At 72.0% G+C, this 112,385-nt stretch carries 108 protein-coding genes and 1 riboswitch (1 of these 109 running past the window's edge); of the genes, 49 read left to right on the top strand and 59 right to left on the bottom strand.

Annotated elements, in window-relative coordinates; all coding sequences use genetic code 11:
* Nucleotides 1–502 carry the 5' portion of a GntR family transcriptional regulator gene (locus IH48_RS0108935; RefSeq protein WP_030901523.1) on the bottom strand. 266 nt of this gene lie to the left of the window's left edge, so 502 of the gene's 768 nt are visible here — the first part of the coding sequence; it begins with the start codon at nt 500–502; the stop codon falls past the left edge of the window.
* A 433-nt stretch (nt 503–935) separates the two neighbouring features.
* Between IH48_RS0108935 and IH48_RS36925 the strand changes: the two genes are divergently transcribed.
* Complete coding sequence (locus tag IH48_RS36925; protein WP_030901520.1) at nt 936–1,535, top strand: GNAT family N-acetyltransferase; 600 nt, start codon at nt 936–938, stop codon at nt 1,533–1,535.
* Nucleotides 1,536–1,575: 40 nt separating this feature from the next.
* Nucleotides 1,576–3,258: a DUF885 domain-containing protein gene (locus tag IH48_RS0108925; protein ID WP_030901517.1), complete on the top strand. Its 1,683-nt coding sequence runs from the start codon at nt 1,576–1,578 to the stop codon at nt 3,256–3,258.
* Nucleotides 3,259–3,303: 45 nt separating this feature from the next.
* Here IH48_RS0108925 and IH48_RS0108920 read toward each other — a convergent pair whose 3' ends face one another.
* From IH48_RS0108920 to IH48_RS0108910, 3 genes are read right to left on the bottom strand one after another with little or no spacing between them, the layout of a single operon-like run.
* The gene (locus IH48_RS0108920) at nt 3,304–6,306 is read right to left on the bottom strand and encodes an AAA family ATPase (protein WP_030901513.1); all 3,003 of its coding nucleotides are present in this window, start codon (nt 6,304–6,306) and stop codon (nt 3,304–3,306) included.
* The gene (locus IH48_RS0108915; protein WP_030901510.1) at nt 6,303–7,469 is read right to left on the bottom strand and encodes an exonuclease SbcCD subunit D; all 1,167 of its coding nucleotides are present in this window, start codon (nt 7,467–7,469) and stop codon (nt 6,303–6,305) included. Before IH48_RS0108915 ends, IH48_RS0108920 begins: the two co-directional genes overlap by 4 nt.
* Nucleotides 7,470–7,480: 11 nt before the next feature.
* Nucleotides 7,481–8,122 (bottom strand): YigZ family protein, encoded by a 642-nt coding sequence (locus IH48_RS0108910; RefSeq protein WP_030901507.1) that lies wholly within the window; start codon nt 8,120–8,122, stop codon nt 7,481–7,483.
* A gap of 56 nt (nt 8,123–8,178) precedes the next feature.
* Between IH48_RS0108910 and IH48_RS0108905 the strand changes: the two genes are divergently transcribed.
* The gene (locus tag IH48_RS0108905; RefSeq protein ID WP_030901504.1) at nt 8,179–8,586 is read left to right on the top strand and encodes a CoA-binding protein; all 408 of its coding nucleotides are present in this window, start codon (nt 8,179–8,181) and stop codon (nt 8,584–8,586) included.
* 51 nt (nt 8,587–8,637) lie between these two features.
* On the opposite strand, the gene IH48_RS0108900 is transcribed toward IH48_RS0108905, so the two are convergent.
* The 3 genes from IH48_RS0108900 to IH48_RS0108890 all read right to left on the bottom strand — a co-directional run bounded on the left by IH48_RS0108900 (nt 8,638) and on the right by IH48_RS0108890 (nt 11,489).
* Nucleotides 8,638–10,119, bottom strand: coding sequence for a glycoside hydrolase family 47 protein (locus IH48_RS0108900; protein ID WP_030901502.1), 1,482 nt, complete (start codon nt 10,117–10,119; stop codon nt 8,638–8,640).
* Between the two features lie 217 nt (nt 10,120–10,336).
* Nucleotides 10,337–10,891 carry a YbaK/EbsC family protein gene (locus IH48_RS0108895; RefSeq protein ID WP_030901498.1) on the bottom strand — a complete coding sequence of 185 codons (555 nt, stop codon included), beginning with the start codon at nt 10,889–10,891 and terminating at the stop codon, nt 10,337–10,339.
* A gap of 22 nt (nt 10,892–10,913) precedes the next feature.
* The gene (locus IH48_RS0108890; RefSeq protein ID WP_030901497.1) at nt 10,914–11,489 is read right to left on the bottom strand and encodes a helix-turn-helix domain-containing protein; all 576 of its coding nucleotides are present in this window, start codon (nt 11,487–11,489) and stop codon (nt 10,914–10,916) included.
* 120 nt (nt 11,490–11,609) lie between these two features.
* Here IH48_RS0108890 and IH48_RS0108885 point away from each other — a divergent pair, with 120 nt between their 5' ends.
* Nucleotides 11,610–12,500 (top strand): EamA family transporter, encoded by an 891-nt coding sequence (locus IH48_RS0108885; protein WP_030901496.1) that lies wholly within the window; start codon nt 11,610–11,612, stop codon nt 12,498–12,500.
* Between the two features lie 24 nt (nt 12,501–12,524).
* Here IH48_RS0108885 and IH48_RS0108880 read toward each other — a convergent pair whose 3' ends face one another.
* Complete coding sequence (locus IH48_RS0108880) at nt 12,525–13,307, bottom strand: acyltransferase (RefSeq protein WP_051839430.1); 783 nt, start codon at nt 13,305–13,307, stop codon at nt 12,525–12,527.
* A gap of 244 nt (nt 13,308–13,551) precedes the next feature.
* Here IH48_RS0108880 and IH48_RS0108875 point away from each other — a divergent pair, with 244 nt between their 5' ends.
* From IH48_RS0108875 to IH48_RS0108855, 5 genes are read left to right on the top strand one after another with little or no spacing between them, the layout of a single operon-like run.
* The gene (locus IH48_RS0108875; RefSeq protein ID WP_037841414.1) at nt 13,552–15,222 is read left to right on the top strand and encodes a sensor histidine kinase; all 1,671 of its coding nucleotides are present in this window, start codon (nt 13,552–13,554) and stop codon (nt 15,220–15,222) included.
* Between the two features lie 8 nt (nt 15,223–15,230).
* Nucleotides 15,231–15,650 carry a roadblock/LC7 domain-containing protein gene (locus IH48_RS0108870; RefSeq protein WP_030901488.1) on the top strand — a complete coding sequence of 140 codons (420 nt, stop codon included), beginning with the start codon at nt 15,231–15,233 and terminating at the stop codon, nt 15,648–15,650.
* On the top strand, nt 15,647–16,006 hold the full coding sequence (locus IH48_RS0108865; RefSeq protein WP_030901484.1) for a DUF742 domain-containing protein: 360 nt from the start codon (nt 15,647–15,649) through the stop codon (nt 16,004–16,006). The genes IH48_RS0108870 and IH48_RS0108865 overlap by 4 nt, the downstream gene beginning before the upstream one ends.
* Nucleotides 15,987–16,601, top strand: a complete 615-nt coding sequence (locus IH48_RS0108860; protein WP_030901481.1) for a GTP-binding protein — start codon at nt 15,987–15,989, stop codon at nt 16,599–16,601. Before IH48_RS0108865 ends, IH48_RS0108860 begins: the two co-directional genes overlap by 20 nt.
* On the top strand, nt 16,598–17,863 hold the full coding sequence (locus tag IH48_RS0108855; RefSeq protein ID WP_030901478.1) for a cytochrome P450: 1,266 nt from the start codon (nt 16,598–16,600) through the stop codon (nt 17,861–17,863). The genes IH48_RS0108860 and IH48_RS0108855 overlap by 4 nt, the downstream gene beginning before the upstream one ends.
* Before the next feature lie 64 nt (nt 17,864–17,927).
* Here the strand turns inward: IH48_RS0108855 and IH48_RS0108850 are convergent, their stop codons facing one another.
* Both IH48_RS0108850 and IH48_RS0108845 read right to left on the bottom strand, forming a co-directional pair.
* A complete protein-coding gene (locus IH48_RS0108850) occupies nt 17,928–19,154 on the bottom strand; it encodes a cytochrome P450 (RefSeq protein ID WP_030901476.1) in 1,227 nt (408 codons plus the stop codon).
* Between the two features lie 143 nt (nt 19,155–19,297).
* Nucleotides 19,298–19,966: a DedA family protein gene (locus IH48_RS0108845; protein WP_030901474.1), complete on the bottom strand. Its 669-nt coding sequence runs from the start codon at nt 19,964–19,966 to the stop codon at nt 19,298–19,300.
* A gap of 175 nt (nt 19,967–20,141) precedes the next feature.
* Here IH48_RS0108845 and IH48_RS0108840 point away from each other — a divergent pair, with 175 nt between their 5' ends.
* Both IH48_RS0108840 and IH48_RS0108835 read left to right on the top strand, forming a co-directional pair.
* Nucleotides 20,142–21,257, top strand: coding sequence for a hypothetical protein (locus IH48_RS0108840; protein ID WP_030901472.1), 1,116 nt, complete (start codon nt 20,142–20,144; stop codon nt 21,255–21,257).
* A gap of 90 nt (nt 21,258–21,347) precedes the next feature.
* A complete protein-coding gene (locus IH48_RS0108835) occupies nt 21,348–22,634 on the top strand; it encodes an MFS transporter (RefSeq protein WP_234434183.1) in 1,287 nt (428 codons plus the stop codon).
* Here the strand turns inward: IH48_RS0108835 and IH48_RS0108830 are convergent.
* Nucleotides 22,596–23,450, bottom strand: a complete 855-nt coding sequence (locus tag IH48_RS0108830; protein WP_037841411.1) for a spermidine synthase — start codon at nt 23,448–23,450, stop codon at nt 22,596–22,598. The two genes, IH48_RS0108835 and IH48_RS0108830, sit on opposite strands and share 39 nt — an antisense overlap.
* Nucleotides 23,451–23,553: 103 nt before the next feature.
* On the opposite strand from IH48_RS0108830, the gene IH48_RS0108825 reads away from it, so the two are divergent.
* Nucleotides 23,554–24,300 (top strand): TVP38/TMEM64 family protein, encoded by a 747-nt coding sequence (locus IH48_RS0108825; RefSeq protein ID WP_051839428.1) that lies wholly within the window; start codon nt 23,554–23,556, stop codon nt 24,298–24,300.
* Nucleotides 24,301–24,326: 26 nt separating this feature from the next.
* Here the strand turns inward: IH48_RS0108825 and IH48_RS0108820 are convergent, their stop codons facing one another.
* Complete coding sequence (locus IH48_RS0108820; RefSeq protein WP_030901463.1) at nt 24,327–25,379, bottom strand: enoyl-CoA hydratase/isomerase family protein; 1,053 nt, start codon at nt 25,377–25,379, stop codon at nt 24,327–24,329.
* A 216-nt stretch (nt 25,380–25,595) separates the two neighbouring features.
* Here IH48_RS0108820 and IH48_RS36560 point away from each other — a divergent pair, with 216 nt between their 5' ends.
* Entirely contained in the window at nt 25,596–25,772 is a 177-nt protein-coding gene (locus tag IH48_RS36560) for a hypothetical protein (RefSeq protein WP_199809918.1), read from the top strand.
* 12 nt (nt 25,773–25,784) lie between these two features.
* Here the strand turns inward: IH48_RS36560 and IH48_RS0108810 are convergent, their stop codons facing one another.
* Genes IH48_RS0108810 through IH48_RS0108800 form a run of 3 tightly spaced genes read right to left on the bottom strand, consistent with a single transcriptional unit; the run spans nt 25,785 to nt 27,906 of the window.
* Nucleotides 25,785–26,108, bottom strand: coding sequence for a putative quinol monooxygenase (locus tag IH48_RS0108810; protein WP_030901460.1), 324 nt, complete (start codon nt 26,106–26,108; stop codon nt 25,785–25,787).
* Complete coding sequence (locus IH48_RS0108805; RefSeq protein WP_078849572.1) at nt 26,105–26,995, bottom strand: ATP-grasp domain-containing protein; 891 nt, start codon at nt 26,993–26,995, stop codon at nt 26,105–26,107. Before IH48_RS0108805 ends, IH48_RS0108810 begins: the two co-directional genes overlap by 4 nt.
* Entirely contained in the window at nt 26,992–27,906 is a 915-nt protein-coding gene (locus IH48_RS0108800; RefSeq protein WP_030901456.1) for an ATP-grasp domain-containing protein, read from the bottom strand. Before IH48_RS0108800 ends, IH48_RS0108805 begins: the two co-directional genes overlap by 4 nt.
* A gap of 321 nt (nt 27,907–28,227) precedes the next feature.
* On the opposite strand from IH48_RS0108800, the gene lnt reads away from it, so the two are divergent.
* Nucleotides 28,228–29,940: an apolipoprotein N-acyltransferase gene (gene lnt / locus IH48_RS0108795; RefSeq protein WP_420705458.1), complete on the top strand. Its 1,713-nt coding sequence runs from the start codon at nt 28,228–28,230 to the stop codon at nt 29,938–29,940.
* On the opposite strand, the gene IH48_RS0108790 is transcribed toward lnt, so the two are convergent.
* Nucleotides 29,864–30,769 (bottom strand): Gfo/Idh/MocA family protein, encoded by a 906-nt coding sequence (locus IH48_RS0108790; protein WP_030901451.1) that lies wholly within the window; start codon nt 30,767–30,769, stop codon nt 29,864–29,866. The two genes, lnt and IH48_RS0108790, sit on opposite strands and share 77 nt — an antisense overlap.
* 480 nt (nt 30,770–31,249) lie before the next feature.
* Between IH48_RS0108790 and IH48_RS0108785 the strand changes: the two genes are divergently transcribed.
* A complete protein-coding gene (locus tag IH48_RS0108785; protein WP_051839554.1) occupies nt 31,250–31,717 on the top strand; it encodes a DinB family protein in 468 nt (155 codons plus the stop codon).
* A 107-nt stretch (nt 31,718–31,824) separates the two neighbouring features.
* Nucleotides 31,825–32,331, top strand: a complete 507-nt coding sequence (locus tag IH48_RS0108780; RefSeq protein ID WP_158710264.1) for a hypothetical protein — start codon at nt 31,825–31,827, stop codon at nt 32,329–32,331.
* Nucleotides 32,332–32,361: 30 nt separating this feature from the next.
* Here IH48_RS0108780 and IH48_RS0108775 read toward each other — a convergent pair whose 3' ends face one another.
* From IH48_RS0108775 to IH48_RS0108750, 6 genes are all read right to left on the bottom strand, one after another.
* Nucleotides 32,362–32,802, bottom strand: a complete 441-nt coding sequence (locus IH48_RS0108775; RefSeq protein ID WP_030901444.1) for a hypothetical protein — start codon at nt 32,800–32,802, stop codon at nt 32,362–32,364.
* Nucleotides 32,803–32,884: 82 nt separating this feature from the next.
* A complete protein-coding gene (gene ung / locus IH48_RS0108770; RefSeq protein WP_037841514.1) occupies nt 32,885–33,559 on the bottom strand; it encodes a uracil-DNA glycosylase in 675 nt (224 codons plus the stop codon).
* 156 nt (nt 33,560–33,715) lie between these two features.
* Entirely contained in the window at nt 33,716–34,477 is a 762-nt protein-coding gene (locus tag IH48_RS0108765; RefSeq protein WP_030901441.1) for an SDR family oxidoreductase, read from the bottom strand.
* A gap of 13 nt (nt 34,478–34,490) precedes the next feature.
* On the bottom strand, nt 34,491–35,252 hold the full coding sequence (gene fabG, locus IH48_RS0108760) for a 3-oxoacyl-ACP reductase FabG (RefSeq protein WP_030901439.1): 762 nt from the start codon (nt 35,250–35,252) through the stop codon (nt 34,491–34,493).
* 157 nt (nt 35,253–35,409) lie between these two features.
* Nucleotides 35,410–35,793 carry a DUF3037 domain-containing protein gene (locus tag IH48_RS0108755; RefSeq protein WP_030901437.1) on the bottom strand — a complete coding sequence of 128 codons (384 nt, stop codon included), beginning with the start codon at nt 35,791–35,793 and terminating at the stop codon, nt 35,410–35,412.
* Nucleotides 35,790–36,638: a HipA family kinase gene (locus tag IH48_RS0108750; RefSeq protein ID WP_051839425.1), complete on the bottom strand. Its 849-nt coding sequence runs from the start codon at nt 36,636–36,638 to the stop codon at nt 35,790–35,792. Before IH48_RS0108750 ends, IH48_RS0108755 begins: the two co-directional genes overlap by 4 nt.
* A gap of 162 nt (nt 36,639–36,800) precedes the next feature.
* Here IH48_RS0108750 and IH48_RS0108745 point away from each other — a divergent pair, with 162 nt between their 5' ends.
* Together IH48_RS0108745 and IH48_RS0108740 are read left to right on the top strand one after the other, a co-directional pair.
* Nucleotides 36,801–37,262, top strand: a complete 462-nt coding sequence (locus IH48_RS0108745) for a hypothetical protein (RefSeq protein WP_234434182.1) — start codon at nt 36,801–36,803, stop codon at nt 37,260–37,262.
* Nucleotides 37,263–37,331: 69 nt separating this feature from the next.
* On the top strand, nt 37,332–37,511 hold the full coding sequence (locus tag IH48_RS0108740; RefSeq protein ID WP_051839423.1) for a helix-turn-helix domain-containing protein: 180 nt from the start codon (nt 37,332–37,334) through the stop codon (nt 37,509–37,511).
* Nucleotides 37,512–37,554: 43 nt separating this feature from the next.
* On the opposite strand, the gene IH48_RS36555 is transcribed toward IH48_RS0108740, so the two are convergent.
* Nucleotides 37,555–37,692 carry a hypothetical protein gene (locus tag IH48_RS36555; RefSeq protein ID WP_199809917.1) on the bottom strand — a complete coding sequence of 46 codons (138 nt, stop codon included), beginning with the start codon at nt 37,690–37,692 and terminating at the stop codon, nt 37,555–37,557.
* Between the two features lie 32 nt (nt 37,693–37,724).
* Between IH48_RS36555 and IH48_RS37350 the strand changes: the two genes are divergently transcribed.
* Complete coding sequence (locus tag IH48_RS37350; RefSeq protein ID WP_267885305.1) at nt 37,725–37,853, top strand: hypothetical protein; 129 nt, start codon at nt 37,725–37,727, stop codon at nt 37,851–37,853.
* Between the two features lie 151 nt (nt 37,854–38,004).
* Here IH48_RS37350 and IH48_RS36190 read toward each other — a convergent pair whose 3' ends face one another.
* Complete coding sequence (locus tag IH48_RS36190; protein WP_158710263.1) at nt 38,005–38,178, bottom strand: hypothetical protein; 174 nt, start codon at nt 38,176–38,178, stop codon at nt 38,005–38,007.
* A complete protein-coding gene (locus IH48_RS0108725; protein WP_030901432.1) occupies nt 38,175–38,378 on the bottom strand; it encodes a hypothetical protein in 204 nt (67 codons plus the stop codon). Before IH48_RS0108725 ends, IH48_RS36190 begins: the two co-directional genes overlap by 4 nt.
* 182 nt (nt 38,379–38,560) lie before the next feature.
* Here IH48_RS0108725 and IH48_RS0108720 point away from each other — a divergent pair, with 182 nt between their 5' ends.
* A complete protein-coding gene (locus IH48_RS0108720) occupies nt 38,561–39,877 on the top strand; it encodes a helix-turn-helix transcriptional regulator (RefSeq protein WP_030901431.1) in 1,317 nt (438 codons plus the stop codon).
* Here IH48_RS0108720 and cutA read toward each other — a convergent pair.
* Nucleotides 39,866–40,198, bottom strand: coding sequence for a divalent-cation tolerance protein CutA (gene cutA, locus IH48_RS0108715; protein WP_030901429.1), 333 nt, complete (start codon nt 40,196–40,198; stop codon nt 39,866–39,868). The two genes, IH48_RS0108720 and cutA, sit on opposite strands and share 12 nt — an antisense overlap.
* A gap of 1,128 nt (nt 40,199–41,326) precedes the next feature.
* Here cutA and IH48_RS0108710 point away from each other — a divergent pair.
* From IH48_RS0108710 to IH48_RS0108695, 4 genes are read left to right on the top strand one after another with little or no spacing between them, the layout of a single operon-like run.
* Nucleotides 41,327–41,899 (top strand): nuclear transport factor 2 family protein, encoded by a 573-nt coding sequence (locus IH48_RS0108710; RefSeq protein WP_030901418.1) that lies wholly within the window; start codon nt 41,327–41,329, stop codon nt 41,897–41,899.
* Nucleotides 41,896–42,759 (top strand): fumarylacetoacetate hydrolase family protein, encoded by an 864-nt coding sequence (locus tag IH48_RS0108705; RefSeq protein ID WP_030901415.1) that lies wholly within the window; start codon nt 41,896–41,898, stop codon nt 42,757–42,759. Before IH48_RS0108710 ends, IH48_RS0108705 begins: the two co-directional genes overlap by 4 nt.
* Nucleotides 42,756–44,297 carry an aldehyde dehydrogenase family protein gene (locus IH48_RS0108700; protein WP_199809916.1) on the top strand — a complete coding sequence of 514 codons (1,542 nt, stop codon included), beginning with the start codon at nt 42,756–42,758 and terminating at the stop codon, nt 44,295–44,297. The genes IH48_RS0108705 and IH48_RS0108700 overlap by 4 nt, the downstream gene beginning before the upstream one ends.
* The gene (locus tag IH48_RS0108695) at nt 44,294–45,493 is read left to right on the top strand and encodes a CaiB/BaiF CoA transferase family protein (protein WP_030901410.1); all 1,200 of its coding nucleotides are present in this window, start codon (nt 44,294–44,296) and stop codon (nt 45,491–45,493) included. The genes IH48_RS0108700 and IH48_RS0108695 overlap by 4 nt, the downstream gene beginning before the upstream one ends.
* A gap of 19 nt (nt 45,494–45,512) precedes the next feature.
* Here IH48_RS0108695 and IH48_RS0108690 read toward each other — a convergent pair whose 3' ends face one another.
* The 4 genes from IH48_RS0108690 to IH48_RS0108675 all read right to left on the bottom strand — a co-directional run bounded on the left by IH48_RS0108690 (nt 45,513) and on the right by IH48_RS0108675 (nt 50,627).
* A complete protein-coding gene (locus IH48_RS0108690) occupies nt 45,513–46,208 on the bottom strand; it encodes a FadR/GntR family transcriptional regulator (RefSeq protein ID WP_037841407.1) in 696 nt (231 codons plus the stop codon).
* 119 nt (nt 46,209–46,327) lie between these two features.
* The gene (locus IH48_RS0108685) at nt 46,328–47,431 is read right to left on the bottom strand and encodes an alpha/beta hydrolase family protein (RefSeq protein WP_078849571.1); all 1,104 of its coding nucleotides are present in this window, start codon (nt 47,429–47,431) and stop codon (nt 46,328–46,330) included.
* Entirely contained in the window at nt 47,428–49,074 is a 1,647-nt protein-coding gene (locus IH48_RS0108680) for a bifunctional 3-(3-hydroxy-phenyl)propionate/3-hydroxycinnamic acid hydroxylase (RefSeq protein ID WP_199809915.1), read from the bottom strand. The genes IH48_RS0108685 and IH48_RS0108680 overlap by 4 nt, the downstream gene beginning before the upstream one ends.
* 581 nt (nt 49,075–49,655) lie before the next feature.
* Nucleotides 49,656–50,627, bottom strand: a complete 972-nt coding sequence (locus tag IH48_RS0108675; protein ID WP_030901401.1) for an N-acyl homoserine lactonase family protein — start codon at nt 50,625–50,627, stop codon at nt 49,656–49,658.
* A 103-nt stretch (nt 50,628–50,730) separates the two neighbouring features.
* On the opposite strand from IH48_RS0108675, the gene IH48_RS0108670 reads away from it, so the two are divergent.
* The gene (locus IH48_RS0108670) at nt 50,731–51,327 is read left to right on the top strand and encodes a TetR/AcrR family transcriptional regulator (RefSeq protein WP_030901399.1); all 597 of its coding nucleotides are present in this window, start codon (nt 50,731–50,733) and stop codon (nt 51,325–51,327) included.
* 114 nt (nt 51,328–51,441) lie between these two features.
* Here IH48_RS0108670 and IH48_RS0108665 read toward each other — a convergent pair whose 3' ends face one another.
* On the bottom strand, nt 51,442–51,663 hold the full coding sequence (locus tag IH48_RS0108665; protein WP_030901398.1) for a hypothetical protein: 222 nt from the start codon (nt 51,661–51,663) through the stop codon (nt 51,442–51,444).
* Between the two features lie 354 nt (nt 51,664–52,017).
* Here IH48_RS0108665 and IH48_RS36920 point away from each other — a divergent pair, with 354 nt between their 5' ends.
* Complete coding sequence (locus tag IH48_RS36920; RefSeq protein ID WP_234434181.1) at nt 52,018–52,374, top strand: hypothetical protein; 357 nt, start codon at nt 52,018–52,020, stop codon at nt 52,372–52,374.
* Nucleotides 52,375–52,427: 53 nt separating this feature from the next.
* Here IH48_RS36920 and IH48_RS0108655 read toward each other — a convergent pair whose 3' ends face one another.
* On the bottom strand, nt 52,428–52,883 hold the full coding sequence (locus tag IH48_RS0108655; protein ID WP_030901393.1) for a hypothetical protein: 456 nt from the start codon (nt 52,881–52,883) through the stop codon (nt 52,428–52,430).
* A gap of 192 nt (nt 52,884–53,075) precedes the next feature.
* Between IH48_RS0108655 and IH48_RS0108650 the strand changes: the two genes are divergently transcribed.
* The gene (locus tag IH48_RS0108650) at nt 53,076–54,746 is read left to right on the top strand and encodes a translation initiation factor 2 (RefSeq protein WP_051839420.1); all 1,671 of its coding nucleotides are present in this window, start codon (nt 53,076–53,078) and stop codon (nt 54,744–54,746) included.
* Nucleotides 54,747–54,778: 32 nt separating this feature from the next.
* On the opposite strand, the gene IH48_RS0108645 is transcribed toward IH48_RS0108650, so the two are convergent.
* The gene (locus IH48_RS0108645; RefSeq protein ID WP_030901386.1) at nt 54,779–56,806 is read right to left on the bottom strand and encodes a hypothetical protein; all 2,028 of its coding nucleotides are present in this window, start codon (nt 56,804–56,806) and stop codon (nt 54,779–54,781) included.
* A gap of 151 nt (nt 56,807–56,957) precedes the next feature.
* On the opposite strand from IH48_RS0108645, the gene IH48_RS0108640 reads away from it, so the two are divergent.
* From IH48_RS0108640 to IH48_RS0108620, 5 genes are all read left to right on the top strand, one after another.
* The gene (locus IH48_RS0108640; protein WP_030901384.1) at nt 56,958–57,815 is read left to right on the top strand and encodes a class I SAM-dependent methyltransferase; all 858 of its coding nucleotides are present in this window, start codon (nt 56,958–56,960) and stop codon (nt 57,813–57,815) included.
* A gap of 309 nt (nt 57,816–58,124) precedes the next feature.
* Entirely contained in the window at nt 58,125–59,390 is a 1,266-nt protein-coding gene (locus tag IH48_RS0108635; RefSeq protein WP_030901382.1) for a family 43 glycosylhydrolase, read from the top strand.
* Nucleotides 59,391–59,442: 52 nt separating this feature from the next.
* Nucleotides 59,443–60,933 (top strand): sulfatase-like hydrolase/transferase, encoded by a 1,491-nt coding sequence (locus IH48_RS0108630; protein ID WP_030901379.1) that lies wholly within the window; start codon nt 59,443–59,445, stop codon nt 60,931–60,933.
* Entirely contained in the window at nt 60,930–61,589 is a 660-nt protein-coding gene (locus IH48_RS0108625) for an N-acetylmuramoyl-L-alanine amidase (RefSeq protein ID WP_030901376.1), read from the top strand. The genes IH48_RS0108630 and IH48_RS0108625 overlap by 4 nt, the downstream gene beginning before the upstream one ends.
* Nucleotides 61,590–61,767: 178 nt before the next feature.
* On the top strand, nt 61,768–63,012 hold the full coding sequence (locus tag IH48_RS0108620) for an aspartate kinase (RefSeq protein WP_234434179.1): 1,245 nt from the start codon (nt 61,768–61,770) through the stop codon (nt 63,010–63,012).
* Between the two features lie 61 nt (nt 63,013–63,073).
* Here the strand turns inward: IH48_RS0108620 and IH48_RS0108615 are convergent, their stop codons facing one another.
* The 5 genes from IH48_RS0108615 to IH48_RS0108595 all read right to left on the bottom strand — a co-directional run bounded on the left by IH48_RS0108615 (nt 63,074) and on the right by IH48_RS0108595 (nt 68,405).
* On the bottom strand, nt 63,074–64,288 hold the full coding sequence (locus IH48_RS0108615) for an FAD-dependent monooxygenase (protein ID WP_051839549.1): 1,215 nt from the start codon (nt 64,286–64,288) through the stop codon (nt 63,074–63,076).
* 25 nt (nt 64,289–64,313) lie between these two features.
* The gene (locus IH48_RS0108610; RefSeq protein WP_037841405.1) at nt 64,314–65,615 is read right to left on the bottom strand and encodes a phenylacetate--CoA ligase family protein; all 1,302 of its coding nucleotides are present in this window, start codon (nt 65,613–65,615) and stop codon (nt 64,314–64,316) included.
* Nucleotides 65,612–66,295, bottom strand: a complete 684-nt coding sequence (locus IH48_RS0108605) for an amidohydrolase family protein (protein ID WP_078849569.1) — start codon at nt 66,293–66,295, stop codon at nt 65,612–65,614. Before IH48_RS0108605 ends, IH48_RS0108610 begins: the two co-directional genes overlap by 4 nt.
* A gap of 98 nt (nt 66,296–66,393) precedes the next feature.
* Nucleotides 66,394–67,500, bottom strand: coding sequence for a 3-amino-4-hydroxybenzoic acid synthase (gene griH, locus IH48_RS0108600; protein WP_030901364.1), 1,107 nt, complete (start codon nt 67,498–67,500; stop codon nt 66,394–66,396).
* 59 nt (nt 67,501–67,559) lie between these two features.
* The gene (locus IH48_RS0108595) at nt 67,560–68,405 is read right to left on the bottom strand and encodes a 2-amino-3,7-dideoxy-D-threo-hept-6-ulosonate synthase (protein WP_030901360.1); all 846 of its coding nucleotides are present in this window, start codon (nt 68,403–68,405) and stop codon (nt 67,560–67,562) included.
* 547 nt (nt 68,406–68,952) lie between these two features.
* Here IH48_RS0108595 and IH48_RS0108590 point away from each other — a divergent pair.
* Nucleotides 68,953–71,781 carry a helix-turn-helix transcriptional regulator gene (locus tag IH48_RS0108590; protein ID WP_078849568.1) on the top strand — a complete coding sequence of 943 codons (2,829 nt, stop codon included), beginning with the start codon at nt 68,953–68,955 and terminating at the stop codon, nt 71,779–71,781.
* Nucleotides 71,782–71,856: 75 nt separating this feature from the next.
* On the opposite strand, the gene IH48_RS36185 is transcribed toward IH48_RS0108590, so the two are convergent.
* The gene (locus IH48_RS36185) at nt 71,857–72,336 is read right to left on the bottom strand and encodes an AtaL-like protein (protein ID WP_051839416.1); all 480 of its coding nucleotides are present in this window, start codon (nt 72,334–72,336) and stop codon (nt 71,857–71,859) included.
* Between the two features lie 316 nt (nt 72,337–72,652).
* Between IH48_RS36185 and IH48_RS0108580 the strand changes: the two genes are divergently transcribed.
* Both IH48_RS0108580 and IH48_RS0108575 read left to right on the top strand, forming a co-directional pair.
* On the top strand, nt 72,653–74,233 hold the full coding sequence (locus tag IH48_RS0108580) for an FAD-binding oxidoreductase (protein ID WP_324604293.1): 1,581 nt from the start codon (nt 72,653–72,655) through the stop codon (nt 74,231–74,233).
* 64 nt (nt 74,234–74,297) lie between these two features.
* Nucleotides 74,298–75,032 (top strand): SDR family oxidoreductase, encoded by a 735-nt coding sequence (locus tag IH48_RS0108575; protein WP_030901352.1) that lies wholly within the window; start codon nt 74,298–74,300, stop codon nt 75,030–75,032.
* 86 nt (nt 75,033–75,118) lie between these two features.
* Here IH48_RS0108575 and IH48_RS0108570 read toward each other — a convergent pair whose 3' ends face one another.
* Nucleotides 75,119–75,601 (bottom strand): SRPBCC family protein, encoded by a 483-nt coding sequence (locus IH48_RS0108570; RefSeq protein ID WP_030901351.1) that lies wholly within the window; start codon nt 75,599–75,601, stop codon nt 75,119–75,121.
* A gap of 284 nt (nt 75,602–75,885) precedes the next feature.
* Here IH48_RS0108570 and IH48_RS0108565 point away from each other — a divergent pair, with 284 nt between their 5' ends.
* The 8 genes from IH48_RS0108565 (at nt 75,886) to IH48_RS0108530 (ending at nt 85,756) form a co-directional block, all read left to right on the top strand.
* Entirely contained in the window at nt 75,886–77,370 is a 1,485-nt protein-coding gene (locus tag IH48_RS0108565) for an MFS transporter (RefSeq protein ID WP_051839414.1), read from the top strand.
* Between the two features lie 95 nt (nt 77,371–77,465).
* Entirely contained in the window at nt 77,466–79,076 is a 1,611-nt protein-coding gene (locus IH48_RS0108560) for an FAD-dependent monooxygenase (protein ID WP_030901349.1), read from the top strand.
* A gap of 50 nt (nt 79,077–79,126) precedes the next feature.
* A complete protein-coding gene (locus tag IH48_RS0108555; RefSeq protein ID WP_030901348.1) occupies nt 79,127–80,341 on the top strand; it encodes a 3-deoxy-7-phosphoheptulonate synthase in 1,215 nt (404 codons plus the stop codon).
* A gap of 99 nt (nt 80,342–80,440) precedes the next feature.
* Nucleotides 80,441–81,211 carry a 2,3-dihydro-2,3-dihydroxybenzoate dehydrogenase gene (locus tag IH48_RS0108550; protein WP_030901347.1) on the top strand — a complete coding sequence of 257 codons (771 nt, stop codon included), beginning with the start codon at nt 80,441–80,443 and terminating at the stop codon, nt 81,209–81,211.
* A 110-nt stretch (nt 81,212–81,321) separates the two neighbouring features.
* Nucleotides 81,322–81,981 (top strand): isochorismatase family protein, encoded by a 660-nt coding sequence (locus IH48_RS0108545; RefSeq protein WP_030901345.1) that lies wholly within the window; start codon nt 81,322–81,324, stop codon nt 81,979–81,981.
* Nucleotides 81,978–83,894 carry an anthranilate synthase family protein gene (locus tag IH48_RS0108540; RefSeq protein WP_051839412.1) on the top strand — a complete coding sequence of 639 codons (1,917 nt, stop codon included), beginning with the start codon at nt 81,978–81,980 and terminating at the stop codon, nt 83,892–83,894. The genes IH48_RS0108545 and IH48_RS0108540 overlap by 4 nt, the downstream gene beginning before the upstream one ends.
* A 136-nt stretch (nt 83,895–84,030) precedes the next feature.
* Nucleotides 84,031–85,152 (top strand): lactonase family protein, encoded by a 1,122-nt coding sequence (locus IH48_RS0108535; RefSeq protein WP_030901340.1) that lies wholly within the window; start codon nt 84,031–84,033, stop codon nt 85,150–85,152.
* A gap of 109 nt (nt 85,153–85,261) precedes the next feature.
* A complete protein-coding gene (locus tag IH48_RS0108530; protein WP_030901338.1) occupies nt 85,262–85,756 on the top strand; it encodes a Rieske (2Fe-2S) protein in 495 nt (164 codons plus the stop codon).
* A gap of 31 nt (nt 85,757–85,787) precedes the next feature.
* Here the strand turns inward: IH48_RS0108530 and IH48_RS0108525 are convergent, their stop codons facing one another.
* The gene (locus IH48_RS0108525; protein ID WP_030901337.1) at nt 85,788–87,122 is read right to left on the bottom strand and encodes an aminotransferase class I/II-fold pyridoxal phosphate-dependent enzyme; all 1,335 of its coding nucleotides are present in this window, start codon (nt 87,120–87,122) and stop codon (nt 85,788–85,790) included.
* Nucleotides 87,123–87,145: 23 nt separating this feature from the next.
* Between IH48_RS0108525 and IH48_RS0108520 the strand changes: the two genes are divergently transcribed.
* Nucleotides 87,146–87,868 (top strand): pyridoxamine 5'-phosphate oxidase family protein, encoded by a 723-nt coding sequence (locus IH48_RS0108520; RefSeq protein ID WP_030901335.1) that lies wholly within the window; start codon nt 87,146–87,148, stop codon nt 87,866–87,868.
* Complete coding sequence (locus IH48_RS0108515; protein ID WP_030901333.1) at nt 87,868–88,524, top strand: FMN-binding negative transcriptional regulator; 657 nt, start codon at nt 87,868–87,870, stop codon at nt 88,522–88,524. Before IH48_RS0108520 ends, IH48_RS0108515 begins: the two co-directional genes overlap by 1 nt.
* Before the next feature lie 72 nt (nt 88,525–88,596).
* Here the strand turns inward: IH48_RS0108515 and IH48_RS0108510 are convergent, their stop codons facing one another.
* From IH48_RS0108510 to IH48_RS0108490, 5 genes are all read right to left on the bottom strand, one after another.
* On the bottom strand, nt 88,597–89,565 hold the full coding sequence (locus tag IH48_RS0108510; RefSeq protein ID WP_037841486.1) for a DMT family transporter: 969 nt from the start codon (nt 89,563–89,565) through the stop codon (nt 88,597–88,599).
* Between the two features lie 259 nt (nt 89,566–89,824).
* Nucleotides 89,825–90,877 (bottom strand): EamA family transporter, encoded by a 1,053-nt coding sequence (locus IH48_RS0108505; RefSeq protein WP_078849566.1) that lies wholly within the window; start codon nt 90,875–90,877, stop codon nt 89,825–89,827.
* A 34-nt stretch (nt 90,878–90,911) separates the two neighbouring features.
* Nucleotides 90,912–91,481: a Clp protease N-terminal domain-containing protein gene (locus tag IH48_RS0108500; protein ID WP_051839408.1), complete on the bottom strand. Its 570-nt coding sequence runs from the start codon at nt 91,479–91,481 to the stop codon at nt 90,912–90,914.
* Between the two features lie 198 nt (nt 91,482–91,679).
* Nucleotides 91,680–92,348 (bottom strand): O-methyltransferase, encoded by a 669-nt coding sequence (locus IH48_RS0108495; protein WP_030901324.1) that lies wholly within the window; start codon nt 92,346–92,348, stop codon nt 91,680–91,682.
* 163 nt (nt 92,349–92,511) lie between these two features.
* Nucleotides 92,512–93,144 carry a PadR family transcriptional regulator gene (locus tag IH48_RS0108490; RefSeq protein WP_030901321.1) on the bottom strand — a complete coding sequence of 211 codons (633 nt, stop codon included), beginning with the start codon at nt 93,142–93,144 and terminating at the stop codon, nt 92,512–92,514.
* Nucleotides 93,145–93,281: 137 nt separating this feature from the next.
* Between IH48_RS0108490 and IH48_RS0108485 the strand changes: the two genes are divergently transcribed.
* On the top strand, nt 93,282–94,115 hold the full coding sequence (locus tag IH48_RS0108485) for a PhzF family phenazine biosynthesis protein (protein ID WP_030901319.1): 834 nt from the start codon (nt 93,282–93,284) through the stop codon (nt 94,113–94,115).
* Between the two features lie 51 nt (nt 94,116–94,166).
* Here IH48_RS0108485 and IH48_RS0108480 read toward each other — a convergent pair whose 3' ends face one another.
* Together IH48_RS0108480 and IH48_RS0108475 are read right to left on the bottom strand one after the other, a co-directional pair.
* On the bottom strand, nt 94,167–94,970 hold the full coding sequence (locus tag IH48_RS0108480; RefSeq protein WP_030901317.1) for a CPBP family intramembrane glutamic endopeptidase: 804 nt from the start codon (nt 94,968–94,970) through the stop codon (nt 94,167–94,169).
* 111 nt (nt 94,971–95,081) lie between these two features.
* On the bottom strand, nt 95,082–96,614 hold the full coding sequence (locus IH48_RS0108475; RefSeq protein ID WP_030901314.1) for a glutamate-cysteine ligase family protein: 1,533 nt from the start codon (nt 96,612–96,614) through the stop codon (nt 95,082–95,084).
* 657 nt (nt 96,615–97,271) lie between these two features.
* On the opposite strand from IH48_RS0108475, the gene IH48_RS0108470 reads away from it, so the two are divergent.
* Nucleotides 97,272–97,874: a hypothetical protein gene (locus tag IH48_RS0108470; RefSeq protein WP_030901311.1), complete on the top strand. Its 603-nt coding sequence runs from the start codon at nt 97,272–97,274 to the stop codon at nt 97,872–97,874.
* 354 nt (nt 97,875–98,228) lie between these two features.
* Nucleotides 98,229–98,435, top strand: coding sequence for a DUF5999 family protein (locus IH48_RS0108465; RefSeq protein ID WP_030901309.1), 207 nt, complete (start codon nt 98,229–98,231; stop codon nt 98,433–98,435).
* 89 nt (nt 98,436–98,524) lie between these two features.
* Here the strand turns inward: IH48_RS0108465 and gcvP are convergent, their stop codons facing one another.
* Nucleotides 98,525–101,410, bottom strand: coding sequence for an aminomethyl-transferring glycine dehydrogenase (gene gcvP, locus IH48_RS0108460; RefSeq protein ID WP_030901306.1), 2,886 nt, complete (start codon nt 101,408–101,410; stop codon nt 98,525–98,527).
* A 177-nt stretch (nt 101,411–101,587) separates the two neighbouring features.
* Nucleotides 101,588–101,684, bottom strand: a riboswitch (glycine riboswitch).
* A gap of 157 nt (nt 101,685–101,841) precedes the next feature.
* Between gcvP and IH48_RS0108455 the strand changes: the two genes are divergently transcribed.
* Nucleotides 101,842–102,240 (top strand): PRC-barrel domain-containing protein, encoded by a 399-nt coding sequence (locus tag IH48_RS0108455; protein ID WP_030901304.1) that lies wholly within the window; start codon nt 101,842–101,844, stop codon nt 102,238–102,240.
* A gap of 40 nt (nt 102,241–102,280) precedes the next feature.
* On the opposite strand, the gene IH48_RS0108450 is transcribed toward IH48_RS0108455, so the two are convergent.
* From IH48_RS0108450 to IH48_RS0108405, 10 genes are all read right to left on the bottom strand, one after another.
* Nucleotides 102,281–103,657, bottom strand: a complete 1,377-nt coding sequence (locus tag IH48_RS0108450; protein ID WP_030901302.1) for a DNA polymerase IV — start codon at nt 103,655–103,657, stop codon at nt 102,281–102,283.
* Between the two features lie 76 nt (nt 103,658–103,733).
* Nucleotides 103,734–104,300, bottom strand: a complete 567-nt coding sequence (locus IH48_RS0108445) for a MerR family transcriptional regulator (protein WP_030901300.1) — start codon at nt 104,298–104,300, stop codon at nt 103,734–103,736.
* 193 nt (nt 104,301–104,493) lie between these two features.
* A complete protein-coding gene (locus tag IH48_RS0108440) occupies nt 104,494–104,967 on the bottom strand; it encodes a bifunctional nuclease family protein (protein ID WP_006123076.1) in 474 nt (157 codons plus the stop codon).
* A 53-nt stretch (nt 104,968–105,020) separates the two neighbouring features.
* A complete protein-coding gene (locus IH48_RS0108435; RefSeq protein ID WP_030901298.1) occupies nt 105,021–105,767 on the bottom strand; it encodes a MerR family transcriptional regulator in 747 nt (248 codons plus the stop codon).
* A gap of 14 nt (nt 105,768–105,781) precedes the next feature.
* The gene (locus tag IH48_RS37600; RefSeq protein WP_078849563.1) at nt 105,782–106,627 is read right to left on the bottom strand and encodes an FHA domain-containing protein; all 846 of its coding nucleotides are present in this window, start codon (nt 106,625–106,627) and stop codon (nt 105,782–105,784) included.
* Nucleotides 106,628–106,817: 190 nt separating this feature from the next.
* Nucleotides 106,818–107,627: a DUF881 domain-containing protein gene (locus IH48_RS0108425; protein WP_030901294.1), complete on the bottom strand. Its 810-nt coding sequence runs from the start codon at nt 107,625–107,627 to the stop codon at nt 106,818–106,820.
* Between the two features lie 5 nt (nt 107,628–107,632).
* Nucleotides 107,633–107,965 (bottom strand): small basic family protein, encoded by a 333-nt coding sequence (locus IH48_RS0108420; RefSeq protein WP_030901291.1) that lies wholly within the window; start codon nt 107,963–107,965, stop codon nt 107,633–107,635.
* Nucleotides 107,962–108,879 (bottom strand): DUF881 domain-containing protein, encoded by a 918-nt coding sequence (locus IH48_RS0108415; protein WP_078849562.1) that lies wholly within the window; start codon nt 108,877–108,879, stop codon nt 107,962–107,964. Before IH48_RS0108415 ends, IH48_RS0108420 begins: the two co-directional genes overlap by 4 nt.
* Nucleotides 108,880–108,973: 94 nt before the next feature.
* On the bottom strand, nt 108,974–111,469 hold the full coding sequence (locus IH48_RS0108410) for a mannose-1-phosphate guanyltransferase (RefSeq protein ID WP_030901287.1): 2,496 nt from the start codon (nt 111,467–111,469) through the stop codon (nt 108,974–108,976).
* Nucleotides 111,470–111,577: 108 nt separating this feature from the next.
* Nucleotides 111,578–112,186, bottom strand: a complete 609-nt coding sequence (locus IH48_RS0108405) for a CDP-alcohol phosphatidyltransferase family protein (RefSeq protein WP_030901284.1) — start codon at nt 112,184–112,186, stop codon at nt 111,578–111,580.
* Nucleotides 112,187–112,385 lie beyond the last annotated feature (199 nt).

Here is a 112,385-nt window from a genome sequence, read left to right as displayed (position 1 = left end):
TGCGGGCCCTGGCAGGTCCTGACGGCGTCTCTATGGCGGGAAGGTCCGGCACCGAGGCGGCCGGCACGTAGAGCAGCTCGGCCGCCACGCACTGCCCGTGCGTCGAGCGGACACGGCGCACGGTGTGCACCTCTTCCGACGGGCCGGTCTCCAGCAGACGCGCCACCGCGGCCGGCGGGGCCGCGAGCGCGCAGTCGAGGGGCTGCCAGGCGTCGTCGGAGGCACCGGGGCCGCCCGTCCCCGTGGTGGACACGTCGACGCCGAGCCTGGGCGGCGCCACTGTCGTGCCGACGCCGCGCCTGCGCTGCAGCCGGCCTTCCAGCTCAAGCTGTTCCAGCGCCTGCCGCAGCGTGGCGCGGGCGACGCCGAACCTGGCGGCCAGCTCGCGTTCGTTCGGGAGGATCTCGCCCACCGTGAACTCGGAGTCGAGTGCCTCAGCGAGCACGGTCTTGAGGTGCCAGTACTTCGGTTCCGGCACTGTCTCCAGCTGCGTGGTCCCCACCCTGCGCCTCCGCGATCGCCGTGTCCGGGCAGGATTCCATGCCCTTATTTATTAAAGGTTCCTGCACTAAAAGTGACGATAGAACTCCCGGAGGACTTGGTCAAGACCAATGCGCCCGGAGACGGGAGCGTTCCCATCGGGCAACGCTGCGCCCCCGCGCCGTCACCAGGCCCCGACGCCCTCTCGTCACGCACACGATCCGCAGGGATACTTTCCGTGGCCACGCAACGGCGCGGGGCCGGACGGGAACGTCCCGACACGCGTCTCAGTTGAAGAGGCGGATGAACCGTCACCCCGGGGCTGCGCGTCCGTCAGATTGACCGTCAGATGCCAAGAACGGCTTGAAATGACACAAAGGCAAACAAAGCCATCCTTAACCTCTCAGACACGATCTGTTCGTGGCGACGAAACGCCCGTCGGCCACAGTGACGTCATGAGCCGGCCGACGCATGGACAGCAGACCGCCTGCCCGCCCACGGGCGGGCACTGCGCACACGGCGGGCACGGCGGGCGCATCGCGGTGCGCCCGGTCCGCGAGGCGGATCGCGCGGCCGCCGTGGGGCTGCACGGCCGCTGCTCCGCGCGGACGCTCCTGGCGCGCTACCGGGGCCCCGCGGACGGCGCGGACGGCTACCTCGGGCATCTGCTCAGCCCGCGGTTCGGCCACACGCTCGGCGCCTGGACGGCCGGCGGCCGGCTGGTGGGGATGGGGCACCTGCTGTGGGACGGGGACGAGGCAGAGGTGGCCGTGCTCGTCGAGGACGCCTGGCAGCTGCGCGGCATCGGCACGGCGCTGCTCGAACGGCTGACGGCGCTCGCGGCGCACGCCGGCTACCCCGACGTCTACGCGGTGACGGGGACTGCGGACCGTGGCATGGCCGCAGCGCTGCGCGGCCTCGGACTGCCGCTCGACCGGCGGGTGGAGGACGAGGCGACCGCGGTCCTCACCCTGACGCTGGGCCGCGCGACCGTCCGCGCGCCGGCGCCCGACGACGCGGGCGTCCTGTTCGAGGCGGGCAGCCCCGAGCACTGACCACGTGACGCACGGCCCCCGCGTCGTGGAGGATGTCCGCATGTCAGACACAGCCGGCAGTGCGCTGCCCCGTCAGGTCGCCGACGCCTACGTCGACGCACTCATCGAACTCGACCCGATCACCGGCACCTACCTCGGCGTCAAGGAGAGCAACGGCCGCCTCCCCGACTTCTCGCCCGCCGGCGCGGCGGCCCAGGCCGCGCTGAACCGCGCGACCCTCGCCAAGCTGGACGAGGCGGAGCGGCGGCCGGGCGCGGACGCCGACGCCGAGCGGCTCTGCGGGCGGCTGCTGCGGGAGCGGCTGACGGCGGAACTGGCCGTGTACGAGGCGGACGAGCACCTGTGCGCGGTGAGCAACATCCACTCGCCGGCGCACAGCGTCCGCGAGGTCTTCACGCTGATGCCGACGCAGTCCGACGAGGACTGGGCGGCCGTCCTCGACCGGCTGGGCGCCGTGCCCGCGGCGCTCGAGGGCTACCGTGCCTCGCTCGGCCTCGGCCTCGAGCGCGGCCTCAAGGGCGGCCCGCGGCCAGCCGCGACGTTCGTGGAGCAGCTCACCGAATGGGCCGGCGAGGAGCGCGGCTGGTTCGAGGAGTTCGTCGCCGACGCGCCCGAGGCACGCCGCAAGGAGCTGACGGCGGCGGCGCGGGCGGCGACGGCGGCCGTACGGGAGCTGCGCGACTGGATGCGGGACGTGTACGCGCCGGCCGTGGCGGGCGCGCCCGACATCGTGGGCGCCGAGCGATACGCGCGCTGGTCGCGCTACTTCAACGGCACGGACCTGGACCTCGACGAGGCTTACGCGTACGGCTGGTCCGAGTACCACCGGCTGCTGGCCGAGATGCAGAAGGAAGCCGCGAAGATCCTGCCGGGGGCCACACCCTGGGAGGCCCTCGCCCACCTCGACGAGCACGGCAAGCACATCGAGGGGGTCGACGAGGTCAGGGAGTGGCTCCAGGGCCTGATGGACGAGGCCATGGACGCGCTCGACGGCACCCACTTCGAACTGGCGCCCCGCGTGCGGAAGGTGGAGGCGATGATCGCGCCTCCCGGCGGCGCGGCCGCCCCGTACTACTCGGCTCCGTCCGAGGACTTCTCCCGGCCCGGCCGCACCTGGCTGCCGACGATGGGCGAGACGCGCTTCCCGGTCTACGACCTGGTGTCGACGTGGTACCACGAGGGTGTCCCCGGCCACCACCTGCAGCTCGCGCAGTGGACGCACATCGCCGACCGGCTCTCCCGGTACCAGGCGACCGTCGGCATGGTCAGCGCCAACGCCGAGGGCTGGGCGCTGTACGCGGAGCGGCTGATGGACGAACTCGGCTTCCTGCCCGACGCGGAGCGCAGGCTCGGCTACCTCGACGCGCAGATGATGCGCGCCTGCCGCGTCATCGTGGACATCGGCATGCACCTGGAGATGGAGATTCCGGCGGACTCGCCGTTCCACCCGGGCGAGCGGTGGACGCCCGCGCTCGCGCAGGAGTTCTTCGGCATGCACAGCGGCAGGCCGGCCGACTTCGTCGAGAGCGAGCTGGTGCGCTACCTGTCGATGCCGGGGCAGGCCATCGGCTACAAGCTCGGCGAGCGTGCCTGGCTGCTCGGCCGGGAGAAGGCGCGCGAGCGGCGGGGCGACGGCTTCGACCTGAAGGCGTGGCACATGGCGGCGCTCTCCCAGGGGTCGCTGGGGCTCGACGACCTGGTGGACGTGTTGTCCGAGCTCTGATCGACGGGCCACGGGGCGGCCGGCTGCCGCCCCGTGGCCGCCGGGTCAGTCCTGGGGCGCCGTGCGCTGCCGCACCGCGGAGCCGTGCCGTTCCTTGACCACCTCGAGCTGGGTGGGGATGCGGCGGCGCAGGTCGGCGACGTGGCTGACGATGCCGACGCTGCGGTCCCTCTCGCGCAGCCCGTCCAGCACGTCGAGGACCTCGTCGAGCGTCTGGTCGTCCAGGGTGCCGAACCCCTCGTCGATGAAGAGCGTGTCGAGGCGCACGCCTCCCGCCTCGTCGCTGACCACGTCGGCGAGGCCGAGGGCCAGGGCGAGGGAGGCGAAGAACGTCTCCCCGCCCGACAGCGTGGCCGTGTCGCGTGCGCTGCCCGTCCACGCGTCGACCACCTGGAGCCCGAGACCCGAGCGCCGCTGGCCGCTCCTCGCGTCGGTGTGCACCAGCGTGTACCTGCCCGACGACATGTGCTGGAGGCGTACGGTCGCCGCAGCCGCGACCTGTTCGAGCCGCGCGGCGAGTACGTACGACTCCAGGCGCATGCGCCGCTCGTTGTCCGCGGACGTGCCGGCGGTGAGAGTGGCGAGCCGCGCCACCCGGTCGTACTCACCGCGCAGCGGTCCGAGAGCGCGCGCATGGGACTCCGCACGCCGCGAAAGCGCCGCCAGCGCCTCCCGCCGCTCGACCGCCGCGGCGAGGGCCGTGGACGCCGCGCGCAGCGCGCGTTCCGCCTCCTCGTGCGCGGCCCCGGCCTGTTCGGGAACGGCCGGGGGGCGTGCGCCCGCGTCGTTCGCATCCTGTTCCGCGAGCCGCTCGGCGACCACCGCGGCCTCACGCTGCCAGGCGTCGATGGTGTGCTGGAGCGCGCGCCGCCCGGCGCCGTCGAGCAGCGCCGCCGCCGCGGCCTCCGGCGTGTCGAAGCCCGCGTGGAACGCGGCGTCCGCGAGGCGCGCGTCGGCGTCCTTGAGCCGGCCTGCGGTGGCCTCGACAGCACGCACCGCCTCGGCGGCCGCGGCGAGGCCGTCCGCCCGGCGCCCCAGTTCGGCCGCGCGCTGGGCGACGCTGCCGGCCGCGCCCCGCACCCGTGCGAGTTCCCGGTCGATGCCGGCCTGTTCGCGGTCGAGCGCCTCGCACTGTGAGGTGGCGGCGGAGATCCTCAGCTCCGCCTCCTGGCGCACGGCCTGCCTCTCGCGGTGTTCGCGCTCCCCCGCGGCCAGCGCCTCGCGCGCGGGGTGCGCCCGGGAGGCCGCGGTGCGGGCGGCGGCGTGCTCGCGTGTCAGCCGATCGGCTTCTTCCACCAGTGCGGCCAACGGTGCGTCACCGGCCTCCGCGCGGGCCGCCGCGTACCTCTCCCTGACGCGAGCGTGCGCGTCCTCCGCCAGGCGAAGCGCCTCCTCCGCGCGGCGGTGCGCGTCCTGTGCGGAATCCTCGGCCGCCGCGTCGACCTGGCCATCGGCGGCGCGCGCGGGCGCCGGATGGTCCCGGGCGCCGCACACGGCGCAGGGCTCTCCGTGGACGAGGCCCGCGGCCAGCTCGGCCGCCATGCCGCTCAGCCTGCGCTCGCGCAGGTCGAGCCAGGCCTCACGGGCCGCGGCCGCGGCTTCGCGCGAGCGGCCCGCGCCCGCAAGGGCCGCCGCCTCCTCCCGCTCGGCGGCGTCACGCTCCCGGGCCGCCTCCCGCCTGCGCACGGCCGGTTCGAGGCGCCCCCCGAGCGCCTCGGCGCGCGTGGCGGCCTGCTGCGCCTCGTCGATTCCGGCCTGCAGGCGGCCGCGCAGCCCGTCCCACGCGCCAAGCCAGGACTCCGCTTCGCGGACGGCCTCCTCTTCGGCCCTGAGCTGCCGGTCCAGCTCGGCTCGCTCCCCGTCGATCTCGGCGCCCCGCGCCTCGGCCGTCCTGGCCGCACCGAGCGCGCCAAGTTCCTGACGTGCCGTGCGCTCCGCGGCCGCCAGCTGCTCGGCGCCCGCCTCGGCCAGGTCCGCGGGGAGCGCGTAGCGTGCGCGCGCGTACTCGCCGGCCGCCTGCCCGTGCTCCCGCTCGGCGCCCTCGCGCAGCGCCGCCGCATCGTGCACGCGCTCGGCCCTGCGGTCGGCGTCGAGCAGCGCCTGCGCCTCGTCGCGCCTGCCCCTGCCCTCCTCAAGGGCTTCGGCGCGCCGCCTCGTCTCCTCGAAACGGGCCTGGAGCCGCGCGAGTTCGTGCTGCGCCTCCCGTTCCGCGCGGGCGCCTTGCTCCCGGTGGCCGGCCTCGGCGAGCGCGGATGCGGCGATGTCGTGCCACTCCCCCGCTGTGGTGCGTGCGACGGCCGCCCAGGCGAGGACGCCGGGCGCGAGGCCCGGGTCGCCCGGCTGCGCCTGCGGCAGCGGCGGCACCCCGTCGGCTCCCGCCGCCTGCGCCATGCGCTCGGCCACCGCGTGCAGCCGCTCGTCCGCGGCGCGCACCTGCTGTTCCGCGCCGCGCCGCAGCTCCGCCAGCCGCTCTTCCACGGCGGCGAACCTGCGGGTGTCGAAGAGCCTGCCGAGCAGCCTGGCGCGGTGCTCCGCGTCCGCCTGGAGGAACTGCGCGAAGTCTCCCTGCGGCAACAGCACGACCTGGCAGAACTGCTCGCGGCTCATGCCGAGCAGCTCGGTGATCTCCTTGCCGATCTCCTGGTGCGTACGGCTGAGGGCGCGCCACCCGCCTGCCGCCGCGTCGTACTGACGAAGGGCGCTCGCGGCCTTGACCGCGGTGAATCCGGTGCGGCCCCTCTTGGGCCGCTGCTGGGCGGGGCTGCGGGTGATCTCAAGGCGCCGCCCGGCGACCGTGAGGTCGAGCGTGACCTCGGTGGGCGTGCCGGGCGCCGCGTGGTCGCTGCGCAGGGCGAGCCCGGGCTTCTGGCGCGCGCCCGGCACCCCGCCGTACAGGGCGAAGCAGACCGCGTCGAGCACGGACGTCTTGCCTGCGCCCGTCTGCCCGCGCAGCAGGAAGATCCCGGCACGGGACAGCGCGTCGAAGTCGATCACCTGGGTGTCCGCGAACGGCCCGAAGGCGGTGACGGTGAGCCGGTGCAGCCTCATCGGGCCACCTCGCGCACCGCGTCGTCCACGCGCACGTGCTCGAACGCGCCGCGCAGCACCGCGCGTTCCGCCGCGTCGGGGCCGCAGCCGCCGCGTACGTGCGCCACGAAGTCCTCCGCCACCTGCTGGTCGCCGCGGCCCTGGAGGCGGCGCGCGTAGGAGGCGGCCGGCTCGCCGTCGGGCCGATCGGGGTCGAACAGCAGGCTCAGCGTGTGCGGGAAGCGGGCCAGCAGCCGCGCCATGGGTTCCCGTGGGCGGACGGCGTCGGTGAGGGTCGCCTCGACCCACGCCCGCTCGTGGCGGGCGAGGCGCCGGTCCTCCAGGAGCGCGTCGAGCGTGCCCCTGATCCGCGCAAGCGGCCTCGGCACCGGGCAGTCCAGACGCTCGGCCGCGACCTCCCCGGCGGGCCCGAGATCGACGAGCCACATCGACTTGCGGTGCTCGGCCTCGGAGAAGGAGTACGCGAGGGGCGAACCCGAGTACCTGACCCGGTCGGTGAGGCGCTGCGCGCCGTGCAGATGGCCGAGTGCCACGTAGTCGACCCCGTCGAAGACGGCGGCGGGGACGGAGGCGACGCCGCCCACCGCGATGTCGCGCTCGCTGTCGCTCGGTGCGCCGCCGGTGACGAACGCGTGGGCCAGCACGACGGATCGCGTGCCCGCGGGCCGGCCGGCGAGGTCGGCGCGCACCCGGTCCATCGCGGCGCCGAGCACCGTCTCGTGCCGCGCGCGCTCGACCCCGAAGTCGTCACGCACCAGGGAGGGTTCAAGGTAGGGCAGCCCGTAGCACGCGACGTCGCCGTGGGCGTCGGCGAGCAGTACCGGCTCGGCGCAGGCGGCCGGGTCCGTCCGCAGGTGGACGCCGGCCCGGCCGATGAGGCCGGCGCCGACGCCGAGCCTGCGGGCCGAGTCGTGGTTGCCGGAGATCATGACAGTCGGAACGCCGGCCCCGGCCAGCCGGTGCAGTGCACGGTCGAACAACTCGACCGCGGCGAGCGGCGGCACCGCGCGGTCGTACACGTCCCCCGCGACCAGGACCGCGTCCACGTCGCGCTCGCGCACCGTCGCCACCACATGGTCGAGGAACGCGGCCTGGGCGTCGAGCAGGCTCACCCGGTGGAACGACCGCCCCAGGTGCCAGTCCGACGTGTGCAGGAGTCTCATGATCCCCGACACTATCGTTGGGGTACGACAACGTCGCCGTACGTCTCGCCGCCGAGCTCCAGCGCGGCCTCGCCGGCCGTGGCGTCGGCTAGCCGGGCGCGGAAGGCGTCCACATCGCCTGCGGGCAGGGCGATGTCGATGGCCACGGACTCCGCGTACCGCACATCCCGCACGGTGAGCCCGGCGGCACGCAGCTCGTTCTCCAGCCGGCCCGCGCGCTGGTGGCCGACGGTGATGGTGGCGAGCCGCAGCCGCCGCCTGGTACGGGCGCCGACCATGTCGAGCGTCTCCCCGACGACCCCGCCGTACGCGCGGATCAGCCCGCCGGCGCCGAGTTTCACGCCGCCGAAGTAGCGGGTGACGACGGCCACGACGTACCTCATGTCCCTGCGCAGCAGCATCTGGAGCATGGGAACGCCCGCGGTCCCGCCGGGTTCGCCGTCGTCGCTCGCCTTCTGCACGGAGGCGTCCGCACCGATGACGTAGGCGAAGCAGTGGTGGCCCGCTCCCGGGTGCTCGCGCCGGACCCGGGCGACGAAGTCCTGGGCCTCCTCCTCAGAGGCGCAGGGCGCGAGCGAGCACAGGAAGCGCGAACGGCTGATCTCGGTCTCGTGTGTGCCCGCGCGCGCGACAGTCAGGTACTCCTCCGGCATCGCTCCAGCCTATGCGGGCGGGAATGTCGGGACGCGCCCGGTCCGTTCTCCTGGGCATGGACGCTGACGACGAGACCATCCGCAGGATCCTCACGCGCACGGGCGACACCTGGGCGGTGGTGGGCCTGTCGAACAACACGGCCAGGGCCGCCTACGGGGTCGCGGGAGTGCTGCGGCGCTTCGGCAAGCACGTGGTCCCGGTGCACCCCAAGGCGGAGACGGTACTCGGCGAGCAGGGGTACCCCTCGCTCGACGCGATCCCGTTCGACGTGGACGTGGTCGACGTGTTCGTCAACAGCGGCCTCGCGGGCGCGGTGGCCGACGAGGCCGTGGCGAAGGGCGCGAAGGCCGTCTGGTTCCAGCTCGGCGTGGTGGACGAGGCGGCGTACGCGCGCACACGGGAGGCCGGTCTCGACATGGTCATGAACCGCTGCCCGGCCATCGAGATCCCCAAGCTGGGCTGAGCCGTTTCGGCCCGCCGCGGCAGGGACGTGCGGGCGGGCGCCGGACGTGTGTCATCGGTGCCTGCGCAGCCCGCGCAGCACCTTGCCCTCCGTCGACAGGGCGTAGTCGTGGCGGTCGAAACGCGGCGTGTGCGCGAACATCAAGTACAGGTATTTGAAGTTCTCGGCGAAGCCGTAGGCCGGGCACAGGTCGCCCTGGACCATCGGCGAGACGGTGACGTCGTCGATGATCGTGTAGCCGTTCGCCGTCCTGGCGTTCGCCTTCATGCCCTGGAAGTACTGGTAGGCGGTGTCCGCGAAGAGGCGCTTGCCCGTCTGCAGGTACAGGTCGAACGAGGAGTTGACGTACTCGGGGCGGAACTGGTTGCCCTTCGACGTCGGCGTCAGCGTCGTGTAGTCGATGGACTCCGGCAGCACCGGGTACCTGTCGAGCACGTCCGTCCAGGACCGGTAGTAGGCCTCGCCGCGCGCGCGGTCGCCGCTCGCCGACAGCAGTTCGGCGTAGAAGGAGCCCAGCTCCGACTGGCCGCGGCCGAGCAGGGCGCCGGTGGAGAAGTCGATCTGCTTGAACCAGAGGCGGCCGTCGTAGCGCTCCTCGCTGTGCTTGACGAGCGCCCCGTTCAGCAGCTTGAACCAGTCGCGGCAGTCCTTGTCGCCCAGCAGCTTCCAGCCGCCCCACAGGTATTCGTAGAACGAGTCGGTGGGCGGGTTGGGGCCGTTGTCCACGGAGTCGGCCCAGCGGCCGGTCTCCACGTTCAGGCTGGTGGCGAGCAGGTCGAGCGAGGACCGCGCGTCGATGGCCGAGCGGTAGGCGCGCTTGGCCGCGTCGTAGTACTTGCTGTCGCCGGTGAGCCGGGACAGCAGCCCGAACTCCATGATGTTCGTGCCGATCTCGGCGAGCGGCGGTGTCGCGCCGGACACGGCGCCGGTGCGGAAGTTGACGTGCTGGTACGGCATGCCTGTGGGCGACTTGGTGAACGCCGGCATCAGCCGGTCCGTGACGTCGACGGTCAGGTCGAGGAGCCGCTTGTCGCCCGTCGCCAGGTGGCCGGCGAGCAGGCCACCGACGACGCGGATGATCGCCTCGAAGACGTGGAAGTCGCCGTCGATGTCGAAGGACAGGTCGCTCTTGATCCAGCGTACGGAGTCGGCGAGTTCGCCATCCAGGCCCATCACGTACAGCGTGTCGAGCGCCTCGATGATCGACAGGCCGATCGGGCTGCCCGGCACGAAGAACTCGCCGTGGCCGCCGGAGAGCGGATGGACCTCGTCGTGGCCCCAGGCGAACCGCTTGTAGCCGTCCCAGGCGTGCAGGAACTCGTCGCGCACCTCGCGCGCCACCTGGGGCGCGGGCGGGGTGTGGGAGCCGTGCCGCGCGGACGCGGCGGCCGCGGCCGATCTGCCTTGGGGGGCGTCCGCGAAGGCGGTCCCTCCCGCGCCGCCGACGAGCGCCGCACCGCCGGCCGCGCCCAGCGCCGCCAGCACACCGCGGCGCCCGGGACCGCGCCGCGCAGAACCCTCCTCGAACGTCATGCCACCACTCCTCTGTCCGGTACGACACTGGAGCGACAACGCTTTGACAACGTTGTCGGTTCATCCGCCGCGAGAACTTTGCCGCGTTCGGCGGAGACCGTCAACGGTGCGTGCGCGCCCGGCGGTCGGGCGCGGGCTCACGGACGCCGGACCCGATGGGGTGTCAGGCGGCCTTTACCGCAGGCGGAGAGGCGTCGCGCCCGGGGGCGCGTACCTCTCAGGCACCGAGGCCTTCGACGAGCACGGCGCCCGGGAGTTCCGCGAAGGCGGCGCCCGGCACGATCAGCTTGCCCCGGCGGGAGCCGCTGCCGACGAGGACCCATTCGGTTGCCACCACGGCCGGGTCGACCAGCAGCGGCCAGCCCTCCGGCAGGCCGATCGGTGTGATGCCGCCGTACTCCATGCCGGTGCGCTCGACGGCCGCGTCCATCGGCGCGAAGGACGCCTTGCGCGCGCCGAGGTGCCTGCGGACGGCGCCGTTGACGTCGACGCGCGTGCGGGACAGCACCAGGCAGCCCGCGTACGTGGTCTCACCGGCGCGCTTGCCCGCCACGACGACGCAGTTGGCGGACGCGTCCTCCAGGTCCGCGCCGTAGTGCGCGACGAAGTTCGCGGTGTCGGCCAGCGCCGGGTCGCTGTCGACGAACAGGAACCGCTCGACGGGGACTTCGCCCTTCCAGGCCCGCACGGCGTCCGCGACGGGGTCGGGAAGCAGGTCGATGCGGTCGGGAGCGGGGACGGCGTTGTCGAACGTGCCGATGGGTGCGCGCATGTCGGCACGCTAACAGCCGCGTTCAGCGCACCGGAGGGATGGACACCGACATCACCATCTCGACCGGCTCCGTGGCGTCGTTGCGGTAGGCATGGGAGACGTTCGCCTCGAAGGCCGCGGAACTCCCGGCGGGTACGGTGTGCTCCGATCCGTCGACGACCAGGGTGAGTTCGCCCGCCGAGACGTGGATCAGCTCAGTGGTGGCCGGCGGATGCGGGTCGGACGTGCTGGCGTCGCCGGGCATCAGCGTCCACCTCCACAGCTCGCGCGGCCCGTCCGACTCGCTGCCGACGAGCAGGCTGGCGTGGCTGCCCGCCGGGGTGGACCACATTCGTACGGTCTGGTCGGCGCCCACGATCCTGACCTGCGGCCCGCGCTCGAAGTCGAGCAGGGTGGCGATGCTGACGCCGAGCGCGTCGGCGAGCTTGACCGTGGTGCCGACGCTCGGGTTGGTGCGCGCCTGCTCGATCTGGATGATCATGCCCCGGCTCACCCCTGAGCGCTCGGCGAGAGCGTCGAGTGTCAGCCCGCGATCGGCCCGCCAGTGCTTGAGGTTGCGGCCGAGCGCCTGGGTGAGCTGATCGAGGTCCACGACCATCCGTTCGTTCGTCCAATATATTCGATACACCAGTTCAATACAGTGCACTACAGTGTCACCGGCGCCGTACTCCAGCAGAGTGCACCGGGGCGTCCACCACACTGTACTGCGAGGCTTCCCATGACCGTCCTGTTCGCCCTGGCCACGAGCGTGCTGTGGGGTTTCGCCGACTTCGGCGGCGGGCTGCTGACGCGCCGCACGCCCGCGCTCACGGTGGTCGTCGTCTCCCAGGCCGTGGCCGTCGTCGTGCTCGGCGCGATCGTCGTGGCGACCGGTGGTTGGCACGAGGGCGGCGCGAGGCTCTGGTACGCGGTCGCGGCGGGCGTGGTGGGGCCCGTGGCGATGCTCTGCTTCTACAAGGCGCTGGCGCTCGGCCCGATGGGCGTGGTGTCGCCGCTCGGCTCGCTCGGCGTGGCCGTGCCGGTCGCGGTGGGCATCGCCGTCGGCGGCAGGCCGGGAATCGCCCAGCTCGCCGGGGTCGTGGTCGCGGTGGCCGGCATCGTCCTCGCGGGCGGGCCGGAGCTGCGCGGCGCCCCGGTGCAGCGCAGGGCGGTGCTGCTGACGCTGGTCGCCGCGCTCGGCTTCGGCTCGGTCATGGCGCTGATCTCCTCCGCGTCCACCACGGTGACCGGGCTCTTCCTCGCGCTGTTCGTGCAGCGCGTGACGAATGTGGCGGTCGGCGGCGCGGCCCTGTGGACGTCGGCGCGGCGGGGCGCGCCCGTGCTGCCCGAGGGGCGGGGCGGCCAGAGCGGCGCGGCGACGGGCGCGCGCGTGCTGCTCGCCGCGCTGCCCGCGCTCGCGTTCGTGGGCCTCGCGGACGTGGCGGCCAACGGCACGTACAGCGTCGCAGCGCAGCACGGTCCTGTGACGGTGGCGGCGGTGCTCGCCTCGCTCTATCCGGTGGTCACCGCGCTCGCCGCGCGTGGCGCGCTCGGCGAGCGGCTGCGCGTCGTCCAGGCGGCCGGCGCGGGGCTCGCGCTCGTCGGCTCCGTGCTGCTGGCCACGGCTTGAGCCGGCGGACGGACGGCCCGGCCGTCAGCCGTCCGCGCTGACACTCCCGCTTCCGCTTCCTTCCTCGGCCACCGCGGGATCCGTGGAGTCCGTGGAATCCGCGGAATCCGCACCGTCCCGCTGGAACGGAACGGGGGGCGCCGGGGTGCGCAACGGCGGCTGCCACCCCTCCTGTTCGTCGTAGCGGCGCACGATCCTGGCGGGCGCGCCCGCCACCACCGCATGGTCGGGCACGTCGCCGCGTACGACGGAGCCCGCCGCCACCACCACGTTCCTGCCGAGCACGGCGCCCGGCAGCACCACGGCACCCGTGCCGAGCCAGCATCCGGGGCCGATGACGACGGGCGCGATGCGCGGCCACTGCTTGCCGACGGCGGTGTGCGGGTCGTCGTAGCTGTGGTTCGTCGTCGTGATGTAGACGTAGGGGCCGCAGTACGTGTCCCGGCCGATCGTCACCGCCGTGTCCGCGATGACGTGGCTGCCGCGCCCCAGCACCACACCGTCGCCGATGACCACATAAGGCTCGGGCCCGAGGTCGAGTCCGGGCACCAGCCCGGCCGTCAGGGTGACCTGCTCGGCCACCACGCAGTGGTCGCCGAGCTCGATCCACGGCTCGCCGAACACCGTCCCCTGCGGGAACGCGAGCCGGGTGCCGGGGCCGATCCGGCGGAAGCGCGTGCGCCCGGGCCGCTCGGCCGTCACCGCGCCCGCGTCCTGGATCCACCGCCAGCCGCGGTGCACCGCGCGCGTGGCCGCGCGGCGCCCCAGGGCGGCCAGCGCCTCGTACACCTCTTCGCTCTTGCGCACGGGCAACACGTTAGAGGACGGCGAAGGGGCCGGACGCGGTGCCCGCGCGGCCGCCGGCGGCGGACGGCGCACCACGACCTCCTTTGTCACCTCCTCTATCACGGACCACCGCCAACGCGCACGGGTTCTCCCGCCAACTCCCTCTCACGGGTGGCCTGACCGCATTCCGTACGTACCGGCGCGAGCACGCGTGGTTGCATGACGGCCACATCTGGAGCGCACCCCAACCCCGAGGGACCGCGGAATGTCAGTGCCTGTCGCCCCAAGATCGCGCCGTCAGCACGAGGCGCGGTCGTCGCTCGCCCTCCCCCTGGCCCTGCTCGTGGTCGCCGCCGCCGGCGTGGGCGTGGTCTCCGCCACAGCGCCCGGCGCGGCCCGCGGCTGGGTGGTGGGCACCGCCGTGGCCGCCTGGCTGCTGCTGGCCGCCGCCTGCGCGGTCGCGGGGGCGGCGCTGGGCCGCGCCAGACGCGGCGCCCAGCGGGCGGGCGGCGAGGTCGCGGCGGCGCGCGCCCAGCTGGCGGCGACGGACGCGGACGCGGCACACCTCGTCAATGTGGCGATGCCGTCCGTGGTGAAGAAGGCACGGGACGGCACCTCGCCCGACGAGGCGCTTGCCGCCGTGCGGCAGCCGGACGACGAGCGGCTGCGCCGCGTGCTCGAGGTGTTCGCGGCCGAGGTCGCCGACGGCGAGCGCCGGGCGGCCGGCGCGGGCGCGGAGCGCGAGGCCCTGGCCCGGCGGGCCCGTGAGGCGGCCGACGGGCTCGACGACCTGATGGACAGGGTGCTGCCGCCGGCACTCGCCCGCCTGCGCACGGGCAGTTCCGCGGGCACGGTGCTCGGCGACATCGAAGTGCCGGCCGACCCGGCGCTGCGCGGGCTGATGGAACGGATCGTCAAGGAGGTCGCGATCGGCGAGCGCCGCGCGCTGGTCGCGCAGACGGCCGGCACGAAGGCACTCAGCCAGGTGCAGGCGAAGGCCGTCACCATCCTCGCCGATCTGCGCGACATGGAGGACCGTTACGGCGAGGAGGTGTTCGGTGACCTCCTCCAGCTCGACCACAACGCCTCCCAGCTCGGGCTGCTCACCGACCGGCTCGCGATCCTCCTCGGCGGCCGGGGCAGCCGCATCTGGAACAAGCCGATCGTCATGGAATCCGTCCTGCGCGGCGCGACGGGGCGCATCGCCGCCTACCGGCGGGTGCGGCTGCACTGTTCGAGCGGCGCCGCGATCGTCGGCTTCGCCGCCGAGGGCGTCATGCACCTGCTCGCCGAGCTGATCGACAACGCCGCGAACTTCTCGCCGCCCATCGACGAGGTGCACGTCTACGTCGAGGAGCGCACCGCGGGCATCGTCGTCATCGTCGAGGACAGCGGGCTGAAGATGGCGCCGCAGGTGATGCAGCTGGCGGAGAAGGCCGTCTCGGGCCGCCACAACGACCTGTCCAAGCTGCAGTCCACCCGCCTCGGGCTCGCCGTCGTCGGCATGCTCGTGGAGCGGTACCGCATCAGCGTCAACTACCGCCCCTCCTCACGCGGTGGCACCGGCGTGGTGGTGCTGATCCCGCCGCAGCTCATCGCCCAGCAGCTGAACGACGAGCCGCCGCCGCACCGGCCGCTGCCCGAGGCCGTGCCCGCGCCGGCGCAGCCGCCCGCGGCGCCCCCGCCGCCCCGGGACGCGCCGCCCGCCGGCGCGGGCGGCCCCGCGTACAGCGGCGGCCCGCGGGTGGCGACGCCGGGCGGGCTGCCCGTGCGGCCGCCCGGACGGACGATGGCGGCCGCGGACCGCGACCGCGTGCAGGACGTACCTCCGCCGCGCGCGGAGAGGCCGGGCAGGGACGCGGGCGCGCAGTTCGGCGCCTTCCACCGCTCGCGCCGCCCGCAGCAAGGCCCCTCCGACCCCTCTCAGGAATCGTGAGAACCCCCATGCAGACCACAGACACCAGTCTGACCTGGCTCCTGGAGAACCTGCTTGAGCGCACCCCGGGCACCCGGCACGCCCTCGTGCTCTCCCGCGACGGGCTGAAACTCTGCTGGAGCCGCCATCTGACGATCGACCAGGCCGACCAGCTGGCCGCCATCTGCTCCGGGATCCAGGCCCTGGCGCAGGGCGCCTCGGTCGAGTTCGGCAGCGGAGGCGGCGGGGTACGGCACTCCATGACCGAGTTCCACGGCGGCCTGCTGTTCATCGTGGAGGCGGGGGACGGGGCACACCTCGCGGTCGTCGCGGAGGACGGCGCGGACCCGGGCATGGTGGGGCACCAGATGACCGAGATGATCGAGCAGATCGGCGACCACCTCCGTGCCGAGCCGCGCTCCCCGGCCGGGGAGAACGCCGCGTCATGACCCGCAAGCCCGTCGACGTCGGCTTCCCCGACCGCCTCTACATGGTCACGGGCGGCCGGAGCAGGGCCGACGACACCACGTTCGACCTGGTCACCCTGATCGTCAGCGAGAGCGATCCGACGGCCGGGCTGCAGTCGGAGCACGTGCGGATCCTCGAGCTGTGCCGCCACCCGACCGCGGTCGTGGAGGTCTCGGCCGAGCTGAAGATGCCCGTGACGGTGGTGCGGATCCTCCTCGCCGACCTGCACGCGATGGGCCGGATCACCGCGCGGCACCCCCGTGGCGCGCGACCGGCCGCCTCGCTGCCCGACTCCGACCTCTTGAAGGAGGTGCTCCATGGACTCCGCAACCTCTGAACTGACCACCCGCACGCCGCTGAGCGACGCGGCGGAGACCGGTCTGAAGATCGTCGTGGTCGGCGGCTTCGGGGTGGGCAAGACGACCCTCGTACGCTCCGTCAGCGAGATCCGGCCGCTCAACACCGAAGAGGTGATGACGCAGGCCGGCGTCGGCGTCGACGAGACGGACGGCATGGTCACCAAGACCACCACGACCGTCGCCTTCGACTTCGGCCGGATCAGCCTCAACGAGCGCATGGTGCTCTACCTGTTCGGCGCGCCGGGCCAGGAGCGGTTCTGGTTCCTGTGGGACCGGCTGTTCTCCGGCACGCTGGGCGCCGTCGTGCTGGTCGACACACGCCGCATGAGCGACTCCTGGTACGCGGTGGACCGGCTGGAGCACCACAAGACGCCGTTCGTGGTCGCGGTGAACAGGTTCGACAACGACACCGCGTCGTTCACGCTCGACGAGATCCGCCAGGCGCTCTCGCTCTCGGACGACGTGCCGCTGATCGACTGCGACGCGCGCGTCCGCTCGTCCGGCAAGCACGTGCTGATCACCCTTGTCGACCACCTCTACGAACTTGCCATGGCCCGGGAGATGACCCCATGACCGATCCCCTGCCGATGGAGACCACCGCCGGTCCGCCGCCCGGCTGCCCGGCCCACGCGACGGCCGTGCGCCTGAGCGGCCTCGAGTACCAGCAGACGCCCTCGCAGCTGTACAGGTCGCTGCGCCGGGACCACGGCCCCGTCGCACCCGTGCTCCTCGACAACGACGTACCCGCGTGGCTCGTGCTGGGCTACAACGAGGTGTCGTACGTGACCGGCCACGACGAGCTCTTCGCCAGGGACTCGCGACGCTGGACCCAGTGGGACAACATCCCGCCGGACTGGCCGCTGCTGCCCTACGTCGGCTACCAGCCGTCGGTCCTGTTCGTCGAGGGCGCGGAGCACCAGCGGCGCGCCGGGGTGATCAGCCAGGCGCTGGACGCCGTCGACCAGATGGAGCTCTCGGCGATGTGCCGGGCCATCGGCCACTCGCTGATCACCTCGTTCGCCGGGAGCGGGCACGCGGAGCTGATGACCGCGTACGCGCACCCGCTGCCGATGCGGGCGATCGTCCAGCTGTGCGGGATGCCGCCGGGCGGCGTCGACACCGAGGACCTCGTACGCGACCTGCGTCTTTCCCTCGACGCCAACGAGGGCGAGGACCCGGTCGCCGCGTACGGCAGGGTCCAGGCGCGCATCGAGCAACTGGTCAAGGAGAAGCGCGCGGCGCCGGGCAACGACGTCACGTCGCGGATGCTCCTGCACCCGGCGGGTCTGACGGACGAGGCCGCGGTGCAGGACGTCATCACGGTCATCGCGGCGGCGCAGCAGCCCACGGCGAACTGGATCGGCAACAGCCTGCGGCTGCTGCTGACCGACGACCGCTTCGCGACGACCGTCGCGGGCGGCAAGCTCAGCGTCGGCCAGGCGCTCAACGAGGTGCTGTGGCTCGACACGCCGACGCAGAACTTCATCGGGCGGTGGGCCGTGCGCGACATCCAGCTGGGCGGCCGACAGATCAAGGCCGGCGACTGCCTGGTGATGAGCTTCGCGGCGGCCAACACGGATCCGCAGATGTGGCCTGAGGGCCATGTGGGCGCGGAGAACTCCGCGCACCTGTCGTTCAGCAACGGCGAGCACCGCTGCACGTTCCCCGGGCCGCAGCTGGGGGATGTGATCGCCCGCACGGCCGTGGAGACACTGCTCGAAACGCTGCCCGACGTGGTGCTCGCGGTGGAGGCGGAGGCATTGCGGTGGCGTCCGTCGATCTGGATGCGCGGCCTGCTCGACCTGCCGGTGAGCTTCTCGCCGCTACTCGGCTGACAGGGCGCGCCGTGTGCGGGGACCGGCGGCCGGTGCGCGCGCCGCCGGTCCCCGCACACGGTGTTCAGCCGGCGGCGGGCGTGAAGACCACGGGCAGCGACTGCGGGCCGCGGGTGAACACGCCCTGCTCGACCGGGTCGTAGCCGTCCGCGAGCCGTACGTCGGGCATCGCGTCGAGCAGCTGGTTGACGCCGGTCTCGACCTCGGCCTTGGCCAGCAGGGCGCCCACGCAGAAGTGCCGACCGAGGGCGAAGGCGAGGTGGTCGGCCGCGGCGGAGAACGCGGTCGTGGTGGTCAGGTCGTCGCGGAAGATGTCGAAGGTGTCGGGGTCGCGGTAGCGGTCGGAGTCCCGGTTGGCCGCGCCTATCAGGCAGGTGACGGTGGCGCCCGCCGGTATCGTGCCGCCGCTGACGGACACGGCCTGCGCGGTCTGCCGCATGATCATGTGGACGGGCGGGGTGAACCTGAGGGTCTCGGCGAACGCCCGCGGGATGAGGCCGCGGTCGGCGCGGACCGCGGCGAGCTGGTCGGGGTGGAGCAGCAGGTTCGCGAAGATCGACGCGATGGCCTTGTCGGTGGTCTCCCCGCCCGCGGCGAGCAGCAGGCTGCAGAACGCCTTGATGTCCTCGTCGCTCATCCGCACGCCGTCGACCTCGGCGCGGCACAGCGTCGAGAGCAGGTCGTCGCCCAGGTCGTCGCGGCGTGAGCGGATGATCGGGATCATGTACTCGGCGAACTCGACGCGGGTGCGCTCGCCCGCGGCGACGACGTCGGCGTCGCCCGAGAGGTTGCCGAGGAACGCGATCACCGCGGTGTACCAGCGGTGGAACCTGGCGTGGTCGGCCTTGTCGAGGCCGAGCATGTCGGCGATGACGTTGACGGGGAAGCGGGTGGCGAAGCCGTCCACCAGGTCGACGGAGCCGGTGTGCCGGAAGGCGTCGATCAGCTGCCGCGCGTTGCGCTCGATCACGGGCAGGAACTTCTGCTGGAGCTCGGATCCGCGGAAGGCGGGGGCGACGAGCGCGCGCCGTACAGAGTGCTCACGCCCGCTGAGCTGCAGGATCGTCTTGCCGTGCACGGGCTCGATCTGCCAGTGGTAGTTGTCGGTGGTGAACACGCCCGCCTTGTCCTTGAAGGCGCGCTCGACGTCCTCGTACCGCGAGATGAGGTAGCTCTGGGTGGGCTCGTGCCAGATCAGCGGGGCTTCCTCCCGCATCATCCGGTAGGCCGGATACGGGTTGTGCGCGAACTCGGGCGACAGGATGTCGGGGATCTGCTGAGTGGTGACCATGGCTGCCCCTCGCGTCTGCTGGCCTGTAACGGTCGGTGAAACACAGGCTATTGACCGTCATGGGCGGGTGACAGCCGAGTCCTGGCCACTTGGCGTCACGTGGTGCGCAGAGGTTTGGGTGGCGGAAGTGGTGTGCGGGGATCTCAGTCGGCCGTGCCCGAGGGCACCGGCACGGCCTCGTCGGCTGCCTGCTCCTCGGCCCGCTTCTCCGCCGACTTCTTGGCGCGGCGCTTCACGACCAGCATCGACGCGACGCCGATGACGACGGCCAGGACGAGGCCCAGGTACGAGAACCTCTTCAGCCAGGCCTCCGCGACCTTGCCGACCTCGTACACGATGAGCGTCGTACCGCCGGCCCAGACCACGCCGCCGAGCAGGTTGGCGGTCAGGAACTTCCAGTACGGCATCTTCAGCACGCCGGCGAGCGGACCTGCGAAGATGCGCAGCAGGGCGACGAAGCGGCCGAAGAACACGGCCCACATGCCCCACTTCTCGAACGACCGCTCGGCGGTGCCGACCTGGGACTCGCCGAAGTGTTTGGGGAATTTTCGCGCCAACCAGGCGAGCAAGGGCCTGCCGCCCTTGCGGCCGATGAGGTACCCCGTGGAGTCGCCGGCGACGGCGCCCGCGGAGGCGCAGGCGGCGAGGATGTACGGGTTGATGTGTCCCTGCTGCGACGCGAGCAGTGCCGCGGCGACGAGAACGATCTCGCCCGGCAGCGGGATGCCGAGGCTCTCGACCCCGATCACCACACCCACCAGCAGGTAGATGCTCACCGCAGGAACGGTCTCGAGCCACCCCTGGACGTCCAACGCAGGTCCCTCCCGCTCATGTCCCCCGAGCCCTGGCCCGATCAGCCTACCTGCTCGCGGGGGCCGCTTCGACGTGGCCGGATTTCGCTCCGTACCGGCCCTTGACACGCGATGCGACAGGACCGTGACACAGCGGCGACCACGCCGCCGCCCGGCCCCTCTATGGTTACTCGCCATGTGGCCAGGACAGCAGCCGCCCGGGGGCGAGCGAGACACGCAGGACCAGAACCCGTACAAGCAGGCGGGTCAGCAGCAGGCGGGGCAGCAGGCCGGACAGCAGTCGGGCCATCCACAGCAGGGCTACCAGCAGCCCGGCTACCAGCAGCCCGGGTACCAGCAGCCGGGTTACGGGCCGTCCGGGCAGCAGCCGGGTTACCCGCAGCAGGGCTACGGGCCGTCCGGGCAGCAGCCGACGCAGCCCAACCCCTACCAGCAGCAGACCGTGCCGATGTACGGCGGCACGCCCACGCCGGTGAAGCCCGCGGCCGGCGGGCGGCGCACGACTGTGATCGCCATCGCGTGCGCGGTGGCCGTGCTGGCGGCGGCGGGCGTGTCCACGTACCTGGTGGCGAACAGGGACGACGCCCCGGCGAAGACGGTGGCGAAGAAGCCGGCGGCCACGCACTCGACGCCCGCCGCCGCGGGTCCGACGGACAACCCGCGCGGCGGCGACGGCGCGAAGCCGACGATCCCCGGCTGGAAGGTCGTGGCCAACCCGACGCACGGCACGGAGTTCGACGTTCCGCCCGGCTGGCAGGTGGAGTCGTCCGGCACCATGCAGGGCTTCAGCGACGACAAGAAGGGCGACGGCTCGGCGCTCGCCCTGTTCTCGGCCCCGGCCGTGCTGCAGCCCAAGTGGTGCGAGGACACCTCGAAGGGCGGCAGGCCGGAGGACACGTCGCTCGCGGCGGCCGGCACGAAGGGCGGCCAGGGCGCGAAGGACACGGGGAGCGCGGCCGTCGCCGAGGCCGGCACCTGGGCATTCGCGGCGTACGGCCAGGCGGAGCCCGAGAAGACCGTGCACAAGAAAATCAAGGTCAGCAAGGCCAGGTCGTACACCACGAAGTCGGGCCTCAAGGGCAGCGTCGCGACGGCGACCACCACGGGCCTGACGAAGCACTCCAAGTGCGACTCCGACGGCAAGACCATCGCCTTCACCTTCCTCAACGGCAAGGGCGACTACACGACCTGGGTGCTCTACGGGGCGCGTGGCGTGAAGGACGAGCTGGCCGACAAGACGGCCATGCGGATCCTCAGCACGGTGCGGCTGCCGGCCGGCTCGGTGAAGTGACGGGACCTCGGCCCCGGCGCCCGCGCTGACCCGCCGGTGAAGACCGGAAATCCGGTTGCGGCCGGGCGCCCTTCCCGCCACAGTCCGCGGGTGCCCAGGACCTACTCGCGCAACTACCTGCTGCTGTCCACCGCGGCCGTGGTCTCCCAGCTCGGTTCGCAGGGCGCCTTGATCGCCTCGGCCTTCGCGGTGCTGTCCACCGGGGGCTCCGCGGCCGACGTGGGGTTCGTGGCGAGCGCGCGCACGGTGCCGCTGGTGCTGTTCGTGCTGATCGGCGGGGCGCTCGCGGACCGGATCCCGCGCCATCGGGTGATGGTCGCGGCGAACGCGCTCAACTGCGTCTCGCAAGGCGCCTTCGCCGCTCTCGTCCTGCTCGGCCGCGCGGAGCTGTGGCAGATGGTCGTGCTGTCGGCGCTCGGCGGCACGGGCCAGGCACTGTTCGGCCCGGCGTCCGAGGGCATGCTGCTCTCCAGCGTGGACGGCGAGAGCGCGGGGCGCGGCTTCGCGGTGTACCGGATGGCGGTGAACGGGGCGACGATCGGCGGGGCCGCGGTGGGCGGCGCCCTCGTGGCGTGGGTCGGCCCCGGCTGGGTGCTGGCGTGCGACGCGGCGTCGTTCCTGTTCGCGGGGTCGCTGAGGGCCTTCCTCGACCTGAGCCACGTGCCGGAGCGCGATCCCGGCGGCGGCGTGCTGCGTGACCTGCGGGACGGCTGGCGCGAGTTCGTCTCACGGCCGTGGCTGTGGGCCATCGTCGTGCAGTTCGGCGTGGTCAACGCCGTGGCCGTCGCCGGGCAGGCGGTGTACGGGCCGCTCGTCGCCCGCGAACACTACGGCGGCGCGGGCCCCTGGGGCGTCGCGAACGCCGTGTACGGGGCCGGCACGGTCATCGGGGCGATCGTGATGACCCGGTGGCAGCCCCGGCGCTTCCTGCTCGCCGGGACATTGGGGGTCTTCCCGTTCGCCCTGCCCCTGATGGCGCTGGCCGTGCCGGTCTCGGCCGCTGTGCTGGCGGTTGCGATGTTCGTGGCGGGCGCGTCGGTGGAGGTGTTCGGGGTGGGCTGGATGACGGCCCTGCACCAGGAGATCCCGGAAGAGAAGCTGTCGCGCGTGTCCTCGTACGACTGGCTCGGCTCGCTCGCCCTCGTGCCCGTGGCGACCGCACTCGCGGGCCCGGCGCAGTCCACGCTCGGGCGTGGGCAGGCGTTGTGGGTGTCGGCGGGGCTCGTCGTGCTGCTGACCGCGGCGGTGCTGTTCGTGCCGGAGGTGCGGTCGATCACGCGACGTGTGAGGGCCGGGGCCGACGCCATCGACCAGGCCGTGGTCGATACGGGTGTGGCCTCAGCCGATGCCGAAGGCCCCCTCGGGGGGCCGGGGTGAGGGCTGCGCCGCGTCGTCCCGTACGGGCTCGGCGCGTCCCGTGAACCGCCGCAGCGCCGCGCCGTGCTCCACGCGCGCCGGGAACGCGTCTCCCGCGGTGCGGCGGGCCAGCGCGGCGATGTCGAGAGGGGCGTGCGAGGCGACCAGTACCGCGTTGCCGAACCGCCTGCCGCGCAGCACGGCCGGCTCCGCGATGAGCGCGAGCTCCGGGAGGACGGCGGCGAAGGTGGCCAGTTGCGGGCGGAGGAAGGAGAACGGCGCGCCGTCGGCGAGGTTGGCGGCGTAGACGCCCTGCGGCCGCAGTACGCGTGCCACCTCGCGTGCGTACTCGACGGAGGTGACGTGTGCGGGTATGCGCGCACCGCCGAAGACGTCGCCGATGATCGCGTCGGCCGAGCCCCCGGGCGCGGCGGCGAGCCACTGGCGGGCGTCGGCAGGGTGGACGGCGATCCCCGCACCGTCGGGCAGCGGCAGGTGCTCGGCGACGAGGGCGATGATGCCCGGATCGGCCTCCACGACGTCCTGGACGGCTCCCGGCCGGGTGGCCGCCAGGTAGCGGGGCAGCGTCAGGGCGCCGCCGCCGAGGTGCACGACGGCGAGCGGCGCGCCCTCCTCGCCCGTCGTGTCGAGTACGTGGGCGATGCGCCGCACGTACTCGAACTCGAGGTGCGCGGGTTCGTCGAGGTCGACGTAGGACTGCGGCGCGCCGTCGAGCGTCAGCAGCCAGGCGCGCTGCGTGTCCACGTCGGGCAGGAGGCGCGCGGTGCCGGAGTCGACGGCGCGCGTCACGGGCACCGCCTCGGTCGGTTGGCTCACGGTCCCATTGTCGCGGACAGCGGCCCTGCGGCGGACGCCGGGCGGCCGTCGCCGAACGCCGGGCGGCGCCCCTGCCCCAGGCGCTCTCGGCTAGTCTCCGGGCGTGCTCGCCACCGTCCCCAGGGCCGCCCCGGCCCGCGTCGTCCGCCGTCTGCTGTCACCGTGGTGCCGGTTCGGCCTGCTCGTCGCCGTACTGGGCGCAGCGGCCGTCCTCGTGGCCGTGTACCGGCCGCAGCGGCTGCTGTCGAACGGCTGGCCCACGCACGCGGGCGGTTTCGCGGCTGCGGCGCTGTTCGCGCTGGTCTACGGGTTGTGCGCGGCGGCGTTCGCGCCGAGGCCGCTGCTCAACGCGGCGTCCGGCGCGCTCCTCGGCACCGTCGCCGGGCTGGGCGCTGCCATCGCGGGCACGGTGCTCGCCGCGGGTATCGCCTTCGGCCTCGGGCGGCTGCTGGGGCAGCGGGCACTGCGCACGCTGGTGCGCGGCCGGTGGCTGACGGCCGCCGACGGGCTGATGAGCAGGTACGGGTTCCGTTCGATGCTGGCGATCCGGCTGTTCCCCGGGGTGCCGTTCGCGGCGGCCAACTACGGCGCCGCGGTGTCCCGGATGAACTGGCCGTCGTTCCTGGTGGCGACCGGCCTCGGCTCGATCCCGAACACGGCCGCGTACGTGGTGGCGGGCTCAACGGCCGCGTCGCCCACGTCGCCCGCGTTCCTGGTCGCTTCGGGCTTCATCGTGCTGTCGGCCGTGGTCGCCGCGGTGGTCGGCTGGCGCAAGCGCCACCACCTCGGCGCCGCGGCCCGGATCCACGGCGGAGGCGCCCCCGGCCCCCGCGGGGCCGGGGACCGCTGACACCGGCGGCCTCCGGCGCCGTACGGTCAGCCGAGCGCGGCGGCGAGCCCGAGGTCTCCGCCCGGGGGGTGTGCGAGGAAGCGCGCCACGTCCGCGTCCGCGACGCCGGCCAGCTCCGCCGGGTCCCAGCGCGGGCGGCGGTCCTTGTCGACGATCTGCGCGCGTACGCCCTCGGGCAGGTCGGGCAGGGCGAGCGCGGCGCAGGAGGCGCGGTACTCGGCGTCGAGCGCCGTCTCCAGGCTCTCGCGGGCGCTTGCCGCGCGCAGCAGGGCGAGGGTGGCCTTCAGCGCGGTGGGCGAGCGGCCGAGGATCGTCTGGGCGGCCTCCTTGGCGGAGGGGTGACCGTGGTCGAGGAGGCGGGCGACGATCTCCTCGACGCTCCCGGCCGCGTAGCAGTCGTCGATCCACGCGCGGTTCTCCGCGAGCGCGCCCTCGGCGGGTTCGGCCGTGAACCGGCGCACGGCCTCGGCGGGCGTTTGCTCGCCGAGTGCCGTGACGAGGGCGGGCAGGTCGCGCGAGTCGACGGCGTGGTCGGCGAAGCCGCACAGCAGGGCGTCGGCGGCGCCCATGACGGCGCCGGTCAGGGCCAGGTGCGTGCCGAGTTCGCCGGGCGCGCGGGAGAGCAGGTGAGTGCCTCCGACGTCGGGGACGAGCCCGATGCCGGTCTCCGGCATGGCCACGCGGGAGCGTTCTGTGACGACGCGTACACGGCCGTGCGCCGAGATCCCGACGCCGCCGCCCATCACGATGCCGTCCATCAGCGCGACGTACGGCTTCGGGTAGCGGGCGATGCGTGCGTTGAGCCGGTACTCGTCGCGCCAGAACGCGGGTGACGTACGGCCGCCGTCGAGGGCGTCCTCGCGCACGGCGCGGATGTCACCGCCCGCGCACAGGCCGCGGTCCCCGGCGCCCGCGACGACGACGGCCAGCACGGCGGGGTCGTCGAGCCAGCGGGTGAGGGCCGCGTCGATCATCCCGATCATGGGGTGGGTGAGCGCGTTGAGCGCGCGTGGCCTGTTGAGGGTGAGCAGGGCCGCGTGGCCCGTCCTGCCGAGCAGTACCGGTTCTTCTGGCGCCATGGTGCCGGTTGGTTCCCTCGCCTCTGGCCCCCGTCACCGCCCGTGGAACGTGCCTGGTCCGGGGGCGGCATCGCAATTCCTTCACGCACGGTACGCCGCCGGTTCCCCGTTCCGCGGCGGGTCCTGTGTGACGGGGAGCACGATCGGGTCTCGGATGTGACCAAGGACGCTCACGGAATCGTCACGATCGCGGAAATCAGGTTCTAGGCTTGCCACATGTCCAAGTCCTCCGCCTCCGCCGCCGCACCCCGCAGGGTGTCGGACGTCGCGGCGGCCAACGAGCGCATCCGCGCGCTCGTCGACTCGGCCGACGGGACGTGGCCTTCCGAGGCGTACGAGGTACTGCTGCTGGAGTGGGCCGCAGCCGTCGGCAGTGTCGACAGCGCTGCCTGAGGCGTCTCCGGCCTAGTCGACCTTCAGTTCTCCCATCTCGCTCCAGCCGTCCGCGCCCTCGATCGTGGTGCTCACGATGTCGGGCGTGCGGCTGACCAGCGGCCGGAACCGTGCGAGCGCGGCCTTGAAGTGGTCCGACTCCACGTGCGCTGCGGCCGCGCCGTCCCTGAACGCCTCGACCAGCACGTAGGTGTTCGGGTCCTCAAGGCTGCGTGACCACTCGAACCACAGGTTGCCAGGTTCGGCGCGCGTGGCCGCCGTGAAGTCGGCCACCTCGGCCGGCCACGCCTCCGCGTGCTCGGGCTTCACGGGGAACTTGACGGTGATGAAGATCATTCAGGCATTGTAGGTGCGGCGCCGCGCACCGGACCCGTCCACGCGCCGGGCGGCACGACGGCCGCGCGGCGCCGTTCCCGTACGGCGCCGATGCCCTCGGCGCCGGTACGCAGCGCCAGCGCCGCGAGCGCCTCCGGGGCGCCCGCCTGGCCGCGTGCGCCGGGGAAGGCGTTGATGTCCACGATCCGCGGCTCGCCGCCGCCCGCGTCGATGATGTCGACCCCGTACACGTCGAGCGCGAAGGCCTCGCCCACTCGCAGCGCGAGGTCCGCCCAGCCGGCCGGGAGTTCCTCCGCCGCGAGGGACGTCGTGCCGGGCTGTTCGGCGGCCAGTTCCGAGCGGCGCAGCGCAGCGAACACCTGCCCGTCGATCACCCACAGCTTGTGGTCCCAGCCGCTGTTGGGCGTGAACGGCTGCACGACGACCGGCTCGTCGCGCCACTTCGCCTCCAGGGCGCGCAGTTCGGCCTCGTCGGCGACGAGTGCCACGAGGTCCCCCCTGCGGCTGTGCCGGCTCTTGACGACAACCGGGCGGCTCGGGCCGCCTTCCGCCAGGAGCCGGCCGAGCGATGCGACGGACCGTGTCCGTGCGAAGGGCAGCCTCGCACTCCGCGCCACGGCGGCCATCGCCGTCCTGTCCTGGCACAGCTCGGTCGCTGACGCGGTGTTCAGGACGGGCGCGCCCCGTTGCTCCAGGTTCCGCGCGAGTGCGATCGCGCGCGGGGTGCGCGCCTTGAGCAGGTAGACGTCGGCAAGCGGTCCTCCGGGCCCGGTGGCGCCGGTTCGCGCGGGGTCGAGCACGCACACGTCGTGATGGGGCGTCAGCAGCGCGGTCGCGTCGGCCAGCAGGGGGTGTTCGGGGGCGCTGGTGACGAGGCCGATCCTCACCGGTCCTCGCCGGCGGTGACGGGGATCTGCGGGGCGAGGCGCGGTGCGGGCAGCGCGGGCACGGCGGGAGCGGCCGCGCGGCCCCTGGCGAGCCGCAGGACGGCGCTCGCGACGCGGTCGGCCGCCTCCGGGACCTGACGGAAGCTCGGGAAGTCGTTGACGTCCACGACCACGGGCCCGTCCGGGCCGAGCAGCACGTCGAGTCCGTACAGGTCGAGTCCGTACACCTCGCCGACGCGCGCGGCGATGGCGGCGACCTCCCGCGGCAGCTCCACCCTGCGTTCAGGCAGCGAGCGGTCCGGGTGGAGCGGCGAGCGCCGCTGTGTGGCGTACAGGTCGCCCGCCACGGAGTAGACCTTGAGGTCGGTGCCGTCGTTCGCCACGTACGGCTGCGCGATCAGCATGCCGCCGCCACGGTGTGCGGCGGGGCCGTCCTGTTCGGACAGCGCGGCCTGTTCGGCCAGCCGTTCGGGCGTGGCCACCAGGTGGACGTCCCGCCCCGAGCTGCCGTCGGCCGGCTTGACGACGAGGGGGAAGCACTCGGCGGGCACCTCGGTCAGCGTGCGCCAGTCGGCTGCCGCGTACGTCAGGGGCACGGGCAGGCCCCTGCTGCGTCCGATGGCCGCGGCGAGCGCCTTGTCGCGTACGCCGCGTATGGCGCGCGCGTCGTTGACGGTGGTGAGGCCGACCGCTGCGGCGGCCTCGAGCAGGGTCAGCCCGGGGCCGCCCGACACCGTCTTGAGCACCCACGCGTCGTGGCTGCCGGCGCGTATGGACTCCGAGACGGGTATGAGCGAGGTGCCGGGCCGCACCACGTCCACCCGGTGCCCCCAGTCCGTGAGGCGCCGTATCACCTCGACGGGCATGCCGTCGCGGCGGTACTGCTCCTCCACCAGAAAGCAGAGTCTCATCGCCCTAACCCCGTACTCCCGATTGCCCGAAAACCCGTGTGCGCGGGTGGACGGCCGGCTCTGTGTGACACGTGAGGAATCATGATCCATCCACTCTCCGCCCACGGCACCGGGCCTGCCGGGGTGAACGGATCCGTGAGGCCTGCGGCCCCCGTTGCGCGGACGATACATCCTCATGACATCCGCCTTGCGTGCCGGTGAGTTGCGGGGCCCGCCGTGTGAGGCGCGCGGCATACCCGCGCGATGTGGGTAGGCATGGCACGGGGTCCGTGAGTCTCACGCGCGGCTCCACGGGTGTCACGCGCGGCAAGGAGGCTCGGCATGGCGAGGAGGCTCGGCATGCAGGTTGCGGTCGGTCCGGTCGAGGGGCCCGGTCGGGCACGTACGCGGCCGTGGCAGGCCTCGCCCTGGTGGCGCGGCGCGGCCGCCCTGGGCGCGGGCGCGCTGCCCGCCCTGGCTTTCCCCGCGCCGTCCTGGTGGTGGTGCGCGTACGCGGCGCTGGTGCCGTGGCTGCTGCTGGCGAGGTCCGCGCCGACCCCGGGCCGTGCGGCGCTCGACGGCTGGCTCGGCGGGACCGGCTACATGATCGCCGTGCACCACTGGCTGTTCACGAGCCTGAACGTGTTCATCGTGGTGCTCGGCGCGCTGCTCGGGCTGTTGTGGGCGCCGTGGGGGCTGCTGGTGAGGGCACTGCTCGGGGGCACGGACGGGCCGCCGCGTGCGCCGCGCGCGCTCGCGGCGCTGGCTGTCGTGCCGTCTGCGTGGCTGATGGTGGAGACCGTGCGGTCCTGGCAGGGGCTGGGCGGCCCGTGGGGCGTGCTGGGTGCGAGCCAGTGGCAGGTCGCGCCGGCGCTGCGTCTCGCGTCGGTGGGCGGTGTGTGGCTGGTCAGCCTGGTGGTGGTCGGTGTCAATGTGGCGCTGACGCTGCTGCTCGTCTCCGGCGCGGCGCGGACGGCGGTGGCGGTGTCGCTGGTGCTCGGCGCCGTCGCGGTGGGCTCGGTGTGGGCATGGGCGCCGCGGCCCGCGCGGTCGGGCGCGCCGGCGCGGGTCGCGGTGGTGCAGCCGGGGATCGTCTCACGCGCTCCTGGCGCCCCTGAGCTGCGGTTCGCCAGGAGCGAGTCGCTGACGCGCGAGGTGGCGGGACGCCGGGTGGACCTGGTGGTGTGGGGCGAGAGCAGCGTGACGCACAGCTTCTCGACCCATCCCTCGCTGGCGCGCCGACTCGCCGCGATGTCCCGGCGCGTCGGCGCGGACGTGCTGGTCAACGTGGACGCGTACAACAGGGACGCGGCGGGCCGTGCGGGCGTCTTCAAGCGAAGTACGCTGATCGGCCCGCGAGGCCCTGTGGGGGTGACGTACGACAAGATGCGCCTGGTGCCTTTCGGCGAGTACGTTCCGGCGCGTGCGCTGCTCGGCTGGGTCACTTCCGTCGGCAGGGCCGCGGGCGAGGACCGGGTGGCCGGGCGCCGCCAAGTGGTCATGCACGTGCCCGTGCGCGGGGGCGGCACACTGCGCGTCGGACCGCTGATCTGCTTCGAGTCGGCGTTCCCCGACATGAGCAGGAACCTCGCGAACGACGGCGCGCAGGTGCTGGTGGTGCAGTCGTCGACGGCGTCGTTCCAGGACACGTGGGCACCCGCGCAGCACGCGTCGCTCGGCGCGCTGCGGGCGGCGGAGACGGGCAGGCCCGTGGTGCACGCGACGCTGACCGGTGTCAGCGCGGTCTTCGGCCCCGACGGCGCCCGCGTGGGCGAGCCGCTTGGCACGGACCGCTCCGCGTCCGCCGTGTTCGAGGTGCCGATGGCCCGTGGGGCGACCCTGTACGACAGGTTCGGGGACTGGGCGGTGTACGCGGCGTCGGCCGTGGTGGCGCTCTTCTGCTCGGTGCGCGCCGCGCGGGCAGTGCACTCACGCCGCATCGGTGGCGGTGGTGGCGGCGGCGTCGGTGGCGGCTGGGTCAGGCGCCCTCAGCCTGCGCCGCAAGCACCACCCGTTCGCACAGCTCATGGGTCTCCAGCGCGTCCCGGGCGCTGAGCCGCTCCCCCGCGCGTACCGCGTCGAGGAAGGCGAGTGCGGCCTGCTCGATGCCCCGCTGCCGCGCGACGGGCACCCAGTCGCCGCGGCGGCGCGCCGTCGGCTGGCCCTTGTGGTCGACGACGGTGGCCAGGTCGTGCACGGCGCGCTTGGAGTCCTGCCCCGAGACCTCCAGGATCTCCTCCGTCGATCCGCTGACCCTGTTCATCGTCCCGATGGCGGTGAAGCCGTCGCCGGACAGTTGCAGCACTGCGTGGTGGAGGAGTCCGTCGCGCACGCGCACCCTGATGTCGGTGTGGTCGACGGGCCCCGGTACGAGGAAGCGCAGCGTGTCCACGACGTGCACGAAGTCGTCGACGACGAAGTCGCGCGCGGGCGCGGGCAGCCCGACCCGGTTCTTCTGCAGCAGGATCAGCTCTCGCGGGTGTTCCAGGCACTGCGCGTACGACGGGGCGAAACGGCGGTTGAATCCGACCGCGAGCGAGACGCCCTTCTCCTCCGCCAGCCGCACGAGGCGCTCGGACTCGGCGTACGTGAAGGCGATCGGTTTGTCGACATAGGTGGCGATCCCGGCGTCGAGGAGGCGTCCGACGATCTCCGGGTGCGCCGCCGTCGGGGCGTGCACGAACGCGGCGTCGGGCCGCGCGGCGATCAGCCCGTCCAGGTCGGCGTGGCACTGCGGGCCGGGGATGCGGTGCGCCTCGGCCGTGCGCGCGAGCGTGGCGGGCGTGCGGGTCTGCAGGTGCAGCGCGATGCCGGGCAGCGCGGTCAGCACCGGCAGGTACGCCTTCTGCGCGATGTCGCCGAGTCCGATGCAGCCGACCTTCACTGAGCCCTCCCAGGGTGCGCGTCCGGGCAGCATACGTGGCGGATGCCCGGCAGCCCCTGGGCCGGGCGGCGCGGGCCGGTGGCGCGCTCCCGGGCCAGGCCGGTCGTTCCCGACCCCTCCCCGCTCGCCGTCCGGAGCCCTGGCAGCGAGTTGCACGACACGGCGGACCGTCAGACCGCTCGACGAGCCGACCTCGCCGGTCGTGGCCGTCCTTGCCCGCGCCGTCGCGGATCCCGACCCGGACGCCAGGGTCTCAGGCACCGCACGGCGGTCCGGCCGCGGGCACGGCAGTCCGGTGGCGGACGAGCGAATAACGCGTCGCGCGCGGGCCGTGCTTGCGCCACGATGGCCGTCATGACGCCAACTGCCGCGGGGCACACCCCTGCCGTCCCCTCGTCCACCTCCGCGACCGCGCCGCCCGCCACGACCGACGCGGTCGGTCGGTACCCGGCTCCCGCGGTCGACGCCGCGGAGCGCGCGATGCTGGAGGGCTGGCTCGACCACCACAGGGCGATCACCGCCGCCAAGTGCGCGGGGCTGACCGACGATCAGCTCAGGCAGCGGCCGGTGGCGCCGTCGGGGCTCAGCCTCATGGGGCTCGTGCGGCATCTGGCCGAGTGCGAGCGCGGCTGGTTCCGCGAGACGCTCGACGGCGAGGACGTGCCCGGCATCTACTTCACTGACGAGGACCCCGACGGGGACTTCCACGTGGGCGAGGACGACACCTGGGCGGAGGCGTACGCCACCTGGCAGGCGGAGATCGCCACCGCCAGGGAGCGCGCGGCGGCGCGCGGCCTGGACGACGAGGGTACGGGCCGGCGCGATCGGAAGACCGGGCGGCCGTTCACGCTGCGGTGGATCTACACGCACATGATCGAGGAGTACGCGCGCCACAACGGCCACGCCGACCTCATCCGCGAGTCCCTGGACGGCTCGACGGGCGACTGAGGAGCCGCGCACCGGCTTCCGTCACCGCGACGGCAACGATCATCCTTCCGGGTTCATTACCGCCGGATGGCTGTCCGAAGCGGGGCGCGGGCCAGCAGAGTTGCCGGGTGCGAAGAACGACCACCACAACGATGCTCCTGCTCGGTGCCGCGGGCCTGGCCGCCACGGCCGTCACGGGTTGCGTGTCCGTCGCCCCGGACGCCACGCACGCCAAGGCCTCGCGCCCGGACACCGCTCCCACCGCCCGGCGCCGCTCCGGCACCCGGCCACAGGTGGTGCAGGCGCCCGCCGAGGAGGCACTGTCCATGGTGCGGCCGACAGCACCGGCCGCGCCCGCGCCGCGCCCTGCGGCCACCACGGCTCCGCCGCGGGTGCCACGGCAGCGCGCGGCGGCAGCCGGAACGGGCTCCGTGCACCGGGGGGAAGGGGCGCCGCAGGCCCACGGCCCAGGGCGCCTCCCGGCCGGCGGCCGCGAGCACCCGCATGCCGCACCGGCCGCGCCGCCGGCGCTCCCGGGGGACGCCTCCGGCGTCTGCACACTGGGCGAGACCTACGGCCACTGGCCCGCGGGCAGCCCGCAGGCCCGGATCTGCCATCAGACGTACGGGCACTGAACCCGGCTCAGGCGCGTCCGCGCGCGGGGCTCAGGCCCCGGAGAGCTGCCGCGCCACCAGCGCGATGGCGGCGCGCACGCCGTCCCCGTACCCGTCGTCCGCCAGCACGTGTGCCGAGGCCCTGGCCCGCCCCAGGTGGAGCCGGGCCGCGTCGGGGCGGTGCAGCTTCACGTAGTCGGCCGCCAGGTCCGCGTGGAGGGCCGGGCGCAGCGCCACGACCTCCGGCGCCTCCCCGTCGGCGGCCGTCAGGGCCCTGAGATCCCAGGCCAGCTCGTCGCCGGGGTCGTCCTGGGCGTCGGCGATGTAGTGCGCGAGCGTGCAGCGCTGGAACGCGTCCCCCGCCTCCCCCAGCTCCGTCCACAGGTCGCCCATGCGGTTGCGTGCCTCCTCGCGGTCACCGCCGTGGAGCAGGATCACCGCCTGGCCGATCCTGGTCATGAGCGACTCCCCGGACGACTGCCGCTGCTCCATGCGTGGCCCCTCCACCGCTGCGTAATGAAAATCTGACAAAACGCTCAATGGAGACGCTAGCCGCGGTCGGCCGGGATCGCCTTCAGGCTCGGCCCAGGTCGGGGATGCGCCAGTCGATCGGCGTGTGGCCCTGCGCGGCCACCGCGGCGTCGATCCGGGTGAAGGGCCGGGAGCCGAGGAACTTCTTCGCGGAGAGCGGCGAGGGGTGGGCTCCCTTCACGACGGCGTGCCGCGACTCGTCGATGAGCGGCAGCTTCTTCTGCGCGTACGCCCCCCACAGCACGAACACCGCGGGGTCCGGCCTCCCGGAGACGGCCCTGATGACCGCGTCCGTGAACTTCTCCCATCCCCTGCCCTTGTGCGAGTTGGGCTCGCCCTCGCGGACCGTGAGCACCGCGTTGAGCAGCAGGACGCCCTGCCGCGCCCAGGGCATGAGGTGGCCGTTGTCCGGCACCGGGTGCCCCAGGTCCTCCTTCATCTCCTTGTAGATGTTCCTGAGCGACGGCGGCGTCCGCACGCCGGGCCGGACCGAGAAGCACAGGCCGTGGCCCTGACCCGCGCCGTGGTACGGGTCCTGGCCGATGACGACCACCTTCACGTCCTCGTAGGGCGTGGCCGCCAGCGCGGCGAAGACCTCGTCCTGCGGCGGGTGGACGGGACCGTTCGCACGCTCCTTCGCCACGAACTCCATCAGCTCGGCGAAGTACGGCTCGCGCAGCTGCCCGCCCAGTGCTCCGCGCCAGGACTCGGGCAGCATGTCCGTTTCGGTCACGTCAACATCCTCCGGTGTTCGCCGACTGATCGTCCGTTCACGAACCTACCGGGCGCCACTGACAACGGCGGCGGCCGGCCGAGCCCTCGCGGGACGGCCGGCCGCACACGGCACACGGCACACGGGTGCAGTACCCGCCGCTCACACCCCCGCGTTCAGGAACAGCCCGCCGTCGACGACGAGCGTCTGCCCGGTGATCCAGCCGGCCGCGTCCGAGCTGAGGAAGGCGGCCGCGCCACCCACGTCCTCCGGCGCGCCGAGGCGCCCCATCGGGTACCCGGCGGCGGCCTCCTCCTCGCGGCCCTCGTAGAGCATCCGCGCGAACTTCGTCTTCACGACGGCCGGGGCGATCGCGTTGACCCGCACGACGGGCGCGAACTCGTGCGCCAGCTGCATCGTCAGGTTGATCATGGCGGCCTTGCTCATGCCGTAGGTGCCCATGAACGGCGACGCGCCGATCCCCGCGATGGAGGCGATGTTCAGGATCGTGCCGCCGTGGTCCTTCTGCCACGCGTGCCACGTCTTCTGCGCGAGCCCGAGCGCGGACAGCACGTTCGTCTCGTAGGTCTTGGCGGCGACCGCAAGGTCGAGGTCGGCGAGCGGCGCGAAGACCGGGTTCGTCCCGGCGTTGTTGACGAGGTGGTCGATCCGCCCGTACGCGCCCATCACGCCCTCGACGACGGCGGCCTGGTGCGCCGGGTCGTGCGCCTTGCCCGCGATGCCCATGGCCCGGTCGGCGCCGAGCCGCTCGACGGCCTCCTTCAGCGTGTCCTCGTTGCGCCCGGTGACGCACACGCGGTCACCGCGCGCGACGAGGGCCTCGGCGATGGCGTAGCCGATGCCCCGGCTCGCGCCGGTGACCAGGGCGACCTTGCCGCTGTCGGGTGCCTGCTGCTGTGTCATGGCTGTCCTCGGTTCAGTTGAGCGGGCCGCCGGCCACGTACATGACCTGCCCGGAGACGAAGCCCGCGTCGTCGCCGGTGAAGAAGGCGATGGCGTTGGCGACGTCCTCGGGCCTGCCGGCGCGCTGCACGGGGATCTGCGTGATGGCGGCCGCCTCGAAGTCCTCGAAGCTCATGCCGACCCGCGCGGCCGTCGCGGCGGTCATGTCCGTGGCGATGAAGCCGGGCGCCACGGCGTTCGCGGTGATGCCGAACTTGCCGAGCTCCTTGGCGAGCGTCTTGGTGAAGCCCTGCAGACCCGCCTTGACCGAGGCGTAGTTGAGCTGGCCCCTGTTGCCGAGCGCGGAGGACGACGAGAGGCTGACGATGCGGCCCCAATGGGCGTCGACCATGTGCTTCTGGCACGCGCGCGACATCAGGAACGAGCCCTTGAGGTGCACGTTCATCACGGTGTCCCAGTCGGACTCGGACATCTTGAAGAGCAGGTTGTCCCGCAGGACGCCCGCGTTGTTGACGAGGATCGTCGGCGCGCCGAGCTCCGCGACGACCCGTGCGACGGCCGCGTCCACCTGCGCGCTGTCGGAGACGTCGCAGCCGACGGCGAGCGCCTTGCCGCCCGCCTCGGTGATCGCACCCACGGTCTTCGCGCAGGCCGCCTCGTCCAGGTCGAGTACGGCGACGGCGCGGCCCTCGGCCGCGAGCCGTACGGCGGTCGCGGCGCCGATCCCCCGCGCCGCCCCGGTCACGACGGCGACTCGCTGCTCGGTGGTGGACATCCCTGTTCTCCTCGCCCTAGGAAACCTCATCGACTGAGCGACCGCTTAGTCTCTTGGCAGAACGACGCTAGAAGCCCTGGCACGCGGTGTCAACGGGCCGGGCCGGTGGCGGTCGCCTCATGGGCCGCGGGGTACCGCAGAACGGTCCTCGCGACGATCAGCGCACCAGCAGATCGAGCAGCCGCTCGGCCTCCGCCTTCGGGTCGGCCGTAAGCCCCGTGTGGACGGGCCCCGGCTGCACGACGGTGGAGCGCGGCGCGATCAGCCAGCGGAACCTGCGTCCCGGCTCGTCCCGCCCGGCCTGGCCCGCCGAGGCGCCTCCGTCGCACACGGACTCGACGGCCGCGAGCGCGGCCCGCACGCCCGCCAGGTCCACCGACGGATCGAGCGCCGTCACGCGCGCCTCGTCCAGGTGCGTCCTCGCGGCGATGAAGGACTGCGCCCGGCAGTACACGATCACCCCGGCGTTGCAGCACTCGCCGCGCTCGACGCGCGGCACCACGCGCAGCAGCGCGTACTCGTAGACGTCCCGCACGCTCATCGGCCGCCCTCCCGTCCGTGCGGCACGCGGACGGCGTCGTCCGGACGGCCGGTGAGCCAACCGGGCGCACGCGAGGGGCCCTTCCTGGTGGGCGCGTCCATGACGATGCGCTCGTGGATGGTGGCCGCCCGGGCAAGCAGCGGCGCCGCGTAGGCGCGCCGCAGCTCGTCCGTCGTCGCGAACCCGGGCTCGTCGACCAGCCACTCGTCCGGCACGGCCGCGGTGACCTGCGCGAGCAGGTCCTCCGTCACCAGCGGCGCGAGCGCTGCGGCCGCGGCCGCGACGTCCGGCGAGAACGGCGCCAGCGCGTGGTCGGAGGCGTTGTAGGGCTTGGCCGCGGAAGCCTGCGCGGTGGGCCAGTTGTGATGCCAGATCATGGTGGCGCCGTGGTCGATGAGGTAGAGGTCTTCGTGCCAGACGAGCATGTTCGGATTGCGCCAGGAGCGGTCGACGTTGTTGATCAGGGCGTCGAACCAGACGACACGGCCGGCCTCTTCAGACCCGACCTCGTACGCGAGCGGGTCGAACCCTATCGACCCCGGCAGGTAGTCCATGCCGAGGTTCAGCCCGCCGCTCGCCTTCAGCAGCTCCTGGACCTCCTGGTCGGGCTCCGACAGACCGATGACCGGGTCGAGCTGCATGGTGACCAGCTCGGGCACCCGCAGCCCGAGGCAGCGGCCGAGCTCGCCGCAGACGACCTCGGCGACGAGCGTCTTGCGCCCCTGGCCGGCGCCGGTGAACTTCATGACGTACGTGCCGAGGTCGTCGGCCTCGACAATCCCGGGCAGCGACCCGCCTTCACGCAGGGGCGTGACATAGCGAGTCGCAGTCACCTCTTCCAGCACTTTCCCAGGCCACCCATCTCTTCAGCCTTACATTCCACGGACTACTTCCCAGGGGTGCCGGAGCGCGAATCACCCGTCAACGGCCCTGGGGAGAATCTGGGGAGTTTCGGCTGCGCTCTGATCTCCCCGCTCCCCAAGCATATGGTCGAGGGCGCGTGCCCCTTGCCGCAAAGGCTGCTGGCCGAGCTGTTCGACATCGACCCGTGCCTCGTCGACACCCACCCCTGGCCCACATGGCTGGAGTTCGACCCGCTTCAGCAGCACAGAGACTTCCCGTGGACCGCACGAGGTGCGCTGGACGCGCTCACATACTCAGTCGGGAGTGACATGCATCGCCGATCTTTCATCCCCAGCTCGACGGCCCTGACCGCCAACCTGTTCTCCTGGCTCACCGCCGACCCATTGGCCGCAGGCGAGATCACCAGCGGCCGGCGCATCGGAGAGGCGGCCGTCACGCGCATCGAGCACAGGGTCCGTACGCTGCGCCGCACCGACGACGAAGACGGCGGCGGCACCCTGATCCGCGAGGCCGAAGCGGGCGACGCCATGGTCGCCGACCTCCTGGCGCACCGCAGCTACTCCCTCGACCACGGCCGACGGCTCTACGCCGCGGCGGCCCGGTGAACACATGGAACACCTATAACTGGAAACCCCGATCGCCGACGCGACCGACGCCGAGCCATCGGCGACCACATGCGGCAGGCCCGCCTCTGCGCCAACCTCACCCAGCAGACCGTCGCCGAGCGCGCCAGCATCGAGCGAGACTCGTACGGGCGCATCGAACGCGGCCAGGTCTCCCCGCGGCTGGACACGCTCCTCGACATCGCCGACGCCATCGGCGCGCCGCTCGCACACCTCATACGGGACGCGTGAGCCCCGGCCGCCGTAGTGGCGACCGGGGCCCGGATGGCGTGCTCTACTGGCCGCACACGTTGCAGGGCCACATGTGCTGAGAGATGCAGTCGCCGTCGTCGTTGTACACGTAGACGGTCACCTTCCAGCCCCGGCAGCCGTTGTTACCACACGGGGTCTGTCGATCCTCTTCGTGTCCCATGGCGGAACCTCTCCTTGTCCTCGGCGGTCGGCGTGAACGCGCGAGAGCAGCCCGAGCAGTGCCAGTGCCAGTTGTCGGGGCAGGCCGGAGTGATCCGGGTCGTGTCCTTCCACAGCATGCTCTGGTCGGTCGGGCACCTCGGCGGGATCTGCACCACGTGATGGCCTCCAGTCATGCGGCCCAGCGTGGCGGGCGAACGGTGGTGCGGTGGGGCTCACCCGCGACCGCCACCCGAACGAGTGGCGGCGCGGGGATTGTGGGCTCCGGCCGGCGGGGTGCGACGAGCACGGGGGATCCCGCCGGCCGGAGCGGTCAGGTGGCGCGCGGCGGCGCCTCGTCGGCGGCGGCAGGCCGGGGCATGAGCGGGTGCGGCAGCGGCACCGGATGCGGCGTCCTGCGGATGAGCTCGACCCCGTGCTCCTCGCAGTACGCGCCGTACTCGTCCTCGATGGGGAAGTCGTGGCCGCCCTTGAAGCACTGCGTCATGACGCGCCGCCGAGCCGGGGGTGAGGGTGGCGGCCGATCTCGGCTGCCAGGTCGGCCGCGTGCGAGGGGTCGAACGCGGGATGCCCCTCGGTCGACGCCTCCTGCCACTGGCTGAAGCAGGCGGCACAGACGTCGCAGCCGGACACCGGTGCCAGCGGCCGCGCTGGCTCCGACGGCGGGACTGTGGTTTCGTTCTTCACGTCGACGCTCCTTGTCAGCGTGGGCCACGCCCCCGGACCGTTCACCCGATTGCGGGGGTTCGTCGTGCCACCTTCTGACGGGGGACCTTCGGTCACTTCCCCGGTGCAGGCATACCCATGATGGGTACGCTGCGGGCCTGGCGATGACGCACACTCAGCCGAGCAGGCACGACGAGGCAGCCATGACTGGATACGAACCGCCAACCGCGCTCCCCAGAGCGCTACTCGACCGGCCGGACATGCGCTCGGCCATCGGCGCGCACGACTTCGGGACGGTGTTCCGGCTCGCGCGCCGGTACGCGGGCATCAGCTACTCGAAGATCGCCGCCGAGTGCGACATCAAGCCGGAGCGCGTGGGCACCCTCGCCCGCGGGCGGGGCGCCGTGACCACGTTCGACAAGATCGTGCGGATCGCGGACGCCCTCCGCATCCCCGGCGCCATGGTCGGGCTGGCCTCCCGCCCGTGGGAGACAGCATCCGCGCCGTCGTTCCCTGCGCACAGCACCACAGAGAACGGGAACGACGTGCAGCGCAGAACCTTCCTCCGAGTAACCACCGGCGCCGGCCTCGCCGCCGGCCTCCCAGCCCTTACCCGCCCCGACCTGATCGGACGACTGGGAGCGGACACACCCCGGCGTCTACGCGAACGCACCGCGCGGTTGCGCCGCCTCGACGATGTCCTCGGCGGAGGCGACACCTACCGCGTGTACCTCGGCGAGTACCAGTCCACGAAAGCCGCCCTGCGGAACGCGTCGTACACGGAGACGACGAAGCGCGGGCTCCTGTCCGTCCTCTCCGAGCAGGCGCAGCAGGCCGGATGGGCCGCCTTCGACGGCGGCAAAGAGGCCGACGCGGCAGGGCTGTACCGAGACAGCTACCTGGCCGCACAGCAGGCAGGCGACGCCGACCTGGCGGGCAACGCGCTCGCGTTCCTCGCCTACCAAACCGTCGCCGGCGACCGCCGAACCGGAGTCGACATCGCGGCACGCTCGTGCGAAACCATCGGCGCCGGCGCCCCGGCCGGCGTCCGGGCCCTGCTCTACGAACGCAAGGCCTGGGCCTGCGCCGTGGCCGGCCTCGCCACCGAGACGGAGCAGGCGCTGAACGACGCGACTGCAGCGCTCCACGACGCGTCCGGCGAACCGCAACCGGACTGGGTGGCGTGGGTGGACGCGACCGAGCTACAGATCATGTCCGGGCGCTGCTGGGCCGAGCTACGCCGCCCGCTCCGCGCCGTACCCGCACTGGAACAGGCACTGGCGCAGTACGACGACAGCCACGCCAGGGACAAGGCCCTGTACTCGTCGTGGCTCGCCGACGCCTACCTGAGCGCAGGCGAGGTGGAGCAGTCGGCGGCCGTGGTCGCGCGGGCCTTGGACCTGTCGGACGGAGTGGCGTCCGTGCGGCCGCGCCAGAGGCTGGCGCCCGTGCTGGGTCGCCTCGGCGCACATCGCGGGGTGCCCGCCGTGGCTGCGGTCCTGGAAAGGTCAGCCACCTGACACGGGCTCGGTATTCTCTTTCAGCCAGCTCAGGCATCGTTCCGCGCCCGCGACGATCGGTACCGCGGCCACCTCCGGGTTGTCCCACGGGTGATGGTCGATGAGGTGCGCCTCCAAGGCGGGGTACCGGTCCGCCCGGGTCTTGAGCAGGAGCTGCCACTCCTCGCCGGTGCCGAACTCCCCGAGGTGCCAGAACACGGACGTGACCGGGCCGATGATCTGCGCCCCGGCTGCCAGCCGGTCGCGTACTACGGACTGGGCCAACTCGACGGCCTGCTCGCGGGTCTCTGTCGCCGTGGACACCTGCACGAAGTCGGTCATGGCGCATGAGCCTATAGGCGCGCCGCGAACGCGAAAAGGGCCCCTGCCGCGGTCCCAGTCGCACGCGAGGATGTCGCCGGCGCGCATCTCCTTCCCTTTCGGGAGGGCGAAATTCAGCCTTCCGCGTCCGTAGTCGATATCTGTGGCGGCCCCACGAGACAGTCCCACTATGAGAGGTGGCTCAGAGCATGGGTGACAGGAAAGCCATCGACATGTAGGCACTCATCACCGCCGGGACAGACCTGCGGCAGCCAACTCCAGCCGTCGGCTCGGGCCATCGGAGCCGGCTGTCCCACCTGATCGGCTGCGGCCTTGTGGCCAGGGAAGCGGTCACCGCTCGCGACGAATTCCGGCGCGCCCTCCCGGCCACCGATGACGGCCGCCCGTGCCACCGTCGCCGCCGCGCGTCGCACTGCGCCTGCCCGGCGGCCGGCCGCGGGTACGGCCCCAAGGCGCCGGCACCGTCGTCAGCGGCGACGCGCCGGTCCGCCCGGACCGCCCGGACCGCACCCGGCCGCGGGGGATGACAGCACATCCGACACGGAGCTCCCGTGACGCCCCCTTTCGCGCGAACCACGCGGTATGCCCGGCACAGTGCCATCACCATAGAAGGCCAGGTCACCGAGCTCACGGTCACCCAGTGGGACCGTGGGACCCCATCTTCGGAACACTCGTCGACCGCGATCACACGATGAGTCGCCGACTCACGGTGTTCGGCATCGCACGGCCCCCTTCTCCGTCAGCTCTCCCTCAGCGGCGTGCCTTTCGACGGACGCTACGACCACACCGGACGGGGACGCCTGCCCCCGGCCTTCCTGGGAGCGGCAGGGTCACCTTCGGAGGGAGCGCGTCGGCGTGAATCCCAACAGACTGATCAGGGCGAGCCTGCGCATGGGCCCGGCGTCGCGATCGGCCGCGCCGGGCGGGCCAGGTCGGTCCCGGGGAGCCCGCCGGCCTCTGGGAGCAGGGCGGCGTTGACAGACATCCTGCGCCGAGCCCATACTCCAAATGAACCTAATCAATAGGTCTAATTTGCTCGGTCCGTCCAGCCAGGTGACCGCCGAGGCCCGGTTCCCCGGAACGAGCCCCCTTCGGCAGCCGGGCCGACCCACGCGAAAGGCGGGAGATATGGCGACCCCCCAGAACGAGCAGGCAGCACCCTGGATCGGCGACGGTGTGGTGCCGGACGTCGACGTCAGCACGTTGACCCGCGAGGAGCTGATCGCGCACAACCTGCGCGTGGTCGAGGCTCACTTCCACAACGAGAATCCCGAGACCATCGACAAGGCTCTGGCCGTGTACGGCCCCGACATCGTGTGGGAGGCTCCGGCACGCGGCCTGGTCTGCGACAACGTCGACGATGTCAGGGAAGGGTACTTGGGCATCTTCAGGACGGTGCACTGGAACCGCACGACCACACTGCGGCGCTTCGCCACAGAGGACTTCGTGTTCGACGACCAGATCGCCGATCTGACGGTGGTGGGCAAGGACATGCCCAACTTCCCGTTCGAGCCGGGCCGGCGGATCAGCATGCGCCTGGTCCACTGCTTCGAGATGAAGGACGGCAGGATTGCGCGCGAGATCGCCTACGAGATCTCCCGCGCCTACGGCGGTCCGCTCGACCATGACTCCGTGCCCGAGGGTGCGGAGGTCACCGACTTCCCCGACGGCCCCGACTACGGAAACTGGGCGGTCAAGTGAAGCTCATCGGATACGTCGACAACGGATCGCGGCACATCGGCGCTGTGGACGGGAGCCACGTCGTCCCGCTGGGTGAGGTCGGCGTCTTCTATGCCGATCCGCGATCGGCCATGGCGCGTGCGGTCCGGGTGGGCGAGCGGCTCGTCCGTGCCGATCTCGTCGAGGCACCGCCTGTGCCGCACACGGCGCGGGTGTTCTGTGTCGGCATCAACTACCACGCGCACGGTGACGAATCCAGGGAACATTCAGGTCTGGACACGCCCAAAGTGCCGATGATCTTCGGACGGTGGGCCGACACCCTCGTCGTGGACGGCGACCCTGTGCCGGTGCCGCCGAACGAGGACGGCCTGGACTGGGAGGTCGAGCTCGCGGTGATCATCGCCGACACGGTCTGGTCCGCGGATCGTGCTACGGCCTCTCGTCACGTGCTGGGATACACCGGCTTCAACGACCTCAGCGCGCGCAAGAAGCAGTTGGAGACGGCGCAGTTCACGCTGGGCAAGAACGCTGACCGCACAGGGCCGATCGGCCCTGTGGTCGTCACAGCCGACGAGATCGGCGACCCGAACTCGCTGACGCTGCGGACCCGGGTCGGCGACTCGGTCATGCAGCTCGGCAACACCAGGGATCTGATCCATGACGTCCCGTCGATCATCGCCTACATCACCGACACGGTGTCGCTGAGGCCGGGCGACGTGATCGCGACCGGCACCCCGGCCGGCGTGGGACTCGGCATGAAGCCACCGGTGTATCTGACCGCCGGCGACACCGTCCGGGTCGAGGTCGAGAACATCGGTGTGATCAGCACGCCGATCGTGAGCCGGGCCGATCTGGCCGCGCGACAGGAGTACCGACCGTGACGAGCAGAGGGCAGGCCGGGTCCGGGGTTGCGACGGTGGTGCGGGCGTCTGTGCTCGACGACCGAGGCGATGTGCCGATGGTCATCGGCGGCCAACGGGTTGCGGCAGCGGCGGACGAGTGGATCGACGTGTTCGCGCCGTCGCGCCACCAGGTCCGGCTGGGGCGGGTGCCGCGGGCGCGGGTGGCCGACGTGGAGCGCGCTGTGGCGGCGGCCCACACCGCGCTGCCCGGCTGGCGCCGCCGGCATTTCACAGATCGACAGCAGGCGCTCCTGTCGATCGCCGGCGTATTGTCCGAGCACGCCGAGGAACTGGCGCTGCTCACCGCCGCGGACACCGGCAACGCCCTGCGCCCCCAGGCACGGCCCGAGGCGATCACACTCGCCACGCTGTTCCGGTACTTCGGCGGCGTCGCGTCCGAGGTCAAGGGCGTCGTGCTCCCGGCCGGTGCCGACCAGTTGCAGTACACGCAGCGCGAACCGGTCGGCGTGGTCGGCGCCATCCTGCCGTGGAACTCACCGTTGATGATCGCCGGTATGAAGATCCCCGCGGCGTTGGCGGCCGGAAACACGATCGTCGTCAAGGCCTCGGAGGAGGCGCCACTGGCCGTGCTCCGCCTCGCCGAGCTGTGCGCGCCCTACCTGCCACCAGGAGTGCTCAACATCCTGACCGGTTACGGGACGGAGTGCGGGGCCGTACTGGCCGGGCATCCCGGAGTGAACAAGGTCTCGTTCACCGGATCCACCGCCGTCGGGCGTTCGGTGGGCGCCACGGCGGGAGACCGCCTCGTCCCCGTCTCGCTGGAACTGGGGGGCAAGAGCCCGACCGTCGTGTGGCCGGACGCCGCCTCCCCGGAGCGGATCGACGAGACCGTGACGGGCGTCCTCGCCGGCATGCGCATCACCCGGCAGGGCCAGTCCTGCACCGCGGGCTCCCGGTTGTTCGTGCACGAGGACGTGTACGACAGGGTGCTCGACGCCACCGTGCGCCGGTTGCGTTCGCTGACGGTCGGCGACCCGCTCGACGAGACCACGGACATGGGCAGTCTGATCAACCTCAGTCAGTACGAACGCGTCCGGGACTACGTGCTGGACGGACGGACCCGACGCGACGTCGAGGTCGCCCTCGACGGTCTGAGCTCCTCCTTCGACGGGCTCTTCATGGGTCCCACCGTGTTCTCCCGTGCCGACAACGCCTGGCGGCTTGCCCGCGAGGAGATCTTCGGTCCTGTCATGGTCGCGATCCCGTGGCGCACCGACGAAGAGGTCATCGCGATGGCCAACGACTCCCACTACGGGCTCGCCGCCTATCTCTGGTGCAACGATCTGAGCCGCGCGCTGGCGGCGGCAGGCCGAGTGGAATCGGGATGGATCCAGGTCAACCAGGCCGGCGGCCAGATGGTGGGCCAGTCCTACGGCGGCCTGAAGCAGAGCGGAACCGGTCGGGAGTTCTCGCTCGAGGGCATGCTCGAGGCGTTCACGACCATCAAGCAGGTCAACGTACGCATCGGTCGGGGGCAGCCGGAGGCCGCTCTATGACCGCGCCGGCAGGCCCGCTCGCGGGCATCCTGGTGATCGACCTCAGCCGCGCCCTGGCCGGCCCGCACGCTGCCATGATGCTGGGCGATCTCGGCGCCCGGGTGATCAAGGTCGAGCGCCCCGGCCCCGGTGACGACTCCCGGGGCTGGGGTCCGCCGTTCGTGCGGCCGCCCGGCGGCGAGCGTGAATCGACGTACTTCTTCGCGGCCAACCGGAACAAGGAGTCGGTGGCCCTCGACCTGACCGACGAGGCAGACCTCCACACTCTCACCTTGCTGCTGCGGCGCGCCGACGTGCTCATCGAGAACTTCCGGCCCGGCGCTCTCGCACGACTCGGCTTCGACCCAGTGAGGCTGGCCGAGTTGAACCCCGGACTGGTGACGCTGTCGATCAGCGGCTTCGGCCATGACGGTCCGGAGGCCGCGCGGGCGGGCTACGACCAGATCGCGCAGGGGGAGACGGGGCTGATGTCCCTCACGGGTCCTGTCCCCGACGAGCCCCAGCGGATGGGTGTACCGATCACCGACCTACTCGCCGGCATGTACGGGGCGTTCGGCACGGTGAGTGCCTTGCACGAGCGCGGCCGGACGGGCCTCGGCCAGGTTGTGCGTACATCCTTGCTCGCGGCCGGTGTCGGTGTGCACGCCTACCAAGGCACCGCCTGGACGGTCGGCGGTGTTCTGGGCCGGGCCGGAGGCAACCACCACCCGTCGATCAGCCCGTACGGCCTTTTCCGCTGCGCCGACGGCAGTGTGCAACTGGCATGCGGCAGCGAGGCGCTGTGGCGGCGGCTGTGCGCCGAGTTCGACCTTGACGCCGAGCGGCCCTACCTCGCCACCAACGCGGATCGAGTGGCCCATCGGGACCTGGTGATCGACGAGTTGGAGAAGTCGTTCGCGGGCCTGACGGCCGCACACCTGCTGGGGCGCCTGGAGGCGGCGGGGGTGCCCGCCGGACGCGTGCGGACACTTGACGAGGTCTACGCATGGCCGCAGCTCGAATCGCAGGGCCTCAAGATCACGGTGGACCACGCGACGATCGGGCCCATGGAACTGCCGGGCCCACCGCTCCGCTTCTTCCGCGTCACTTCGGGAGAGGAGTTCGAAACCACGAGGCGTGAGCACCGCGCGCCGCCCGTACTCGATGCGGACGCCGACGCGATCCATGCGTGGATCACCACGACCGACCCGGCGTGAACCGGGGTCGCCGGCCTCGCTATTCCTCCGTCAGGGAGTGCTCGCGGGCGAGGTCGGCGGCCCGGCTCACGTCGCCCGCCACGACGGCCTCCGCGATGTGCTGGTGCAGCCGAAGGCGCCCTCGCTTGTAACGGCGATGGCCGGCCTCTTCCTCGGCCGAACTCACCCCCACCGTCTCCGCATCGATGAACTGCAACATCGAGAGGTAGGTCTCGCGCAGGATCCGGTTGGGGCTTGTACGTGCAAGGGCACGGTGCAGTTCCCACACCGCGTGCACGAAGGCGTCCGGGTCGTCGACCACCTCCGCCAACGCCGCAGACCGGCTGGTGATGACGGCGATGTCGTCCTGCGTACGGCACCTGGCCGCATCCACGATGATCCGCGGTTCGAGCAGTTCGCGGACGACGACGGCGTCTGCGACCGTGACGGGCGCACCCCCCACCGTCAGCAGACTCTGCCCGAGCTTGACCACCGGGTCGTGCCGTGCGACGAACAACCCGCCACCAGGACCCGGCCTGGCGACGACGACGCCCTGCGACTCCAGCAGTCGCACTGCCTCGTTCATCGTCGCCTTGGCGACACCCACCGACTCACGGATGCTCGTCTTGGTTCCGATCAGCGCACCGGGCCGCAAACCGCGCTCGGCGATCACGCGCCGGACGTGCCGGCCGACCGCCTCGGCCCGCGTCATCCCTGTGAGCGCCACGTCCACCATGTTTTCATTATAGGAGCACGTCGTGGCCCAGGTCAGGGGCGGCACATCCCGCGCTTGAGGCCGGCCGGCCAGTGCCGGTGCCGCCGTTGCCTCCACTACCGGGCCGATCCGCGCAGCCGTCAACCCCGCGCGAGCATGTCGGCGAACCAGTCGGCGACGAATGACGTGCGCTCCTGGCAGTGGTTGTAGACGGTGTGGTCACCGTCCGGCCAGACGCGCAGCGTCCGGTCCGCGCCGTCGCGGGTGCCGTCGAGGAAGGGCTGCTGTGCCTGGAGTTCGAACAGCACGTCGTGCCCGCCATGCAGAACCAGCAGGGGGCAGTCGATGTGCGCCCGGCGGGGGTCGAATGCAAGCCGGCGGAAATTCGCGGCGATGCGGTCGGGGTCGTCCGTGCCCAGCATGGCCGCGGCCTGTTCATCGAAGCTGCGATGTCCGAGCAACGACGGCCGAGCCGGTGCGCCGTTTACGCAGCAGGCCCGCACCCGGCGGTCCGCCGCCGCTGTGAGCGCCGCGTAGAGGCCTCCGAGGCTGTTGCCGAAGACTCCCGTCGCGGAGCCCAGCGACGGGTTCTCGTGCACAAAGTCGACGTACCTGCTGTAGGCGGCGGGGATGTCCACGTCGAGGAGGACACCGTGCCGAAGCCGGGTCTCCCCCTGGCCGGGCCCCTCGGCCATGATGGTCGCGAGGCCGCGCGCGGCCAGCGCGTCGGCATGGCGCCAGTACGCCGCACCCCACCCGCTCTGGCCGCCGAACACGACCACCGTGCCGCGCGCCTCACCTTCTGGTGGCCTGACCAGCCAGCCCACCAGATGTCGCGAGCCGAATCCCAGCTCCACCTTTTCGAACCGGTCGCCCAGGAGGCCGGAGACCGTGGACAGCATCGAACTCAGTCGGTCGTATATCCGGTGCTTGCGCGGCGTGTCGTCATTGAATGCCATCTGCGCGAAGACCAGGTCGGCGACGGCAGCGCGGTACGCCTCGACGGCTGTGACCCGATGGCCGTCGCGCAGCGCCCCCAGTGCGCGGCGCTCCTGGTCGTCGGCCAGTGACTCGGCGGCGACGTCCCATGCCGCGCCCTCGGCGGTCATGGTCCGCATGCGGGCGATGTCGTCGGGCAGCATGCCGTAGTCGAACATGCGGGCCGGGGTCATCGACCGCCACTGCGCGGCCAGCAGCTTCTGCGCCGGCGTGGAGTTCGTCGGGTCGGGGTTCGGTGTGGTCATCGTGTGACTACCGGCTGCTGGGTGGCCGACGGCCCGATGTAGTGCAATTCGGACCGGAGTTGCGCGATCAGCACACCCACATCGGCGGCGGCGCACGACCCGAAGACCACGAAGTCCGGGCGGCTTATGAGCACGTCGGCCCCGTTCTCGTCCAAGTGCCGCGTGTATGTCCGCGCATCGTCCTGGAAGGATCCTGCCTCGCCGTCGGTCAGCGTGTGCAAAGTACAGCCGATCTCGTCGAGAAACTTTCTCTGCTCGCGGTCGAGCAGCCCGCCGAGCCCTGTGCGTGCCACCAGCGTGAAGCCATGCCCGAACACGTCGTCGAACCGTCCCGTCCGGCCGTCGGGGGTGGACACGACGCCCTGAGGGGCGAGGGTTCCCGCGGACGGCGCGGGCCGGCCGTCATCGGTTGTCTGGATGACTCCGGTTCCAAGGACGGGGAACGGGGGCGGCGGTGGCATGGAACCGCTGCGGAACGCCTCGTCGCGCGCGGCGGCTCGTGCCGGGTCCATTGTGTAGGCGACCTCGCCCAGCAGGACCGACGTCTCGACGATGGACCTGGCGTGCGGCGTTCGCTCCGTCTCGTAGGTCGCCAGCAGGTCCTCGGCGGCACGTCCGCGCAGCACCAGGTCGAGCTTCCACGCGAGGGCTATCGCGTCCCTCATGCCGGAACAGGCCCCCTGACCCATCGTCGGCGGCATGGTGTGGGCCGCGTCGCCCATCAGGAACACTCGGCCTCCATAGCTCCAGGAGTCGGCCATCCTGGCCCTGATCGGGTACAGGACCTGCCGGATGATCTCGATGTCGCCGGGGCCCAGGCCGTGGGTCTGCGACAACCACTGCCAGGCCCGATCGCTGTCCTCGAGCGAATCTTTGTCCTCACCCGCCAGCGCGGCGAACTCGAAGCGCTGACGCTCCTGGCCGATCGGCATGAACATATGGGGCCTTGCGGGGTCACAGAACAGCATGGTGTGGTTGAACCGCTTCGGCAGGGGGCGCAGCATCTTCGTGTCGATGTTCAACCAGCGTTCGTCGACGCCGAAGTCGGTCTGCCCGATCCCGAGTGCCGTACGCACGAAGCTGTTGGCGCCATCCGCACCGAGCAGGTAACTGCACCGGATCACCACCTTGCCGTCGTCCGGCGAATCCGGCAGCCGTGTCCCGTCGTACGCCGGCCGCGCCGTCAGCTCGACCTGGTCGGGCACGACGCGAAGATCCGTGGCCTGCCACCCCGACAGGCGGACGACATTCGGGTACTGCCGCACCCGTTCGTCGATCGCGTTCTCGATATCGGGTTGATACATCGAGATGTGGGCCGGGTGTCCACAGGACTCCCCCGCCCAGGGCAGCTCCACCAGGGTTTCGCCATCCGCGTTGAGATAGGTGAAGTGGTCCAGCGCCTGGCTGGCACGCAGGGCCACATCGACGTCCGCGGCCGCCTGGACGATACGCGCGGTCTCCCCGTCGATGTGTGTGAGCCGGGGCAGGCCGTACAGGTGTGGATGGCGCTCGACGACAACGACGCGGTGGCCCATCCCGCCCAGTATCGAAGCGGCGACCAGGCCCGTCGGACCGTAGCCGACGACGGCGACATCGACGTCGTAGGAGTCATGGATCATGGCGCGCTCCTCCAGGTTCGACACTTCATTTTAGACCTAATGATTAGGTTCATTTCCGCACTCAGATTGCCCGGGGCCCACCCGCGTGTCAAGGAGGGGCAACATGTGGACGAGGCTCGTGGCTCGTGCGGCAGGCGGCCGCGGCTTGCGTAGTCGCGCCAGGACTTGATCGCCGCGCGTGCGGAACCGCCGGGGCGGCGGCCGCCTTCCCCGGCTCAACGCTCAGTGTGTTGTACCGGCCCTGTGCCGAACGCTACGACCACACGCGCCGCGCATCGTTCTCCCCGCCCTTCCTGGGAGCGACAGGGTCACCCACGATGGGGATGCTCGGGTACGCACCGAAACCAACTCATCGGGGCATGACTTGCGTGTGTGCCGCACACGGGTCACGCCCGGCGCCGTCGACTGCCACCGGACCTGCTCGATGGCGGCATGCCTCGGCGATCGCCCCAGCCCCAGCCGGCCCTCGGGCCGCCCTGTCCCGAAGGAGACGGTCACCGGCACACGGTGTACCGCGCTCTTCGAGGAACTCGCCGGCAGCAGCCGAGTGCGCCGTGTCACGAGCGGACTCCCGGCGGCGAAGAGGTGCCGTCCGAGAGGCGTGGTCAGGCCGCGTGACCGACCGGGCCACCGTCCGCGGCCGGGACGAAGCGTGGCAGCCGGGCCGGGTTGAGGTTGGCCAGTTCGTCGAAGGTGGCCCGCTCGTAGGACTTGCCCCAGGCCAAATCCGCATCGGACAGTTCGCCACCGGCGAGCCCGGCGATCAGCCGCGCACCGTACTCGGTGTGGTCGTGTGCGGTGAGGATGACCAGCTCGGGGAATTCGCGGCGGAGCCACTGGATTCGGCGTATCGAGTCGACATACCGCGCCTGTTCGCCGGGCTGGAACGCCCGCACCTGGTCCACCGCGAGATGATGGATGGTGTACATCGCGTCCCCGGTCAGCAGCAACCGGTGATCCACCAGCACGCTGGTGCTGCCGGGGCTGTGTCCCGGAGTGGGCAGGGCGAGCACGCTCCCGTCTCCGAACAGGTCGGCCGAGCCGGTGAATCCGCCGATGGCCGCGCCGCTGAACTCGATCGGCCGCCAGTCGGTGACCGCCGCGACAGACGGCGGGTAGGCCAGCGGTATCAGGCCGAGCACCTTGGCATCCCGAGCCGCGTATTCGGCCGCACCCAGATACACCGGGGCGTGCCCGAACAGGTTCAGGGCACCGATGTGATCCTCGTGGAAGTGGGTGACGATCACCGCACGGATGTCCTGCGGCCGATAGCCCAACCGCGCCAGCTGTTCCGGCATGGTCTGGCCGGACGGCAGGTCGTACTCGTCGACGTCCATCACGTGCTCCATGATCGAACCGCGGTAGTAGTCGACGTGCGCGGCCTGGTCCGGGCTGATCCCCGTATCAACCAGCACCGGCCCGGCGGTCGGGTGCTCGATCAGGTACGCGTGGATCGGGACCCAGATGAAGTGGTCCTTGTCCGCGGCGAACTCGCCGAGTGAAAAGCCTTGCAGGCCCCCGTAGAACTGGCCGAACGGCACCTTGGTACGGCCGATGCGCAATGGGTGGATCTTCATGGCCCCTCCCTTCGTCGGAACGGAACAGTTCCGTCGCCTTTGATGGAAGCTAGCAGACCCTGACGACGGAACGCCACGGTTCCGTCGCGTGTATGCTTCGAGCATGCCGAACGGACGGGAACCAACAGGGGCGGCCAAGCTCCGCGAGCCCGTTACCGCGGCCATCACCGGCGCGATGTTCGATCAGCTCGCCGAGACCGGCTACGCCCGCATGTCGATGGACGCGGTGGCCCGCCGGGCGGGGGTCGGCAAGGCGGCCGTGTACCGCCGCTGGCCGTCCAAGCAGGCCATGCTGATCGACCTGGTCGGGGCCGCAGTGCGCCGGAACCTGCCGGAGGTGCCGGACACCGGCTCCCTGGCCGGCGATGTGCGCGGGTTCCTGGACGTGATCGTCGCGCAGGCCGCCGATCCACGGGCCAGGCGGGTGGCGCTGGACGTGCTGATCGAGACCTCGCGCATCCCGGAACTGAACGCCGCTTTGCACGACGTGGTGGCCGAGCCGCGGCGCACCGCCGCGGCCGCGGTGCTGTCCCGCGCGATCGAGCGCGGCGACCTGCCCGACGAGCTCGATCGCGAACTCGGCCTCGACCTGCTGATCTCGCCGTTGCTGATGCGCCTGCTCTTCGCCCCCGACCAGGTCGACTCCGACTACCTCGCCCGGCTGGCCGAAGTGATCGTCACCGGCCTCTACGCGGTCTGAGCCTCCAACGGCACCCCCGTTCGGGTCCGGACGGTGGCCGTGGGGAGGCGAGGCACGGCGTGGACGAGGGCGTACCGGGCGCGACAGTGTCCGGCAACCGTGTCGCCGACCCTGTCAGGCGGTCGGGTTGTCGGTGGGGTCCGGGCGCGGGGCCGTCCGGTGGACGGCGAGGGCCGCAGCGGCGGTCAGGACGGCGAGGGCGGCGAAGGCGCCGCTGAGGATCGTGGCCGCGGCCGCGCCGGCGACGATCAGCGGGCCTCCCGCGTCGCCGAGTTCACGCCCCGGTTCGGCCGCGCCCATGGTCTGGCCGAGCCGTTCGGCGGGGGTGGCCGCCACCAGGCCGACGCGCGATGGGCTCGGACACCGGCCCCGCGTGCTCATGGCGCGCCGACGGCCAGGGAGTCGTACCCGCCGCCGCGTGTGCCTCGGCCGCCCGGGCGGCGTGGCAGCGCCGGTGAAGTCCGCCAGGGTGACCACCGACTGAGGTCCATCGGTGTGCGCGGCACTCCTCGCTGCCGAGGCGGCCGGTCCCGACGACACGGGCTCCGCGCGCCACGGCCGGTTGCACGGCGATGCTCCCGGCACCACCCGTCCCGCCGTCGAACGCCGGGACGGCGAGCGGAACTCAACCGTCGTCGTATCGTCGCCGTCGCCCGTGCCGCCTACACCGCCGAAGGGCTCGACCTGCCGATGCGGGAGGTCGCCCGCCGCGCCGGTCTGGGCGTCGCCACGGTCCATCGGCACTTACGGGCACGCACCGACCTCGTCACGGCGGCGTTCGCCGACCTTGTCGCGGAATGCCGCGAAGACATGCGGGCGCGTCTGGACGAGGCCCTGTTCGCTTCCCACCCGGCGGCGGCAGCCCCCGCAGCCGACCGCCGCGCACCGGCACGGGCGCTGGAGCAGCTCGTAGAGCGCGCCCGCGAGGCCGCTGCCGCACGCGCGGACGTCACAGTGGAGGGCGTGCGCGTATGCCTCGGCGCCATTGCCTCGTTCCGCCTGGCGCACCCGCCGGGGACCTGCGGCGACTGGTCGAACTCCTGCTGATCGGGCCGGCAGCGGACGACAGCGAGTCCCCGGGATCGGCGCACGGCTCGCCGTCACCCAGGCCGGCAGTACTCCTGCGCCACCGCGAGAAACGCCAGCTTCGCACGCTTGACGCCGTCCGGGCTCTCGTGGCGCCGCAGGCAGTCGACGAGGTGCTGGGCCGCAGCGGCCGCTTCGGGCGGGCCTTCCAGCAGCACCCCGCTCAAGGCGCGCTGCAGCAGCGCTTCGTCGTCGGCCTTGCCCCGCCCGTTCCGCTCGGCGAGGATCCTCGCCTCCGCGGCCCCGAGGAACTCGGCGTAGGTCTGGCGGCGAAGGGCGAACGCGCGGTGGCCGGAATCGGCGCTGAGCGTCATGCGCACCGATTCGAGCAGCGCGTCCGCCTGGCGGTCGCCCGCGTGGCGTGCGGCGGCGGCCTGCTGGATGCCGGCAGCGCGGGCGTACCAGCCGGTCACCACGCTTCCGGCGATCGCCGAGCCCGCGGCGATCAGGGCGATTCCCCAGTCACTCATGCCGCCATCCTGGCGATCACGCACGGCCGGCCGCATCCGCTTGCCGAAATGTGCGGCGTGGATCACTCCCGGCCCCGTTCGAGGAGTGCGCGATAGGATCGGGCCATGTCGCCCGACGACGCGAGCAAACCCTATTCGACCTGCGGAAACAGCCCGTATCAACCGCCGGCTTCCGGTAAACTGGACGCTTCGATGCGACGGGCGACGGGCGACGGGCGGGTGGTCCTGTTCGCCGCGCGGTCCGCGGTCGCGCTCTACCGCCTGCTCGACGCTCTTCCCGTCTTCTCGGGTGACGCCAGGATCACCCGCCTGTTCACCCTGGTCCCCGGCTCCGACTTCGGTGCCGGCGCCCTCGCCGCGGTCGACGCGCTCGGAGCCCGCACCGTGCCGTGGAGCGAGGCATGCGAGCGCTCCTACGACCTGATCGTCGCCGCGAGCCCGAAAGGCGACCTCCGGCTCCTGCGCGGGCCGCGCGTCCTGCTGCCGCACGGCGCCGGCTTCAACAAGTCGATCGCCGGCGAAGGTTCGGCCGGCTCGCCGTCCGGACTCGACCCGGCACTGCTGCGGAGCCCCGGCGACCAGGCGCTGACGGCGCTTCATGCCCTCGCCCACCCCCAGCAGATCGCCAGGCTGGCCGCGGCCGACCCGCGGGCCGCCCGGCCCGCGAAGGTGATCGGCGACCTCACCCTGGAGCGCTTTCTGGCCTCGGCGTCGCTGCGTGAGCGCTACCGGGAGGCACTGGGCACCGGGGCCCGCAAGCTGCTTGTCCTGGCCTCCACCTGGGGTCCCGAGTCCCTCATCCGGCGCCGGCCAGGGCTCGCCGCCACACTGGCGGGACAACTCCCCTACGACGAGTACCAGTTGGCACTCGTTGTACACCCCAATGAGCGCAGCCTGCTGGGGGGACACGAGCTGGCCGAGCGCCTCGCGCCGGCCCTCGACGCGGGAATGGTCCTGCCCGACCCGCACGAGGAGTGGGCGTCCGTCCTGGTCGCCGCCGACGCCCTGGTCACCGACCACGGATCGGCCGCCCTCTACTACTGCGCCACCCGGGACCGCCCCGTCGTGAGCGTCCACCCCGGCGGCGGCGAATTGCTGCCCGCGAGCCCGATGGGCATGCTCCTCGATCGCACAGCGACGCTGGAAGCCCCCGAGGACCTCGCCGACGCGCTCAGGGCGTACCGCCCGGGAACCGGGCACGCGGCCGCTCAGGCCGCGTTCGCGGCCGGCGGCGACGCCGTTGGGCGGCTGCGCACCGAGGTCTACGCCCTGCTCGGCCTCGCACCGCCCTCCCATGCCGCCCAACCCCGGTTGCTGCCCGCGCCCAGGCCCGCCGCGCGCGTCCCGGCGGCGTTCGACGTCCATGCGGCGATCAGCGCGGATGGCGTACGGATCGCCAGGTACCCGGCCGGTGCCGGGCTGCCCGGCCACCACCTGGCCGTGGAGCACGGCGCCGCCCGCGAGCCACTGGCGCGCTCCGCGGGCCTGCTGTACCGCCGTGCGCTCCCGGCGTCCGCCGCTCCCGTGGACCTTGCCTGGACGGCCGACGGATGGACACGCCATGCGCTGTCCGCCTACCCGGGTTGCCGCTCCGCGGCGGCACTGCTGCCGTCCGGCGAGTGCCTCCTTCGGATCCGCGGTCACGAACGGGCCTACGCCGTCGAGGTGGATCCCGTGGCGGAAGCGGGGCGGATCGTACGGGTCGACCCGGCCATCGCCCTGTCGGCCGCGCACGCCGGGCTGGCCTCGTGCGGGCACCCGCCGGACGGCCGCTTCCCGATCGACTGCCACGTCGGAGAGCGGCACTTCCGCGTCGGCGTGCGCCCGGCCACCGACGCCGAAGCCGCGCGCGTGGTCCGCTGATCCACCGGGCCCGTGGGGGCCGCGGCTCGTGATCAATGCACCTGGCCGAGCCCGTTGCGGAGCCGGAACGCCTGGGCCGCCGCGCGGTGTTCCCCAGCCGCCTCCGGGCGCCCGTCGGCCGTCTCCAGTTCGGCGAGAGCGTCGTGGACACGCGCCAGATCGAACCCCGAGCGCCGCTCGCCGGCCTGCCCCAGCGACTGCTGGTACAGCTCCCGGGCCTCGCCCCGCCGGCCGAGGCGGCTCAGGACGCCGGCGAGGGCGAACGCCGAGCGCCCGATCAGCCTCGCCCGCTTCGCGTCCGTGAACCCGCGGTGCGCCTCGGCCAGCAGGTCGAGTGCCGCGTCGAGGTCGTCCGCCTTCGCACTCGCCTCTCCCATCCGGTAGGTCCCGAGCAGGACGCCGTAGGGGTTGGGGATCGCCCGGTGCAGGTCGCGGGAGGCCGCGAAGTCGGCCAGCGCACCGCTCCAATCCCCTCGCGCGCCCTTGAGCATGCCGCGGTGCTCGACGACCGACGCCGCGATCTTGCGCTCCCGCTCGGAGTCTCCCAGGAGTTCGACGGCGGACATCGCGCCGTCGATCTGCTCCTGGGCCGCCTCCAGTTCTCCCGACTCCCACAGCGGCCTGGCCAACTGGCAGCGCGTGCGCGCCAGCCATTCCGCGTTCCCTCCGTGCCGGACCGCCGCGTCGACGGCCCGCCGGAAAACCTGGAGGGCCCCGGACTGGTGCGGGTGGTCGAGAGCGTGCGTCCACACCGGTTCTGACAGGGCCACGGCCTCCGCGTCAAGGCCGCGGACGTGCGCGAGGCGGGAGCAGGCGAACAGCACGTGGCGCTCCTCCTCGAGCCAGCGGCCCGCGCGTGCGGCACGTTCGGCGCGGGCCTCGTCGCCCTGTGCCTCTTCCGGGTCGTCGAGCGGCACGTCCGGCGTACCGGGCAGCGGGGCGTAACGCTCGACGACGGTCAGCCGGCGGCCGGCCGCGAACCGGTCGGCCAGTTGCGCCTGGCGGACGTACCAGCGCAGCAGCCGCCTCTGCGCGCCGGCCGCCTCGCCCTCTTCGGCCTCCCGGCGGGAGCGGCGCAGGGCATGGGCGCGCAGCGGACCCGGCAGCCTCATCCGGCCGGTCTCGGTCAGCGTCAGCAGACGCATATCCAGTAATCCGGCCGTGTCCAGTTCCTCCAGGGCGTCCTGGCAGTCGTCGGACCCCAGTCCGGTGAGCGCGGTCGCGGAGTGGAGCGTGAACGTCTCACCCGGATGGTGCGCCAGCAGGCGGTAGGTCAGGGCAGCGGGACCCGACAGGTCGGCGTAGGCGGTGTCCCAGATCCGCTCGACGCCGGGCAAGCCCTTCTCGTCGAGCTCGGCCGCGAGACCGGCGACGAGACGGGAGAGCGGGCGCAGCCGGTGCGTGCGCACCCAACGGCCTGCCACATGCAGTGCCGCGGGCAGGCCGTCGCACAGCCGGATCACCGCCCGAGCCGCTTCCGGGTCGGCGGCCAGCCGGTGGTCGCGGACGATCAATTCGAGCAGTTCCGCCGCCGCCCGCTCGTCCAGCGGGGGCAGGGCCAGGTCCACCGCGGCGCCGTCCTCGAGGTCGCGGAGCGGGCCGTGGCTCGTGACGATCACCACGCTGGAGCCCGACGCCGGCAGCAGCGGGACGATCTCGGAGGCGTATCGGGTGTTGTCCAGCAGGAGGACGAGTTTCGCGTCGGCGGTCTTGCTCCAGTACTGGCGGCACCGGGCCGCGTACGGGGCCCGCACCTGCTCGGGCGCCACATCGAGGGAGCTCAGCAACTGCGACAGCACGTCGCCGGGGTCCAGCACGCCGTCCACCCGGAAATCGTCAAGGTCCACGGAGAGCACGCCGTCCGTGAAGGGATACCGCTCGCCCAGAGCGCGGGCGATCAGTACGGCGAGCTCCGTCTTCCCCAACCCGCCGGGCCCGCTCAGCGCAAGCACCAGCGGGCGGGACCGGCCGCGCCAATCCGCCACGGCCCGCAGGGCGCGGTCGCGCTCCTCGTCGCGGTTGACGAAGTACACCGGCCCCGGCGGTAGTTCGACCCTCACAACAGCCCCCTCGCCCTCTGCGGCGCCCGGCGCGAAACACCTGGCGATCAAGCACTCTAGAGACTTTCACGCATCGGCGCCCGCGTCCGGCGACACCGGTGCGGTCCTACGCTTCGAGAACGCGGACCGATCGGGAAGAGGGAGACAGACCATGGCCGACGAGCACATGCAGGCACCGGACAGCACGGCGGTGCGTACCGCCCTGTGGCGGGCGATGCACCTTCAGGTGGACGCGCCTCCGCACGTGTTCGAGGACGAGATCGGCCTGCGCCTCGCGGAGCCGGGTGACGGCTGGCGTGACCGCCCCGACATGGATCCGCGGGCAACCAGCGGGTTCCGGGCAGCCATCGTGGCCCGTGCCCGCTTCATCGAGGACCTGATCGCCGAGCAGGCCGACCGGGGCGTGGGCCAGTACGTGATCCTCGGCGCCGGCCTTGACACCTTCGCGCAGCGCAGGCCGGACCTCGCTTCCCGCCTGCGCGTCTTCGAGATCGACCAGCCGGGGACGCAGGCGTGGAAGCGCCATCGCCTGGCCGAGCTCGGCTACCGCATTACCGATGGACTGCGCCTGGTGCCGGTCGACTTCGAGGCCGGTGAGGACTGGCCGGCGAAACTGGCGGCGGCCGGCTTCGATCCCGGCCGGCCGGCGGTCATCGTCTCCACCGGCGTCACCATGTACCTCACCAAGGACGCCACCGCGGCCACCCTGCGCCACATCACCGGTCTCGCACACGGCTCGACGCTCGCCATGACCTTCATGCTGCCCGTCGAACTGGTCGACGGCGCGGACCGTCCGGGCCTCCGGACGAGCGCGAAGGGCGCGCAGGCGTCCGGGACGCCGTTCATCAGCTTCTACACGCCGGGCGAGATGCTGGCACTGGCCCGCGAAGCGGGCTTCGCGGACGCGCGGCACGTGCCGGGATCCTCGCTCGGGGAGCGGTACTTCGCCGATCGGGCCGACGGTCTGCGCCCGTCGAGCGGAGAGGACCTGCTGGTGGCCACCACCTGACCCCCTCTCCATTCCGTCAACACCCCGACAGAAACCGCACGTCCGACGTGGCGCCCTCCCAAGCCCCGCGAAGCGGCGGCCGTTACGCAATCGTAATTCACCTACCCTGCCGACCGGCGTCTCCCGGGACCTGCGCAAACACCCGCGCACGTGAAAAGCCCGAAGCACCGCACGTTTTGGATATTTGTTCGGTGTGTTGACGGAAAAATTGAGCCGTATCCATGCTGTGCGCCGTACCGGCCGGGGCTCGCCTCCATCACGTCACAGCAGCGCCCCCGCGTTCACGGACGGCAGAGGAGAAGGTGACTGATGAGCAGCGCAGAGAGCGGGTTCCACCGACGCGCCCTGTTCGCCGGTGCGGCGGTCCTGCGGGCAACGCCGAAGGGGCGCCACCCGTCCAACTGGCCCGATCCTGAGCCCTACGGCCTCGCCGACACCCGGCTCGACCTGTGGCCCCGCGACGACAACTCCTTGGTCCTGCCCCTCCAGTTGCGGCCACGCGACGAGGAACTCGGCCGCGTCTGGATACGGGACTTCTACGTCAACTGCTTCCGCGTGCACGGGCGCCCGCTCTACGTGGCCACGGGCACCAGCCGGGTGCCGGGACTTGACGCGGCCGAGCCGTGGAACGACGGCATCTTCGTGTGGACGGCACGCTCCATCGAGGGCCCGTGGCACCTCGCCGACACGACGGGGATCCGGCCGGGCGCCGAGCGCGGCAAGGTGTGGTCGCCCGAGTTCACCGACGAGAACAAGCCCGGGCGCACCGTCGTCGCCCCCTGGCAGGAGTACTGGCACGACGACCGGTTCGGCAAGCGCGGCAACGTCTGGGCCCCCGAGATCCACCGCTTCCGCGACACCTGGTACATCGTCGCCTGCATGGGCAACCGCGCGCACAAGGTCGGCTCGTTCCTGCTGGTGAGCGACGGCGGCGTCGAAGGCCCCTACCGGCTTATCGAGGGCAACCTCGACAAGCCGTTCGGCGACGCACTCCCCGACGCGCCGTACATCGATCCCGGGGCGCGCTTCCACATCGACGGCAGCATGTACTGCGAGGGCGACGACGCCTGGCTCGTGCTCCACAACGACCTGTACGCCAAGTTCCGGGACGACATGGAGGACATCGTCCCCACGACCGGACTGCCCGCCTTCCAGCAGCGGCCCTATACCCCCGAGCCCTACCTGGAGGGCGCGTACGTCTTCCGGTACGGCGGCGAGTACTACCTCGTCCAGACCGCGTGGGACTGGACATCGGTCAACGCCGACGGCACCGCGCGCCATGCGTACACCAAGGGCGGGCAGGACCGCACGCAGTTCCAGTACGACGCGGTCGTCGCCGTCTCGGACAGGTTCGAGGGCCCGTACTCCGAGCGCTGGACCGCGGGTGTCGGCACCGGGCACGACAACATCTTCGAGGACCACCACGGCGGCCTCTGGTCGACGTTCTTCCGCAACCCCAACGCCGGCTACTGGTCCGACCCGTCACGCATCGGCGATTCCGCCGTGCCGGGCGTCGTCCGCCTGGAGTGGACAGGACCGCAGGGCGACCGGCTGCTGGTGCGGCGCCGGCACTGAGGTCCCGCCGCCGGATCGCCACGACCACGTTCTCCTACCGGAAAGAGACACCGTGACCTGCCCGACCGCACCGAACATCGTGTTCATCATGAGCGACCAGGTCCGTGCCGACTTCTCCAAGGGCATGGGCTTCGACCTGGACACGACGCCGTTCCTCGACTCCCTCGCCGCCCGGGGCACGCGTTTCCGCCGCGCGTACACCACCGCACCGGCCTGCGTCCCGGCGCGCACCAGCCTGCTCACCGGCAGGTGGCCGAGCACCCACCGGGTACGGCAGAACTCCAACAACGGCCCGGCCGACGTGTCGCGCGGAGACGACCTGGTCGACGTGTTGCGCGGCGCCGGCTACCAGTTGTTCTACGCCGGCAAGACGCACATGTACCGCAGCGACGCGGCGAACTGGGACGCGTTCTCCGAGTACGGGCAGACGAAGGCGCCGGACACCACCACCGAGCAGCGCGCCTTCACCGCCTGGCTGAAGTCCGTCGACATGGGCCCGACGACGGCGCCCACCCCCTTCCCGCCCGAGCAGCAGTACCCGTACCGGATCGTCTCCGACGCCATCCGGCAGATAGACGCCCGTGACCCCGGCAAGCCGTTCTTCGCCTTCGTCTCCACGTCCGAGCCCCACAACCCGTACCAGGTGTCGGAGCCGTACTTCTCGATGTTCGAGGACAAGATCCCCGAGCGGACCTGCGGCCCCGAGGCCGCGGAGGCCAAGGGCGGTGCCTACAAGTGGCTGCGCGACCTGGTGGAGGAGAAGCGCCCGGGCTACGACAAGCTCTGGCGCCGCTACCGCGCCATCTACTGCGGCATGCTGCGCCTCATCGACGACCAGTGGCGCCGGCTCGCCGACCACCTCAAGGAGCAGGGACTGTGGGAGAACACCCTGCTGATATACCTCGCCGACCACGGCGACTACACGGCCGAGTACGGCCTGCAGCGCAAGGGCGCGGGCATCCCCGAGGTCCTGGCGCACATCCCGATGATCGTGCACGGCTGCGGGGTCGAAGTCCGGGACAACAAACGGGACTTCGTCTCGATCGCCGACGTCCTGCCCACGGTGTGCGAGGCGATCGGCCGCCCCGTCCCGCTGGGCGTCCAGGGCCGCAGCCTGTGGCAGATGCTCACCGGCTCGGCCTACCCGGCCGAGGAGTTCTCCGACGTCGTCACCGAGCGCGGCTTCGGCGGCCTGCCCTATCCCGACGACGCCCGGCCGCCGCTGCACTTCCCCTACGAGGGCACCAGGTACGACGAGCTGAACAGCGTGACGCAGAGCGGCTCTTCACGGATGATCAGGCACGACCGCTACAAGCTCTACGAGAACGTGCCCGACCGCGGCGAGCTCTACGACCTCGACAAGGACCCGATGGAGCTGCACAACCGCTGGGACGATCCGAGCATGCACAAGGTCAAGGCCGACCTCATGCAGCGGCTCCAGAGGTGGTCGGTGCGGCTCACCGACGACCTGCCCAAGGGCGTGTACAACGCCAGGCTCGCCCCGCACAACTGGTACCAGACCTCGAAGGAGGGCCGTTCATGACCGCACCGACCCGTCCCGGTGAGGACGGCGGCCGACCCGCCCCTTCGCGCCGCACCGTCCTGCGCGGCGCCGCAGCCGTCACGTTGGCCGCGGCGGCCACCACGGCGGCCGGAGCGGGAAGCGCTCACGCGGCCGGCACAGGGCCTTCTCCCGCGGTCACCGACTTCCCCGGCGCGCAGTGGCTGCCCGCGGCCCCCGCCAACTACCGCACCGCGCACCGGCCGCGCAGCCATCGGATCGACACCGTGGTCATCCACGTCACGCAGGAGCACTTCGGCGACGCCGTGGCCGTCTTCGGGAACCCGGCCAGGCAGACATCGGCCCACTACCTGGTCCGCTCGGCGGACGGGCACATCGGCCAGTGCGTCCGTGAGAAGGACATCGCCCGGCACACGGGCAGCCCCCGGTACGACGAGCGCAGCATCGGCATCACGCACGAGGGCTGGGTCAACGCGGACGCCTGGCTGACCGAGGAGTTGTACGCCTCCTCCGCGGCGCTCACCGCGGCTGTGTGCGCACGCCACGCGATCCCACTCGACCGCGCACACATCCTGGGCCACCACGAGGTGCCCGGCGCCGTCCACACCGACCCCGGCGCCAACTGGGACTGGGAGCACTATCTCGAACTGGTGCAGAAGGCCGGCACCGAGAAGTGAGGCGGACGGCGGGAGCGGCGTCGAACGGCACCCTCGCCAGGCGTGTCCGGCCCGGTTCACCTGCGGGCATCGCGCGAACGGGTGATGTCCTTCTTCGCGGGGTGCGCCAGGCTCACACCGGCCGGGGCACGCTACCTGATCGCTCGGCCTGAACCTCGAAGCGGGGACGGAGCCAGCCGTGGACATCTTGGTACAGAAGTACGGGGGCAGTTCGCTCTCCCAGTCGGAGAGACTCCGGAGGGCGGCGGAGCGTGTGGCGGCCGCACACCGCGCCGGCAGGCGCACCGTGGTCGTGGTCTCGGCACGCGGGGACACCACGGACGAGTTGCTCGACCTCGTCGAGGAGGTCGGGGGCCGGGGCGCGGCACGCAACGCGCCGCGGGAGGTCGACCAGTTGCTGGCGACGGGCGAGTACACCTCGGCGGCACTGTTCGCCCTGGCCCTGGGGCGGATGGGGGTGCCGGCCGTCTCGCTCACCGGGGCGCAGGCCGGCATTCACGCGGCCGGCCGGCACGGGGACGGGGTTGTCGACTCGATCGACACCGGCCGCATGAGGCGCTGCCTCGACGAGGAGCGCGTGGTCGTCGTCGGGGGGTTCCAGGGGCTCAACGACGCGGGTGACGTCGTGACGCTGGGCCGCGGCGGATCCGACACGACGGCCGTCGCGATCGCGGCCGCGCTCGGCGCCGGGAGCTGCGAGATCTACACCGACGTGGACGGCGTGTACACGGCTGATCCCCGGCTGGTCGAGAAGGCGCGGAAGCTTCCGCACGTCGCCGCGGACGTGATGGTGGAAATGGCGTTCGCGGGGGCCGGGGTCCTGCACCCCAGGTCGGCCGAGCTGGCCGCGGCGCACGGTGTGGAGCTGCACGTCAGGAACTCGCTGGCGGACGGGCAGGGGACCATGGTGGGTGAGGCACGCTCCGGCCCGCTGGAGACCGGGGGCGCGATCACCGCCGTCACCTCGGACACGGACGTGGCGCGGGTACTCGTGCAGTGCAAGGGCCCGGCCGACCCGGCGCCCGAGATCCTGGGCATCCTCGCGGCAAACGCCGTGCCGGCCGACCTCGTCGCGCGCTCCGGCCCGGGTGAGGACGAGTTCCGGATGGGCTTCACCGCGCGCCGAAGTGACATCCCCCGGGTCGAAGGACCGCTCGAGTCCGCCGTGACGCCCCTCGGGGGCGCCGTCCGGGTGGACACGGATGTCGCGAAGGTGTCGCTGGTCGGTGTGGGCCTGCTGAACCGGCCCGAGTACCTGGCCCGCATGACGACGATTCTCACCGGCGCCGGCGTGGCCACCAGTTGGGTGTCCAGCTCCCAGCTGCGCGTGTCGGTGATCGTGCCCGCTCACGACCACGCGAGGGCCCTGCGGCTGCTGCACACGGAGTTCGGGCCGGCGGCGGCCGCGGAGCTCTCTGCGTGACGCTCCCGCAGGCGCACGGACGGGCCCGGGGCGTGTGGTTTCCCCCCGGGCCCGCGGCTCGTCATCGCCTCCCGGCCACCGCTCCCGCGTCGTAGCCGTAGAGCCAGTCCTGCTGCCTGAGGCTCTGCGAGCCGGCCAGGACCAGGTCGCGTTCGCGCTGTCCTTCCCCGTCCGAGAGGTGGAAGGTCCTGGAGTTCGTCCGGGACCGCTCCTGGAGCGCGTCGGTGCGCGGTCGGCGCAGCGCCTCGTAGCGGGCCAGCGCGGCGGGTACGCCGTCCGGGCCGGCTTCCGCGAGGCAGGCGGTCAGCACCACGGCGTCCTCGATCGCCTGGTTGGCCCCCTGTGCCTGGAAGGGCAGCATGGGATGGGCGGCGTCCCCGACGACCGCGACCCGGCCGGTGGACCAGCGCTCCAGCGGATCACGGTCGTGCAGGGCCCAGCGGCCCACCGTGTCCAGGGCCTTGAGGATGGAGATGACCTCCTCGTTCCATCCCTGGTAGGTCTCCACGAGATCCTCGACGCGGCCCTGGGCCGTCCAGGACTCGTCCGACCGGCTTCCGGCCGGGGCCGTGGCCCCGACGCTGAGGAACCGTCCGGAGCTCACCGGGTAGCACACGCAGTGCTGGTCGGGGCCGAACCAGAGCCGGACCTTCGGGTCCTCCAGGAGGAACGGCAGTGCGCCTGCTGGGACCAGGCCCCGGTAGATGGACTGTCCGGAGAACCTCGGGTCGTCCGCGGCGAGTGTGGAGCGAACCAGCGAGTGGATGCCGTCGGCGCCGATCACGACATCCGCGTCGTACGTGGAACCGTCGTCGAAACGCAGCCGCACGCCCTCCGCGACCTCTTCGACGCCTGCACACCGGCGCCCGATGTGCAGCACGTTGTCGTCGATGGCGTCCAGTAGCGCCTGATGCAGATCAGCACGGTGCACGGTGTAGTAGGGCGCCGCGTAGAGCTCCTCGCAGGCGTCGCCGAGTTCGGTGAGGCCGAGAAGCCGGCCGTCGTCCCAGCGGCGCATCTCGACGGCGGAGGGGCGCACCGCCACCATGCTCAGCTTCCGTGCCAGGCCGAGCCTGTGCAGGATGCGGGTGGCGTTGGGTGCGAGCTGCACCCCTGCCCCCACCTCTCTCAGCTGCTTCGTCTGCTCGAACACCTCGCAGCGGATGCCCGCTCGGCCGAGGGACAGTGCCACGGTGAGGCCGGCGATTCCGGCGCCCACCACCGCGATGCGGCTGCCGCCGCACCTACCTGTGGGGGCCGTGCGCTTCTCGTTCATGATCACAACTCTCGACGGGCGGGCGTCAGTAATAGAGGATGGCGTTGTCCCAGTCCTCGTCCGGGCCGAACAGACTCCTGGGCTTCACTACGTCGGGCATGCCGGTCAGGACGTCGCGTGGCACCAGGGCGCCCGGGGCGATCCCTTCGACCACGCACTCCACACCGAGTTCCCGCCGCACGGATCCGGCGAGTTCGGCGCAGGCCGCCGCGCGGTGCTCGTCCGCCACCTCGATCTCGACACGCAGTTGCTCGGAGGTGGTCCGCGCCCGCCAGAACAGCACTCCGTACGCGAAGGAGAGCCGGTACACGAGGTCTTCGAGGCGGTGCTGAGTGACCAGCGTGCCGCCGACCCGATGCCCGTAGACGGCCCGCCCCAGTACGGTCACGGTGGGTAGCACCCAGCCGCACGGGCAGGGGTCGTACGACACCTCCACCGAGTCCTCGAGGTTGTAGCGGAGCAGCGGCATGGCCGCCCGGTGCAGCGGGGTGACGACGAGCTGTCCGGCGCCCTCCCGCCGGATCTCCCCGGTCGCCGGGTCCCGGACCTCGCACAGGACGCGGTCGGCCCACAGGTGCAGTCGCCCTTCCTCGCACTCGCCGGCCAGGCTGCCGGTCTCGGTGGACCCGTACTCCTCGACCACCTCCACGCACCACACCCGGCTGATCCTGGCCCGCCGGGCGGGACTCAGCGGCTCGCCCCCGACGAACAGCGCGCGCAGGGACGGGAAGTCCGCGTCGGGCCTGAGTCCCTGGGCCTCGGCCGCTGCCGCCCACAGCAGGCACTCCGTCGGCATCGACCAGGTCAGCGTCACTTCGAGATCGTGCAGCGCCCTGACGACCCGTGAGTACGGAGTGGCGAGCGAGCGGTTGTCACCGGGAACGACGGTCGCGCCGCCGAGCCGTCCGGCCGCATGCGCCAAGTGCCCGGTGAGCAGCATGGCGTAGGGGGTGCGCACCAGCAGGGTGTCCGTCGCGCGGATGCCCACACGCTTGCGGGCGAACCGCTCCGCGAGGTCCACCCAGTCGTCCTCCGTGTAGTACGACGGCGTGGGCCGGCCGGTGGAGCCGCTGGACTCGTGGTACGTCGCCAGTTCGCTTCCCGGCACCGCCCGCATGCCGAACGGATAGTTGTCACGGAGGTCGGACTTGGTGGTGGTGGGGAGGGCTCCGAAGCCGACCGCGCCTTCGGCGCCCAGCCGGTCGCGGTAGAACGGCGATTCGGCCGCCCGCGCAAGGACCTCGGGCAGCCTCGCCTCCTGCAGCGCGGCGAGTTCGCCGTAGGTCGACCAGTCCCCGATGCGGGGCAGTCTGTCCTTCGTCCTCACTCCGGTTCCTCCAGTCCGAGAAGGCGGCGGGCGTTGCCGCCGTGGATCTTCTGCCAGTCGTCGCCGAGTCGCAGGCACCGGAGCTTTGCCAGCTCCACCTCGGGGTGCTGCAGCGGCGCCTCGGAGCCGAACAGCACTCTGTCGGCGCCGAGCCGGTCGACCGCGGCGCGGGCCACGCAGGTGTAGCCGCCCGAGGTCTCCAGCGACACGTTGGCCAGGGGGGCGATCCGTTCGACGGCGTACAGGTCGATGTTCCCGATGCCCGCATGGCCGAGTACGAACGGGACCCGGGGGTGCCGGGAGGCGAGTGCCACCAGGTCGGCCACCGTGCTGCCGGGGCGTTCCAGGCACACGGTGTAGACGCTGTGCCCGGCCTCGCCGGCGACCTCGACGAGGCGGGCGGTGCGCGGGTCGGCCAGCGGCACTCCGTGCACCGCCGGAGAGATCTCCACCGCGCGGAAGTCCGCCGCCGCCTTGCGGTAGTGCTCCGGGTCCCGGTGCGGGTTGGCGAAGTACGAAGGAATCAGCCGGCCGTTCGACGCCGCGCACGCCCGCAGGACCGCGTCGTTGTCCGCGTCGGACTCGATGTGCCCGCCCTCCACCAGGAAGCGGGAGAGTTGCTCGAGCGGCATGGTGCCGCCCGCGCACAGGACGGCCCGGCCGATGCCGCATTCGTCCATGGTGGCGAGCAATCGGCCGGGAGCGCGGGCCCCGGGGGCGAGCCGGACGTGGAAGTCGAGGACCGGGCCACAGACCGCTGTGACCGGTATGCGGGCGCTCACTTCTCGAGGCAGAACTCGTCGATCGGGTAACCGACGTGGCGGTCCTCGGTGGGCAGGTAGCCGAGGACCTTGTCACCCGCCTTGAGTTCGGTGCTGTTGAGCACGACGCCGCCGGGCCCCAGCACCCGCACGTGCCAGTCGTCCTGAAGGATCAGGTTGACCCGCCGGCCGTCCGGCGCCACCGCGTCGACGGAGATGAGCGGGCGCGACTCGATCTTGACCCGGCCGACGGTCACCATCCGGGTACGGCCCTTGATGTCGACGGCCATCACCTTGCTGCCGGCCTTGAGCTCGCTGAGGTAGCTGGTGCGCTCGTCCTTGGCGAGCGTGTACGAGTGGATGGCCCCCGCGTTCACGCGGAACGGGCGGGTCGGCATGTAGGGCAGCGGGTGCGTCTCGCTGACGCAGAGAACCATGCCCTTGGAATGGGAGCCGACCAGGATGCCCTCGTCCTCACGGAAGTAGGTGCAGGTGTCCACGCACGCACGCTCACCCATGCCGATGTGCGCGCTCTCCACGACCTCGAGCTCCGTCAGGTTCAGGTCGGGCACGTCGGACTGGGCCGCCGCCTTCAGCTTGGCCGCGTCACCGACTCCCTTCGGCGCCATCATCACGCCGTCGGAGCCGTGCTCGAGCACGCCGAAGATGATCTCTGCCTCCTCGACGTCCTGGGCGACGGTCACCATGCTGCCCGTGGAGCGGGCGGCGGCGGCTATGACGATCTCCAGCGGGATCTTGGTGGGGTCGCGGAAGAGCAGCAGGCTCCACCGCTCGGTACGCGCCGAGTCGCAGGCGTCCTCCAGGGTCGGCGCGTCGATGATCTCCACGAAGCGGCCGAACTCCACGCCCGGGTGTTTGATGGCCAGTTCCGCCGGGGTCACACCGTGCCGGGCGGGGTCGACGATGACGACCGTCGCCTCGCCGAAGTCCTCGGGCAGGTCCTTGTCCCGCGGAAAGAGGATCTTCGAGATGGTGGGCGGCAGCTCCGCCAGATCGGCGGTGTCGTCGGCGACGACGCCTTCGAGACGGTAGTGCAGCGCCTCCTGGAGGATCGCCTCCTTGGATTCGCCGAGTCCGCGGATGTCCAGCCAGCTGATCTTCACGTGGTACTCCCCTACGGGTCTGAGTGGTGGGACGGCGGGGGGCAGGCGGTCGGCGCGGTTCAGCCGACCAGGGTCTGCAGGTGTTCCGGGTGTGTGTCCTCCGCGTGGCGCTCGCCGGCACGCCTGCCGCCCAGCCGGTGGAGGCGGTGCGCGATGTGCCGCGTCATCGCGCCCGGGTCGGACGACTGGAAGATGTTGCGGCCCATCGCCAAGCCGCTGACGCCGCCCCGCAGGGCCTCGTCCACATACGCCAGTACGTCGGGCACAGCGGTCCTGGGCGGCCCGCCGGCCACGATCACCGGTATGGCCGCGCTTTTGACGACGTCCGCCATCTCGTCGGGCGAGCCCACGTAGGGCGTCTTGACGATGTCGGCGCCGAGCTCGGTGGCGACGGTGACGGCGTGCGCGACCAGAGCGGGGTCCCGCGGATTGGTCACCTTGGGGCCGCGCGGGTAGACCATGGCCAGCAGCGGAACGTTCCGCCGGTCGCACAGGTCCGACACGCGGCCGAGATCGGCTATCTGCTCCCGCTCTTCGGCAGAACCGAGGTTGACATGCACGCTGACCGCGTCGGCTCCGTGCCGCAGTGCCTCGTCGACGCCGCTGACGAGGTACTTGGCGTCGGGATCCTGGGCATGCATGGTGCTGGCGCTGAGGTGGACGATGAGCGCGGTCCGGGCGAAACGCTCCGCGCTGACGTGCCGCAGGCCTCCCTTGTGCAGGACCACCGCGTCGGCGCCGTTGACCGCGAGCTGTCCGACCAGGGCGTCCAGTCCGCCCTCCCGTGCGGTGATCGGCCCGTCGCTGATGGGGTGGTCCAGCGGTACGACGAGCAGCCGGTCGCCGCCATCGCCGTACAGGCGCTTCAACCGGAGCCTCCGACCGAACGAAAGATTGGTGAACATCACATGTCCTCTCCCTGCGGGTGTGGGGCGGAAACCGATGTGGTTCTCGGTCCCGGCTCGCTCTGAGGTGACCCCCGGGCCCGTCAGACGGAGAGTTTTCGCCGACCGGCCCGTGCGCGCCATCGCCCGTTCACGCCATCCCGTCCACGAGAGGCACGGGAGATTCGGGCAGCGTCGCCCACGGAGGTTCGCAGTGGCCTGGTGGCCCGTGCCCGTGCCGCGGACGGCGGCCTTGGCATTTCGCCGGCGAACGGAATGGAATTCCTCGCTCAAAACACCAGGACGGCGGGCAGTGCCCGCTTTTCTGGAACGTGAGGCTCCAGGTCCGGGGGCGCATGCGGCTCTGCTCCGAGAGATTTTCCGCACCGATTAGTCCTATGGATATACCTCCGCGCAGGAAAAGGTTCCGGCCAATTCCCGGTCCCGCCCCGCATAAATCACCGGCCTCCGATCGGCGGGCAGCGGCTAACGTGGCACCGGAAGTGCCTGCGGCGGGCCACGGACGGAGAACCGGGGCTCGTCACCGACCGATCGCCACGGGGGAACGATGCAGAGCACGGTTGTGGAGAGCGCCGGCCCGGCATTCGGCAGGGACGACGAACTGAGCGTCCTGAGAGGAGCGTTACTGGCTGCCGCGTCGGGGACGGGGCAGTGCCTCGTACTGGAAGGGCCGCCCGGGATCGGCAAGTCCCGGCTGCTCCAGGAGGCCGCCCGCGAGGCGGTGCGGCTGGGGATGACCGTCGCAGCCGGCCGGGCCACCGAACTGGACCGGGTGGCACCGCTCACGGTCCTGCTGTCCGCCCTGCGCGACAGCGTGCCCCCTGTCATGGAACCTTCGGACCTGGCGGCGCTCGGGGGTCTCGGCGGCCAGGAGGCGCACCGTTTCTGGCTGGTGAGCCGGCTCGGCGACCTCATCGAGGAGTTCACCTGCACACGGCCGCTGCTCATCGCGCTGGACGACGCCCAGTCCATGGACGAACTCACGGCGTTCACCCTGCAGATACTGGTACCGAGGCTGCGTGGCTGCTCGGTCGTGTGGCTGCTGGCACGTCGTTCGGCCTCGGACCGGTCACCGACGTACGACGTGGTCGGCCGGCTCCTGGAGGAAGGCGCCGAACTCGTCGTGCTCGAACCGCTTCCGCCCGAGGCGGTCGATCAGCTCTGCTCGCACATGCTCGGCGCCACCCCGGGGCCGGCGCTGTCGGCGCTCGCGGCGCGCGGTGACGGCAACCCGTTTTTGCTGGGGCAGTTGCTCACCACCCTTGAGGACAACGGCCAGTTGTTCCACCTGGGGGACACGGTGGACGTCGTCGGGAAGGACGTGCTGCCCGGCGATTTTTTGACCGCGGTGGACTACCAGTTGCGCCATCTGACCACGGGCACCAGGCGGCTCCTGGAGGCAGGCTCCGTGTTCGGGCGGCCCTTCCTGCCGACCGAGGCGGCCGCTCTCCTGGACGAGCGCGGTGTCGCCCTCCTGCCCCGGGTCGAGGAGGCGGTGAAGGCCCACGTCCTGGTGGACGACGGCCGGGCGCTGGCCTTCCGCCACGACCTGATCAGGGAGGCGGTGTACAACGGTCTGACCGGCTCGGTGCGCCGCGTCCTGCACCAGGAGGCCGCCGCTGTCCTGGAGGCGTCGGGCAGTCCCCGGGCTGAGACCGCGATGCATCTCGTACGCGGCGCGCACAGGAACGACCCGCACACCGTCGCCGTGCTCTGCAAGGCGGCGGACGAGGTGGCCCCCACGTCCCCGAGCACCGCCGCCGACATGGTCCTCGAAGCCCTCGACATCCTGCCCGCCGACGCCCCCCAGGCACCTGACCTGGTCGCCAGGGCGGTGAGCCTGCTGGCCGCCTCGGGCCGTATCCCCGAGGCCCGCGAGCTCGGCGGCATGGCGCTGCGGCGCAACATCCCCCGCGTCCAGGAGGCCGCGGTCCACGTCGGGCTGGCCGACGCGCTCAAGCACGCCGGCCAGGACGCGATGGCGGTCGAGTACACCCGCCGCGCCCTCGCAGGTCCCGGAGTTCCGGACGTGGTACGGGGCCGGCTGCTCGCCGTGCAGGCACACGCCCTGCTCAACGGCGACGATGTGAAGGGGGCGGAGGCCTCGGCTGCCGAGGCGACCGCGATCGGCGAACCGGACACGGCGGTGTATGCGGGCGCCGCGCGCAGTGCGGCCGCACGGATCCGCGGCAGGATCGGCGAGGCCGTGTCGCTCGCGTCCGAAGCCGTGCAGCTCGCGGACGACACGGGTGGGGACGCACGCCACCGGCATCCCCGCCTGTGGCTCGGGCGTGCGATGGTCGCCGCCGACCGCTTCAGCGAGGCCGATGCCGTCTTCGAGCTCGGCGAGGGTGACGCGCGCGCCCTCGGCTCCGCCTGGTCACTGCCGCTGTGGCACTACGGCAGGGCCGAACTGCGGATGATGGCCGGCCGTCTGGACGACGCCCGGGCCGAGGCGCTGGCGGGCAAGGCGGTGGCCGAGCAGCTCAGGGCGCTCGCCATCGTCCCCTCGCTGCTGGCCGTCCTCGGGCAGGCGGCCATTCACCAGGACGAGCTGGGCCGGGCCCGCGAGCTGCTGAGGGAGGCACGCCGGATGGTCGACTCCGGGTACGCCGTGGTGGCGGAGGACATCGCCTGGCTCCACGCCCAGCTGGCCTACGCCGAAGGTGACCCGGCGGCGGCGGTGTCCGCTCTGTCGGGGGTCTACGAGCGGCTGGAGGATCGTCCGCTGCTGCTGACCCAGGTCGCGTGGGCGGCCCCCGCCATGGTGCGGTTCGCCCTCGACGCGGGGGCGCGGCCCGAGGCCCGGACAGCGGCGGAGGCGGCCCGGCGGCTGGCCGACAGCACGCCGATGGCCGTCTCCCTCACCGCTGCGGCCCACCACGCCGAGGGTCTCCTGAACGACGATGCGGCGTCCCTGCGTGCCGCGGTGGATGCCTACCGCACGAGCCCTCGCCACCTGGCCAGGGGCATAGCGCTGGAGGACACGGCACAGGCCGAGATACGCGCACGCCACCGCGCACGCGCCGTCGGCCTGCTGGAGGAGGCACTCGGCCGGTTCACGCACTGCGGAGCCACCCGGTCGGTGGCGCGCGTCCAGCGGTCGCTGCGTGCGCTGGGCGTACGCAGCAAGAACAGGCAGGCGGCGCAGCCGGCCAGGACGGGCTGGGACAGCCTCACGGCCGCGGAGTTGCGCGTGGTGCACCTGGTCGCCGAGGGGCTGACGAACCGGGTCGCCGCGGAGCGGCTGTTCCTGTCACCGCACACGGTGGACACGCATCTGCGGCACGCCTTCGCCAAGCTGGGCGTCTCCAGCCGAGTGGAGCTGGCGCGGCAGGCGATGCTCCGGGAGACGGGCGGCACGCCTGCCGGCTGACCGCCGTCCGCGTGCGGCGTCCGGCGTCTCCCGCCGTTGACCGCGTGGCCCGTGGCCGCGGGCCTCCCGCCGTGGTCATGGCCGCGGCGCCGGTTGCGCGTGCATGCGGACGATGCTGTCGACGATCGGCTGCACGATGCTGCCGAAGTACTGGGCGGTCGACCGGGTGAAGGACGGGTCCCGCTCGCTCTTCGCCTCGCCCTCGGCCGAGAGGACCACCCGTATGGTGAGCGTGGTCGCGCCCTGCTCGTCCCGCCCGATCTCGTTGTGGATCTCGGCCAGGTAGGGGTCGTCGAGCTGGTGGAAGACCATCAGCCGGTGGTCGTGGAAGACGGCCCGCTCCCTGGCCTTGGCCTGGCCGGCCACGGTGATCTGCCTGAGCAGCCCGTCGTCCTGGCGCTCCAGCACCTCGCAGGCGGTGATGCCGGCGATGAACGGAACCGGGTTCTCCGCCTTGCGCAACAGCCCCTGCCACACCTCTTCCGGGCCGAGCCGCCGTCTCTTCCCCTGCCCGTCGTCTTCCACGACCGGCAGCGTCCAGCTCAGCACGGACATGCGTCTTCGCCTCCTCGGGACCGCGACCGCGGCGGCCGCCGGATCGTCCACGCGCCGCCGTTCCCCGGCCAAAGGACAGCTTCGCCGCACCGCCCGCCGGAAGGCATCCCCGATTCCCGTGAGCTTCACCAGGTCGATGGAGGACGGCATGACCCCCGCGACCGGCAGAGGATCACGTGAAAGCGCGATGCGCCCGGGGGCGGCTCTGACAAGGCTGGGCCTTCCACGGCCCGCGTTTCGAGCCACCCGGGAGCGGGCCGAGCGGTACTTGATGGGGGAGCAATACATGAACGGGATATCACGTCGAAGATTTCTGGTGACCACGGCCGCGGCGGGGGCCGCGTCCGGCGCCGCCACGACAGCCGCCGCGGCGGCCCCCGCGGCCGGCCGGAGGACACCGGCCGCCGGTCCCTACGACGTCACTTCGGCGGATCAGCAGTACGCGGACCTGGTCCGCGGGAACAACCAGCGCTGGGTCGGCAGCCCCGACTACGTCCGGCTGGTGACATCGCCGGCCCAGACGGTCGCCGCCGTCCAGTCGGCTCTCGACGCGGGCAAGCGCGTCGCCGTGCGCAGTGGCGGGCACTGCTACGAGCCCTGGGTCAGCGACGGCATAGAGGCCGTCATCGACTTGTCCCAGATGAACGGAGTGTCTTTCGACGGCGCCCGGCGGCTCTTCGTGGTGGAGGCCGGGGCCACGCTCGTGGAGATCTACGAGGCGCTGTACAAGAGGTGGGGCGTCACGCTGCCCGGCGGCACCTGCCCGTCGGTCGGCGCCGGCGGGCATGTGGCCGGCGGCGGGTACGGCGCGCTCTCCAGGCGGTACGGACTCATCGTCGACCACCTGTACGGCGTCGAGGTGGTCGTGGTGGACTCGGCCGGCAAGGCCCGGCTGGTCACGGCGACACGGGACTCCCAGGGTGCGGAGCACGACCTGTGGTGGGCGCACACGGGCGGTGGCGGCGGCAACTTCGGAGTGGTGACCCGCTACCTGTTCCGTTCGCCGTCCGCGACCGGTTCACAACCGCACGAGCTCCTGCCCAAGCCTCCCACCACCCAGCTGGTGAGCTCCGTCTCGTGGTCGTGGGACGACCTCACGGAGCAGTCGTTCGGCAGGATCATGAAGAACTACGGTTCCTGGTGCGAGGACAATTCCGCCGGTTCCTCGCCCTACGCGGGCTTGTTCAGCCAGCTGAAGCCCGCGCCCAAGGCGGCGGGTTCCTTCTCCCTGACCACCGAGATCGACGCGTCCCTGCCCGGCGCCGGCCGGCTGCTCGACGACTTCCTCGCCGCCGTCAACAAGGGCACGGAGATCTCCTTCAGTGTCGACCAGCGCAGGACCATCCCGTGGCTGCACGGCGTCGAGTGGCCCGGCTTCACCGGCGGCGGCGATCCCACCAACCGCTTCAAGGGCAAGTCCGCGTACATGCGGAAGACCTTCACGGACGCCCACGTCGCCGCCTTCTACAGGCACCTGACACGGCCCGACTACGCCTACCCGGGCGCCCTCGTCCTGATCAGTTCCTACGGTGGCGCGATCAACTCCGTCGCGCCGACTGCGACCGCGGTTCCCGCGCGCGACTCCGTCATGAAGCTGATGTACGTGAACTTCTGGTCCGACCCGGCGCAGGACTCCTTCCACCTCGCGTGGATGCGCGAGTTCTACCGGGACGTGTACGCCGGCACCGGCGGCGTGCCGGTCCCCGGCCCCGTCAACGACGGCTGTTTCGTCAACTACGCGGACGGGGACCTCTCCGATCCGCAGTGGAACACGTCGGGCGTGCCCTGGCACGACCTCTACTACGGGGAGAACTTCCCCCGGCTCCAGCGGGCCAAGGCCGCATGGGACCCCACGAACGTCTTCCACCACGCTCAGTCCATACCCCTGCCGGCCTGAACCGGCGACGCGTGGAAGTCCACCGAGAACATGCCCACGAAGTAATGATGAGGAGTCAACCCGGATGAGTCTCAACGGCAAGGTCGCCATCGTCACCGGCGCCTCGCGCGGCATCGGCCGCGCGACGGCCGAGCGCCTCGGCCGCGAGGGTGCCGCGGTCGTGGTCAATTACCACAGCAACAAGGAGGCCGCCGAGGAGACGGTGAAAGCCATCACCGACGGCGGCGGGAAAGCCGTCGCCGTCCAGGGCGACGTGTCGGTCGCGGCCGACACGGCCGCGCTGTACGAGGCCGCGATCAAGGAGTTCGGCGGCGTCGACATCGTCGTCAACAACGCCGCGACCGTGGCTGCCGCTCCGGTGGAGTACATCAGCGAGGAGGATTTCGACCGCCTGGTCGCGACCAACCTCAAGAGCGTCTTCCTCTCCCACCAGCAGGCCAGCAAGCACCTGCGCGACGGCGGCCGCGTGATCAACCTCGCCGCGGGCCTGCCGTCGGCCGCCATCGCCTTCCTCGGCGCGTACGGCGCGACCAAGGTGGGCGTGGAGGTCCTCACCCGGTCGCTGGCACACGCACTCGGCGAGCGCGGAATCACCGTCAACGCCGTGGCCCCCGGCCCGACCGACACGGACATGCTGGCTCCCGAGGCGCGGGCCGACATCGACGGCCTCATCGCCCAGACCCCGCTGCGCAAGCTCGGCCGGCCGGCCGATATCGCGGATGTCGTGGCCTTCCTCGCGGGTGAGGACGCCCGCTGGCTGACGGCTCAGACCATCCACGCGAACGGGGGCTTCGCGTAGCCCGGCTCGGCAGCAGTCGTGCCAACGTCGCGGTGCCCGGCCCCCTCGGGGCTCAGGGACCGCGGCGTTCGCGTACCCGTCGAGGGTCAGGCCGGGGCCACCGTCCGGCCGGCGGTGAGCCGGACGGTGTTCACGGTCGCCGCCGCCGTGTCGTAGAAGAGCAGGTCGTTCTCCGCGACGAAGCCGGCCTCCCGACGGCTGCGCTCCAGCCCGGCCGCGGACAGGGTCGCGGTGAACGTGAAAGTGAGACGGCCCTCCGCATCCTCACCGATTTCGTTGGTGATCTCCGTCAGCAAAGGGTTGTCCAGCTGGGTGAAGACGATGCGGCTGCTCTGCTCCAGCGTCACCCGCTCGCGCAGCGGCATCGTGCTGTCACCCCGGAGCATGATGCGCCGTACGAAGCCGCCGTCGAACTCCTCCAGCAGCTCCGCCGAGGTGATCGACGGCACGTAGGAGACCGGGTGTGCGGCCTTGTGCACCAGGCTTTCCCACAGCTCGTCCCGCCGCACCTCCGGGTACTCGGGAAGGCTGGGATCATTGACCGGCAAGGTGTGCGTGAAGACGACCATGGCCGAACCTTTCGTGCGTTCCTTGGCAAACGGCGTTGCCTTTCGCCGCAGCATGGCCGCCCCCCGCCTTCGCGGACATCCCAGTTTCACGCGATCTGCCACCGCCGCGCGTTGTCCACCCGCTTGCCGCCCCGGGCCCGCAGGATGGCGCGAAGACGTGATGCCGGGCACGGGGACCCGGCCGAGTATGGGTCAGCGTGAGCACGCCGCCTCTTCCGCCTGAGTGTGACGCGGCCCGCCCACGACCTCGATGACTCGACGGCACGACGAACGGGACACCTCTCATGACGAACGACACCACGCCGGAACGGAGCGGGGCCGCGGGCCGCACCGGGTCCCCGGCGTCAGGGACAGCCGGCACCGCCGGAGGCCGCAGTCCCTGGGCCATGTTCTCGGTGCTGGCACTGATCGAGTTCATGTCGGTGATGGACGCATCGGTGGTGAACATCGCCCTGCCCTCCATCCGGGACGACCTGGGCTTCTCGACCACCGGCCTCGCCTGGGTCGTCGACGCCTATCTGCTCGGCTTCGCCGGCTTCCTGCTGCTGGCGGGCCGCGCCGCGGACGTCGTCGGCCGGCGCCGTCTCTTCACCACCGGTGTCGTCCTCTTCACGGCCGCCTCGCTGTGCTGCGGGCTCTCCTCCCAGGACTGGCAGCTGGTGGCCGCCAGGCTGTTCCAGGGCCTGGGAGCCGCGCTGGTCACACCGGCGGCCCTGGCACTGATCACCGACATCTTCCGGGAAGGTCCTGAACGCAACAAGGCGCTGGGCCTGTTCACGGGCATGGCCGGTGTGGCAGCCCCGGTCGGCCTTGTGCTCGGCGGACTGCTCACCACGGTCGGCTGGGAGTGGATCTTCATGATCAACGTGCCGATCGGCATCGGCATCCTGCTTGCCGCACTGCGCCTGCTGCCGGCCGGGGGGCCGCATACGGACGCCAAGCTCGACATCGTCGGTGCCGCCACCGCCACGGCCGGTCTTCTGATGCTCATCCTTGCCATGTCCCGCGGTGGCGTCCAGGGCTGGGGGGCCACGTCGACGCTGGTCCAGTTCGGCGCCGCGGCACTGCTGCTGGCGGCTTTCGTCGTCCGCCAGCGCACCGCGGCCGACCCCGTGCTGCCGTCCGTGCTGCTGCGCATGCGGCCGCTGGTCATCGGCAACGTGGCCTTCGCCCTGGTGGGCACATTGCTGATCTCCACCTTCTTCATCATCACGCTCTACCTCCAGCAGGTGCTCGGCTACGGCCCGGCGAAGGCGGGCCTGTCCTACGTGCCCGTTCCGCTGGCCATGCTGATCGGCACACAGGTGGCCCCCCGGGTACTGCGCTTCGGACCGCAGAACATCCTCATGTGCGGCGTCCTGGTCCAAGCGGCGGCACTGGCGGCCTGGGCACTGGTGATCGACGTCGACGGCAACTACCTCACCGGCTTCGTGCTGCCTGCCGTCGTGTGGTCGTTCGGCCTCGGCGTGTCCATCGTGTCGTCCTTCGTCGTCTGCACCATGGGGCTCACCGGCCCGATCGCCGGCGCAGGCTCCGGACTCGCCACCACCACCTACCAGGCGGGCGGCGCGATCGGGCTCGCCGTTCTCGTCGCCGTCTCCGACGCCCGTACGCACGCCCTGGCCGGCGCCCGGGGGCCGTTGGACGCCTTGGTCTCCGGCCAGCAGCTCGCGCTGTGGTGCTCCGTCGGCGTGGCGCTGACGGCGGCGGTCCTCACGCGCTTCATCCGCTTCGGCGCGCGGGCCGGCGCCGAGCCCCAGGCCTCGTAACGAGTGCGCCGGGCACGGCCCCGATCCCGGGCCCCGCCCCGGCCGGCCTTCGTCCGGTCGCCTTCTCTCTCCATGCCGATCCCGCAGGAGTCCGTGTGCTTGACCACGACGCGCCACTTCCCGACAGCACGCCCGTCCTGATCGTCGGTGCCGGACCGGTCGGGGCGACACTCGCCCTCGAACTGGCCCGCCACGGTACGCGCAGTACCGTCGTCGAGCGTTCCACCACCGTCTCGGCCCATCCCAAGATGGACTTCATCAACGGCCGCAGCATGGAACTCCTGCGCCGCCTCGGCGTGACGGACGAGATCCGCCGGCGCGGCGTCGCGCCCGACGAGCCGTTCGACTTCCACTGGATCGCGGACCCGGCCAGGCCGCCCGTCTCGGTCTGGAAGTACCCGTCCGTTGCGGACCTGCACCGCAGGTTCGCCGACATCAGCGACGGCTCGGCACCGCTGGAGCCCTACCAGCGCCTCCAGGGCTCCCTCCTGGAGGACGTCCTGCGCCGGCGGCTGCGCGAGCACCCCCTGGTCGACCTGCGCGAGGGCTGGGCACTGCTCGACCTGACGGATGATGGGGACGAGGTGTCGGCGTCGCTGTCCGACGAAGTCAACGGTGCGATGGGCTCCCTGCGCGCCTCCTACCTGGTCGGCTGCGACGGCGGCGGCAGCACGGTACGGCGCGCCACGGGGATCACCACGCGGCTGAGCGGCCCCAGCACCCGGCACTGCGACGTGTACTTCCGCAGCGAGGACCCGGCGCTGTCACGCAACGGGAAGTTCTTCCTGACCGTCACCGCGGGCGGGGCGACGCTCGTCAACCGCGACGGCGGACGCACCTGGACCGGCACGTTCGTCCTCGGCGACGTGGAGGACGAGCCGGACGAGCCGCTCGCCGTCGTCAAGGAGCGGCTGGGCATCGACTTCGCGGTGGACGAGGTCCTCAACGTGGCGTACTGGAACGGGCGGCTGGCCGTCGCGGATTCGTACCGAGCCGGGAGGGTCTTCCTCGCGGGCGACTCGGCGCACCAGTTCTACCCGACCGGCGGACACGGCGCGAACACGGGTCTGGGCGACGCCGTGGACCTCGGCTGGAAGCTCGCGGCCACGCTCGGCGGCTGGGCGGGCCCACGCCTGCTGGGCTCCTACGAGGCCGAACGCCGGCCGGTCGCACTGTTCAACCGGGAGATGTGCGCCAACCTCCTGGCCGTGTGGATGCGCTTCCCGCAGTTGGCCGCTGCCGGCGCGTCCTCTCCCCAACTCGCCGCCTACCTCGACAAGGAGCGGTTCCAGATCGACAACCTGGGCATTCACTTCGGCTACCACTACACCGCCTCCCCCGTCATCCGGTACGAGGGCGGCGCGGAGCCCGGCTGGCAGTGGCACTCGATCGTCCCCGGCACCGTGCCCGGAAGCAGGGCACCGAACCTGGCACTGGAAGACGGCACACCGCTGTTCGACCGGCTGGGCGCCGGATACACCCTCGTCGACCTCTCCGGCGAGAACCGGGGCAAGGATCTGGTGGCGCAGGCGGTGCGCAAGGGCCTGCCGTTCGCACTCCTCACGGTCGACGACGAAGCCGTGCGGGCCGCCTGGGAGCGCGCGCTGGTGCTCGTACGGCCCGATCACCATGTGGCGTGGCGTGCCGAGGCGGCACCCGCTCCCCGAGTGTGGGACGACCTGCTCGACCAGGTCACCGGCGGCTGACCGAACGAAGTACGACCGATCGATCCAACGGGGGATATGGGATGTCAGGCATGGCTGACGGGTCCGGCACGCTGATCGCGTCTCCGGATCCGGGTCAGGCGCGGCAGCAGCCCGACTGGGCGGACAGACGGCGACTCACCCTGGTGAGACGGCGGCTCGCCGAGGCTCCGGGGCTGGTCCGCGTCGAGGAGACCGACAGGTTACGCGGCCTGCTCGCGGACGTCGCGGCGGGCGAAGTCCGGGTGCTCCAGGCGGGCGATTGCGCGGAGGACCCCGCGGAGTGCACGCCCGGGTACGTGGCACGCAAGGCGAGGCTGCTCGACGCGCTGGCCGAGGTGGTCAGGAGGTCCACGTCGCGACGGGTCGTGCGGGTGGGCCGGATCGCAGGCCAGTTCGCCAAACCGCGTTCGCGTCCGACCGAACCGGTGGGCGATGGTGAACTACCCGTCTACCGGGGACACATGGTGAACAGTCCACTGCCCCGGGCCGAAGACCGTGTGCACGACCCGGACCGCATGCTGGTGTGTTACGAGGCCGCGCGCAGCGCGATGGCACTGCTCGGATGGCCGGGCGAGGGCGGCCACGCGCGCGCCACCGACGGCACGGCGGCGACGCCGCACGTGGACCGGCGAGTGTGGACGAGCCACGAGGCGCTCGTCCTCGACTACGAGTTGCCTTTGCTGCGGCGCACGAACGACGGACGCCTGCTGCTCACCTCGACACACTGGCCGTGGATCGGCGAGCGCACACGTCATCTGGACGGCCCCCAAGTGGCGCTCCTGGCCGAAGTGGTGAACCCGGTCGCCTGCAAGGTGGGACCCGCGACGACAGCCGGCGAGGTGGCGGCCCTGTGCGAGCGCCTGGACCCGGCGCGCGAACCCGGGCGGCTGGCTCTCATCGCGCGGATGGGCGCCGACGCGGTGGCGGCGAGGTTGCCACCGCTGGTCGAGGCGGTCCACTCGGCCGGTCATCCGGTGGTCTGGCTGACCGACCCCATGCACGGCAACACGGTCAGCGGCCCCGACGGGCTGAAGACCAGGTTCCTCGATGCGGTGCTGCGCGAGGTCAGGGAGTTCCAGTCGGCGGTCCGCTCGGCCGGCGGTGTCGCCGGCGGCCTTCACCTGGAGACGACTCCCGACAATGTCACCGAGTGCGTGGCCGACCGAGCGGGCCTCGACCAGGTCGGGGACAAGTACACGAGCCTGTGCGACCCGAGGCTCAATCCGGAGCAGGCCCTCCAAGTGGCCGCCGAATGGCGCGGATGAGCGAGGTGGGCGAGTCGCGCCACGAGGCGTGCCGTATCCACCCCGGAGTCGCTTCCCGGCCGAGCACCACGTGGACGAAGTCAACGGAGGTCCGTAGGGATGAAGGGCAAAACAGCGATAGTCACCGGTGCGGCAGGCGGCATCGGAGCGGCGGTGGTCCGCGGCCTGGGCGAGCGGGGAGTGCGAGTGGCCGCGGTCGACAGGGACGCCGGCCGGCTCGGCGAAACGGTGCGGCGAGCCTCCGCGGCCGGTGCGGCCGTCGAGGCGTTCGTGGCCGATGTGACCTCAGCCGAATCGGTCGAGGCGCTGGTGGACGCGGTGGAACACCGCCTGGGGCCGGTCGGCTACCTCGTCAACGCCGCGGGCGTGCTGCGGCTCGGCGAGGCGCGGAAACTGACCGACGAGGACTGGGCCGGGACGTTCGCCGTAAACACCACCGGCGTCTTCCAGGTGTCACGCGCCGTGGCCAACCGGATGGTCGAGCGCGCCGGGGGTGCGATCGTCACCGTCGCGTCGAACGCGGCGGGCACGCCCCGCACGGGCATGGCCGCCTACGCGGCGTCGAAGGCGGCCGCGACCATGTTCACCAAGTGCCTGGGACTTGAGGTCGCCCGGTACGGCATCCGCTGCAACGTGGTGGCACCCGGCTCCACGGACACGCCGATGCTCACCTCGATGTGGCGGGACGAGTCCGACCGCCGGGGGACCGTCGAAGGCCGGCTCGACGCGTATCGCGTGGGCATCCCACTCGGGCGGGTCGCGAGCCCCGCCACCGTGGCCGACTCGGTCGTGTTCCTTCTCTCCGACCAGGCCTCACACATCACACTCCACGCCCTCACCGTCGACGGAGGCGCCTCTCTCGGCGTCTGATCCCGACGTCCCGACGGCGGCGCCGGCACGCAAGTACACACGCACACTGTTGTTCCGGTCGCCGGGGAGACAGCCGGCGACCGGAATGCCCGATCACGCGGGAGACGTCCATGTCCGGCATACCCACTGTCCACTCGTATCGCATGCCCACGGCAGGCGACCTGCCCAGCAACACGGCACCCTGGGTGCCCGATCCGCGCCGCGCGGTCCTGCTGGTGCACGACATGCAGCGCTACTTCGTCAACGCCCTCCCATCCGGCGAGCCCCGGGATCAACTGATCGCCCATGCGGCGCGATTGCGCGGCCGCTGTGCCGCTTCCGGCATACCGGTGGCGTACACCGCGCAGCCCGGGGGAATGGACGAGCGGCAGCGAGGGCTGCTGAGGGACTTCTGGGGACCCGGGATGCGTACGGGGCTCGAAGACCGGCAGATCGTCGACGCGTTGGCGCCCGCCCCCGGCGACCGGACCTTCACCAAGTGGCGCTACAGCGCCTTCGTGCGGTCCGATCTCCTGGAGTGGATACGGGCCTCTGGCCGTGACCAGCTCGTTCTGTGCGGCGTGTACGCGCACGTCGGAGTGTTGATGACGGCCGTCGAGGCGTTCAGCCACGACATCGAGACCTTCCTGGTCGCCGACGCCGTCGCCGACTTCTCCGAGGAACACCACCGGAGTGCGCTGCGGTACGCGGCGGAGCGCTGCGCGGTGGTGCTCGACACCGACACCGCCGTCGATGCGCTCGGCGTGGATACGGGGGCTCCGGCCCTATGACCACGCAGGAGATGCCCGCACCGCAGGACCTGCTGGATCGCGTCCTGGCTCCGGATCCGCCGCCCTTCGCGCTGCTGCACCGGCCCAGGACGGTGAGCCCTGACCTGCTCGAGGTGGTGACAGGTGACTTCGCCACGCTCGGCTCCCTCGCCGAGTTGCCCCTACGCGGGCGGTCGGCGGGCGGGCGGGGCGCCGCCCACGAGGTGCTCGCACTGCTCCCCTACCGGCAGATCGGGGAACGCGGCTTCGACTGCGTCGACGACGGTGAGCCCCTGCTGGCCATGACCGTCACGGACCAGAGCGTCATGACCGCGGCCGAGGTGGTACGCAGGATTCCCGAGGTGCACATGGGCGTCACCGGTCAGCACTTCGACGTGGACGACCGGACGTACGCGGGGATCGTGCGCCGGGTGGTCCAGGACGAGATCGGCCAGGGTGAGGGCGCGAACTTCGTCATCCACCGCTCGCTCGTCGCGGACATCGACGACTACACGCTCGCACACGCCCTCTGCTTCTTCCGGCGGCTGCTGCAACGCGAGAAGAGCGCGTACTGGACGTACCTGGTGCACACCGGGGACCGCACCCTGGTCGGCGCCGGCCCCGAGCAGCACATCAGCGTGCACGGCGGGGTGGCTGTGATGAACCCGGTCAGTGGCACCTACCGCTACCCGGCCGGCGGCCCGTCCCTGCCCGACGTGATGGAGTTCCTCGCCGATCCCAAGGAGACCGACGAACTCTACATGGTCGTCGACGAGGAGCTGAAGATGATGGCCCGGATCTGTGGGGACGGCTGCCGGGTCACGGGGCCGCACCTCAAGGAAATGGCCCGGGTGGCGCACACCGAGTACTTCGTCGAGGGACGTACCGGCCGCGACGTGCGCGACATCCTGCGCGAGACCATGTTCGCGCCCACCGTCACCGGCAGTCCCCTGGAGAGCGCCTGCCGGGTGATCAGCCGCCACGAGCCGTCGGGCCGCGGCTACTACAGCGGGGTCGTGGCACTCGTCGGGCACGACGAAAAGGGGGAGCGCACCCTCGACTCGTCGATCCTCATCCGTGCCGCCGACATCGACGGCGGTGGCCGGCTGCGCATCGGCGTGGGCGCCACGCTCGTACGGCACTCGGACCCGTGGTCCGAGGTCGAGGAGACCAGGGCCAAGGCCGCCGGGCTGCTCAGCGCGCTGGAGAACGGCTCCGACACGCGCCTCGGTGACCACCCGGACATCAGCGCTGCCCTGGCACGGCGAAACGACACGATCTCCGGGTTCTGGCTCGGCGACGGCTCCGCCCGCGCCCACCAGGACTCGGTACTGGCCGGCCGCACGGCGCTCGTCATCGACGCCGAGGACACGTTCACGCACATGCTCGACCAGCAACTGCGCGCGCTGGGGCTCGATGTCACCGTCCGCCGTTACGACGAGCCGTACGACCTCGGCGCCGCCGACCTGGTGGTCATGGGCCCGGGCCCCGGAGACCCGGGTGAGCGCAACCACCCGAAGATCGCCCATCTGAAGGGCGCGATCGACCGGTTGCTGGCCGATCGGCGGCCATTCCTGGCGGTCTGCCTCAGCCACCAGGTCCTCTCCGCCCGTCTCGGCTTCCCGCTGAGACGGCGTGACGTGCCCAACCAGGGTGTGCAGAGACGGATCGACCTCTTCGGTGACCTGGAACGTGTCGGCTTCTACAACGCGTTCGCCGCCTGGAGCGGCGAGGACAAGGCCGACTGCGAAGGCGTGGGTCCCGTCGAGATCAGCCGTTCGCCGGAGACGGGCGAGATCCACGCCTTGCGGGGACCGCACTTCTCCTCCCTGCAGTTCCACGCGGAATCCCTGCTCACCCAGGACGGCCCGCGGATTCTGCACGCGGCAACGGCCCGCATCCTGGCCGGGTACCCGTGGACGCCGCGGGGGTGAAGCGCGTCAGACATCCGTAAGACCCGTTCGGGGTAAGCACGCGGGACGGGGCGACACGAAAGGTCCGACGGGGCCAAGCAGGCCCTGTACGGCCCGGGTCACCGGTGCCGTCGCTCTCGCTTCGAGGAATCACTTCATGAGAAAGCAGCCTGCCGCGGTGCTGGCCGGTGCCTCCGCCGCCGCTCTGGCGTCCGTGGCCCTCTTCGCGGCACCCGCATCCGCGCACACGCCCCACCACACTGCCCCCGCCGCGCACGGTGTGGTGTTCGTGCAGAACGACGACGTCAAGGGCAACGCCGTCGTCACCTACGACCGGGCCGGCGACGGATCGCTGACGAGGGCGGGCACCTACGCGACGGGCGGCCTCGGCGGCCAGGAGGAGGGCACCGGGCCCGACCACCTCGCGTCGCAGGGCTCCCTCGCGTACGACAAGGCCCACCGGCGCCTGTACGCCGTCAACGCGGGCAGCGACACGCTCACCGTGTTCGCCGTGCGCGGCGACCGGCTGGTGCGCGAGCAGACCGTGTCCACCGGGGGCTCCTTCCCCGTGAGCGTGACCGTGCACGGCGGCAGCGTGTACGTGCTCAACGCGCTGGACGGCGGGTCCGTGCAGGGCTACCTGAACATCGGTGGCCGCCTCGTGCGCGTGCCGTCCCTCCACCGCGACCTGGGGATCAAGGGTGATGGCACGCCCGGCCAGGTGTCGTTCACGCCCGACGGCTCGAAGATCGTGGTCGCGGGCAAGGCGAACAACACGCTGGCCGTCTTCCGCGTCGGCCTGCTCGGGATGTCGGCCAGGCCGACGTCGACGGTCCTGCCCTCGGGCGGCGCGCCGTTCGCGCTCACCTTCGACGCCGAGGGCCGGGCGGTGGTCGCGGACGCGTCCGCGAACTCGCTGGACACCTTCGCCGTGCGGCGAGGCGGCTCGCTGACGAAGGTGGACGAGGCCGCGACCGGCCAGCAGGCCACCTGCTGGGTGGTCAGGGACGGCCGCTTCTTCTACACCGGCAACGCGGCCAGCGGCACCATCTCAGGCTTCGCGCAGCGCCACGGGCGTTTGACGCACATCGGGGACACCCCCTCGGGCGCGGGCACCGTCGACCTCGCGGTCAGCTCCGACGGCACGTTCCTCTACGCCCAGGTCGGCACCACGGGCAGCGTGACCGGCTTCCGCGTCCACGCGGACGGCTCGCTCACGGACGTCGGCTCGGTGACGGTGCCGAACGCGGTCGGCGGCGAGGGCATCGCCGCCTCCTGACCGTGATCTTTCGCTCCCCGGTGAACGCGGCGCGGCCGGGCCCCGTACCAACGGGTGGCCCGGCCGCGACCGCGCCGGCCGCATTCGCCACGCGAAGGGGAGCACCACCATGACGGGTACGCACACAGCCGCAGGCGGCGTGACACGCAGGACCGTGGTCGCCGCGGCGGGAACGGCGGGACTCGGCGCGGCACTCGTCGCATGCGGCGGCGGTTCGAGCGGTTCGAGCAGCGCGAGCGGTCCCGCCGACGCCGGTGGTTCCGCGCCCGGATCGGGCTCCGGCTCCTCCGGGCCGTCGGACAAGGCGTCGGGCGGGGACGACGTGCTCTCGAAGACGGCGGACATCCCGGAGGGCGGCGGCAAGATCTTCGCCGACCGGAAGGTCGTCGTGACCCAGCCGAAGGCGAACGAGTTCAAGGCGTTCTCCGCGGTCTGCACGCACCAGGGCTGCACGGTGGCGTCGATCAGCGACGGCCTCATCAAGTGCCCCTGCCACGGCAGCGAATACAGCATCGCGGACGGCAGTGTGAAGGGCGGCCCGGCTCCCAGCCCGCTGCCGCCGGAGCAGATCAAGGTCTCGGGCGGCTCGATCTCGCTGGCCTGAGCCGCGCCGCCTGCCCCCGCGCCGCGCCGCGTCAGCCGAAGCTGCGGGCGGGCGCGGGGCTCACGGCCGCCGCCACCGTGTCGGCGACGGGCTCGATGTCGGCGGCCGTGAGGGTGGACACCGTGATCCTCAGGCCCTGCGGCGCCGCGATGCGAAAGCGCGCGCCGGGCGCGACGACGAGCCCCGCGTGCAGCAGCCGCGCCACCGCACCCGTCTCGTCGGACACCGGCACCCACACGTTCATCCCGCTGCGCCCGTGCGCCGCGACGCCGCGCGCCGCCAGGGCGCGCACCAGCGCGTCGCGGCGCCTGCCGTAGGCGGCGGCGACCGCCGGCACGTCCACGGCGGCCGACTCCCACAGCTCCACCACGGCGCGCTGGAGCAGGCCGCTGACCCAGCCGGGCCCGAGGCGCTGGCGCCCCATCACGCGGTCGACGGTGAGTTCGTCGCCGGTGAAGACGGCCAGGCGCAGATCGGGTCCGTACGCCTTGGCGACGGAGCGCACCAGCGCCCAGTGGGCGGTGCTCCCGGCGAGCGGGTGCAGCGGCAGGTCGACGATGGCGTGGCCGTGGTCGTCCTCGATGAGCAGCACGTCGGGCCTGCTCGCGAGGAGGGCGCGCAGCTCGGCGGCGCGCGCCTCGGTCACGGCGGCGCCCGTCGGGTTCTGCGCGCGGTCGGTGACGACGACGGCGCGCGCGCCGGCCGCGAGGGCATGCGCCATGTCGGCGGTCAGCGGGCCCGCGTCGTCCACGCCCACCGGCAGCGGCCGCAGGCCGAGCGCGGGTACGAGGTCGAGGAGGCTGCCCCAGCCGGGGTCCTCGACCGCCACCGTGTCGCCGGGCTTGAGGTGTGCGGCGAGCACCCGCTCGATCACGTCGAGGGAGCCGGAGGCGACGCCCGTGGGCCCCGCGGGGACTCCGTCCGCGTCGAACCCCGCGCGGGCCAGGCGTGCGAGGCCGGGGTCGATGGCCGAGCTGCGCCCGTAGAGGCGCGGGTGCTCGGCGTTGCCGCGCGCGGCCGCGGCCAGCGCGTCGTGCAGCGGGGGCAGCAGGGCGGTGTCGGGGTTGCCGTCGGCCAGGCCTCGCGCGCCCGGCGGCACGTCCACCCCGAGCGAGCCGCGGGACGTGCTGGCCGGCCTGTCGCGGACACGGCTGCCGCGGCGCCCCGCGGTCTCGATGACGCCGCGCTCCCGCAGCGTGCGGTAGGCCGCGGCGACGGTATTCGGATTCACGCCGAGGCGTGCCGCCAAGTCCCGCATGGGCGGAAGAAGTTCGCCGGCGGCGAGGCCGCCGGACGCCACTGAGCGCTCCACGCTGGCCGCGATTTCTACTGCGCGACGGCCTTCGATTGGGTATTCTCCTAGCACAAAGCAGATTATGCACTAGTGCAATGGAGGACGCAATGCCGGACGCGGACACCGTGGCCGACCCCCGCCCGACCGGATACCCGCCGACCGCACGTACCGTCCCGACGCGCTCGAAGGAGCGGGCGAGCTACGACAGGGAACTGGTGCACCGCCTGCTCGACGAGGCGTACGTGTGCCATCTGGGATTCGTCAGGGACGGCGCACCCGTGGTCCTGCCGACGCTTTACGCGAGGGTCGGCGAGCGCCTCTACGTGCACGGCTCGACGGGCTCGCGCCCCCTGCGCGCGGCCTCGGTGGGCGGCGAGGACGCGCAGCAGGACGCGGGCCTGCCGGTCTGCCTGACCGTCACCAGGATCGACGGCCTGGTCCTCGCGCGTTCCGCCTTCCACCACTCGATCAACTACCACTCGGTCGTGGTGCACGGCGTCGCCCGCCAGGTCCACGACGAGGCGGAGCGGCGGGCCGCGCTCGACGCGATCGTCGACCACGTCGTGCCGGGCCGCGCGGCTGACTCGCGTCCGGCGAACGACAAGGAGCTCGCGGCGACGGCGGTCATCGGCCTCGACCTGGAGGAGGTCTCCGCGAAGATACGCACGGGCGGGCCGAACGACGAGCCCGAGGACATCGGCCTGCCGTACTGGACGGGCGTCGTCCCCGTCACGCAGCGGTACGGGACGCCCGTCCCGGCGGACGACCTGGACGCGGCCGTGCAGCTGCCCGGCTACCTGAAGGGGATGGGCGCCTGATGCTGATCCACCCCTGGGACGAGCCGCCCGAGGACCGCGTCTGGCGCGAGTGGCTCGCGGAACACGACTTCGGGGAGCTCGCCGTCAACGGCGCCCCGGGCGAGCCGCCGTTCGTCCAGCCGCTGCACTTCGCCTACGACCCGGCGGCGGGCGCGCACGGCGAGGTGATCACGCACCTGGCCAGGCCCAACCCGCTGTGGCCCGCGGTCCAGGCGCGGCCGACGGTGCTGCTGAGCGTGGTCGACGACTACGTGTTCGTGCCGGGCCCCTGGCAGGCGCCCGACGGCACCCCGCCGGAACACGGCGTGCCGACGAGCTTCTACACGGCGGTCCAGCTGACGTGCGAGGCGCGGGTGGTGGACGACGCGCAGGAGAAGGCGGCACTGCTGGACCGCCAGGTCACCCACTTCCAGGGCGAGGGCGTCTCGGAGCCGGTGCGGGCGGGCGAGCCGCCCTTCGGCAGGATGCTGCCCGGCATCAGGGTGCTGCACCTCGAAGTGAGCGCGGTGCGCGCCAAGTTCAAGTACGCGGCGCACAAGCCGGAGGACGTCAAGGAGCGCACGGCGGCGGGCCTGCGGGCGAGGGGCGCGGCACACGACGCGGAGGCCCTCGCCCACCACACCCGCCACCGGGCTCGGCTCGACACGCGGCCCTGACGCGCGGTGCCACGGCGCTACCGGACGGCTCGGCGGTGCGGCCGGTCGCCGCGCCCCCGAGCCGACCTGCCGTCACGCGGTGGGCGCGCTGCGGCGCCGCAGGCGCGAGGCGCGGGCCTCCGCGCCCGCCAGTCCCACCACCGCGGCAAGCAGTAGCAGCGTTCCGGCCACCGTCGCGCCCGTCAGCCGCTCGCCCAGCAGCCACACGGCGATCACCGCGGCACTCACCGGTTCGAGCAGCATGATCACGGATACGGTCGCGGCGCGCACCACGGCCGCGCCCGTGAAGTACAGCGCGTAGGCGAGCGCGGTCGGCACGGCCGCCACGTACACCAGCAGCCAGACCACCTCGGGAAGCCGCTGGGTGTGGGGCAGCAGCCCGCCCCCGGTCACGAGCGCGAGCGGCAGCAGCGCCGCCACGCCGATTCCGCAGGCCCAGGCCGTGGTGGCGAGCACGTCCGACCGCTCGCCACCACGGCCGAGCCACCGGGTCAGCAGCGTCATCGCCGCGTACGCGGCTGCGGAGAGCACGGCGAGTGCCACCCCGGCGGGCCGGACCGCGGCAGAACCGCCGCTCCCGCCGCCCAGGGTCAGCACGCCGAGACCGGCGAGCGCGCCCACCACGGCCGACAGGCCGCCCGCGCCGAGCCGCTCCCCCATCAGGGTGCGCGCGCCGAGCGCGATGAACACGGGCCCGGCGCCCAGCGTGACCACGGTCCCGACGGCGAGCCCTGTCGACCGTACGGACGCGAAGTACGCGGTCTGGAAGACGGTGAAGGCGGCGCCCGATCCGGCGATGCGCAGCGCCTTGCGCCGCCAGGGTTCGGCGGGCACGCGGGCGGACCCGGTGCCGCCCGGGCCCTCGCCGCCTCGTGCCCGGCCGCGTCCGCGCAGTGCGAGCGCCGCGAGCAGCAGTAGGAGGCCGCCCGCGCACCGCCAGAACGACAGGGCGATGGGCCCGAGGTCGCTGACGCGGTAGACGAGCGTGCCGGCCGCGCCCGCGGTGCCCCACGCCAGGCCGGCGACGGTCAGGAACAGCAGGCCGCGTCCGGTGGACGCGGACGAGGGTGCGGCAGACGCGGATAGGGAGAGCGAGGACGCCGAAGGCGTGGCGGGAGAGACGGAGGGTGAACTCGACACGTGTGGACTCCGTGGACGAAGAGCGGTGATCGGTCGCTTGCTCCGGTACGCGGGCAGCGACGAACCGCCCGGGTCGCGCCCGGGCCGTCTCCTCGTCGGTGTGTTCCGCCCGCGTCAGGCGGCGGGCGGCGGCAGCACGGTCGAATGCATGGCCGGCAGCCTACGTTCCGTGTCCGCCGCCGGACAACCGCTCCACCGGCGCGGCCGGTCCTTCCGCACCGCCGCCGTGCGCTTCGGCCCCTTCGGCCCCTTCGGCCACCGGGCCCGCGCCCCGCGCCACCTCGGCCCCTGACGCCTTGCCCGGCGTGCTCGACTGCGCGACGAACGCGCCCACGAGCACCACGAACCCGCCGGCGAGCTGCGGCAACGACAGGTGCTCGCCGAGCAGTACCCACGCCAGCACGGTCGCGACCACCGCCTCAAGGCACGCCACCACCCCGGCCACCTGCGGCGAGAGCCTGCGCACCGCGACCACGCCGGTCATGTACGCGAGAACGGTGGCGACCAGCACGATCCAGCCGAGCAGGAGGACGGACGGCACCCGGGTGCCGTCCATGCCGGCGCTCCCGCCGAGCACCGACCACCGCATCCGCCACGGCCGCGCCACCGCCGTCAGCACCAGCGCGCCGCACAGCAGGCCGTACGCGATGACGCCCAGCGGGTCGGCCGCGTCGTCCCCCTCGCTGCCATGGTCCGACAGCACGAAGTACGCGACCTGGCAGCAGGCGGCGCCGAGCGCGAGCAGCAGTCCAAGCGGGTCGAGGCGCAGCCCGGCCCACACCTCCACCACGCATGTGAGCCCCGCCGCCGCGAGCACCACGCCGAGCGCCGCGGCCCGCGTCACGGGGCGCCGCTGGACGAACCTGACCCAGAGCAGCACCAGCGCGGGCGCCAGGTACTCGACGAGCAGGGCGACACCCACGGGGATGCGGGAGAGCGCGGCGAAGTAGCACGCCTGCACACCCGCGACCGCGAAGAGCCCGAATCCCGCGAGGAGCGCGGGCCTGCGCCGTGCCAGCGCCCGATGGCGCCAGGCCACGGGGGACATCACCAGGGCCGCGCCCGCGACGCGCAGCCACACGACGTGCAGCGGATCGAGGCCCGCCTCGATCAGCGGCTTGGCCGCCACGCCGGAACCGCCGAACGCGAGGGCCGAGACCAGCGCCAGGCCGAGGCTCGTACCCCTGGCGGTGGGGTTCTGGGTGACACGCATGGCGCCATCATGACAGCCGGGGTCAGGAGCGTCGTTACGGTGGCTCCTGTCCGAACGGCGGCCGCTCCCCGGTGTCCGCTCCGTCGTCGGCGTACGCATCCTGCGCCGCGGCCCGGCCGAGCCGGGCGGCGAGTTCGGCCGCGTCGGTCCCGGCGCGGGTGAGCACTTCCACCGCGCGGCACTCCGGGTCGGCGGCGAGAGCCACCAGCAGGTCCGTGCCGCTCGCCGCCTTCGCGCCGCGGCGCGCCGCGCGGTCGAGCGCACGCTCCATGGCGGTGAGGGCGGGCGGCGACCAGCCGGCCGGCGCGCCGGGCACCACGACCGGCACCGCACCCGAGTCCTCGACGGTGCCCTGCCAGCGCAGCCCGTAGCCGATGCTCCGCTGCACGAGGTAGCCGAGGACCCGGGCGACCTGCGGCCCGCTCGCGAACGCGTCGCGGACCTCCGGGTCGGACTCGATCAGCGAGTGCAGCAGGTGCGCGGTGTCGATCTGCCCGTCGCCGTCCCGGTGGGCCCGCCTGCGCGCGCCGGAGACCACCGACGCCAGTTCCACCGTCAGGCGGGCATCGAGATCGGCACGGAGGGCGGCGGGCGCTTCGGGCACCCGGGGGCTGGGAGGTAGCACACTGCCACCACACCATCTCCGTGGCGCGAAAACATCCCCGGAGGGGTCCATCCGCACGTCCGTCAGCGGGTGGGCGGGCCGGGGCGGGAAGTCATCCTTGCGAAGGAGCGGGTGGGCGGGCCGGGGCGGGAAGTCATCCTTGCGAAGGAGGTCGCGTAGTACGGCCCCCGAGGGGCGTCACGCGATGACGCGTGCCAGCAGGAACCCGTCGTGCCCCTTGGTGCCGACGGTCTGCACCGCGGTGGCGGACAGGCGCGGGTCGTCCCCCGCGAGCTCGACGAACGCGCGGATGCCACGCACGGAGGGGTCCGCGGAGTCGGCGTCGGCGACGGCCCCGCCGCGTGCGACGTTGTCGCCGATGATCACGCTCCCGCGGCGGGTGAGCTTGAGTACCCACTCCAGGTAGCGCGGGTTGTTGGGCTTGTCGGCGTCGATGAAGACCAGGTCGAACGGCTCGGCGCCCTCCTCGTGGAGTGCGGCGAGCGTGTCCAGCGCCGGCCCGGGCCGTACCTCGGTGCGGTCGGCCAGGCCCGCGTGGGCGAGGTTGCCGCGTGCGACGTCGGCGTGCAGCGGGTCGGCCTCCAGGGTGACGAGCCGGCCGCCCTCGGGCAGGGCCCTGGCGAGCCAGATGGTGCTGTAGCCGCCGAGAGTGCCGATCTCCAGGATGCGCCGTGCGCCGTGCAGCTGTGCGATGAGCTGAAGCAGCTTGCCCTGGTTGGGTGCCACGTTGATGGGTGGCATTCCGGCCTTCGCGCTCGCGTCCAGCGCCGCCCTGAGCGCCTCGTCCTCTCCGACGAGGTGTTCGGTGAAGTAGTCGTCGACAGCGGTCCACTGCTGCTGTGCCATGCGTCTCCTCCGTCGATGCCCGGGGACACCCGATGGCCTGCCCCGGGGAAACCGTATACGCAGGGGGCATGCGGAAGGGCCCCGCGGCCAAGGCCGCGGGGCCCTTTCCCCCGTTGCTCCCCCGTCGCTCCCCCCGTCGCCGCCGGCGGTGCGCCGAGGAGGGTCAGTCCTCGTCGCCGTCGGCGAGGATCAGGTAGAGCTTCTTGCGCGTCTCGTTGATGACGGCGAGTGCCTTCTGCCGCTGCTCGGTGCTGCCGGTCTTCCAGACCTGGCCGAACGCCTCCATCAGGCCGAAGCCGGCCTGGCGGATCTCGTTCATGGTCTCCCAGTCGATGCCGCGGCCCGCGTCCTCCCACGGTGCCTCGGGGACCCCTTCGGCCTCCGTGCGGCCCGTTTCGGTCAGCGTGAACAGGTTCTTGCCGCCCTCGCTGCGGCTCTCGATGAGGCCCTCGTCCTCCAGCATCTGGAGGGTCGGGTAGACCGATCCTGGACTGGGCCGCCAGGCCCCGCCGCTGCGCTCGCCGATCTCCTGGATCATCTCGTAGCCGTGCATCGGGCGCTGTTTGAGCAGCGCGAGGATCGACGCGCGTACGTCACCGCGGCGCGCCCTCCCCCGTCCGCCGCCCCGCCCGCCCCCGCCGAACGGTCCTCCGAAGGGAGGCCCGAACTGGCCGAAGGCCGCGCGCAGTCCCTCGATGCCCCCGCGCCCGTGCGGGCCCGCACCCCAGGGTCCCGGCCCGAAGCCGGGGCCGTGCTCGTGTCCACGTCCGTGTCCGTGGTGCTGTGCTCCGTACATGGTGGTTCTCCTTCTGACACAAGATCTAGACGTACGATCTTTGATCGGTCGCGATGCGTCAACGATATATCGGAAACACGAGGACGACAACCCTCCGGCCATGGCGGTGCCCAGGGCGCGCCGCCTACGGTCGGTCCATGCGCATCCGAATCGTCGACGCCTTCACCGACCGTCCCTTCAGCGGCAACCCGGCGGGCGTGGTCCTGCTCGGCCACGACCGCTTCCCCCCGGATCCGTGGCTGCGCGACGTCGCCGCCGAGGTGAACCTGTCGGAGACCGCCTTCGCGCATCCACTGCCTCCCGGCGGGCCCGCCGACTGGGCGCTGCGCTGGTTCACCCCGGCCACCGAGGTCTCGCTGTGCGGCCACGCCACCCTGGCCACGGCACACGTCCTGCGCACGACGGGCCGCGCCGCCGGCCCCGTACGGTTCGCGGCGCGGCCCGGGGTGCTGTCGGCGCAGGCGCACGAGGACGGCTCGTACACGCTGGACTTCCCCACGTCGACGCTGACGCCCGTCGAAGCACCCGAGGGCACGGCGGAGGCGCTCGGCGCGGAGCCGGTGTCGGCGCACGACACGGCCGGCCACATCGGGGACCTGCTCGTGGAGCTGGCCGACGAGCGCACGGTGCGCGAACTGGCGCCCGATCACGACGCGCTCGTCAGGCTCTCCGACCGCGGGGTGATCGTCACGGCCGCCGCCGCGGATCCCTCACACGGCTACGACTACGTCTCGCGCGGCTTCTTCCCCGGTGTCGGGATCGCCGAGGACCCGGTCACGGGCAGCTCGCACACCGCCCTGGCACCGCTGTGGTCCGGGCGGCTCGGCAGGGACGTGCTGACGGGGTACCAGGCATCGGCACGCGGCGGTCTCGTGCGCACGACGCTCAGCGGCGACCGGACGCTGCTGAACGGCCGGGCGGTCACCGTGATCGACGGCGAGCTGCTGGCCGCGCCGCCGCAGGCGCGCTGACCGCGGGGCGGGTGCCGGCGCAGGCGCGCGACCGGGCGCGGATGCGGGTACTCAGAGCGTGGGCAGCCAGCTGACGTGCCCCGCGAGCAGCGCGTACCCGACGAACGCGCCCACGTCCATCAGCGAGTGGGCGACCACCAGCGGCCCCACCCTCCCCCACCTGCGGTAGAGGAGCACGAACACGACGCCCATCGCCATGTTGCCGACGAACCCGCCGAGCCCCTGGTAGAGGTGGTACGAGCCGCGCAGCACGGCACTCGCCGCGAGCGCGGCCACCGGCGACCAGCCCATCCTGTCCAGCCGCCGCAGCAGGTAGCCCACCACGACGACCTCTTCGAGTACCGCGTTCTGCACGGCGGAGACCACCAGCACCGGGTACTTCCACCACACGCCGGGCAGAGACTCGGGCACCACCGTCAGGTTGGCGCCCGAACCCTGCGCGAACAGGTAGAAGACGATGCCGACACCGCCGACGCACGCCGCGATCGCCGCGCCCCAGCCGAGGTCGGACCAGGGCCTGCGCCGGTCGAAGCCGATCGCGCGCAGGCTGCTGCCCTCCCTCATCAGCAGGTACGCGACGAGCACGACGGGCACGAGGGCGGTCGCGATGTCGAACAGCTGCCACGTGAGGTCGAGCCACGGCCGTCCGGGGGCCGCCGACGCGTTGAGGTGGGCGGCCTGGTGCTTGAGCGAGCCGCCCTTGGTGACGGATCCGACGAAGCTGATGAGGGCCGAGACCCCGCTGGCGCCGAGGGAGAGCGCGAGGACGATCAGGGTCTCGGTGCGCAGCACCTTGCGTGTCAGCGTCGTCTCACCGGTGCTGGGATCGGTCACGGGCACTGCCTCCACCTGCACACCGGCCTCCGGAATCACGCGTTCGCCCCGCACGCCGGCGCGGGTGCCGACGTGCACAAGCTACGCCCGGCGGCTGTGCGTCCACGGCCGCGACCCGGCGGCAGGCGTGGGCTACTCGGTGGGCAGCCGACCCGTCTCCGCCGGCCCCGGGAAGCCGACGGGCCAGGTGTGCACGGGACTGCCGTGGTGCATCAGCTCGCAGTACCTGCGGGTGGTCGCGGCGAATGCCGCGTCCCGCTCGAGACCGGCGTCGAGCGCGCGGTGGAACGTCCCGACCTGCCACGCCGCGCCGTTCATGGACCGGTTGCACCGCTCCTCGATCACGCCGAGGTAGAGGTCGCGGTCGGCGGGCTCGATGTTCCAGGCGTCGAGTCCGGCCGCGGCGAGCGGCAGCAGTTCGTCGCGTACGAGGTCGACGGCGGGCCGCGTGGCGAGCCCCGCCGACCTGGCGCGGCGCGGCCAGCGCAGCTCGGCGCCGATGCCGTGGCGGCAGGCCTCGTCGAAGTTCTCCGCCGCGGCCGAGAACGGCATGCGCCGCCACACCGGGCGTGCGTCCTCCGCGAGCGCGCGCACAAGACCGTAGTAGAAGGCGGCGTTGGCGATCACGTCGGTGACCGTCGGGCCCGCGGGCAGCACGCGGTTCTCCACGCGCAGGTGCGGCACGCCCTCGGAGACCTCGTAGACGGGACGGTTCCAGCGGTAGATCGTGCCGTTGTGCAGCGCGAGCTCCTGGAGGGCCGGCACTCCCCCGTCGTCGAGCACCTTCTGCGGGTCCTCGTCGGACATGATCGGCAGCAGCGGCAGGAAGTACCGCAGGTTCTCCGCGAACAGGTCGTAGGGCGAGTCGATCCAGCGCTCGCCGAACCAGGTCCTCGGGCGCACGCCCTGGACCTGGAGCTCGGGCGGGCGCACGTCGGTGGCCTGGGTGAACAGGGGAGGACGCGACTCGTGCCACAGCTCCTTGCCGAACAGGAAGGGCGCATTGGCGCCGAGGGCGATCTGCACCGCCGCCACGGCCTGCGCCGCGTTCCACACGTCGGCGAACCGCTCCTGCGTCACCTGGAGGTGCAGTTGCACGGACGTGCACGCCGCCTCGGGCGTGATGGAGGGGGACGTGGCGACCAGCCGCTCCTCCCCCTCGATGTCGAGGAGGAAGTCCTCGCCGCGCGCGTCCCGCATCTGGTCGTTGAGCAGGGTGTAGCGGTCGACCGCCGACAGGCTCCCCGAGCCGACGTCGTGGTGGCCGAGTGTCGGCAGGATGCCGATCATCACGATTCCCGCATCGACCTCCTCGGCCTTGCGGTGGGCATATCCAAGACCGGCGCGCAGCTCCTCGGCAAGCTGGTCGAGGACGCGCCCGTGCAGCCGGTGCGGTGCGATGTTCACTTCGAGGTTGAACATGCCGAGCTCGGTCTGGAAATCGCGGCTCGCGATACGGCTGAGCACCTCGTGGTTCATCATCCGCGGCAGCCCGTCGGAGCCCGCGAGATTGAGCTCGATCTCCAGGCCGATCAGATTCCTCGGCCTGTCGAAACGCTTCTCGGCGAGCAGCCTGCCGAGCACCGAGAGGCACTGCCGCAGCCTCTTGCGGTACTGCTCGCGGCCTGCCAGGTCAAAGCCGGCCGCCTCGACCTTCTCACCCATCGACGTGCCCTCCTCGGCGTGGTCCGCCCGCGACCGGCGCGCGCGTCTCGCTCGATAATGCCCACCGCCACCGATCCCTAACGCCCACCGCGCTCTGCTCGCGGCCGCTAGACTGACCGCGGGTACGGCCGCATGGCACATTCGTCACACACGTGCATTCCGTACATGCACGGGGCACGCAGCCCCCGGAGATCACACCGGAGATCGGCCCTCTTACGGCATACGGTTGGGTCCGTTAGCATAAACATGCATGCGGTACCGCGGCGGGAAACGGATGCCGGAAAACGCATGTGCCTCCGGCATAACGTCCTGGCATGAGAGTGCCGGTACGACGGCAATAGGGCATAAAAAGACTGCGACATGTTTCGGCCGTCCGCAGGAGCGAGGTCGCCGCAGGCCAGCGGCAAGACGTTCTTATTACGTCCAGCCAAAAGACTCGGGAAACCGGCCGAATAGTGGCTTGCGCGCAATACGGGCGACGGCTAGAAGAAACATTGTGTGAACACGCGTCGTATAAACTTCGCGGACGAGGTGGAAAGCGGGCGCAAGGCCCCAGAACCCGGATCATCCTCCGAGCCCGCACGCCGACAGAGCCGTCCCGCACCTCCGTACGCAACCCGCGCTGCACCCTGTCTCCTGAGCGAGAGGCAACCCACTATGCCGCTGCATGTTCCTCCTGTACCCGCACCCGCCCTGCGCAGCGTTCTCACCGCCCTCGGCTCCCCCACCGCCGTACGAGAGGCCCCCACCCCCGCGCTGCGGTCCGCCGCGGGGCCGCTGAGCCCGGAACTCCCCCTGCCCCTGCATGTGCTGGACACGCCGGCCGGACTCGGCGGCGCGCGGAACGCGCCGGGCACCCGCCTGACGGGCTGGCGGTTCGTCATCCACGCGGGCGACCGCCCGGTGGCAGCTGCCGACACCGTGCTCACTGCCGACGGCTGGGCCTTCTCCCGGTTCTTCGAGGGCCCCTACGTGACGGCGACGGAGCGCGCCCTGCGCCAGGCGGAAGCGCTCCAGACGTCCTACCAGCCGCGCCTGCTGTCCGTTCCCGGCCTGTACATGCTGACGCTGTGGCTGCACGGCGACGCGGCCGCCGACCCCGCCGCCGGCGGGGTCCGCCCCGATGACCTGCTGGTGCCGCTGGCACCCGCACCTCCCGGATTCGCGGCGCACCGGCCGCACCATGCCACGGAACTGCTGCCCGTGATCGGCCTGCGGCTCGCTCCCGTACCGCCGCACCTGCTCGGCACGCCCGTCTGACGCGCGGCACAGCGCGACCCGCCCGCCCCGCGGCCCAGGCCGCGGGGCGCTTTCGCGTGCCGCCAAGGCGGCCGCCGCGACCCGGTCGCCGGCACGCCCGGGTCACGGTTCGCCAACCATAGTGCTGGAGCGGTAAGTTGGGCCGTCCGTCCCGCCGGGTGACGGCGCGCCCGTCCGCCGCCCCGTTCTGGTTCCCCGGCAACGTACTGCGGTGAAATACCCCCGGATCGCTCCCCGGAGGAGAACACTGGGTCCGGACAACGAAGGACGGGGGACGCCATGGATTCCACGCAGGGCGGGCGGTCGCAGCAGCGGCGCCCGGCAGCCACCTCAACGCAGCGAAAGAACCCGCACATGTGCCAGCACCAGCCAGCCTGTCCGACCTCCGACTCCGCCGACCGCGAGGCGGCCCGCCCGGTGGCGAGCCACCCCGAACAGGGCTGGAGTCTGCTGTGCAACGGCGTCGTGCTGTTCGAGGACACGGGTGAACTGCTGCCGGACGGGCAGGTGATCGGCCCGCACAGGTCCGCGCGTACCGATCGGATCGTCACGGCGGCCTGACGCGGCACGGCGAGGGGCCCCGGCCCGGAGTTCGCGTCTCCGGCCCGGGGCCCCTCGCCGTCAGTCGCAGGCGGCGGCCGCCGCTCGGCTCAGTGGTCGTACGCGTCGAGCGGGGGGCACGAGCAGACCAGGTTGCGGTCGCCGAAGGCCCCGTCGATGCGCCGTACCGGCGGCCAGTACTTGTCGGCCGCGGAGACGCCGGCCGGGAAGACGGCCTCGTCCCTGCCGTAGGGGTGCTCCCAGTCGCCGCCCAGCGCGGCCGCGGTGTGCGGCGCGTTGCGCAGCGGGTTGTCGTCGGCGGGCCACTCGCCGGACGCCACCTTCTCGATCTCCGCGCGGATCGCGATCATGGCCGCACAGAACCGGTCGAGCTCGGCGAGGTCCTCACTCTCGGTCGGCTCGATCATCAGCGTGCCGGCGACGGGGAACGACATGGTCGGCGCGTGGAAACCGTAGTCGATGAGGCGCTTGGCGATGTCGTCGACGGTGACGCCGGTGGCCTTGGTCAGCGGCCGCAGGTCGACGATGCACTCGTGCGCGACCAGCCCGGCGGGGCCGGTGTAGAGCACCGGGTAGTGCGGTTCGAGCCGCTTCGCGACGTAGTTGGCGGCCAGCACCGCGACCTGCGTGGCGCGGGCCAGGCCCTCCCCGCCCATCAGCCGCACGTACGCCCACGAGATCGGCAGGATCCCGGCCGAGCCCCAGGGCGCCGCCGAGACGGGGCCCACACCCGTGTCGGGGCCCGCCGCGGGCTGCAGCGGGTGGTTCGGCAGGTGGGGCGCGAGGTGCGCGCGCACGCCGATCGGGCCCACGCCGGGGCCTCCGCCGCCGTGCGGGATGCAGAACGTCTTGTGCAGGTTCAGGTGCGAGACGTCCGACCCGAAGCGGCCCGGCTTGGCGAGGCCGACGAGGGCGTTGAGGTTGGCGCCGTCCACGTACACCTGGCCGCCGGCGTCGTGCACCGCCGCGCAGATGTCGCCGATCTGCTCCTCGAACACGCCGTGCGTGGACGGGTAGGTGACCATGAGGACGGCCAGCTCGCCGCCGTACTGCTCGATCTTCGCGTGCAGGTCGTCGACGTCGACGTCACCGGAGTCGCTGGTCCTCACGACGACGACCTTCATGCCCGCCATCACGGCGCTCGCCGCGTTGGTGCCGTGCGCGGAGGACGGGATCAGGCAGACCGTGCGGCCGGTGTCGCCGTTCGCGCGGTGGTAGGCGCGCACGGCGAGGAGGCCGGCGAGCTCACCCTGCGAACCCGCGTTCGGCTGGAGGGAGACCGCGTCGTAGCCGGTGACCTCGGCGAGGCGCTCCTCCAGCTCGCGGATGAGCGTGAGGTAGCCCTGCGCCTGCTCGGCGGGCGCGAAGGGGTGCAGTGCGCCGAACTCCGGCCAGGTGATCGGCTCCATCTCGGTGGTGCCGTTGAGCTTCATCGTGCAGGAGCCGAGCGGGATCATGCCGCGGTCGAGCGCGTAGTCCCGGTCGGACAGGCGGCGCAGGTAGCGCAGCATGGCCGTCTCGGAGCGGTGCTGGTGGAAGACGGGGTGGGTCAGGAACTCGTCGTCACGCAGCAGGTTGCCCGGCAGCGCGTCGGCGGCCTGCCCGTCCAGGGCCTCGATGTCGGCGTGCACGCCGAAGGCGGCCCACACGGCGGCGAGCTGGGCGCGCCCCGTGGTCTCGTCACAGGCGATCGAGACGTGGTCGCCGTCGACCAGGCGGAGGTTGACGCCGCCCTCGCGTGCGTCGGCGACGATCTCCGCCGCCCTGCCCGGCACGCGCACGGTGATCGTGTCGAAGTAGGCGGCCTCGGTGATCTCGGCGCCGCCGGCCCGCAGCCCCGCCGCGAGGACGGACGCGTACCTGTGGGTGCGGCGCGCGATGTCCCGCAGGCCCTCGGGCCCGTGGTAGACGGCGTACATGCCGGCCATGACGGCGAGCAGCACCTGCGCGGTGCAGATGTTGCTGGTGGCCTTCTCGCGGCGGATGTGCTGCTCGCGGGTCTGCAGGGCGAGCCGGTACGCCTTGGTCCCATCGGCGTCCACGGAGACGCCCACGAGGCGTCCCGGCAGGCTGCGCGCGAACCGGTCGCGGACGGCCATGTAGCCGGCGTGCGGGCCGCCGAAGCCCATGGGGACGCCGAAGCGCTGCGTGGTGCCGACGGCGATGTCCGCGCCGAGGTCGCCGGGCGGCGTGAGCAGGGTGAGCGCGAGCAGGTCGGCGGCGACCGTGACGACCGCGCCGAGTTCGTGCGCCCGCTCGATCACGGGGCGCGGGTCGCGGACGGCACCCGAGGCGCCCGGGTACTGCAGCAGGACGCCGAAGACGCCGCGCTCGGCGACGTCAGCGGGGATGCCCTCGCTCAGATCCGCGACGACGACCTCGACACCGGCCGGTTCCGCGCGGGTGCGGATGACGGCGACGGTCTGCGGCAGGGTGTCGGCGTCGACCAGGAAGACGCCCTCCTTGACCTTGCCGACTCGCCGCGCGAGCGCCATCGCCTCGGCGGCCGCCGTGCCCTCGTCCAGCAGCGACGCACCGGAGGTGGGCAGCCCCGTCAGGTCGGCGACCATCGTCTGGAAGTTCAGCAGCGCCTCGAGGCGGCCCTGGGAGATCTCGGGCTGGTACGGCGTGTACGCGGTGTACCAGGCGGGGTTCTCCAGCACGTTGCGGAGGATCACCGGCGGGGTGTACGTGCCGTAGTAGCCGAGGCCGATCATCGGGGCGAGCACCTGGTTGCGGTCGGCGAGCGACCTCAGTTCGGCCAGCACCTCGGCCTCGGTGCGCGCCTCCGGCAGGTTCAGGGCCTCGGCGCTCTTGATCACGTCGGGCACGGCGGCCGCGGTCAGCTCGTCCAGCGAGCCGTAGCCGACGTGGGCCAGCATCTTGGCCTGGGCGGCGGCGTCGGGTCCGATGTGGCGGTGCTCGAAGGGGGTGCCGCGCTCCAGCTGTGCGAGCGTCATGCGGTGGGCGGTCATGTGCGGAGGCCTCCTGGTCGACGCGACCTGCGTGGGGTGCCACTCGGCAGTGGCACCCGGACGGCCTCCCCCTCTGTCATGGACCTGAGAGCTTCACCGGTCCGCGACGTGAGCGGTCCGGTTTTCACCGTCGGTGAGGGCGGATGCCGTCGCGTCCGTCCTGCTTTCCAGAGTGACCTCGTCCGTGCGGTACGGGTGCCTGAGAGATTCCGGGGAGGATTTGCTCCTTCGGCGCCTCCGGCGGGCTGCCGGGGGACTCTCCCGCGCGGGGTCAGTGGCCGCCTGCCAGCCTACCAGCGGGGGTCCGGAAGGGGATTTCCGGCCGAAGGCGGCGGTCCACGGTGCGAGACGCCGAGTGGACGCACCCGCGGAAGTGCCGTTTCGTAGTATTCAGGAGCAGTTGCGAGCAGTTGCGACCTGTTGGAGGGACCGTGGAGACAGACATCGATCCGCGCAGCCTGATCGGCCGCAAGGCGCTCGACCGCGAGGGGCACAGGATCGGCACGGTCGACGAGGTGTACCTGGACGACGCGACCGGCGTCCCGGAGTGGGCCGCCGTCCGCACGGGGCTGTTCAGCAGGGACGCGTTCGTCCCGCTGGCGCCGAGCGCCCTGGTAGGCGACACGCTGCGGATCCCCTTCGAACGCGCGCTGATCAAGGAAGCGCCCGACTTCGGGGTGGGGCGCCATCTCTCGCCCGAGCAGGAACTCCAGCTCTACCACCACTACGGACTCGCGCTGCCCGCGGCCGGGCCGCCCGAGCCGCCCGCGTCCATGACGGACAAGGACGCGGAACGCGACTTCGGCAGCGTGGCGGGCCACGACGACTGAGGGCGCGCGGGGCCTACATGGCCCAGGCGCCTTGCGCAGATCAGTCCCCCGGTATCAGCGGCAGCGGGTCCGACGACTCCAGATCGGGGTCGTCAAGCCAGAACGTCCGCACACGCCCCACCGCGGAACCGGGCTGCTCGAAGCGCACCGTCACCCGCCGCGCCCCGCTGCCCTGCACCCAACCGGCGCCGAACGACGCGTGCCGTACGTCGTGGCCGGCCGGGTAGCGGCGCGGCGCTGCCCCGGCCGTGTCCGGGGGCGGCGTGTCCGGTGGCGGTGCGTCCGGTGGCGGCTCCGGCGCCGCCGAGGGCTCGTCCTGGACGACGGCTTCCGTCACGGCGCCCGTCCCCGACTGGGCGAAGAGGTCCTCCTGCGTGTAGTCGGCGAGGCCCGTCACCCCCACGCCGAGCAGCCGCACGCCGCCCGTCGTGTCCACCGCGTCGAGCAGCCGCCCCGCGGCCTCCCGCACCACCGCTCCGTCGTCCGTGGGCCCGCGCAGCGTCTCCGAGCGCGTGAGGGTCGAGAAATCGTAGCGGCGCACCTTCAGCACGACCGTCCGCCCGGAGCGTCCGGCCTCGCGCAGCCGCTGAACGCACCGGTCGGCGAGCCGGTCCACCTCGGCGCGCACCCGCACCCTGTCGTGCAGGTCGACGTCGAAGGTGTCCTCGACGGACACCGACTTCGCGTCCCGGTCCGAGACGACGGGCCGGTCGTCAAGACCGAGCGCCATCCGGTACAGGGACAGCCCGTGCGCCCTGCCGACGAGCCGCACCAGCTCGTCCTCCCCCGCCTGAGCGAGGTGGGCGACGGTCGTCATCCCGGCGCGCCGCAGGTGGTCCCCCGTCGCGGGCCCCACGCCCGGCAGGGTCCGCACGGGCATGGGCCCGAGCAGATCGCGCTCGGTGCCGGGCTCGATCAGCAGCAGGCCGTCCGGCTTGGCGCCCTCGGAGCCGATCTTCGCGAGCATCTTGGAGCCGGCGAGCCCCACGGAACCGCTCAGCCCCGTCACCGCCCTGATGTCCGCGCGCAGCCGCTCCCCGGTGGTCCGCGCCGCCGCCGCGTCGAAGGCCGTGCCGCCCGCCTCCAGGTCGACGAACGCCTCGTCCAGGCTGAGGGGTTCCACCAGCGGTGACAGCCGTCCGAGCAGCTCCATCACCTGGCCGCTTATCGCGCGGTAGAACTGGAACCGCGGCACGAGGTACGCCGCGTGCGGGGCGAGCCGCCTGGCCTGCGCCATCGGCATCGCCGAGTGGACACCGAACCTGCGCGCCTCGTACGAGGCCGTCGCGACGACCCCGCGCGGACCGAGCCCGCCGACGACCACGGGCTTGCCCCGCAGGCTCGGCTTCGACGCCTGCTCGACCGAGGCATAGAACGCGTCCATGTCCAGGTGGAGGATGGTCGGCGCGCGTCTCATGTCCTCGATGCTGCCGCAAGGGTCTGACAGTCGCGCCTTCGCAGGCCGCAGACTCCGCGGCCGCTACGGCTACGGCTCAGACCGCCCGGTCGCGGCGGCGCCGCGCGAGTTCGTCGGCGGGGTTGTTGCCGACGAGCGTCTCGCCGGTGTCGATCCGCTCTCCGTGGAGCTGGGAGAGCGCGCACTCGACGTCACGCCACACCACGCCGACCGCGATGCCGAAGACGCCCTGGCCGCACTGGAGCAGCGAGACGACCTCGTCGGGCGACGTGCACTCGTGGACGGTCGCGCCGTCGCACATGAGGGTCATGCGGTCGAGGTCCTGGAAGCCGCGGTCCCTCAGGTGCTGTACCGCGGCACGGATGTTCTGCAGGGCCACGCCCGTGTCGAGGAACCGCTTGACGATCTTCAGCACGACGACGTCGCGGAAGCTGTAGAGCCGCTGCGTACCGGAGCCGTAAGCGGGCCTGACGCTCGGCTCCACGAGCCCGGTGCGCGCCCAGTAGTCCAGCTGGCGGTAGGTGATCCCCGCCGCCGCGCAGGCCGTCGGTCCCCGGTAGCCGACACCCTCGTGGGTGGGGCCGACCGAACTGCCGTGAAGCCGGTACGGGCTGACCGCCGTACCGTCGCCGCTGCTTCTCACGCCGACCTCCGTCCTTGACCTGCCTTCACGAAGGTAGGCAGTCACCCGGGGTGCGTCAACGATCGCCGCACTCGCCACGCCGAGTGATAATCACCCTGAGGGTGGTTTAGCGTGCCCAGAAACAGGGAAAGGTCGTGGATTTGCCCGGGTGTGGACGGGCCGTGGAGCGGCGCCGATCCCGCCCCCGGCGGCCTCACTGGCTGTTGGTCCCGAAGTCCTCCGGCGAGATCTGGTCGAGGAACTCGCGGAACTTCTCCACCTCGTCCTCCTGCTCGTCGGGGATCGCGATACCGGCGTCGTCCAGCACGCCGTCGCTGCCGTAGATCGGCGTCCCCGTGCGCAGGGCCAGCGCTATGGCGTCGGACGGCCGCGCGCTCACCTCGACCCCGCTGGCGAAGACCAGCTCCGCGTAGAACACGCCCTCGCGGAGGTCCGTGATGCGCACTTCCGTGAGCTCCTGGCCCACCGCTTCGAGGACATCCTTGAACAGGTCGTGCGTCAGCGGTCTCGCCGGCGCCATGCCCTGCTGGGCGAAGGCAATGGCGGTCGCCTCCCCAGGTCCGATCCAGATGGGGAGGTAGCGGTCGCCTCCCACTTCGCGCAGGAGCACGATCGGCTGGTTGGAGGGCATTTCCACCCGGACACCCACAACGTCGAGCTCGTTCACACAGCAACCCTAGGACGTGCCCGGCAGGTTTGGGTAGTCGGGCACCGGCCGGATCAGTGCGACCGTCCGCTCAGCGCCGTCTTGACCAGTGCCGCGTGGAGCCGGACCGACAGCCCCGCCAGCTCCCGCGTCGTGGCCTCCGCATGGGCCCTGGTCTGCGGATTGCGGTGCCTGCGCAGCGGCGCGACCACCTGCTCGACGAGCCCGGCCTCGCGCTCAGCGGCCGCTTTCATGACCCGCAGGTGGCGCGGTTCGAGCCCGAAGCGTCCGAGATCCGCCACCAGCCTGGCCACGGACACGGAGTCCGCGTCGTAGGCGCCGTCAGGACCCGCGGCCACCAGGCCGTACGACTCCCACTCGGCGAGTTCGCGCTCCGCCACACCCAGCGCGGCCAGCAGCTCGGCGCGCCCGACACGAGCCGCCGTCGGCTCCTCGACGGCCGCCGCCGGGGGCGCCGGCCAGTCGCCGTCGCGGTCGCGCTGGGGACCCGGCAGCGCCACCCGCTCGCCGCGGCCCAGCGCCTCCAGGTGCTCCTTGATGACCTTCAGCGGCAGGTAGTGGTCGCGCTGCATGCGCAGCACCAGCGCGAGACGCTCCACGTCGCCCGGGGAGAACTTGCGGTAGCCGGACGGCGTCCTGCGCGGCTCCACAAGGCCCTCCGCCTCGAGGAAGCGGATCTTCGAGATGGTGACCTCGGGGAACTCGTCACGCAGCCTCCCCAGCACGGCCCCGATGCTGACGACCTGCTCCCCCGCACGGGCGGTGCCGTGGCCGGCACCGCCCTCAGGTGTGGGCGGCATGGCCCCTCTCCGGGTCACGCGCCCCGCTGGCTCGCGTAGAAGACCAGCCGGTACTTGCCGATCTGGACCTCGTCGCCGGTCGCCAGCAGGACCGAGTCGATCCGCTCACGGTTGACGTAGGTGCCGTTGAGGCTGCCCACGTCGGAGACGGTGAACAGGCCGTCCGCCCCTCTGCGGAATTCCACGTGCCGGCGCGACACCGTCACGTCGTCCAGGAAGATGTCGCTCTGCGGGTGGCGCCCCGCCGTCGTCAACTCGCCGTCCAGCAGGAAGCGGCTGCCCGAGTTGGGTCCGCGGCGCACGATGAGCAGCGCCGAACCGAACGGCAGCGCCTCGACGGCGGCCTGCGCCTCCGGGCTCAGCGTGGGCAGCTGCGTCTGGCCCGTGGACTCCGGATCGTAGGCCTCAAGTCCGGAGATGGAGATGGTGGACGTCGTCTCCGCGGCGCGCTCGGCCGGAGCGCCGGCCCGCAGCGGTGCGCCGCAGTTGGAGCAGAACCTGCTGGATTCGGCGTTGCGGTGGCCGCATCTCGAACAAACCAGGGCCGACATGGCGGGGTCCTCCTGCCGTGGCTGCCCCGCCCGTGGGTCGGTCGCGAACGAGGCGGTGGGAAAGTCTCCACCCGTACTTGAGGTTGACGGTTCCCCGAAACCTATGCGCCCTTGCCCAGCGGGGTCAACCGGCGACGCGCCGTGGCCGCCGTCCGCGCCCCGCTCCTGACCGCCCACCTGGTCGCGGAAGAGCGGGCGGTCACCGCCCCGCTCCTCGCCCTCGCCCTGCGCCTGCCGCGCCGCGCGATGGCGGGCGTTGCCGCCCTCTTCGCGGGAGCTCCTGCCGAACAACTTCGCAAACAACTTCACGGGCGATTCCCCTTGACCGAAACAGACCCGCCCGTGGGGCAGGACGACATATCACTGAACATGCCTGCCGACCCGGACATCTTGACAGCGTCCGTACACAACGAACAGTTTCCACCACACATCGCGCTCATCATGCGTCGACCCCCCGCAACCTCCTGCCCGTAGCGAACCTCCCACATGCACTCGCGGCTCACCGGGAGGACGACCGAGCGTAGTCAGGCCGCTTCGCCGGTCGCAAGGCGTCCACGACGACCTGGTCCGAGCCGGTCACCGTGGCCGTGGCCTGCTCCTTCTCCAGCGTCTGCACCACGCCGCCTGGGATGCCGAGCGCCGGCTTCAGGTCCTGCGGCCGGCCGATCGCCGTGAAGCGGTACGGCGACGACACCGCCTTGCCGTCCACCTGAATACTGCCTCCCGTTCCGGTGAAATCCGTATCCGCGACCACGCGCACGCCGTTGACCTCGATGGCCTCCGCGCCCGCAGCGCGCAGTTCCTGCACGGCGTCGAGCAGCATGTCGGAACCCACCGCGTGGTGCGGGTCGCTCACCGTGAGCGTGATGCCGGGCCCCTGCGCTCCCGTGGTCCCTGCGAGGATGCCCAACTGCTGCTCCTTCTCACGTGTCTGCTTGCGGGCCTCCTCCGCCCGGTCGGAGCTGTTCTCCAGTCCCGTGCGCTGGTCCACGAGATCCTGCTTCTCGTCCTCAAGACGCTGGGTTCGGTTGTCCAGTTCATCGAGGATACGGACAAGATCCTCCTGGCGTGCCCCGCGCAGCGCGCTGTTGTCGCTGTGCGACCTGACCTGGACGGCCAGTCCGAGGCCCAGCACGAAGAGCAGAACGGCGACCGTCAGTTGGGCACGGGTGACGCGCGGCGGCCAGAGGCCCGCCGCCAGCCGCTGCCGTCCGGTGAGGCGCGGCCTGCCGTCCGTACCCGCCTCGGCGCCCCTCCGGGCGTCAGGCCGCGGGGAGTCAGGTCCTTCGGGGATGTGAGGCGCACTCATCGGCGTCACGCCCGGAAGATGTGCCGGCGGATCGCCGCGGCGTTGGAGAAGATCCTGATGCCGAGGACCACGACGACACCGGTGGACAGCTGGGCACCCACGCCGAGCTTGTCGCCGAGGAACACGATGAGCGCGGCCACCACGACGTTCGACAGGAACGACACGACGAAGACCTTGTCGACGAAGATTCCGTCGAGCATGGCGCGCAGACCGCCGAAGACCGCGTCGAGCGCGGCGACGACGGCGATGGGCAGGTACGGCTCGACCACCGCGGGAACCTCGGGCCTGACGAACAGCCCGACCACGACTCCGACGACGAGGCCAAGTACGGCGATCACGATGTGCCCTCTTCTGTCTTCCCTGTTGCGGTCCCGAGCGGCCTGGCAGCGCGCAGCACCAGGCTCGGCGCGGCCGGTAGCCGCACGTCGTCCTGCGTGGACAGGGACACCCGGATACCGAAGTCGCTCTTGAGCGTGTCCAGATACGCGCCGTCGGCGCCGCCCTTGAACCTCGCCGCCAGCTTCCTGCCGTCCCCCACGGCGAGCACCGTGTAGGGCGGCGCCAGCGGCCTGTTGTCGACCAGTATGGCGTCACCCGCCGCGCGGATGGCCGAAAGCGCCGTGAGCCGCTGGCCGTTGACGCAGACGGCCTCCGCGCCCGCCGCCCACAGCCCGTTGACGACGCGCTGCATGTCGCGGTCGCGCACCCGCCCCGTGTCGGAGAAGTCCGCGTTCTCCCGCGGGTTCGCGCCGCCGCCGGTCTCGGTGTCCTTCGCGTCGTCCACGACGAGCTTCACGCCGGGTCCGCGCACATCGGTGGCGCCCGCCAGCACGGAGACCAACGGGGTACGGCCTCCCCCGGGTTGGCGCAGCGCCGCCTGCTGGCGGTGGGCGACGTCCCGGCGCAGGCCGTCGACATCGTGCTCCAGGTCGTCCGCGTGGGCCGTCTCGCTGCCGACCCGGTCGATCAGCTCCTGCCGCTCCTTGGCCACGACGGGCGCCGCATGGTGCGCCTGTGCCGCCCCGAGCGTCACCACGAGCGCGGCAAGTACCAGCCCGGCCCCGAGCCACAGCCTGCCCCGCACGCCGCGCGGCAGGCCGCCTGCCCCTGACGTCCTGCGGGCGGACGCCTCGGCGTACCCGTCGTCCAGGGCGTGGTCCATCACGTTGGTCAGCAGCGACATGGACGCGTCGGGGCGTGCACGCCCCGCGGCGCTGCTCCGTGTGGGGGACTGCTGCGGCATGCCGCACATCGTCGCACGTCGTGACGGTCTCCACCGAACGGCCCCGGACGACGTGCGCTCACATGGTCCGGAGCCGCCCGGCAACCGCCTGCGGGCGGGCGGGTCAGTGCCCGGCGCCGTCCACGATCGTCGACCACTCGTCGAGCAGCGCCTGCGCCGAGGCGTCGTCCGGACCCTCGGCCCACAGATGCGTCACGGCCTCCGCCGGGTCGGGCAGCACCATCACCCAGCGCCCGTCGGCCTCGACCACGCGCACCCCGTCCGTGGTGTCGACCTGCCGGTCACCCGCGGCCTCCACGACCGTACGCATCACAAGGCCCTTGACGGCCCACGGCGTCGCGAGGTCGCGGCGCAGCACGTGCGCCCGCGGAATGCGGGCGTCGATCTGGCTGAGCGTGAGCTGCGTACGGGCGACCAGGCCGATCAGGCGCACGAACGCCGCCGAGGCGTCCAGCACGCTGCTGAACTCCGGTACGAGGAACGCGCCGCGTCCGTCGCCACCGAAGATGGTGGTCTCCTCGCGGCCGACGCGCGTCAGGTCGTCGGGCGACGTCGTCGTCCACTCCACCTGGGTCCCGTGGTAGGCGGCCACCTGCTCGGCGATGCGCGTCGTCGTGACGGGCAGCGCCACGCGCCCGCTGCGCCGCTCGGCGGCCACCAGGTCGAGCAGGACGAGCAGCGCCCTGTCGTCCTCGACGATGCGGCCGCGCTCGTCGACGAGCGAAAGCCGCTCGCCCACCGGGTCGAACCGCACGCCGAAGGCCGCACGCGCCGAGGACACGATCTCCCCGAGCCGCACGAGCCCCGACCTGCGTGACTCGGGCGTCTCCGTCGGCCGGGACTCGTCGAGCCCCGGGTTGATCGTCAGCGAGTCCACCCCGAGCCTGCCGAGCAGGCTGGGCAGGACGAGACCCGCGCTGCCGTTCGAGGCGTCGACCACGACCTTCAGGTTGGCCTCGGCGATTCCGTCCGTGTCCACGCTGCGCAGCAGCGCGCCCGTGTACGAGTCGTACACGCTCGACGGGAACTGCAGGTCGCCGATCTCGCCGGGGAACGCCCTGCGGTACTCCTGGCGCGCGTAGACGCGGTCGAGCTTGCGCTGCCCTGCCTGCGAGAGGTCGGAGCCGCGCTCGTCGAAGAACATGATGTCCACGGAGTCGGGCACGCCGGGCGTGGTACGGATCATGATGCCGCCCGCGCTGCCGCGCGCGGTCTGCTGGCGCGCCACGGGCAGCGGCACGTTCTCCAGGTCGCGCACGTCGATGGCGCTCGACTGCAGGGACGAGATGACGGCGCGCTTGAGCGCACGGGCGCCACGGGAGTGGTCACGCGCCGTCGTGACGGTGGAGCCCTTCTTCAGCGTCGTGGCGTACGCGCCGGCGAGCCGTACGGCGAGCTCGGGGGTGATCTCGACGTTCAGGATCCCGGAGACGCCGCGCGCGCCGAACAGGTTCGCCTGTCCTCGGGACTCCCAGATCACCGACGTGTTGACGAACGCGCCCGCCTCGACCGTCTTGAACGGGTAGACGCGGACGTTGCCCTGGATGATCGACTCCTCGCCGACCAGGCACTCGTCCCCGATGACAGCGCCGTCCTCGATCCTGGCTGCCCGCATCACGTCGGTGTTCTTGCCGATGACGCAGCCGCGCAGGTTGCAGTGGGTGCCGAGGTAGACGTTGTCGTGGATGACCGTCCTGTGCAGGAAGGCGCCTTCCTTCACGACCACATTGGAGCCGATCACCGTGTGCTCGCGCATCTCGACGTCCGCTTCGACCTTCGCGTAGTCGCCGATGTACAGCGGACCGCGCAGCACCGCGTCGGGGTGCACCTCGGCGCCCTCGGCCATCCAGACGCCGGGCGAGATCTCGAAGCCGTCGATCTCCACGTCGACCTTGCCCTCGAGCACGTCGGCCTGGGCCTTCTGGTAGCTCTCGTGGGTGCCGACGTCCTCCCAGTAGCCCTCGGCGATGTAGCCGTAGACCGGCTTGCCCTCCTTCATCAGCTGCGGGAAGACGTCGCCCGACCAGTCGACGGACGCGTCGGCCTCGACGTAGTCGAAGACCTCGGGCTCCATGACGTAGATCCCGGTGTTCACGGTGTCGGAGAAGACCTGACCCCAGGTGGGCTTTTCCAGAAAACGCTCGACCTTGCCCTCTTCGTCCACGATGGTGATGCCGAATTCCAGCGGATTCGGCACACGCGTCAGGCACACCGTGACGAGAGCGCCCTTCTCTTTGTGGAACTCGATGAGGTCCGTGAGGTCGAAATCAGTGAGGGCGTCGCCCGAGATCACCAGGAACGCGTCGTCCTTGAGTGCCTCTTCCGCGTTCTTGACGCTTCCGGCCGTGCCGAGCGGCTTTTCCTCATTGGCATAGGTGAGTTCCATGCCGAGTTCCTCGCCGTCGCCGAAATAATTCCGGACGAGCGAAGCCAGGAACTGCACGGTCACCACGGTCTCGGTCAATCCATGGCGCTTGAGCAACCTCAGCACGTGCTCCATGATCGGCCGGTTCACCACCGGCAGGAGCGGCTTGGGCATGCTGGAGGTCATGGGGCGAAGCCGAGTACCTTCACCACCGGCCATTACGACGGCCTTCATGTCGGAAGCGTCCTCCTCAAGAGACGGTCTCGCCGACCACACCCGTCCTGACAGAAAGACCTGAGACCAGGCAAGCGGCCTTGCAACGCTGCAAGGCACGACGACGGGTCAATCAGTCACAGCGTCGGCGCTGACAAGCCGGCGGACCTGAACCACATAGAGGATCCCTGCCCACCAGTACAGGGTTGTACCCCATCCTGCGAACGCCCATCCGAAAACTTCGGCGAGTGACGCGAGCCACCCGCTTCCGTCACTGAGCAGCAGTAGCGGGAACGCGTACATCAGGTTGAAGGTAGCCGCCTTGCCGAGGAAGTTCACCTGGGGAGGCGGATAGCCGTGCCTGCGGAGAATGCCCACCATGACGAGGAGCATGAGCTCCCGCGCCAATAGGACGGCTGTGAGCCACAGGGGCAGGATCTCGCGCCAGGTGAGTCCGACGAGGGTGGAAAGGATGTACAGCCGGTCGGCGGCGGGGTCGAGGAGCCGCCCGAGGCTGCTGATCTGGTTCCAGCGCCGGGCGAGCTTGCCGTCGAGGTAGTCGCTGATGCCGCTGAACGCCAGCACGAGCAGCGCCCAGCCGTCGGCCTTGGACTGCCCGAACTCGGGGCGCAGGATCAGCCACAGGAACACCGGCACGCCGACCAGGCGGGCCATGGAGAGGATGTTGGGGATGGTGAGTACCCGGTTCGTCTGGACACGGGTCTCCTGGACCTCCACCCGGGGGCCTCCTGTGCGAATGAGCCGACGATGCCTCCTGACCCTACCTGTACGGGTGAACGCCCTGGGCGACCGGGGTGGGCCGGCCCTCGCCGAGAACGCGAAAAGGCCCGCACCAGATGGTGCGGGCCTCCCCGGTCCTGCAACGTATTGTTCGGCGGCGTCCTACTCTCCCACAGGGTCCCCCCTGCAGTACCAT

It is taken from the genome of Streptomyces sp. NRRL F-5126 (assembly GCF_000721265.1).
In the GTDB taxonomy this organism is placed as follows: Bacteria; Actinomycetota; Actinomycetes; order Streptomycetales; family Streptomycetaceae; genus Streptomyces.
The sequence above is the reverse complement of the archived record's forward strand: the minus strand, read 5'-3'. Positions and strand labels throughout refer to the sequence as shown.

Bases quoted from the DNA above. Each gene is read 5' to 3' on its own strand.
- IH48_RS36925 (WP_030901520.1), top strand. From the start codon at position 936: ATGAGCCGGCCGACGCATGGACAGCAGACCGCCTGCCCGCCCACGGGC.
- IH48_RS0108925 (WP_030901517.1), top strand. From the start codon at position 1,576: ATGTCAGACACAGCCGGCAGTGCGCTGCCCCGTCAGGTCGCCGACGCC.
- IH48_RS0108920 (WP_030901513.1), bottom strand. From the start codon at position 6,306: ATGAGGCTGCACCGGCTCACCGTCACCGCCTTCGGGCCGTTCGCGGAC.
- IH48_RS0108915 (WP_030901510.1), bottom strand. From the start codon at position 7,469: ATGAGACTCCTGCACACGTCGGACTGGCACCTGGGGCGGTCGTTCCAC.
- IH48_RS0108910 (WP_030901507.1), bottom strand. From the start codon at position 8,122: ATGCCGGAGGAGTACCTGACTGTCGCGCGCGCGGGCACACACGAGACC.
- IH48_RS0108905 (WP_030901504.1), top strand. From the start codon at position 8,179: ATGGACGCTGACGACGAGACCATCCGCAGGATCCTCACGCGCACGGGC.
- IH48_RS0108900 (WP_030901502.1), bottom strand. From the start codon at position 10,119: ATGACGTTCGAGGAGGGTTCTGCGCGGCGCGGTCCCGGGCGCCGCGGT.
- IH48_RS0108895 (WP_030901498.1), bottom strand. From the start codon at position 10,891: ATGCGCGCACCCATCGGCACGTTCGACAACGCCGTCCCCGCTCCCGAC.
- IH48_RS0108890 (WP_030901497.1), bottom strand. From the start codon at position 11,489: ATGGTCGTGGACCTCGATCAGCTCACCCAGGCGCTCGGCCGCAACCTC.
- IH48_RS0108885 (WP_030901496.1), top strand. From the start codon at position 11,610: ATGACCGTCCTGTTCGCCCTGGCCACGAGCGTGCTGTGGGGTTTCGCC.
- IH48_RS0108875 (WP_037841414.1), top strand. From the start codon at position 13,552: ATGTCAGTGCCTGTCGCCCCAAGATCGCGCCGTCAGCACGAGGCGCGG.
- IH48_RS0108870 (WP_030901488.1), top strand. From the start codon at position 15,231: ATGCAGACCACAGACACCAGTCTGACCTGGCTCCTGGAGAACCTGCTT.
- IH48_RS0108865 (WP_030901484.1), top strand. From the start codon at position 15,647: ATGACCCGCAAGCCCGTCGACGTCGGCTTCCCCGACCGCCTCTACATG.
- IH48_RS0108860 (WP_030901481.1), top strand. From the start codon at position 15,987: ATGGACTCCGCAACCTCTGAACTGACCACCCGCACGCCGCTGAGCGAC.
- IH48_RS0108855 (WP_030901478.1), top strand. From the start codon at position 16,598: ATGACCGATCCCCTGCCGATGGAGACCACCGCCGGTCCGCCGCCCGGC.
- IH48_RS0108850 (WP_030901476.1), bottom strand. From the start codon at position 19,154: ATGGTCACCACTCAGCAGATCCCCGACATCCTGTCGCCCGAGTTCGCG.
- IH48_RS0108840 (WP_030901472.1), top strand. From the start codon at position 20,142: ATGTGGCCAGGACAGCAGCCGCCCGGGGGCGAGCGAGACACGCAGGAC.
- IH48_RS0108820 (WP_030901463.1), bottom strand. From the start codon at position 25,379: ATGGCGCCAGAAGAACCGGTACTGCTCGGCAGGACGGGCCACGCGGCC.
- IH48_RS36560 (WP_199809918.1), top strand. From the start codon at position 25,596: ATGTCCAAGTCCTCCGCCTCCGCCGCCGCACCCCGCAGGGTGTCGGAC.
- IH48_RS0108810 (WP_030901460.1), bottom strand. From the start codon at position 26,108: ATGATCTTCATCACCGTCAAGTTCCCCGTGAAGCCCGAGCACGCGGAG.
- IH48_RS0108800 (WP_030901456.1), bottom strand. From the start codon at position 27,906: ATGAGACTCTGCTTTCTGGTGGAGGAGCAGTACCGCCGCGACGGCATG.
- lnt (WP_420705458.1), top strand. From the start codon at position 28,228: ATGGCGAGGAGGCTCGGCATGCAGGTTGCGGTCGGTCCGGTCGAGGGG.
- IH48_RS0108785 (WP_051839554.1), top strand. From the start codon at position 31,250: ATGCTGGAGGGCTGGCTCGACCACCACAGGGCGATCACCGCCGCCAAG.
- IH48_RS0108775 (WP_030901444.1), bottom strand. From the start codon at position 32,802: ATGGAGCAGCGGCAGTCGTCCGGGGAGTCGCTCATGACCAGGATCGGC.
- ung (WP_037841514.1), bottom strand. From the start codon at position 33,559: ATGCTGCCCGAGTCCTGGCGCGGAGCACTGGGCGGGCAGCTGCGCGAG.
- IH48_RS0108765 (WP_030901441.1), bottom strand. From the start codon at position 34,477: ATGACACAGCAGCAGGCACCCGACAGCGGCAAGGTCGCCCTGGTCACC.
- fabG (WP_030901439.1), bottom strand. From the start codon at position 35,252: ATGTCCACCACCGAGCAGCGAGTCGCCGTCGTGACCGGGGCGGCGCGG.
- IH48_RS0108755 (WP_030901437.1), bottom strand. From the start codon at position 35,793: ATGAGCGTGCGGGACGTCTACGAGTACGCGCTGCTGCGCGTGGTGCCG.
- IH48_RS0108740 (WP_051839423.1), top strand. From the start codon at position 37,332: ATGCGGCAGGCCCGCCTCTGCGCCAACCTCACCCAGCAGACCGTCGCC.
- IH48_RS36555 (WP_199809917.1), bottom strand. From the start codon at position 37,692: ATGGGACACGAAGAGGATCGACAGACCCCGTGTGGTAACAACGGCTGC.
- IH48_RS36190 (WP_158710263.1), bottom strand. From the start codon at position 38,178: ATGACGCAGTGCTTCAAGGGCGGCCACGACTTCCCCATCGAGGACGAG.
- IH48_RS0108720 (WP_030901431.1), top strand. From the start codon at position 38,561: ATGACTGGATACGAACCGCCAACCGCGCTCCCCAGAGCGCTACTCGAC.
- cutA (WP_030901429.1), bottom strand. From the start codon at position 40,198: ATGACCGACTTCGTGCAGGTGTCCACGGCGACAGAGACCCGCGAGCAG.
- IH48_RS0108710 (WP_030901418.1), top strand. From the start codon at position 41,327: ATGGCGACCCCCCAGAACGAGCAGGCAGCACCCTGGATCGGCGACGGT.
- IH48_RS0108695 (WP_030901410.1), top strand. From the start codon at position 44,294: ATGACCGCGCCGGCAGGCCCGCTCGCGGGCATCCTGGTGATCGACCTC.
- IH48_RS0108690 (WP_037841407.1), bottom strand. From the start codon at position 46,208: ATGGTGGACGTGGCGCTCACAGGGATGACGCGGGCCGAGGCGGTCGGC.
- IH48_RS0108685 (WP_078849571.1), bottom strand. From the start codon at position 47,431: ATGACCACACCGAACCCCGACCCGACGAACTCCACGCCGGCGCAGAAG.
- IH48_RS0108675 (WP_030901401.1), bottom strand. From the start codon at position 50,627: ATGAAGATCCACCCATTGCGCATCGGCCGTACCAAGGTGCCGTTCGGC.
- IH48_RS0108670 (WP_030901399.1), top strand. From the start codon at position 50,731: ATGCCGAACGGACGGGAACCAACAGGGGCGGCCAAGCTCCGCGAGCCC.
- IH48_RS36920 (WP_234434181.1), top strand. From the start codon at position 52,018: ATGCGGGAGGTCGCCCGCCGCGCCGGTCTGGGCGTCGCCACGGTCCAT.
- IH48_RS0108655 (WP_030901393.1), bottom strand. From the start codon at position 52,883: ATGAGTGACTGGGGAATCGCCCTGATCGCCGCGGGCTCGGCGATCGCC.
- IH48_RS0108650 (WP_051839420.1), top strand. From the start codon at position 53,076: ATGCGACGGGCGACGGGCGACGGGCGGGTGGTCCTGTTCGCCGCGCGG.
- IH48_RS0108640 (WP_030901384.1), top strand. From the start codon at position 56,958: ATGGCCGACGAGCACATGCAGGCACCGGACAGCACGGCGGTGCGTACC.
- IH48_RS0108635 (WP_030901382.1), top strand. From the start codon at position 58,125: ATGAGCAGCGCAGAGAGCGGGTTCCACCGACGCGCCCTGTTCGCCGGT.
- IH48_RS0108625 (WP_030901376.1), top strand. From the start codon at position 60,930: ATGACCGCACCGACCCGTCCCGGTGAGGACGGCGGCCGACCCGCCCCT.
- IH48_RS0108615 (WP_051839549.1), bottom strand. From the start codon at position 64,288: ATGAACGAGAAGCGCACGGCCCCCACAGGTAGGTGCGGCGGCAGCCGC.
- IH48_RS0108605 (WP_078849569.1), bottom strand. From the start codon at position 66,295: ATGGACGAATGCGGCATCGGCCGGGCCGTCCTGTGCGCGGGCGGCACC.
- IH48_RS0108595 (WP_030901360.1), bottom strand. From the start codon at position 68,405: ATGTTCACCAATCTTTCGTTCGGTCGGAGGCTCCGGTTGAAGCGCCTG.
- IH48_RS0108590 (WP_078849568.1), top strand. From the start codon at position 68,953: ATGCAGAGCACGGTTGTGGAGAGCGCCGGCCCGGCATTCGGCAGGGAC.
- IH48_RS36185 (WP_051839416.1), bottom strand. From the start codon at position 72,336: ATGTCCGTGCTGAGCTGGACGCTGCCGGTCGTGGAAGACGACGGGCAG.
- IH48_RS0108575 (WP_030901352.1), top strand. From the start codon at position 74,298: ATGAGTCTCAACGGCAAGGTCGCCATCGTCACCGGCGCCTCGCGCGGC.
- IH48_RS0108570 (WP_030901351.1), bottom strand. From the start codon at position 75,601: ATGGTCGTCTTCACGCACACCTTGCCGGTCAATGATCCCAGCCTTCCC.
- IH48_RS0108565 (WP_051839414.1), top strand. From the start codon at position 75,886: ATGACGAACGACACCACGCCGGAACGGAGCGGGGCCGCGGGCCGCACC.
- IH48_RS0108555 (WP_030901348.1), top strand. From the start codon at position 79,127: ATGGCTGACGGGTCCGGCACGCTGATCGCGTCTCCGGATCCGGGTCAG.
- IH48_RS0108550 (WP_030901347.1), top strand. From the start codon at position 80,441: ATGAAGGGCAAAACAGCGATAGTCACCGGTGCGGCAGGCGGCATCGGA.
- IH48_RS0108545 (WP_030901345.1), top strand. From the start codon at position 81,322: ATGTCCGGCATACCCACTGTCCACTCGTATCGCATGCCCACGGCAGGC.
- IH48_RS0108540 (WP_051839412.1), top strand. From the start codon at position 81,978: ATGACCACGCAGGAGATGCCCGCACCGCAGGACCTGCTGGATCGCGTC.
- IH48_RS0108535 (WP_030901340.1), top strand. From the start codon at position 84,031: ATGAGAAAGCAGCCTGCCGCGGTGCTGGCCGGTGCCTCCGCCGCCGCT.
- IH48_RS0108530 (WP_030901338.1), top strand. From the start codon at position 85,262: ATGACGGGTACGCACACAGCCGCAGGCGGCGTGACACGCAGGACCGTG.
- IH48_RS0108520 (WP_030901335.1), top strand. From the start codon at position 87,146: ATGGAGGACGCAATGCCGGACGCGGACACCGTGGCCGACCCCCGCCCG.
- IH48_RS0108515 (WP_030901333.1), top strand. From the start codon at position 87,868: ATGCTGATCCACCCCTGGGACGAGCCGCCCGAGGACCGCGTCTGGCGC.
- IH48_RS0108505 (WP_078849566.1), bottom strand. From the start codon at position 90,877: ATGCGTGTCACCCAGAACCCCACCGCCAGGGGTACGAGCCTCGGCCTG.
- IH48_RS0108495 (WP_030901324.1), bottom strand. From the start codon at position 92,348: ATGGCACAGCAGCAGTGGACCGCTGTCGACGACTACTTCACCGAACAC.
- IH48_RS0108490 (WP_030901321.1), bottom strand. From the start codon at position 93,144: ATGTACGGAGCACAGCACCACGGACACGGACGTGGACACGAGCACGGC.
- IH48_RS0108485 (WP_030901319.1), top strand. From the start codon at position 93,282: ATGCGCATCCGAATCGTCGACGCCTTCACCGACCGTCCCTTCAGCGGC.
- IH48_RS0108475 (WP_030901314.1), bottom strand. From the start codon at position 96,614: ATGGGTGAGAAGGTCGAGGCGGCCGGCTTTGACCTGGCAGGCCGCGAG.
- IH48_RS0108470 (WP_030901311.1), top strand. From the start codon at position 97,272: ATGCCGCTGCATGTTCCTCCTGTACCCGCACCCGCCCTGCGCAGCGTT.
- IH48_RS0108465 (WP_030901309.1), top strand. From the start codon at position 98,229: ATGTGCCAGCACCAGCCAGCCTGTCCGACCTCCGACTCCGCCGACCGC.
- gcvP (WP_030901306.1), bottom strand. From the start codon at position 101,410: ATGACCGCCCACCGCATGACGCTCGCACAGCTGGAGCGCGGCACCCCC.
- IH48_RS0108450 (WP_030901302.1), bottom strand. From the start codon at position 103,657: ATGAGACGCGCGCCGACCATCCTCCACCTGGACATGGACGCGTTCTAT.
- IH48_RS0108435 (WP_030901298.1), bottom strand. From the start codon at position 105,767: ATGCCGCCCACACCTGAGGGCGGTGCCGGCCACGGCACCGCCCGTGCG.
- IH48_RS0108425 (WP_030901294.1), bottom strand. From the start codon at position 107,627: ATGAGTGCGCCTCACATCCCCGAAGGACCTGACTCCCCGCGGCCTGAC.
- IH48_RS0108415 (WP_078849562.1), bottom strand. From the start codon at position 108,879: ATGTGCGGCATGCCGCAGCAGTCCCCCACACGGAGCAGCGCCGCGGGG.
- IH48_RS0108410 (WP_030901287.1), bottom strand. From the start codon at position 111,469: ATGAAGGCCGTCGTAATGGCCGGTGGTGAAGGTACTCGGCTTCGCCCC.